The following is a 98,027-nucleotide window of genomic DNA, read 5'->3' on the forward strand; positions in this document are numbered from 1 at the left end:
GATTCGAAAGCAGCTATACCGTTTTCTAACTTTGCGAGAGGCTATGGAGCATATCCTTCACCTAGCATCCTAACTAAAATGGCGACGGCTATACCAGAATTAAGTTTAGGAACCTTGAGATACTCAATTGGCTCAGTACTTTGAATCTTTGTTGCCTCCTGACATTGCTTAAAAAAAGCGCCTGGGTTATTGATGAACTCAAGCGGGTTAATTTTTTAGCATCCTTGCTCCTGCACTAGCGAAATTGATTCAGTAGTTTGTTTTAGGTTATTAGTCTGTCCGAGAAAATTAATCCATGTAGTGTTAATAGTAGCTGGTTCTGTCAATAAAACTCCAGCTCGATTGTAATCGCCTATTGTTATGGGAACATTCTCTTGGTTAGCATATGCACTCTGACTGAGAGGAAATGCACTAATCATAATAACTAAGAAAATAGAAAAGAATTTCATAATTAAATTTTTTAATATTTAATATCAGTTTAATAATTAAATTGCATAGATGCAGGAAATAATAAATAGTAGCCTAACTTAATTATTTTATATTAACATAGATATTAATAAATACAGCGGAACTTCATTAAAAATATAGTGAAATCTAGTAAAACATGGCGGATGTTTGCCTACATTGAATAAGTAGCTTGAGCTACTTGTCTAAGCAAGTAACTCGGCGCGAAAAAACCAAACTATGTGAAGATAAGTAAATACGGAAAATGCATTTACCGAGGTGACTAAAATATGGGCGCTCGTTTAAGGGTGTTTTTGACTTGCGATCAAGATAAAACTCTATTAAACAAATATTGCTCCGAAATGAACCCAATTGAATTGGAATGGCAACACCTTAAAAACGATGAACTGGTAGGAAAAATGTTTGATAACGAGCTAGAACTTGCTTATGCCGTAATTGATGGTGTTCAAGTTAGAGGAGAAAGAGGTAACTACAGTACGTAAGGTGTTAAATTTAACTCCAATAGCTCTGGTTAATGTTTCGTTACATACTTATAAATTTTTCCGCCGACTTACTTAGATATTGAAAAGGGTATTTTGCCTTGATTATAGAATACTGGCATATAAAAAACCCAGAGACAAGCACGTTGTAATTTTCATATCTCAAGTCACATAAAAAAATCCTTCACCAAACTGGGCAAATTAAACTGATTGCGAGTTATTACAGACTCAATACTCAAATCACACAATTTTATGGTTACCAGTTCCGTATTATTACTAAAATTGACTATTTTCAGACTCAGAATTAATTGTTACTAAAACTTAAGAAGCAGCTAAAGTAAACATCCATCGAGTCTTTATCGGTCTCTCTTTTCACTGTACAAAGTTTATCTCTGAAGTGCTTCCATTGCTTATAAACTGGCACAATTGTTCTATTCCTTACCTTGAAGCAATTAACTACTTTCGTCGTTTTAAAATCACCAAACCGATAGCGAATATATTAGTCTTTTGTATAAATTTTTTATAAAGTTCTCGAATCTCGTGTTCTCACATAATATGATAGTGATTGTTAGTTTATAGATTGATACTTGCATTAGTAGTAACACAAAACGAAGTTTACCAAAATTAAGCCATAAAAATGGAAAGTAACAAAATCAGAAATAAAACTATGAGTTATCCTATTTTTGCTGTTAGTAGAATATCTGTCTAAGTTAAAATTGTGAGTTACAAAACTATTAGTTAACTTCAGATATTGAATAACCTCAGCAACAAGGTCTTAGCTAACAATTAACGTAAATATTAATATCACAAAGTAGAGTACAGTAGCACTGTAGTCCAAAATCATGAGAACAATCGGCTGTAAGTAAATAGTTTTTTATAAAACTTTACATAATATTATGACGATGGAATCTTTACCAAGTTTTGAAGAAGTAAATATTCATAAATACTTAGAAGTTATTCAACGGCGTTGGCTACCTTTAGTTGGAATTTTTGCCATATCTGTTAGCCTTGGATGCCTGTATGCATTTTCACTAAAACCTTCATACAAAGCAGAAGGAAGTTTGATGATTAAAACAAATCGCTCTTCCTCACTCACGGGCTTATCAGATGATATAGGACGCCTAGAAGCTTTAAATGTGAACGACAATCCCCTAGAAACTCAAGTGAGAGTTATTGGATCAAATCCAGTAATTGAAAAAACGATTAATTCCCTCAACCTTAAAGACAGTCAAGGCAAACTGCTCTCAATTCCCGACTTGGCAAAACAACTAAAAATAGAAGGAATTAAAGGCACTGATGTTGTACAACTTTCTTATAAAGGTGGCGATTCAGAACTAGCTGCTAAAATCGTCAATAAAGTTATTGACAGTTATATCGATTTAAACATCAAAGCTAATCAGAATGAAGCGCGGACAGCCAAACAGGTTCTTGTAACAGAAGTACCTAAAGCCGAGGAAGTCGTCAGAAGAGCCGAATCAAAACTGCGGTTATTTAAAGAAACGAATAAAGTTGTTGTCTTGGAACAAGAAGCAACCGCAGCAGTCGATACAATTTCTAAGTTAGGAAACCAAATTTCTCAAGCTTTAGCTCAACTAGATGATGTCAAGGGTCGTCTAGAACAGTTAAGCAGTGAAGCTCAGGTAGATTCACGTCAAGGTGTAATCGAATCTGAATTGAGTCAAGCACCTGGAGTTCAGAAAGTGCTAGCCCAACTTCAAGAAACAGAAAGCCAACTTGCACTAGAGCGTACCCGTTTTTCACCTGAACACCCTACAATTACTAGCTTAGAAGAAAAAGTCGCAGCTCTTAACAACTTGTTAAAAGAGCGGACAGGACAAGTAGCGGGTAAAGCGCAGATAACACAGGGAAGTTTACAGGTTGGACAACTGCGACAAAGCCTAATTGCAGATATTACTCGTGCTCAGGCAGAACGCGTTGGTTTGGAGAGACAAATTGCCACACTCGAACAACAGCAAAATGCCTACATCAAACGAGCAAATAATTTGCCAAGGTTAGAACAAAGTCAACGAGAGCTAGAACGGAAATTGCAAGCAGCTCAAACGACTTACGAAACACTCTTAAAGAAACGCCAAGAGATTGATATTGCACAAAACCAAAAAATTCCTAATGCTCGTGTTATTTCCTATGCTTTAATTCCTGATAAAGCAGAAGGGCCTCGGAAAATGCTGTTTATTGTTGGTGGAGCAGGAGTTGGTTTCTTCTTAGGTATCATTGTTGCTTTTACTTTAGACTTAATAGACCGCTCAGTGAAAACTGTCAAAGAAGCGAAAGATGTCTTGAGATACAGTGTTTTAGGAGTGATTCCTACACAAGCTAGAAATGGTAAAGATCATTCTTTTATAGCAGGACTTGATAGACCTATTCCCAAAATCATTGGTAGAGATATTCCTTACTTCCCTGCTGGTAATGCATATCAAATACTACAAGTAAATTTGAAGTTCCTCTGTTCTGATAAACCGCTCAAAAGCATTGTAATTACAAGTTCCGTTGCCAAAGAAGGAAAGTCTGACGTATCTGCAAATTTAGCTGTAACTATGGCTCAGGCGGGACGTAGAGTGTTATTGGTGGATGCAGATATGCGTCATCCCATACAGCATCATATCTGGGGACTAACAAATACAATGGGACTAAGTAATGTTATAAATAATCAAGCTCCTTTAGATACAGTTGTTAAAGAAGTAATGCCTAATCTGGAAGTTCTTACTTCTGGAGTTTTGCCTCCCAATCCAGTTGCAATGCTTGATTCTCAACGCATGGCAACATTAATTAATAACTTTGGAAGAGAGTACGACCTTATCGTTTTTGATACTCCCCCATTGTCAGGAATAGCAGATGCTGCTGTTTTAAGCACCTTGACTGACGGTATCTTATTAGTCGTTCGTCCTGGAGTGGTTGACTTGAACAGTGCAAATGCAGCTAAAGAGTTTTTAACTCAGTCAGGTCAGAAGGTATTAGGGATAGTTATCAATGGTGTGAATGCTAAAAATGAACCTAATAATTATTTTTATGACACTAAAAAACAACAAATTGAGCAAGATTTGGTATCTAGCAGCTTAACTAAATTTCGCAAAGAGCATTAAGTTTTCTTATCAATTGTGAAAAATACCATCACTACAACCATCTAAACTAAATTTTTTGACTGTAGGAATAATGGATAAAACTAAAATAAAAACTTCTTGTTTAATTAATAATTACAATTATGCTGATTTTCTCTTTGAGGCAATTAATAGTGCTTTAAATCAGACAGTTAAATTTGATGAAATCATCATTGTTGATGACGCATCCACAGATAATTCTGCGGAAGTTATCAACAAGTTTACTCAAATAACTAATGTTAAATCTATCTTAAAAGAAAAAAATCAAGGACAATTATCATCTTTTAATGAAGGATTTTTAGCTGCTACTGGTGATATTATATTTTTTTTAGATGCTGATGATATTTATGAGTCTCAGTATTTAGAAAATGCCCTAAATTTTTATAAGAGATGCAGTGAATGTGATTTTATATTTTGTGCATACAAAAAATTTGGAGCAGTACAAGGAACATTTCAAGACGATGTAATTGATTTAGATTTGGGTTATTCAGTAATTAGAACTTTATATAATGGAGAATGGATTGGTTCCATAACTTCAACATTATCAATACGTAGAGAAATAATCAGAAAATTTTTACCTATTCCAAATATAGAAGATTGGCGTGTAAGGGCTGATGACTGTTTGGTATGGGGAGCTTCTTTAGTGGGAGCGAAAAAGTTTTATATGTCTAAACCTTTAGTGATGTATAGAATACATGAGAATAATCAGTATCATAATAAGAGATCTTTCAATATAGATATAAACTATGAATATAAAAGATTTTGGAAACGTAATTCTCTATTTAATTATATTATGCAAACAAACAACTTTAACTATCCATTATTTTTAGCTTTCACATCTATCAATGAGCTACAAACAATACCATGCCCAAAATATCAAGACTTTTTTACTTATTTAAAAATAATATTTTTATTTGAGCAAAGTGTTTATTGGAAAATCAAAGGTATTATTTTATTATTAAGCTATTTTTTAAAAACTTTGATTAGTGGTAAATTAAAACCTTTATAGGTAAGCTAATAAATAAACATTTTTTGATATTTAAGAAAATTAAAAACTTGTACGAGTGAAATTGATAAATATGAAAAATGTCATGTAATTAATTTATAAAAATAATGTTAAGTAAATTAAAAATTAAAAACTTCTCGAAATTTAAATCTCGTTCTGGGCTACATGCAATTATTGCTAATACAGGTTGGTTATTTGCTGATCGCATTCTACGTATGGGTGCAAGCTTAATTGTAGGAGTATGGGTAGCACGTTATTTAGGAGTACAACAGTATGGTCTATTTAACTATGCTTTAGCTTTCGTTGCCTTATTTAGCCCAATTTTTACTCTTGGATTAGACGAGGTAGTAGTTCGCCATCTTGTTCGTCAATCATCAAACAAAGAGGAAATTTTAGGAACTACTTTTTGGCTAAAATTTTTAGGTGGAATTGCTTCTGTTTTATTGGCAGTCAGCACGATGTTTTTCTTGGGTGAGCATGAAATACTAAAGATATGGCTAGTTATAATTTTAGGAATAGTAGGAGTTTTTAGGGCATCTGATACTATTGAACTGTGGTTTCAATCACAGATGCAGTCAAAATATACTGTAATCGCTAAAAATACGGCGTTTTTACTAAATACTATTATCAAAATAACACTAATTTTAACAAAAGCACCATTGCTAGCTTTTGCTTTAATAACATTAGCAGAATTTGCAATGAGTGCAATTGGCTTACTGATTGTTTACCAAGTCAAAGGGTCTTCATTGTGGTTATGGCGTTGGAGTTTTGCTTCTGCAAAAACTCTTATGAAAGAGAGTTTACCTCTAATTTTTTCGGGGTTCGCCATCATGATTTTTATGAGAATAGATCAAGTAATGTTAGGTCAAATGATCGGAGATAGTCAGGTTGGAGTTTATTCTGCTGCTGTGCGTATTTCTGAAATTTGGTATTTTATTCCAGGGGCTATTGTCTCTTCTGTTGCTCCGACAATTTATGCAGCAAAGGAAAAATCAGAAAGTCTTTACTATCAGCGAATAGGACAATTACTCAGTCTAATGACATGTATATCTCTAGCAATTGCTCTCCCAATGTCCTTTTTATCTGACAAGATAATTATAGTAATATTTGGAAGCGGATATGCAGAGGCAGGAGCAATATTAGCAGTTCATATTTGGACTTCTTTGTTTGTCTTTATGGGTCTTGCAACATCACCTTGGTTTATTGCTGAAGGTTTAAACCACGTTTCTTTAGGTAAGACTTTATTTGGGGCGATACTAAACATTATTCTCAATCTATTACTTATTCCTAAATATGCAGGACTTGGAGCCGCGATCGCAACAATAATATCTCAAGCTGCTGCTGCTTTTATATGCAATGCATTTGATTCAAGAACACAAAAAATATTTCAAATACAGGTGCGATCGCTTACTCATTTTTACAAATATTAATCGTTATTATTTAACTTTTATTATTCTTATGCAAACACCCGTAACTTTTATTATTTTTAAACGTCCACAAACAACAGAGAAAGTTTTTGAAGCTATTCGCCAAGCCAAGCCAACAAAACTTTTCGTAATTGCAGATGGACCTCGCACTGACCGCGACGGTGAGGCAGAAAAATGCAAATTGACAAGGGAAATTATTGAGAAAGTTGATTGGGATTGTGAAGTAGTAAAGAATTATTCTGAGGACAACTTAGGTTGTGCACAACGTGTATCAAGCGGTTTAGATTGGGTATTTAATAATGTCGAGGAGACAATTATTTTAGAAGATGATTGTATACCTCACCCAACTTTTTTCAAATTTAGTCAAGAACTGCTGGAAAAATATAGAAATGACACCAGAATTGCCACAATCTCTGCTCAAAATCTTCAACTTGGAAAAAAACGTACAAATTACAGTTACTATTTTTCTCGCTACAACCATTGCTGGGGTTGGGCAAGTTGGAGACGTGCTTGGCAATATTATGATTTAACTATCAAACTCTGGAAAGAGGTGCTAGCAGAAAATCTTTTACATGACATTCTTATAGACCAAAAAGCGGTAAATTCTTGGCAACGAATATTTCAGTCTGTTTATGACAATCCTACAGGTATAACCTGGGATTATCAATGGACATTTGCTTGTTGGATGCAGGGAAGCTTAAGTATTATTCCCAATGTCAATTTAATCTCTAATATTGGTGTTGGTGCAGACGCAACTCATTTCACTTCAAATCAAGAATTTTCCTTCATCAATATGTCTATGCAGGCAATGGAATTTCCCTTGAGGCATCCACCATTTATTGTCAGAAATATAGAAGCAGATAATTTTATACAAAAAACAGTTTACAAAGCAACTGTATTAGATATTTTTAAAGAGGAAATAAAGAAAAAAATGAATAACTCAACGATAAAAAACTAAAAAAATTAACTCTCAAAAATGAAAGTAAAATTATCAGAAAAAATATTAACTATCTTACTATTACTGATTGCCGTAGGTGCATTAACAATACACCCTGCACAAGAAGTTTCCATATCTACACTTGGAGGTGATAAGTTAGATACTTTATTTAATATAATTTCATACTTAATCTTATTTTATTTCCTAATTTTATACTGGAAAGGTTTTATTTATATAATCATTAGCAGTCCATTACAGTTTTTTTTACTAGCAATAGTTATATTTTCTCTTTTATGGTCAGAAGACCTAAGTTCTAGTCTTACTTATCTAAGAGGTCTAATCAGAATATATTTTCTTGCCATCTATTTAGCAATGCGTTATCCGCTTAAAGAACAAATCAAGCTGATAGCTTGGGCACTCGGTGTAGCGGCATCATTATCTATGCTATTTTCTGCATTCGTACCAGGTTATATTCACGAATCACCTGAATTACTAGGTATGTGGAGTGGAATTTATGGTCATAAAAATGAATTAGGTTACATGATGGCTTGGAGTGCAGGAGTTTTTTTGCACCTTGCTCTTAGTGGCCATCGATATCGCTGGTTTATGTGGATCTTATGTGGAATCTCTATATGTTTAATTATCCTTTCACGTTCAACAACATCTTTAACAATTTTGTTGACAATGATATTACTTTTACCTTTTTACAAATCTTTGAGAAAAACTAATTATAAATTACAAGTTATTATGATTACTTCAACTTTGATGTTCTTGATAATTTCTTCAATATTACTTCTCAATAATGCTGAAACTGTAGTTGGTACTTCTGGTAAAGACCTTACCTTCAATGGACGCTCTGACCTTTGGGAGCTAGTGATTTCCAAAATTTTGGAAAGACCTTGGTTAGGTTATGGATTTTCGGGATTTTGGACTAGTAATGCTGCATCTAAATTAAGAGCTACTTATGATTGGGCAAGTAATGCCCACAATGGTTTTTTGGAATTATTGTTAGAATTGGGATTCTTAGGTTTTTTGACTTTTATAGCAGGTTTTGTCCGGTTTTTTGTAATGGCATTGACTCGAATTATTTCTGTCGCTAAAAAACCGGAAGATTATTGGCCAATGCAGATGCTACTTATCATAGTCATAGTTAACTTTTCAGAAGCCAGATTATTAACTCCTAGCTGGAATTGGTTAATGTATGTTACTACGTCATTATCTTTGACTATTGAATATCAACGAAATCGTAATAATATTTTAGCTAATTACTTATTATGATAGTCAAAAATAGTTTTAGTAATTATTAAATGAATAAAAATGAAAATTTTACATATTAGTACCCATGATATTAATGGCGGTGCAGCAAGGGCTGCATATAGGTTACATACAGGTTTACAGAATATAGGACTACAATCACAAATGTTAGTTCAGGAAAAATATAGTAATGATAAAACAGTAATTGCACCGGAAATTAGATTGTTTCAAGGCATTACTAAGGCAAAGTTGACAGTTGAAAGTTTGCCACTAAAGCTTTATCGTCACAAAAAAAATACTCCATTTTTCACTCAATGGTTGCCAGATAGAGTTATTCATAAAGTTGCTCAGATTAATCCAGATATAATCAATTTGCATTGGATTAGCGGAGGTTTTATGCAAATAGAAACCTTTGCTAAACTGAAGCGTCCGCTAGTTTGGACTCTCCATGATATGTGGGGGTTTACCGGAGGGTGTCACGTTACTGGAGAATGCGATCGCTACAAAGTATTCTGCGGAGCTTGTCCTCAACTCAATAGTGATAATGAATGGGATTTATCCCGTTGGGTATGGCAGCGCAAAGTAAAAGCTTGGAAAAATTTAAATTTAACTCTGGTTTCACCAAGTTCATGGTTAGCAGACTGCGCTCGTTCCAGTTCTTTATTCCAGAATTTGCCAATTGAGGTAATTCCCCACGGACTAGATACTCAAAAATATCGACCGATTAATCAATATTTTGCACGAGAGGCACTCAATCTACCTCAAAATAAAAAGCTGATACTGTTTGGAGCAATAGAAGCAACAAGTGATAGAAATAAAGGATTTCATTTGTTGCAACCAGCTTTACAAGAATTAAGTAAATCTGGCTGGAAGGATGACTTGGAAGTTGTGATTTTTGGAGCATCTCAACCTGAAAACCCACCTGATTTAGGTTTTAAAAGCCACTATTTGGGACACTTACATGATTCTATATCTTTAGCAACTGTTTACTCAGCAGCTGACGTAATGCTTATACCGTCTCTTCAAGAATCTTTTGGACAGACAGCTTCGGAATCATTCGCTTGTGGTACTCCAGTTGTAGCGTTTAATTCTACTGGCTTAAAAGATATTGTTGATCATCAGCAGAACGGCTATTTGGCTAAACCTTATGAAGTTGAAGATTTTGGCAAAGGAATTAGCTGGGTTCTTGAAAATGAACAGAGGTTACAAAAACTGTCATTTTATGCTCGCGATAAAGCTAAGCAAGAATTCACTTTAGAACTTCAAGCACGTCGTTATTCAGCCTTGTTTCAGGAAATGTTGATAATAATAAATAAATCTTCATTGAGTAATTAACTTAGAAAATCAATACTTCATAATATGTCAATACCTATTGCTTTTATAATTTGTACAGAACCTGGTCGTTTAGAAGGTCAATCTTTGATGCTTGCAGAAAGTATTCGTAAATTCTGCGGCAAATTGAAAAATACACCTATATATAGTTTTCACCCTAGAGTAGGTGAACCGATTTCAAAGCAAACTCAACAAATGTTTGAAGCATTGCAGGTAATTCATCAACAAATTCCAATAAATCGAGAATTTCATGAATATTATTTAGCCAATAAACCCTTAGTCTGTGCATATGCAGAACAAAATATTGATGCAGAAATATTGGTTTTTTTAGATAGTGACAAATGCTTTTTTTCTGAACCACAAGAATTTTTATTGCCAGTAGATTGTAACATACGGATGCGTCCTGAGTATGGTCAAGGAATTGGTTCTACAGGTCTGCAAGATCCTCAAGAATGGTATTGGCAAAAACTATATGAAGTACTGGGAGTAAAGCGTGAGGTATTTGTTGATACACCAATTGGTAATAAAAGAATTAGAGCCTACTGGAATTCTGGTTTGGTTGCTGTAAGAAGGAGTGCACGTATATTTACAACTTGGAAAGAGAACTTTGAAAAAGTAATGCACTTAGATATTACTCCTCCCCAAGGTATTTATTTTGTTGAGCAATCTGTTTTATCTGTAACTTTATGTGCATTGGAAGAAAACGTTGAGCATTTTCCTGTTAATTATAGTTATCCATTACCTTTACATAACCGATTATCAAAAGAAATACAAATTATACATTGGGATGATATGATATCCATTCATTATTTCAACTTATTTTTTTATAATGATTGGAATAGACAAATAAAAAGATTAAAAAATTTTAATAGCAATTCAGATAAATATCAATGGCTATGTGAAGTGATTGTCAGACTTAATATGCCTCGTGTATCAATTTGGCATCGATATCTGTTGGGAATCAAAAGAATAGAACAAAAATTAAAAAACTTTAATTTAGATATTAATTTCAGTAATTGGATAGAAAAACGAGTGAGATTTTAAAATAATATAAAGCTAGATTGAAAGTAGAAATTTAATGATTGGAGTTATTAAATTAATCTATCAAATTTGCATATATTTTTATTTTTTGAGTTAATCGTTTTTATACATATTAAATGAGGTAAATGAAATGAATAAAGCAAATTTAGCTGTAATTATGACATGTTATAACAGACAGAATACAACACTTGCCTGTTTAGATGCTTTATATCAGCAAAAAAATCATTGTGATATTTATTTAACTGATGATGGAAGTTCTGATGGTACTACAGAGGTTATTAAAGCAAAATATCCAGAAGTACAAATTCTTCAGGGTAATGGCAATTTATTTTGGGTTGGAGGAATGCATCTCGCTTTTAGTGAGGCAATCAAACATCAATATGATTATTATCTATGGTTGAATGATGACACATTTATAGAAGCCAATGCTGTAAGTAAACTATTACAGGTTTATCAAAATTTGACGAAACTTGGTTATCCAGACTCAATTGTAGTTGGTTCAACGAAAGACTCAATTACTGGGAAAGCAACCTATGGGGGAGCAATAAAATCTAAAAAGTGGTATTCTAATAAATTTGAGTTTTTGGAACCAAGTTATGTTATCCAAAAATGTGATGCTATGTATGGTAACTGTGTGCTAATTCCTAAAAGTGTTGTCGCTAAAGTTGGCAATATTGATACAGCCTTTGTTCATAGTTTAGGAGATTTAGATTATGCTTTAAGAGCGCGTAAATTAGGTTGTAAAATATGGGTAGCTCCAGGCTATATTGGTACTTGTAGTAAAAATTCTATTCATAATAGTTGGGCAGATACCAATTTAAATCTATTAGAACGCTTAAAAAAAGTACTACAAATTAAAGGATTTCCATTGAAACCATGGACTATATTTTGTAGTAGACACTCTGGACCATTCTGGATATTTTACTGGTTATTACCTTATATCAGAGCAATTATTGGTTACAAAGATTTGGCAACTTCTCCCACATTTTTTGAGGATGTTAATCAAACAAGCTCAAAAATTTAATACTTGCATAATAGTTATTATTGAATGATATTTCTATCAGTTATAACTATCTTAATAATTTGACAAACATTTTTGCAAACTATAAACTAATAATCAATAATTATTTTATGGGTAAACGCTTATTAATTGTCTCAACCCTCGATTCTAGTCAGCCGTTTGGTGCATTTACTAGACCTTTTTATTTAGGACAATATCTTACTCAACATTTTGATGTTTTTCAGCTAGGTCTAGATTGTTCATCTATTAGTTATGCACCTTCTTTTTCTGTTGGTTCGAGAAGCTTTAAGTCATATATCCAATCCATAGAAAAGTGCATTGACGAGTTTCGTCCAGACATTGTGTATGCTCAAGAAACACTACCTGGATTGGCTGCTTTAGTTTCACTAAAGCTTAAAAAACAAAGTAGTTCCTCTCTTGTCTTAGATTTTCATACATTTTCACCTTATGAATATTGGATGCGATTGTTTTCAGTTGCTAATCCTTTCAAAGAGTTTGCACAATGTATAAAGACATATATTGCTCAGGGAATTTTAATATTCTCTGGTAGTCCAATTATTGCAGCAGGTGAATCAATTCCTAAACTAATTTCCCAATGGTATGGAAAAACTCCACAGCAAGTTTATTCTATCGGGAATGGAGTAACTGAAGATTTACTCAATACCGAAGTTTTTCCAGATAAAGACCCCTATCAAGCATTCAGACCAGCTAAAATAGTGGTTATTATTGCTCCCAAAACATTTCAATTTCCAACTAATGATATGTCTGTATCAATGGCTATTGAAATTGCTAAATCCCTTGAAAGTCATCAAGAAAAATTACATTTTGTTGTTATTGGTAGAGATAATAGTGATATTTCAGATCCAATACCCTCTAATATTTCTTTTTTAGGATTTTTACCTAAAAGAGAAGATTTTGTCGCCCATCTTAAATATGCAGATATTGCTTTGTTACCATTTTCAAAGCAAGCAGTAGCAGGTGGTGCTCGTAATAAAGCATTAGATTATTTCGCTAGCAGAAAATTAGTTATATCAACACCAGAAGGTTTACGAGGTTTAGAAGAATTTCATCATTTAGAACATCTGTTAGTAACAGGATACTCTAGTGAAGAAGTTGCTAACACAATACTAGATGCTGCTTCAAATATTGATCAATATCAATCACTTGTAGATACAGCATATACTTTAATTACAGAAAAATATTCCTGGAAAGCAAAAGCACATAATATTGCAGAAATTCTTATAAAAATAAGTGCTTCTTAGTTATTATATTTAAATAATAATTTTTAAATATAGAGTTTAGGAAATTAAATTTTTTGGTGATTTCAATATCAAAATATTGCTAATTAATTTTACAATATTCATTTTCAAATTGAAATAACATCTTATATTTATCAAAAAAAAACAAAGCATGAAAAAGCGATTTTCTTATAAAATTATTGGTGCTCAAGTGGATGCACTATCTATCTTTGAATTAAATTTATTGATTGAAGAATCTATTGATCGGGATGAAAAATGGATTATTGCTAATCACAACTTACATAGTCTTTATCTCTTCCATAACGATCCAAAAATGCAAGCTTTTTACTCCAAGGCAAAATATACCCATATTGATAGTATGCCTTTAGTGTTTATTGGAAAACTATTGGGTTTTCCAATTAAACGCGAACAAAGAGTAACCTATGCTGACTGGGTATGGCCTCTAATGGCAGAAGCTGCTACTAAAGGCTGGCGTGTATTTTATTTAGGTTCAAAACCAGGAGTTGCTGAAAAAGCAGCAAATATTTTATGCCAAAAATTTCCTGGTTTACAGATTGCTTGCACTCATGGCTATATTGATATAGATAAAGATAGTCAAGAAAATCTCGCCACTGTAGCTGCAATTAATGCTTACAAACCCCATATATTAATGGTGGGAATGGGTATGCCACGCCAAGAGTATTGGATTTACGAAAATCTTGAACATGTTTATACCAACACTATTTTGACTAGTGGAGCCTGTATGGATTATATAGCAGGAGCAATACCTACTCCTCCTCGCTGGATGGGAAAGATGGGGTTAGAATGGTTGTATCGCTTGTCATCTGAACCAAAAAGGCTTTGGAGACGTTACTTACTTGAACCTTGGTTTGTTGGCACATTATTTTTACGAGAAATTTGGAGTATCTCAAGTCAACGAAAAAAAAATAACCTGCTGGTCTTTCTAAGTACGAAATTTCACAAGTTCGTAGCGTTATGGAGCTTTTCAAAGCCTTACCAGTAGATTGCTAAATTTGTCACGAATTTATGAAATGTTGTACTAAGGTTTAATGATTAATTAGTCAGTAAGTCTTATTCAACTTTCATAATCGTGAATAGCGAAAAATGCCTCCATATATTCTGCTTAAAATAATATTAAGAGGATGTCTGAGAAGTAAGAAAGCTCACGTAACTGTATCCTGTCAATAGAACAAATACTTAAGAGACCATTTATAAAGTAAATCTTTAGAGCACAAGACGGCGCAGTATGATACGAGTCATAACAGCATATATAGTAGCTTCACTCATTTCTGGAAGACGTTCGTAATCCTTACTGAGACGACGGTAATGGTTAAACCGACTAAAAGTTCTTTCTACTACCCAACGCTTGGGTAAAATCTCAAATTCTTTTTCTGTAGGGCGTATGACTTCAACATGAGCTTGAATCATTAGCCAGATAGCTAGGGCAAACTTATCACCCTTATAGCCTGAGTCAACCCAGATGACTTCAACTTTTTCTAATAATTCTGGACGTTCCTCCAATAGTTCCATCAAAGCATAGGCTGCAAGTACTCTTTCCCCGGCATTTCCTTCACTGACTACAACTTTAAGCAGCAATCCGAAGCTATCGACTATGGTTTGGCGCTTTCTTCCTTTAATTAACTTGCCACCATCAAAGCCGTATACCTCCCCCGCCAGTTGCTTCAAGTCGGCAGAGCCGCCCAAGGCACTGGCTCCCTTTATTTCAGTCGTTTTTACCGACTGGCTGTCTGCTGCGATGCCTACAGCGAGCTTTGCTAACGCACTTGGTTGTGTTGATCTGCCTAGTTTTTCCCGAACTTGGTCACGCAGTGTGTGGTTTAATTCTTCCCAGATTCCTCTACCCTGCCATTTCCTGTAGTAGCTGTATACTGTTGAGCTTGGTGGAAAGTCTCGTGGAAGCATATCCCATTGACACCCCGTTTTTAAGTGATAGTAAATTGCATTGCATACTGCTCGCATATCAGTTGTGCGAGGATGTCCGCCTAACTTAGCTGGTGGAATTATAGGACTAAGGATTTCCCACTCCATATCATTTAAGTCGGTGGGATAAGACTTTCGTCTCCTAAATAACTATGTAAATACACTATACACAAGGTATCTTATCGTTGCAAGCGCTCTTTTATACTCACCTTTAGATTTACTTTATAAATAGCCTCTAAGTATGACCGCGTTACGAGAGCTATAAGTTTATCTAACCTGCGTAATCTGACTTTATAACACCGATGGATTTTGAGTGTCGTTACCCGCCATCAGTAACACAAAGGTTTTGTTGTACTTCCTAAACGCTGGTTAGTTGAGTGAACATAGGGTAAGTTTAACTGGTGTCGACGATTGAGCAAAGATTACGAAATTTTACCTTAGATGACTGAAGCATTTATTTATGTTGCGATGATTCGATTAATGCTCAAGCAACTTGCGTGATTAAGATCACCTATATAAAACTTCTCAGACATCCTCTTAAAAGTACCATAGCAGCTTCCAGCAGAATGAGGTACATTTTCAAAGCTAATAAGCTTGGTAAAAAAGATTTGGATGTACCTCAGTTGCTGAGGAAATGCTATATTTACGGTCGGGTGTAGTATTAAGTTGATTCCTGAAAAGCCTGGGCTATAGCATTCCGGGCTGGTTTAGATTGCAGATTCTCATCGAAGGGAAGCGGACGCAGAAATTTCCATAGACTTGGATTGTTTCTAAAGGTTTTTCTTGGCATCCATTCGGGATGACGTATCCAGGTATGACGGTCAGTAAGTCCCCATGTAATCACAGTATTGACTTTAGCTGCAAAGCATAGATCAAGATATCGCTTGTAACTATCAGCTACCATTTGGTCTAGGCTTTTGATATTATCGGGTAGTGGGGTATCAATGATAATATCTAATTCCGTGATTATTGGTTTCACTTCAAGATCGTTAAGCCGTTTTAAGACGGAATTAAATCCTTTATCGTCAAAAGAATATGCAGTAGAAAACCATAGATGTGATTGGATACCTGCCCCGTCTATTTTAACACCACTATTCTTTAGATATTCAACCATTTTTAAGAAACGTTCTGATTTCCATGTATTACCTTCGATGCCAAAATCGTTTATGTAAAATTTCTTGCTGCTATCAACTGAAGCGGCAATTAAAAACAAGTCTCGAATCAATTCTGGTTTTACCCCTTTACGCAAACCGTAGGTAGGATTATCAGTTTCATTTTCACTATCAGCGATAATTTCATTGGCGACATCCCAAGACTTTAAAACGGGACTATTACGATAATGCCCCATAACTCCTTTAACATGGCGTTCGATCATCTTAAGTGTAGGGGGGTAAGGAACCCAGTCTGGTTTTCCCATGTGCCAGAAAAGGGTATGTCCGTGCAATTCTATCTTATGTTTTAAGCAGAAAGTGGCGATCGCATCTGCTGATTCAAAGGTAAATAATCCTGGCTGTGGTTCAGTAGCGTTCCATTTTAATTCACCATTCGGTGTCACAATGGAACATTCATGAGCCATTAAGTTAGCGTAATCTTTCTCTGTTTGCAAAAATTCATTAGAAATTGCTGCGCCATAATGCTTTCCTTTAGCAGCAGCTAATTGCCGAAGAGAATAATTTAAATTTTTACTTGTATAATTTCCTGCAATAACATTCGTGCCTTGATTTTCTTTTTGGTTATCCTTTTGTAAAAAACCCATAGTTAATAAGGCAGAAAGGGTTGTATATCCTGCTCTTCTTAAAAAATTTCTCCGATAAGGCATAAATTGTATTTAATAAAAATATATAATATTATATTACAAAATAAATTTTGACACTTTTTGATGTTTTGTGATAATTTACACAGTCATTACACAAGATAAAAATTGTTAAACCATAACGCATGTTTGATTTACATCAATTAACTGTACTTTTACATACTAGCGGTAAACATACTACCCTAATAACCCATGTTGCTAGTTATGCAGGAGTGCGATACCTACGGTAAGCTCGGCTAGCGCAGGTGACCACTTAAGCAATAAAATCCCCTCCAGTCAGAAAATTTGGAGGGGTATATGTTAAATGAAACAATTGCGATCTATGCTATCATCGACGACCTACTGAAAGTTATTAAACACTACTGTTCGATAAACGTTTGTCAGATAAGCAATATTTAAAACTTTAAACTGATTCAGTATTTATATCCCTCTTCTGTCACTTTCCGGGTATTCTGAATAAAAGAATAAAAAAATAAAACCCTGAAAGGTAAGTAGGACAATGGATGTAGAATTACAAATCTTGAAACATTTGGCAAGAGATGCTCACCCAACAGTTGCTACCATAGATGAATATTGTGCAGAGTATAAAGACCTGTTTAAAGAAGTAAGAAATTATGAATGCTTAAAATATTTACATCTGGTAATTATGTCACAAATTAAAAGAAAATAATTGCCAGAGATAGCGAAAATTGTAAGTATAAACTCTGCACAATCATTACATTATTTTCTAGCTAATTCAGATTGGTCATTAGATAAATTAAAACAACGAAGATTAAATAAACTCAAAAAAGTACTAGATGCAAATGCAATTACAGTAGTAGTAGATGAAACAAGAGATAGAAAAAAAGGTAAAAAGACTGATTATGTAGCAAGACAATATCTAGGAAGTGTGGGAAAAGTGGATAATGGGATAGTTTCAGTCAATGCCTATGGAGTTTACTCGAATATAACATTTCCTTTAACTGTAAAAGTATTCAAACCGAAAGGGACACTAAAAGCAGAGGATAAATATAAAACTAAAATAGAGTTGGCATCAGAAATTATTACTGAATTAATTGAATCAGGCTTTAATATTAAATTAGTAGTAGATAGTTTATATGGTGAAAGTAGTCATTTTAGTAGAAAACTAACTGAATATAAATTAGATTATGCTGTAGCAATAAGAAGTAATCATGGAGTCTGGCTTCCAGCAGGACAGAGCGTTAGGGCGAATAAGTGGTGTAAATTTAACAGAACATTTAACAATAAAAAATCAGAAACTAGATACATTAGAGAAATAATTTATGGTAAAAAAAGAGCCATAACTTACTGAGAAATAACTACTGGCTTAGAAATCATACCAGAGAATTCTACTTCTTTTGTGATGACAAATCTTCAAGGTAATCTTAATAAAATTTTAGGATATTTATATGGATTAAGAACCTGGGTAGAATATGGTTTTCGACAGTGTAAACAGGAACTAGGTTAGACAGATTATCGTTTCACCAATTTTCAACATATTGAGAGATAGTGGGAAATTATTTTTTGTGTTTACACAATGATTAGTTTAAATTCTCCACCCTTGTTAGGCTTAAATAAATCTCATAAAATTGAAACTGAGGTACAAGAAAATAGTGATGTTGATTTTTATAATCATCAACAATGGAACCATGAATGCGGATGGAAGAATACTTTCAACAATCTGCGTCTCATTGCCCAACCACTCTTACTATTTTGGTTGATTTATCCCTGAATATATATTTTCCCCAATTCTAATTTATTGCTGGGATTCAATCAATTAATTAGTGAAATGAATCAATTTAAACCCTGTTATGCTTCTGGATAATTTCACTTATTTACTACTTACTAACGCCGGAGAGTGACAGAAGAGGGTTATTCCGGAAAGTGACAGAAGAGGGATATACTTACAAAATTGCTATGATCGCGCTTAGTATTCTTAGTTACTATTCATGGTGAGCCGTTTTTAACTAGTGTTCAGTTCATAAACTGTCACTCACTAGATCCCAGCTATTGTTGCAAAAGAGATATTCTTAATTAGTGCAAGGAGTGATACCATTTCACCACATGTTTGTCACAAGTTATCCCAGTAATACTTCCTCCTTAGGAAGTGTTGCAGATTTCAAATGTTGCATCAAACCAGTGAGTTGGTATAAGCTTTTACAGAAAAGCGCTTGAGTGAGCAAAACTCTCAAGCGCTTTTTTGTGTATAAAGAAAACAATCCAACTCTCTACACGGTTAAGCTAATGTTTTAAGTATACATAGATGCAAGAGTTAAGTACTGACAAAATAGCTGTTGCAACATATACTTGATGACTTTAGCATTTGGCGTTCCATCAAAACCTTTTTAAGTGACTAGATGTACCACATGAATTAGTTTTCCTTGCAACGATTCTTCTGCTGTTACAGCATTATCTACTTGTGCTGCAAATTGTTATCAATTACGATTGTTGGTGCAAATAATAATACCGAAGTAGTTAGAATCACGATAATTCTAGCGAATTTTTTGCGTACCTCTGCGCCTCTACCTTGCAGGAAGGTGAAGTGCATCTGCGTTTAAATTTAAACCCTCAATTCGCCACGATTTTATATTTTATGCAAAGCTGTACTTAGCTAACTACAAAATTCACCAACTTTCCAGGCACTACAATTACTTTTTTAATCTCTTTACCTTCGATGTAACGCTGGGCAATTTCTGATTCACGGGCATATTTTTCCAACGCTGCTTTATCTGCTTGTGCTGGAACTTGAATCGAGCCACGAGTTTTACCCATAATTTGAATCACTAAAGTGATTACATCAGCTACCAAAGCAGCAGGATCAAAAGATGGCCAAGTTTGAGTATGAACTGAATCACTTTCACCCAATAAATGCCACAATTCATCAGCAATATGTGGTGCAAAAGGTGCTAGCAATACCACCAAAGTCTGAACACCTTCTGCGTAAATTGGTGAATTTTTTCCGTCAGTATCAGTTAGGGCATTACTCAACTTCATCAATTCTGAAATAGCTGTGTTGAATTGATATTCGTCTTCTACGTCTTCTGTCACCGCTTGAATAGCCGTGTGAATCACGCGCCGCAATTCCTTTTCTATCTTAGTTAAATCAGATTGGGCTTTCTTACGGAATACCCCAGTAGCAACATAATCCGTCACCAAACGCCAAACCCGATTTAAAAAGCGGAATTGTCCTTCTACATCGGCTTCATCCCATTCCAAATCTTTTTCTGGAGGCGCTTTGAACAAGATGAACATCCGCGCTGTATCTACACCGTATTTAGAAATTACATCTTCTGGTGCTACACCGTTGCCCTTTGATTTAGACATAGTGGCGTAAAGACGTTGCAATGGTTCACCTGTTTGGGGATCGTGCGGGTTGGCTGAATTTACCAGATTAGAAGGAATCCATTTATCTTTACCACCCTTATTAGGATTTAAGTAAGTTAAACCCTGCACCATACCCTGAGTTAACAGGCGTTGGAAAGGTTCGTCAAAATTTAACAAGCCTCTGTCCCGCAGAACCTTGGTAAAGAACCGCGAATACAACAAATGTAAAATCGCGTGTTCAATCCCACCCACATACTGATCGACTGGCATCCAGTCGTTTATTTTACTAGAATCAAAAACCTGTTGTTCATTTTTAGCGTCAGGGAAGCGCAAGAAATACCACGAGGAATCAATAAAAGTATCCATCGTGTCAGTTTCCCGTTTCGCTGGAGTACCACAAGTCGGACAAGGTACATTTACCCAGCTTTCTAACTGACTCAAAGGTGAACCGCCACGTCCAGTAAATTCCACCTCTTCTGGCAACTGTACTGGCAAATCTTTGTCAGGAACTGGTACTATCCCACAATTGGGACAGTGAATTACAGGTATCGGTGCACCCCAGTAACGCTGCCGCGAAATCAACCAATCCCGCAAGCGATATTGCACCCGTACTTTACCAAAATCTTGTTGTTGGGCGTATTCAATGATTGCTTGTTTAGCATCTGTGGAAGTCATACCAGTAAAAGCCCCAGAATTAATTAAAATCCCTGGTTCAGTGTATGCCTTGTTGTATTCTATTTGAATGAGTTGTGTAACTTCATCAATCTCTGATGTTGGGGTTAAGTCAAAACCTGCAACATCATCCGGGGAAACGATGACAAAATCAACTGGCAAATCGTAATTTTTAGCAAACTTAAAATCCCGGACATCATGTGCTGGTACACCCATAACTGCTCCAGTACCATACTCATACAGTACATAGTCAGCAATCCAAATCGGCACTTCTTCCCCTGTAAATGGATTAATTGCCTTACCACCTGTGGGGATACCCCGCTTCGGTTTATCTTCAGAGGTACGTTCCAACTCACTTTGATGGGAGACTTCTTTAATAAAGGCTTCTACCGCTGCTTGTTGTTCTTTTGTAGTGACGCGTTTTGTTAAGGGATGTTCTGGTGCTAACACTAGGTAGCTAACACCATAAACTGTATCTGGGCGTGTGGTGTACACTCCGATTTTTTCATCTATCCCAAAAATGGGAAATTCTAAGTAAGCGCCTGTAGATTTGCCAATCCAGTTTGCCTGCATAGATTTGACGCGTTCCGGCCAACCTGTCAATTTATGCAAGTCATTGAGCAATTCTTCGGCATAGTCGGTAATCTTGAAAAACCACTGGCGTAATAATTTGCGTTCAACTATTGCCCCACTCCGCCAAGAACGTCCTTCGTTATCAACTTGCTCATTTGCAAGTACAGTTTTATCGATAGGGTCCCAGTTTACTGCTGCTTCTTTTTGATAAGCTAACCCAGCTTGCAAAAACTGCAAGAAAATCCATTGTGTCCACTTGTAATAATCTGGTGAACAGGTAGCAAGTTCGCATTCCCAATCAATGGATAAACCAAGACGCTGCAATTGTTGCCGCATCTGAGCCATATTCTGATAAGTCCACTTTGCTGGTGGTACACCACGGTCAATGGCAGCGTTTTCTGCTGGCAAGCCAAAGGCATCCCAACCCATTGGGTGTATTACCCGATACCCTTGCATTCGCTTGAGGCGGGCAATTACGTCAGTAATGGTATAATTACGGACGTGACCCATGTGCAGGCTGCCCGATGGATAAGGGAACATGGAAAGAGCGTAGAATTTTGGCTTATTGCTAACTGTAGGTGTTCGATCTAAGCCAAGTTCTGCCCATGTTTTTTGCCATTTTTCTTCAATTGCTGCGGGATTGTATCGAGAATCAACTGAATTTGGTATTTCCAATGGTTTCATGCCTATTACGCTTTATTTGTGCTAATCCTAAGTATTTAGCTATATTTAGTACATACTAACTATTAAGTAATTTTTATGTTTAGTAATTTTGAAAATTAAATTATAAAATAAATTTATAAATCTCCAGTATTTTCTATTCTTATCTATCTTATATTGCTAAAGTTCTTAGGCTATCAGGGAGAGTCTTTATTTATTTACCTATGGGGAAGTTTTATAAAAAACCCTCCATTACTGAGGAGTGCGTTAAGAATGCTGCAAGTGTGGATTACTGACCAGTGGTGTCAACTTTATGTAAAAACCAGTCTAGACACAGCTTTGAGAGATTGTATTGTTGTCTGGTTCCCAGTCTCTAATTGGGAATGCTTAACGGGAGGTGAGCCTCCCTTACTCGCGGCAGAGCTGCAATGACAAGCATTTCCAGCCAGAGGCTGGAAATGAGGTTTGAAAAGGAGTTTTAGCTTAAGTTGACACCTATGCTTCCTGTAGGGCGAATACCGTATCGACGGCATCAATCCTGTAATTCAGGAACAGTTTTTATTTCGAGTTCTGAACGTGTAAACATAGATTTACCATTTCTCAAAAGTGGTATCGGTAGTGAACCATTTGTCAGGTGAGAACATCACCGACTTAAAACTCTAATTGCTTGTTTGCACGGAATGCCTAATCCTAAGGGTAGTCTAGAAAATTTAAACAATTTCATCACAGACACAGAGAAACCATTAACGACTACTATTAGTTTCCGTGCTACTGAAAAGATGAAGCAAGAGGTGAAGGTACAAGATGATCCTGCTGAATTCTGTAGAGAAAGGATTCAGAAAGCACTGGATGATAAAAAAGGAAAGTAGCACTTAATCACTTAACTATTAGAGCGAATACCATTTTTAAAGTTACAAAGGAAATGAAGGAAGAGATATAGAAACAAGTTCTGCCAGGAAAAGAAATTTAGATGGTTAAAATAGGCGATGACTCAATTAAATATAAAATTTTCTGATTTAGTACGGGTTTTTGTCTACAGCACGCTTAAGCCAGGTGAAGCTAACTATAAAAGATACTGTAGTGGCAAAGTAGTTGATGTCAAAACAGCCTTTGTACAAGGCAAATTATTTGCTCTGCCAATGGGCTACCCAGCGATGACTTTAGGGAATAGCCAAGTTTACAGATATTTATTCTCTTTTTCCAACCTAAAGATTTTAAATGAGCTAGATGTGCTGGAAGATTACCAGCCCAATAGACAAACGTCAGAAAATCTCTATAATACACAAATTATCGAGGTATATGAGCCACAGTCGCTCTCTTTGGGTTGAGCTTGGGTTTATTTAATGACTTTAGAGAAAGTCGATCTGTTAGGAGGATTCCTCCAGCCTGGGGGCTGGTGGAGCGACTGTGGTTTAACCCCAAGGTACAGTTATGATCTTTAAATTGTTAACTTTGCGATTAGTTTATGTCCTGTTTGGGGTCGTGTCGTTGCGGCTGTACCTGATAAATTGAATTTTCTGGAGAAGCTACTGCTGCTTTTGGAATTTCAATTACTGGGTTATTTAGTCCTACCATCAGCGGCGAAGGGGGAACTATAGACGCTGAGGACGTTTGTATAGGTTCTCTTTGTGCTCGTTGTGCCAGTTGCGGCACCATCGAACTACCACCTACTAAGCCAGATACTGCACCAATTACACAAGCTGCAACGGATGCACCTCCTAACATCCAGTTAAAACGGGAGCGATGGCGCAAACGTGTCAATACTTGCTGAACTGTTTCTTCTGGCGACTGTTGGGCTGCTGGCACTGGAAGCGTCCGCAAGCCCTGGCGCAGCTTTAACAGTCGAGCATACAGACACTGAACTGAAATATCATTTGCCAGCCATTCTTCTACTTGCCTGCGTTCGGCGGCTGTGACTTCACCATCCAGGTAAGCACTTAATAATTCGAAGCGATCGCGCTTCACCATATCCATAAGACCCGTTGATTCATTGGTATGCTTGGCCATTCCATCTGACAAATCTTGAGGAAGTTGCAAAGGAGAACGGTCGTAAAACTGAGAATCAGTAGTCATCTTAACATTATTACCAATTCATACACGGGTAACCTGGGCCGTAATTTCGGCAAAATTAGCCAATTTTCTACCTTTAGGCAGAAACTATCTATGTCTTTCTAGTAATTCTTAATCTATTCTTAAATTCTACCCAATGGCAGAGGAAAGATACTGTAAATTATGAGTCTAGATAATTCTGCAAGTGGGCTTGCAGCCTCGATCTAGCTCTAGCTATTCTTGACTTCACAGTTCCTAGAGAAACTCCAGTAATTTCGGCAATTTCTTCATAAGCCATGCCTTCGATTTCTCTAAGGACAATGGTAGTACGAAAAACTTCTGGTAAATCTGCGATCGCTTCCCGCAATTGCTCATAAAATTCTCTAGTTGTCAGTTCTTCCTCAGGACCTGGGGTATCGCCGGCGATTTCCCAATCCATCTCGCCGTCCTCTAAGGAACGGGGAGCATCCAGTGACAAAGGACTCATAACCCGCTTGCGTTTCCGTAACTCGTCGTAAAACAAGTTCGTGGCAATGCGGCTTAACCAGCCCCGAAATTTAGCAGGCTCTTGTAATCGGTTAATATTCCGATACACTCGAATCCAAACTTCTTGAGCCAAATCGGCTCTGTCAGTCCAATCTGGAGCCAGGTGGTATAGAACTCGATCGACTTGACTTTGATAGCGGCGTAATAGTTCCGCAAAAGCAGCACGATCTGGTCGCAGTCCAGCTTGACAGCGCAAAATTAAATCGTGGTTAGGGAGTTTGTCAACTTGCACTGATGCTTCTGGATACTTTGCATCAACCGTTGACCAGGATACAGTAATCGACTGACTCATAGATCGTACTGGCTCTAAATCATCCCTATCTATTAGACCTGTTAATGAGACAGAAGTTCCACGCTTAGGTGACGGATTGATGACTGGAACACTGAAGCATACAATTTTGGATACATTTATAGCAATAAGCAGAGCCACTTTTCCTTATACTGCTTCCATAGTTGCATAAGACCGATTAACGAACAAAGGCGCGCTTGAATGCACATTTTAGTAATTTTAGCAACTGGGTATATACGCTTGATCGAGATAATTAAATTTGGTTATAAAAATGAAGATAAAATTTTGTAATTCTAACTTCTTAATACCTTTAAAATTCGGGTAATAATTTCTGGAAGTTAGGTTGCTGTGGTTGCTAAGATAGTGATTTAATTTTTTGATTTCGTTACCAGAATAGTTGCTGATTGTTCTGCTTGTGGCCTGAAGGCAGCACTAGAGTTATGTTGCTCTGGTACGCGGACTTGAAGAAAGAAATTCAGGGAAAATGTAATTGTTAGCGCTAGCAATAGTTTTTCAAACATGATTTTTCATCCATCCACACCATTAATGATTGATTGCTACATTTCAAGAGTTCCACCAAAAAGTCCCAGGAGAGGCTTACGATCCTCAAAACTTTTGGAATTTTGCCGCGCCGCTGGGACAATTTGCATAGTCTTAGTTTGCCCAGAGGTATTGGCAGATTTACAAAGGAAATGATAAGTATTGATAAATTTTTGATAATTAGATGATGAACTCATCCAATTAATCGGTTGGATATGTCAGGGATAAACAATAGGCGATGGCAATGGTAAGAAACGAATCTGTAGGGCGTATGGTAATGCTGCTTTGTTTTGGCACAGCATTTTTATCCTTAGCTGTCCATTGGCGCATTAGTACGGCGGAACGGCAGTATGAAAAGTCTGCATCTACTTTGATGCGGCGAGATCCTACCGGAACTAATATTAAGGGAAGCCGGAGAGAGGGAGTCTACAAAAATCTTTCCCAAGTGAGTTTGGGGGAAATTGCGTTGGCTGGATCTGTGCCACCTGATGAAGTGACCCAAGGCTCGACTACCCAGAGAACATTTACACCAAAGTCCTCTGCTATTAAACCTAAAACTCAATCAAAAATAATTGAGAAGAATTTAGTTAAAACAACTACTCGTAGGGTTTCTACATTCAAGTCTTCTACCATTAAATCGCAAATAATTAAGAAGAATCTAGCTAAAACAACTATTCGTAGAGCTTCTACACTCAAGCCTTCTACTATTGAGCCTCAAACTCAGATCCAAACTATTAAAAATAATGTAGCTAAAGCAAGCGACCTACCAACTCAGACGCGACTAGTGGGACAAGTAGAAAGACAAAATCCAGTTGCAGATAGTTGGCCAAAAGGTCTATGGTCTCAGGCTTCAGCTCAACAAATACCATCTAATAGGCTGGCAAATGTCAAGACCCAAGTGGTAGTTGATTTAAGCGATCGCCGCACTTATGTATACGCAGGAGATGAGGTGATAGCCAGCTATCCCATTGCTGTTGGTAAGAAAGGTTGGGAAACTCCCACAGGTTCTTTCCAGGTAATCCACATGCGACACTATCCAATCTGGCGTCACCCGATTACTGGCAAAGTATTTCAGGCTGGTACGGATAGTCCCTTGGGAGATAGATGGATTGGTTTTTGGTCAGATGGACGGAACGAAATTGGCTTTCATGGCACACCGGATATTGACCTGGTAGGAACGGCTGTATCCCACGGCTGCCTGAGAATGCGTAATTCTGATGTCCGATTGCTATATGAGCAAGTGAGTATAGGGACAAAAGTGTTAGTACGTAATTAATTAATTAAGAGTCGTTATCATTTGGCTTGTCATTTCGCTCAAAATTAGGTGCGTATGTTTGGAGTAAAGCACTAACTTGGCGTACAACCTCATTTCCGGTGTTTTTGCCCAAAGCTTGCCGTTCTGGAAAGAAGTTGGGTCAATCAAGGTAATGGTTAATCGCCTCACTTATTTGTTAAGAAATTAAGTCTTGCAGTTGTGCCTGAGCTGTTTGGCGCTGGAAGTTATCACCTTCTTCTGTAGTAGCATACAAAGGTGGTAGGCGGTTGAGAGTGTAAGCAGCAATATCCCCGACATCTAGAGAACTTTCGCTGGTAGGTTCAATTTCTGCAACTCGGGCGATCGCTTCGGTCATTACCAATTCTTCCATGACGTTTATGAATTGTATACGAGGTATTGCCACTACCTCACCAGTCAATAGCGTATTACCCATCAGCAGAGCCATGTTATATGAGCAAGTGAGTATAGGAACAAAAGTATTAGTACGTGATTAATTAATTAAGAGTCGTTGTCATTTGGCTTGTTATTTGGCTTGTTATTTGGCTTGTCATTTTGCTCAAAATTAGGTGCGTATGTTTGGAGTAAAGCACTAACTTGCCGCACAACCTCATTTCCGGTGTTTTTACCCAAGGCTTGCCGTTCTGGGAAGAAATTGGGTTGATCGAGGTAACGGTTAATCGCCTCACTTATTTGCTGAGAAATTAAGTCTTGCAGTTGTGCCTGAGCCGTTTGGCGCTGGAAGTTAGCACCTTCTTCTGTAGTAGCATATAAAGGTGGTAGGCGGTTGAGAGCGTAAGCAGCGATATCCCCGACATCTAGAGAACTTTCGCTGGTAGCTTCAATTTCTGCGACTCGTGCGATCGCTTCTGTTAGCACCAATTCTTCCATGACATTAATGAATTGTTTACGAGGTACCGCTACTACCTCACCAGTCAAGAGCGCACCCATTAGCCGATCCAACGCCATATACTCTTCAATTGAGAGTTCCGAGGCATTATCACAGATTCTACCGACTTCTGCTTCCATTGCTGGTGTCAAATAACCATCCTGGAGAGCTTGTTCTACAATTTTTTCGATACTCATAACGCTTATCATCATTTATGTTAGCCAAGCAAGGTAGGGACGGTATCAATCCAATTTATTTTGCCTAATTCTCAGCAAAAAATACATAAATTATGCAAAGACAAGATCTATTCTGCCTCTACTAGTTAATGACCTTAGTTCGCCAAGGTGTTGGATCGACAGATTGTCCGTTGACATACAGACCCCAGTGTAAATGTGGCCCCGTGGCTGCACCTGTTGAACCTACTGCACCAATTAGTTGACCAGCTTTCACAAAATCACCTTCTTTAACGTTAATACGACTCAGGTGCATGAAAATACTGGTTACTCCTTGACCGTGATCGATGCCAACTACGTTACCGTGTATCCGAAACCCTTGGGATACCCTACCTACCAAAGCTACTCGCCCAGCGGCTGGGGCAATTACCGGTGAACCGGCAGCACCAGCGTAGTCAAGACCACGATGATAGTAGTCTTTTGCAAATGTACCATTATAGTAGCGACGTACACCATAGTTTGTACTCATCCGCCCTGCATTTGGCTTCAGAAATACTCCATTCCAATACTTTTCTGGTGTTCGTAACGCCTTCAAAGCAGCGACACGCTTCAGTTCATAGTCTGTGGCATCCACTCCGGCTTTGCCAGGTGGCAAAGTAATGCGTTGTACGGGGAATTTACGATTAAGCACATTCACTGCCATGTTTCGCACTTGACCATCCCCTGCAACCCGAAGTGTTCTAGTTCCAGCTTTTTCTAATGGAGTTGTGGGAACAAAAGCCCGATATTGATTGGGTGCAACTTCAAAGGCTGGGTATGTATTTTTACCACTGGCTACTGTTGGATTTGTACTATTCTCTGGATTATCTAGGTTAATCACCACCGAGAGTGTATCCCCTAATTTAGGATTAGTTGGAATCACCTTGACTTGCAAAGCATCTACAGGCAATGCCAAGGCGATCGGGAGAACAGCAAATATTCCCTTTAACATATTTATTGCACGGCAATTGACTGTCAAAATTTTGACATCAAAACTGAGCAACTTTTTATTTGAACTACTAGCGCTATTCTCAGTAATCATAGAACTACAAAAAACCCTTGCTTATATTGGAAAATAGATTAGCTTATTATCGCTAGTGTTTCCTGCTTAAAGCCAATGTTACTAACAACCATAAATTTTCGGAAATTCTCCAGGTACTTATGGATTGCAAGGGCGAATCATTTTATCTGTAATTTTAGGAAATTGGTCTTGACTCTAATAACCAAGGTGTATAGACATTGGCAATCAGCATAAAATTTAGCTGTCATTACATAAATAATACTTGAAGGAAATTTTGGAATCAACTGGACACTTTTTTAACTGGACACTAATATCACATTGTTAGGTTGAAATTGGTATGGGGAAATTACTTAAACTAAGTAAGTAAGTCAGTGAGAGGAAATTAAATTATATATACTAGTAAGTATTCAAAATTTGCTCATAATAACGCTTTATTTGGCAAAAAAAATGATATTAAGGCAAAAATGTGAGTCTGCCTTGCCTCACTTCAAATTTACTTTATAAATCAACTCTGAATGAGAGAATACGCTAATTAACTTTAGGCTGATAGTATTACTTTTGACTTGAGTTTGCCATCTTCCATCTGAACGATGCGATCCGCAATATCTAGGATACGGTTGTCATGAGTAACCATCAAGATGGTACAGCCTTGTTCTTTTGCTAGTTTTTGCATAAGATTGACTACATCTCGTCCTGATTGACTGTCAAGGGCGGCAGTGGGTTCATCTGCGAGGATTATTTCAGGATGACTGACTAAAGCACGAGCGATCGCAACTCTTTGTTTTTGTCCCCCAGACAGTTGATCGGCATAGTAATGCAAATGATTTCCTAATCCTACCTGCTCTAACATCTGGGCTGACCTAGCTTGCATTTTTTTTAACCCAAGATGTTTGTGCAATTCTAGAGCCATTTTGACGTTTTGGAGTGCCGTTAAACTACCATGCAAGTTATGTGCTTGGAAAATATAACCGTTATGGCGTCGTGCTTGCACTAGTTCTTCAGCACTTGCACTACAAAGCTCTTGTCCCAACACTTGCAAACTACCAGATTGGGCAGAACGCAACCCACCCACTAAGGTCAACAAAGTAGTCTTTCCAGAAGCAGAGGGCCCAGTCATGATAATAATTTCACCAGCGTTAATCTCTAAGTTGATATTACATAAAACCTGCTTGCGGAGTGAGCTGTGACCAAAGTGGTGGTCGAGATTCTGGATGGAGATGATGGGAAGCATATTTTAATTGGGGATTGGGAATTAGGGACTGGAGATTAAAGACTGGGGATTGAAAAGATTTCCCAGTACCCAATCCCCAGTCCCCAGTACCTATTTTTAAAACATATCAGCGGGATCGGTGGCTTGGAGTTTACGAGTAGCGATCGCACCGGAAATTGTACACATAATGATGGTCAGCACTAACACCTGCAATGCCCGAATCGCAGTCATGTAGATGGGCAAATTTGTCGCCCTACGAGTCAGTTGATAAAGGGCTAAGGACACTCCCAGTCCAGGGATGAAGCCCAGTGCTGCTAAAATCAACGATTCTTCAAGCACCACACCTAGCAAGTAATAATTGCGATATCCCATTGCTTTGAAGGTGGCGTATTCTCGAACGTGGGCATTAACATCGTTAGAAAGGACTTGATAGACAATGATCACGCCCACCACAAACCCCATTGATACACCTAGACTGAAAATAAACCCAATTGGGGAATTTGTTCTCCAAAAGTTATTTTCAAATTCAATAAATTCGGCGTGAGTTAATACTCTGACATCATCTTTGAGGTAGGCTTTGAGCATTGCTGCTACTTTTTTAGGTTCATAGCCTGGTTTTAGAAGAATCAAACCTAGACTGACACTGCTGGACTGTCGCCCAGAAAATAGCCGCAAAAAATTTTGATCGCTGGTAATCAGGTTGCCATCAAAGCCAAAGGAAGCCCCGACTTGGAATAAGCCACTAATGGTTATTGTGCGCCGTTCTATTTCAGTAGTCAGGGTTTTACCTTGGTCAATTTGAGCGATCGCTTTTTGATAATCTCCTCTTGCACCACGATCAAACAACACGGTATCCGGCATTTTGATCGCTTGTAATTGCTGGTTAACATCGGGTAAGTCAAAAGCTGGTTTGTCTGGGTTAAAGCCGATAATTAACACCCCTGTCTCACGATGTGTTTGGGGATTCTTCCAGATTGTGTTGTTAAAATACATTGGTTGTGCCGACTTCACCCCTGGTATATCCATTGCTTGATAAAGTCGTCGCCGAGAAAATGTAGACAAGCTTGCTAAGTTACGGGCTTGGGGACTAATTAAAACAATGTCTGCTTGCAAACTGCGATGTAGTCTGGTGTTACTGTCATACAGTGCAGTCTGAAAACCTAGCTGCATGAACATCAGAAGATCAGCAAAGGCAATGCCTGATAATGCCACTAAAAGACGGCTTTTTTCATGATTCAGTTGCAGCCATCCTAGAGGAGTTCGCCGTTGCAGTTGTTTGAGCAATCCCATAATTAGGTACTGGGGGTTGGGGACTGGGAATTAGGGATTGGGGATTTTGAGTCTTTAAGCTAGATGAATCAGTCTTTGAGGTGGATGAACGAGGCTTTGAAGTGGATGAATCCAGTTCTAACTCTCCCCTGCTCCTCATTTACCAGTCCCTAGTCCCTAGTCCCCAGTCCCCAATCCCCAATCCCGAATTTTTCACAATTCAATTACTGCCTTAACTTGCATATTGGTTAAGGTGGCAGCTTTTTGGCTGGAAGTTTCATCTAATCGGATGTGGACTTCTACTACTCTGTTGTCAATATTGCTGACGGGATCTGTGTTAATGACATTTTGCCGTCGCACTTGCAAGCCTTTGCGATCTACAATTCCCTGCAATTCAATTGGGAGAGAATCACCGAGTACTTGCACTTGCTGCCCTAAATGCACTTTGCCAATATCGCTTTCGTAGACTTCGGCGATGACATACATCTGGCTGGTTTGTCCAATATCTGCAATGCCATCATTTGATACTAATTCCCCAGGATGTGTATGGATCTCAAATACCTGTCCATTTTGGGGCGATCGCACTACAGCTTGTTCGAGATTAACTTTTGCCAGATTCATGGCTGCTAGGGCACGATTGACTTCTGCTTTAGCAGCATCTACATCCACTCCGCGCACTTCAGCGATTTCATCAAGTGTTGCTGTGGCTTGTTTAACTTGTTGCTGACTAGTTGATTGGGTACGATTTAACTGTGCTTGGGCTTCTTGCAAGCTTTTTTGGGCGGTTTCCAAGTTTAAACGCTTGCTATCCCGTTGGGAGGCGGAAATTGCGCCTTGTTGATATAGTTGCTGATAGCGTTCGTCTTCTGCTTGGGCGTTATACGCTTCGGCTTGAAATCGCTCAATTGTCGCGGCTTGGGCATTAATATTACCTTGGCGTTCGGCTTCTAGACGAGCGATCGCAGCTTTTTGGGCGGTAATTTCACCCTGTTTAGCACCTGCTTGGATACGGTTTAGGTTTGCTTGGGCTACTTTCACTTGTTCCTGTACCTCTTTAAATGCTGCTTGCAAGCGATCGCGGCTGTTCAAAATTGCGATCGCTTGTCCAGCCTTTACCCTATCGCCCTCCTTTACTAACAACTTTTCTACCCGACTTCCTTCCGCAGACACCGCAGCAGAAAGTTTAATTACCTTTCCCTGTGGTTCGAGTCGCCCTAAAGCTGTTACTGTTTTTAATTGTGGCAATTGTGTTGCTAGTACTTGTGCCTCTTGATTGGCATAATTTTGCCCACGTTTTACTATATAAAAACTTATGCCGCCAACTAATAAAGATATAGTTATACCTGTAGCAACGGATGGACGCAGAATAGACTTAGGGAACATTCTGTACCCTAGCTTTGAGTTTCGCACCATAGATTACCTCTTAACTAGTGGCGCATAAAAAAGAACAGACTAAGCTTTTATCCTTACTTGTTTGCTAATTCCTACTTTTTGGAGTCAGTTATTGTTGATTTATCACTTCCAAATCCATAAAATAATTTGGAACTTGTTGATATTTTACTTAGATAAACTGATTTAACTGGTTAGGATCACAACGAATATCTTTACCGAATTAGAGGTTTATGTTTTTAGCAAACTACTTTTGTTTTATGAAAGTACTCAGGTATAGTAAACGGTTTTAAAATTCCAGGTTGTAACAGCGCCAACAATCACAATCAAATTAAGTAAATAACAAAAAATGTTTAGTATGATTACGAGCGGTATAAATTTATATCAATTTTTAGTAATTTTAATTACAACCACTAAAAATATGTTGATCGTATTTAATTTGTGAGAATTGCTCAAAAAGAATCTGCTTAAGATACTGCAACAACAGCACTGTCATTTAATAATTTGCCATCTTCCATATAAACGATGCGATCGGCAATATCTAGAATACGATTGTCATGAGTAACTAAGAGAATAGTACAATCCTGTTCTTTAGCTAGTGTTTGCATCAAGTTGACCACATCGCGTCCCGATTTACTGTCAAGGGCGGCGGTGGGTTCATCCGCTAAAACAATTTTAGGACAACTGACCAACGCACGAGCGATCGCAACTCTTTGTTTTTGTCCCCCAGATAAATCATCAGGATAATAATTCAGGCGCTCTCCTAATCCTACCTCCTCTAACATTAGGGCTGACCGGGTTTTCATTTCTGCTGCCGAAATATTTTTATGCATTTCCAAGCCCATTCTGACGTTCTGGAGTGCTGTTAGGCTACCGTGCAAGTTGTGAGCTTGGAAAATATAACCGTTATTGCGTCGTGCTTGAGTAAGTTGTCCTTTGTTAGCGCCACACAGTTCTTGTTCTAATATCTGCAAACTGCCGGATTGGGCAGAACGCAAGCCGCCGACTAAAGTAAGAAGTGTAGTTTTACCAGAACCAGAAGGCCCAGTCATAATAATAATTTCGCCGGCGTTAATATCTAGGTTGATATCAAAGAGAACTTGCTTGCGGAGTTGACCATGACCGAAGTAGTGGTCGAGATTTTTCACAGAGATGACAGGAGACATATTTAGGGGTTAGGGATTAGGGATTGGGGATTGGGTATTGGGGATTGGGTATTGGGGATTGAGGATGGTTATTCTCCCTTATCCCCCTAGTCCGTAGTCCCTAGTCCCCAGTCCCCAGTCCCTATTTCTTAGAACATATCTGCGGGGTCAGCAGACTGTAATTTCCGAGTAGCGATCGCACCAGAAATGATGCACATAATCATCGTCAGTGTTAATACGGTCAAGGCCCGTGCTACGGTCATGTAAACTGGCAAATTGGTGGCATTACGAGTTAAATGATAAAGTCCTAAAGGTGCGATCGCTCCTGGGATAAACCCCAAAATCGCCAAAATTATCGCCTCTTCAAACACCACACTTAATAAGTAGAGATTGTTATATCCCATTGCTTTAAAAGTGGCATATTCTTTGATATGGGAATTCACATCTGTAGAAAGAACTTGATAGACGATAATCACGCCTACCAAAAACCCCATTGCTACACCCAGGCTGAAGATAAACCCAATCGCCGTATTTGTTTTCCAGTAATTTATTTCAAATTCGAGAAATTCTGCTTTGGTTAAAACTTTAACATCATTATCTAAATGAGATTGTAAAGTTATTTTCATCTGTTGTGGGTCATAGCCTGGTTGCAGCTGCACCAAACCAAGACTGACACTGCTGGCTTCTTGTCTGGGAAATAGTCGCAGAAAGTTTTGGTCACTGGTGATTAAAGTACCATCAGCTATAAAGGAAGCCCCGACTGAAAATAAGCCGCTAACAGTAATTGTCCGCCGTTCTATTTCGGTTGTGACAGTTTTACCTTGGTCAATTTTGGCGAGTACTTCATTGTAATCTCCTCTAGAGGAGCGATCAAACAGAACGGTATCTGGTAGCTTAATCGCATCTATTTGGCGATTCACATCCGCTAAGTTCAACACTTGCAGATCAGGATTGAACCCCATAACTAATATTGTCGTTTTCTGATGTGTTTGGGGATTTTTCCAATCAACAATGTTGACATACATTCCTTCTGCCGACTTTACACCTGGTACATCCATTGCTTGATACAAACGCCGCCGCGTAAAGCTAGACATATATGCTAGGTTACGTGCTTGGGGGCTGATGACAAACATATCAGCCTGCATACTCCGATGCAGCATTGTGTTACTTTCAAATAGGGCATTCTGAAACCCTAGCTGCATGAACATTAGAACATCGGCAAAAGCAATACCTGACAATGCCACCAAAAGACGACCTTTTTCATGACTCAGTTGCAGCCATCCTAAAGGCGTTCGCCGCCGCAGTTGCTGGATAAATCCAATCACAGTTCAATCACCGCCTTGACTTGCAAATTAGTTAAGTTAGAAGCATTTTGGCTGGATAGTTTATTCAGTTGCACATGCACTTCCACTACTCTGGCATCAATATTGCTAGAGGGGTCAGCGTTGATCAGATTTTGCCGCTTTACCTGCATAGCAATCCAATCCACTCTTCCCTCTAATTCATGGCGGAGGGAATCACTACTTACCAACACCGGTTGTCCCGGACGCACTCTCTTGATATCACTTTGGTAGACTTCTACTACTGCATACATCTGGTCGGTTTGACCTAAGGCCACAATTCCTTCATTGCCAACAGTTTCTCCGGCTCGGGTATTAATCTCCAAAATTCGACCGGCTTTAGGAGCTACAACGTATGCCTCTGCCAGTTCTGCTCTAATTTTCTCCACTGTGGCTTGAGCACTGTCTATCTCTGCTTGTGCATTTGCTATATCTGTGGGACGAACTTCAGTGGTTTGATTTAGGTTAGCTTTTGCTTCGTTAATCTGCTGTTGCAAGCTGGCGAGGGTTTGATTTTGGTTGGCTTTTGCTTCGTTAAGCTGCTGTTGTAGGGTGGCTACAGTTCTTGTTTGGGTGGCTTGGCTTTCAATTAAGGCTTGAGTAGAAGTTTCGGCGCTTAGGCGTCTTTGATCAACTTCCTGGCTAGAAATTGCTCCTGCTTTGTATAAAGTCTCGTAGCGCTGCACGTCAGCTTGGGCATTATTTTTCTCAGCTGCTACGCGAGCCACTGTTGCTTGCAAGCTACGTTGTTGCCCAAGGAGTTCTGCTTCTAGACGATTAATTGTTGCTTGCTGAGTTTTAATGTTTCCTTGTAGTTCTACTTGTACACGATTTACCGTAGCTTGGCGCGCTCCAATTTCTCCCTGTTTGGCTCCAGCTTTTACCTGGTTAAGGCGGGATTTGGCAACTTGAACTTGTTTTTGTGCTTCACCCAAAGTAGCTTGTAGGCGGGCGCGGTTGTCCATAATCGCAACTACTTGCCCAGCTTTGACGCGATCGCCTTCTTTCACCAATAGTTGCTCTACCCGATTTCCTTCACCCATTGAAGAAGGCGCTGACAGTTTTATTACCTCCCCCTTTGGTTCCAACCGCCCTAATGCTGTTACTGTTTTTACCACAGGCTGAACTGCTACTGGTGCTTTTTGCTTTTCATTACCTGTAGCCTGAAGCCTCGTTACTGTATAAACACTGAAACCACCTATGGCAAAAGCTGCAATTATTGCAAGTAGAAGAGGCGATCGCAAAAGATTCTGAGAAGACCTTAAACCCTCTGAATTCCTATTTTGCTCCATACTATTTTCCCTGACCACCAGTAGCAACTTGTACTAAACTGTACAGTTCAATTTATGCTAAACTAAACGGACTAGTTTAGTCAACATGATATAACTAAACTTGTCAATTAATTTGCAAAGGCATTATGCAGCGGAATGCTATTCCCTACTGGGATTAATTATCTAATACACAGAGTCAAGCTGATAAAAAAGGTTTTTGAGCTTTATCGAAGAGTAAGTAAGTTGACACAATTAAACCAAACTATATGAAGAAAGATAAACTACACTAAAACTCTCTTCTTTCATACCTCTGTGCCTTATCCCAAGGACAAATTTTGCCGCCGATCTAGTTATGTTTATTTTCGCCATTTTGTACTGGATATTTTGCAGCATCTATTAATATTGTTTATAAGAAAGGATAATTAATAAATGGTACGCATCAAAACTGACGAAATCGATCGAGACAATTCCGTTGATAAAGTAGAGCAAATTCTGCAAGGGGCAATGCAAGAATTCCTTCAACATGGTTATGCTGGTACAAGCATGGATCGGGTAGCGGTAGCAGCAGGTGTTTCTAAAGCGACAGTTTACAGCCACTTTCAAGATAAAGAAGGACTTTTTAAAGTACTGTTAGAGCAACTGACAAGCGAAAAAAATAGCTCCATTTTTGGCACAGAACCAATTGAAGGAGAACCAGGTGTTATACTGCACCAGGTAGCAACCAAAGCATTAGAGCAAATGCTTAACGACAAAGAACATAGTGCATTTATGCGAGTACTAATTGGGGAATCTGGGCGTTTTCCTGAGTTAGCTCAAATTTGTGTTCAAGCGATGATTAAGCCAGTAGCCCAAACTCTCACTCAATACTTGGCGGCTCCTGAATTAAACATACCTGACCCAGAGGCAACAGCGAGAATTCTCTTAGGAGCATTGGTGCATTTTCATATTACTCAAAATGTGATGCATGGGAAGGACATCGTACCAATGGAAAGCGATCGCCTGATTGATGCCTTTACACACCTAATCACTAAATGCGCCGATTGATTGGTTATATCCAGGCGCGTGGCGCTTGTTTGGTCGGAAAGTCAAATTTAGCTTGAGTAACAGTTGACTGTTTTTTCCATAGAAACTACAGTACTATCTCCGGCTTATTTCGTTCCTTACAAGCTGCCACAAATACATCCTCTAGCGATCGCTAGATAACTAGGCAGGAATGACTTGAATAACTAAGGCGCGTTTATCCAGCGACTGGATTTTACCTACTTGACTGAGATCGTTTGCAATTCGGTCTAGCATCTCTCCCGCTTTTTCACGATATTGATGTTCTCGGCCTCGTAAACGAATGGCAAACTTGACAGAATCGCCTTTACTCAACCACTGACCTGCTTGTTCAATGCGTAAATTATAATCAGCCACACCCACGTTTAGACCGAATCGAACTTCCTTTACCGTGGGTCTAGCACTTTGGCTCTGACGTTTTTTCTTTTGATATTGAAGTTTGCCATAATTGAGAATCTTGGCGATTGGAGCATCTTTACCTTGGGAGACTACAACTAAGTCAAGCTCTAAGCTTTCGGCTAGCTGTAACGCCTCATTGGTGTCGATCAGACCACGATTGTTATTCTCATGGTCAATCAAGAAGACGCTAGGTGATTTGATTTGTGAATTAATCAGTTGCTTTTGGATTGCGATAATGAATTTCTCCCATTTGTTCAATACTTTGCTTTACAAGCAGGTAATGCCAATTTAACACAACACTGAATCAGAGCAACTTTAACAACGCAATAGACGGCAATCTGTTAGAATTAACTACTGCGGCACTCGCTCTTCAGTCTTTGCGCTATTGCCCATCTAGCTTTTCAATAATTTTTATCCGCCCGCCTAAGACTGACGCCATCATTGGCGACAGGCCGATATTATTTATGGAGTTTTATGTCTTTTTCTGATCTCGGCTTGTCCAATGAAATTATTCGTGCTGTTACCGAACGAGGCTACACCGAACCCACGCCAATTCAGATGCAGGCGATTCCTGCTGTCTTGTCGGGTAGCGATTTGTTAGCTGGTGCACAAACTGGCACTGGAAAAACTGCTAGTTTTACACTGCCGCTTTTGCATCGGTTGTCGTCTAACAACAGCAAAGGAACGTCTCATAGATACCCACCAATCCGGGCGTTGATTCTCACTCCGACTCGCGAACTCGCTGCACAAGTAGAAGAAAGCGTGCGCGAGTATGGCAAATACTTAAATCTCAACTCGATGGTGATGTTTGGCGGAGTCAGTATTAATCTGCAAAAACAGCGTTTGAGGGGTCGAGTGGATATTTTGGTCGCTACTCCAGGGCGACTGCTAGACCACGTACAGCAGGGGACGCTGAACCTATCGCAGATTGAAGTTTTGGTGCTGGATGAAGCCGATCGGATGCTGGACATGGGTTTTATTAATGATATCCGCCGCATCCTCTCACTCTTGCCCAAACAGCGACAGAATTTGCTATTTTTCGCTACTTTCTCCGACAAAATTAAGGCACTGGCTGCCGGACTACTCAATCACCCAACGATGATTGAAGTAGCACGCCGCAACGTTACTGCCGACACGATCGCACAGAAAGTTTACCAGGTTGACCGTGACAAGAAACGCCAATTACTTGCTCATTTGATTCGGCGAGATAATTGGTATCAAGTGCTAGTGTTCACTCGCACTAAGTATGGTGCTGACCGTTTGGTGAAGCAGTTGGGCGAAGACCGCATTCAAGCATTGGCAATCCACGGTAATAAGAGCCAGCCAGTGCGTACCAACGCTCTGGCAAAGTTCAAAAATGGTAGCTTACAAGTATTGGTGGCGACAGATATTGCTGCTAGAGGTCTTGACATCAGCGAACTGCCCCATGTAGTTAACTTCGATTTGCCCAATGTGCCGGAAGATTATGTTCATCGTATTGGTCGCACCGGTCGCGCTGGCGCATCAGGTGAAGCTGTATCGCTGGTGTGCGTCGATGAACAGCATTTATTGACAGATATCGAAAAACTGATTAAGCAACGCTTGCCGAAGGAAGTGGTTACTGGTTTTGCGCCCAACCCCGATACCAACCCCGAACCAATCCCAAATGGACGGCAACACAGAGCCAAGCCGGGAGGTGATAAGCGTCCGGCTCGTACTCCTAAACCGTTACCACAGACATCAGCTAAACGTAAGGCAGCACCACCTGCCACCAATGGCGAGAAACCTGGCGCTCGTTCGTCTGGATCGCGCCGTTCTCCTAAACGCGATCGCTGATGTTCGTTAGCTGTTCAATAGATTGATTTTTCACGGGTTCTGCAAAACCTCACTTCCATTCCTCTCGCCGACAAATTTTTGGTGTATACACAAGTCTTTATAGAGTTGTGCTAGAAGCTTTTAATTTAATACGCTGTAATCTCTGTCACATACAGTTGTCGGAATGCAGTTAGCAGTGTCATAAAGAAAAGGTGAAGGTTAACCTGTAGGGTATAACTTACCTTAAAATTGCTTGACCTCTAGCTTCGATGGATCGGATCACACTCATGACTGAACTCACGCTACGCCTACAAGAAGGAGATACCGAGACAACGATCGCAGTTGACCAAGATATATTTACGATTGGTCGTTTGCCGGAATGTAACTTGTACTTACCTTTTGGTGGAGTATCCCGCAACCATGCTCGTTTGGTAAAAACGGCTGATGGTGTGTGGACTATTGAGGATCTGGGTAGCAAAAACGGGACGCAAGTCAATAAATATCTGGTTAATTATCCCCAAGAGTTACATCACGGCGATATCGTTTGGCTGGGCAATGTCAGTATGGTAGTACTGCTCACAACCCCTGTTTCTCAACTGACACCTGAGTATTCCGGAATTTCGGACATCAATGAGCAAAGAACAATCCTTCACAATGTCGAACAATTACAACAGCAATGGATTGCAGCTGATAGTAATGATGGCGACATCATCAATAATAAGGACAAAACCATTGCCCGTCTCAAAGATTTAGTGGACATAGCAAAAAATCTTTGTGCAGCCGCGTCGATAGAAGAGATTTTTTCTCAGGTACAGCAAGTAGTTTTTCGTTACCTTGATAGTATTGATCGCTTGGCATTGTTAATTGATGTCAATGGTCGCGGTCAGTTGGAATTAATGAATGCTGCCACTAGAAACGTTTCTCAACATAAACATCTCCCTTCTGATGGTAGTTGGATTAGTCGTAGTATCTGTCAAAAGGTCTTTGAGGAAAAAGTAGCCATTCAAACTGGTGATACTCATCAGGATGAACGGTTTGCTAGCGAACAGAGTATTTTAGTCAAAGGCATTCGTAGCGCGATGGCAGTGCCTTTATGGGATGAAAGTAAAGTTGTGGGCGTACTGTATGCCGATGCCAATTTTTCTTCTTACCATTGGGCAAATGAAGGTGAAGAAGAATTGAGCTTTTTTTCAGCTTTAGCAAACCTTGTAGCTTCTAGCGTGCAACGTTGGCTATTAGTAGAGAAACTCAAAACAGAAGAGATGATTCGTCACCGACTAGAACGTTATCATTCTCCAGCTGTTGTACAGCAATTGATTTCTGTAGGTGGATTACCGGGTGGTCGTTTAGCGCCAACAGAGAGCGAAATCAGTATTTTGTTTGCTGATTTAGTGGGCTTTACAGCAATTTCTGAACAATTAACACCAACTGCGATCGCTCAACTATTAAATAATTTATTTGAAGAAATGCTAAAAGAAGTGTTTGCTTGGGGCGGTACTTTAGATAAATATATTGGTGATTGCATTATGGCATTTTTTGGCGCTCCAGAACCGCAAGCAGATCATGCCGACCGTGCTGTTACTGCTGCCAAAGGAATGCTTACTCGTCTTGAACATCTTAATGCCAATGGTTTTTGGTACGAACCCCTGCAATTACGTATTGCAATTAATAGTGGTAAGGCTGTAGTGGGAGATGTCGGTAGTTCCCAGAGAGTAGATTATACGGCATTAGGCGCGACAATTAATCTTGCTGCTCGAATGGAAGCAGTTTGTCCACCTAGTGAATGCATAATTAGTGAAGCCACCCATACAATGCTTTCACAATCCTCAGACTTTCAAGAAATGGGAGATTATCGTTTCAAAGGTATTGAGCGATTAGTTAAGGTTTATCAGACAAAATTACAATCAGCACCAACAATCATTGCTCCAATCATTAATCTTTAAGAGTTGGGCATGATGAGGAATAGGAAAAAATCACTAAAAGGTTGTTTAAAAAGTAGTTTGCTGTAATTTTAATCACATTATTACCCCCCTTAATCCCCCCTTATAAAGGGGGAAAATAAGGAATTTTGTTCCCTCCCCTTTATAAGGGGAGGGTTAGGGTGGGGTAAAAAATACTTGATACATCAATCATGACTTTTAAAACATCCTCTAATAATGAATTACATATTCCCTGCGTGTAGTGAGTTTTACACCTGTTTTCATTTATCTAGACCATACTTTTATAAATCCCCGAACCCATACCCTACAAACAAAAAAAAACTACCTGAAAGCCTTATCTAATCGAAAGTTTGATTAGTGAGTACATTATTAATACATATTAATAGATGCGATATTGCCAATGAGATACTAATATTTGCAGTATTTATTTCAACCTAACTCAAGAGCCAAAAACCATTAACAATTCATCATTGAAACAAGGGTAAATCCTACTATAACTCTTGAATTTTCCAATTTTAATACACTAACTTCCTAGCTCTGGGTATTTCTAATTATTCTATTTACGTGTTCTGATAATGCAGCTTAAAGGCGGGGACAAAAATCAAATTATGAACAAAACCTTTGCAACCATCGACGGGAATGAAGCTGTTGCCCGTGTTGCTTACAAATTAAATGAAGTGATTGCCATTTATCCCATCACTCCCTCTTCAGCAATGGGTGAATGGGCTGATGCTTGGTCAGCAGAAAATCGTCCGAACCTCTGGGGTACTATTCCCAGCGTCGTGCAGATGCAAAGCGAAGGGGGAGCGGCTGGTGCTGTGCATGGGGCATTGCAAACAGGTTCTCTGAGTACCACCTTCACGGCATCTCAGGGATTATTGTTGATGATACCCAATTTCTACAAAATTGCTGGTGAGTTGACTAGCGCTGTAGTTCACGTTGCCGCCCGTTCCTTGGCTACTCATGCTTTATCAATTTTTGGCGACCATAGCGACGTAATGGCAGCTCGGGCGACTGGTTTCGCCCTGCTGTGTTCTGCTTCGGTGCAGGAAAGTCAAGATTTTGCTCTCATTGCCCATGCTGCTACCCTAGAGGCGCGAGTCTCCTTTATGCATTTCTTTGACGGCTTCCGCACCTCCCATGAAGTGCAAAAAGTCAAACTGCTTGCAGATGACGATTTGCGATCGCTCATCCACGATAACTTAATACTCGCCCACCGCAGCCGCGCCCTCACCCCAGATCGCCCTGTATTGCGGGGGACTGCCCAAAACCCCGATGTTTACTTCCAAGGACGTGAAGGCGCTAACCTTTACTACAACGCCTGTCCAGAAATTGTCCAACGCATCATGGATGAATTTGGCGAACGCACGGGAAGGCATTATCAAATCTATGAATATTACGGCGCGGACGATGCCGATCGCGTTATCGTTCTTATGGGTTCAGGTTGTGAAACCGTCCATGAAACAGTAGATTATCTTAACGCCCGTGGTGAAAAACTTGGTGTGGTGAAAGTGCGACTTTATCGCCCCTTTGATGTCCAAAGATTTGTTGCAGTATTACCAACTAGTGTAAAAGCGATCGCAGTTCTCGACCGCACCAAAGAAGCAGGTAGCGCCGGGGAACCGTTGTATTTAGATGTGGTGGCTGCTATTCATGAGGCATGGGGAGATAAGAGAGCAGGGGGAGCAGGGGAAGCAGGGGAGGCAGGGGGAGAAAATACTTTCTCATCTCCTAAAATTATTGGTGGTCGTTACGGTCTTTCTTCTAAAGAATTTACGCCGGCGATGGTGAAGGGCATTTTTGACAACCTTGCTCAAGTTAAACCGAAGAACCATTTTACTATCGGTATTAATGACGATGTAACTTACACTTCTCTCAACTTTGACCCCAGCTTCTCTACAGAATCGGATAATGTTGTTCGGGCAATGTTCTATGGGTTAGGCGCTGATGGTACTGTTGGCGCTAACAAAAACTCCATCAAGATTATTGGTGAAGAAACCGACAATTACGCCCAAGGCTACTTTGTTTTCGATTCCAAGAAATCTGGCTCAATGACCGTTTCTCACCTCCGCTTCGGTAAAGAGCCAATTCGTTCCACCTACCTAATTGACCAAGCCAACTTTATTGGTTGTCATCACTGGGGATTTCTGGAACGCATAGATATTTTGAAGGCTGCTATTCCTGGGGCGACTTTGTTGCTTAATAGTCCTTATGATGCAGATAGCGTCTGGGAATATCTGCCAGTGAAGATGCAGCAGCAAATTATCAATAAGCATTTGAAGTTATACGTGATTAATGCTAGCGAAGTTGCCCGTGAAAGTGGCATGGGTGGCAGAATTAACACCATTATGCAGGTATGCTTCTTTGCCTTAGCGGGTGTCTTGCCGCAAGAAGAAGCGATCGCTAAAATCAAACAAGCGATTGACAAGACTTACGGTAAAAAAGGTGCAGAAGTTGTCCGCATGAACTTGCAAGCTGTAGACAACACCTTAGACAACTTACATAAAGTAGATATCCCACAGACAATCCAAAATCCTCACTCTTGTACAGACGCGATTAATTCCGTCTTTTCTAATTCCGCTCCCGAATTTGTGCGAGAAGTTCTGGGCAAAATCATGATTTGGGAAGGTGATGATTTACCTGTTAGCACACTACCTATTGATGGCACTTTTCCCGTGGGTACTGCCAAGTGGGAAAAACGTAACGTTGCCGAAGAGATACCTGTGTGGGAGCAGGATGTCTGCATACAATGTGGTAAGTGCGTCATGGTTTGTCCCCACAGTGCTATCCGTGCCAAAGCTTATCAAGCCGATGAGTTAATTAATGCACCAGAAACCTTTAAGTCAACTGGTGCAAAAGATAAAGACTTTGCCAATCAAAAATTTACCATTCAAGTTGCCCCAGAAGATTGTACGGGATGTACGATTTGTGTAAATATTTGCCCTGCTAAAGATAAATCTCAGCCATCGCTGAAAGCAATTAATATGGCGCAGCAGTTGCCATTGCAAGAGCAAGAGCGGAAAAACTGGGATTTCTTTTTGAGTTTACCTAATCCTGACAGGCGATCGCTAAAATTAAACCAAATTCGCCAACAACAACTGCAAGAACCATTGTTTGAATTCTCTGGTGCTTGTGCAGGTTGTGGGGAAACACCTTATTTGAAATTATTAACACAATTGTTTGGCGATCGCGCTGTCATCGCCAATGCTACAGGTTGTTCTTCAATTTATGGTGGTAATCTCCCCACCACACCTTGGACAACCAACGCCGAAGGACGCGGCCCGGCGTGGTCTAATAATTTATTTGAAGATAACGCCGAATTCGGTTTTGGCTTTCGCCTTTCCCTCGATAAACAAGCTGAGTTTGCGGCAGAATTATTGCAAGAATTGGGAAGTGAAATAGATGAAAACCTTGTCTACTCCATCCTAAAAGCTGAACAAAAATCTGAGGCTGACATTTGGGAACAGCGCGAAAGGATAAAACTGTTGCAGCAAAGGTTAGATGAAATTGTCACTTTCGATCCCAATCTCAAATCCAAAATCCAAAATCTCAAATCTCTTGCAAATTACTTGGTAAGAAAAAGCGTCTGGATTGTTGGCGGTGACGGTTGGGCTTATGATATTGACTTTGGCGGTATCGATCATGTAATTGCTAGTGGTCGAAATGTCAACATCTTGATCATGGATACAGAAGTGTATTCTAATACAGGCGGTCAATCTTCCAAAGCCACGCCACGAGCCGCAGTTGCTAAATATGCCGCCAGTGGTAAGCCAGCACCAAAAAAAGACTTAGGGATGATTGCCATGACCTACGGAAATGTCTACGTAGCGAGTGTAGCCCTTGGTGCTAAAGATGAACATACCCTGAAAGCATTTCTGGAAGCAGAAGCTTATGATGGCCCATCAATAATTATTGCTTACAGCCATTGCATCGCCCACGGCATCAACATGAGCACCGGGATGAATCACCAAAAAACTTTGGTAGAATCAGGTCGTTGGTTGCTGTATCGGCATAATCCAGAGTTGCTTAACCAGGGTAAAAATCCATTGCAATTAGATATGCGATCGCCTACGCAATCTGTAGAAGATTCGATGTATCAAGAAAATCGCTTCAAGATGCTTACCAAGAGCAAACCCGACGTTGCCAAACACTTATTAGAACAAGCCCAAGCTGAAGTAGATGCGCGTTGGCAAACGTACCAATTTCTGGCAAAACGCGATATTCTCTAAACATTAACCCTAACTTTAGTTATAAAAATTGCGATTTAAGTAACTCAAGTCGCAATTTTCGTTATAAAAACCCATTATTTTTGTTACAAACATCAGAATTTTCGTTACAAAAAACCATTTTGGTTACTAAATTCATTATTTTTGTAACAAACATTATAAATTTTGTGAGAAAAAGACCATTTTAGTTACTAAATTCATTATTTTCGTTACAAACATGGAAATTTTTGTTACAAAATCACCATTTTAATTACTAACGCTGTGGTTTAAGTTGTATTAAACCGCAGTTTGGTCAACAAACGCGCAAATATGGGGTTTGATTCCTCAACCCAATCTGTAAAAAAGAGTGCAATGTCTACGACAGACTGTGACGCTCGAACGCAAGAGCAGGTTGCAGAGAAGATTTATTAATACTTATCAAAAGAGGCTGCGCCTAACTTAATTGTACTAAGAGGACGCTATCGCTGACACAAAAACTTAATATACCACTTCCTAAAATTTACTCTAACTTTATTAGAATAATACCCAGCCTCTTGACAATGCTTAAATCTTTATAAGAGTATTTAAGTGATTTAACAGTTATTAAAGTAATTTTTGCTTACAAAATAAAATAGGTTACTAGTTGACACCAAAAGACTCCTTGTAATTCGCGATTAAATTTCCTAATTACAAATTACAAGCTGACAAATTATTCAATTATCGCTATCGCTTAGATGTGGCAGTAGAAAGGTATCACAGAGGGTAAGCAAAGAAATATTAATAGATATGCAAATCAATTTTAGAAGAAATCAATTTTAAAAGAGAGCAGGTACGTAGGCGTAGCCCATCGTAGATCATCGCCCAATCTACAACACAACAAGAGATCACCAATCTAATGGCAGTGGGAAAAAGACTGAGAGAGCGAATTGTATTAAGATTTTTGTGAAAATTCTGACTGAGCAGCTAGATACTCAGCCTCTTAGTACAGATTAGCAAAAATAAGCGATCCCTTGGAAATGTCTAAAATTTTTATGCGATCGTAATTACAAACTACAAATTACGAATTACGCCTTGCAGTATAAGTGTCTTTGCTAATGACTAACGACAAATACTCATAAAAACTAACACTGGAGAAATGATGGCAAATTCAACTTTTAACCTTTCGGATCTCAACGGCGCTAACGGCTTCGCTATCAACGGCATCAAGTCGGGTGACTACTCAGGCTATTCTATCAGCAGTGCCGGAGATGTCAACTCAGATGGCATCGATGACCTGATTATCGGGGCACCATTTGCTTCCCCCAACGGCGACTCTTCTGGGCAGAGCTACGTGGTGTTTGGCAAGAGCACAGGCTTTAACGGCACTCTCAACCCCTCTAACCTCAACGGCGCTAACGGCTTCGTTATCAACGGCATCAAGTCGGGTGACATATTAGGCTATTCTATCAGCAGTGCCGGAGATGTCAACTCAGATGGCATCGACGACCTGATTATCGGGGCACCTGGTGCCACCCCCAACGGCTACAGGTCAGGGCAGACCTACGTGGTGTTTGGCAAGAGCACAGGATGGAGCGCCACTCTCAACCTCTCTAACCTCAACGGTGCTAACGGCTTCACTATCAACGGCATCGGGGCGTATGACGAATTAGGCTCGTCTGTCAGCAGTGCCGGAGATGTCAACTCAGATGGCATCGAAGACCTGATTATCGGGGCACCCGATGCCTCCGCCTACTTCACCGTTTCTGAGAAGAGCTACGTGGTATTTGGCAAGAGCACAGGATGGAGCGCCACTCTCAACCTTTCTAACCTCAACGGCGCTAACGGCTTCGCTATCAACACCATCAATGCCGATGACAGATTAGGCTCCTCTGTCAGCAGTGCCGGAGATGTCAACTCAGATGGCATCGACGACCTGATTATCGGGGCACCATTTGCCGACCCCAACAACAGCTATACCTATTCTGGGCAGAGCTACGTGGTGTTTGGCAAGAGCACAGGCTTTAACCGCACTCTCAACCTCTCTAACCTCAACGGCGCTAACGGCTTCGCTATCAACGGCATCAATGCCAATGACAAATCAGGCTATTCTGTCAGCAGTGCCGGAGATGTCAACTCAGACGGCATCGACGACCTGATTATCGGGACATTCGATGCCGGCACCAATGGTTCTGGGCAGAGCTACGTGGTATTTGGCAAGAGCACAGGATGGAGCGCCACTCTCAACCTCTCTAACCTCAACGGCGCTAACGGCTTCACTATCAACGGCATCAATGCCAATGACAAATCAGGCTATTCTATCAGCAGTGCCGGAGATGTCAACTCAGACGGCATCGACGACCTGATTATCGGGGCACCATTTGCCTCCCCCAACGGCAATATTTGGACTGGGCAGAGCTACGTGGTATTTGGCAAGAGCACAGGATGGAGCGCCACTCTCAACCTCTCTAACCTCAACGGCGCTAACGGCTTCGCTATCAACGGCATCAAGTCGGATGACATCTCAGGCACCTCTGTTAGCAGTGCCGGAGATGTTAACTCAGATGGCATCGACGACCTGATTATCGGGGCACCATTTACCTCCCCCAACGGTGAGTATTCAGGGCAGAGCTACGTGCTGTTTGGCAAAAAGAATATAGGCAGTGGCAGCACCATCAACTTGACGGGAACCCCTGGCACAGATACTCTCATTGGCACAATTAACAACAATATCATCGACGGTAAAGCTGGTAATGATACCCTCACAGGCAACGGTGGTCAAGATAAATTTGTGATTCGCCCTGGCGATGGCAATGACATCATCACTGATTTTAGTGGCGTAGGTAAAGGCACAAACCCATCAGCAGCAGCGATCGCCAATGTTGATACATTACAATTTACAGGTAGTGGATTGACTGCGAAAAATCTGCAATTAACTCAAAATGGTAAGAATCTAGAAGTCACTTTTGAAAATACAAGCAATGCTAAAGTCATCCTGGAAAACTTCAAATTAGAAAACTTAGATAATTTACCTGCATCAGGTAGCAGAGATGCGATCGCCAATATCCTGTTTGATAACCAGACTAGCATCGCTGATAGTTTTGATGTCTTGGATGCCAACTCAAATCCTAGTAGCATTTTCAACAAAAACACTGTCACCTTCCTGAATGACTTAAACAATAACATCGCTGGTTTTGACAACTCCAATGATGTAATTAATGGTCAAGGTGGTAACGACATTATTAATGGCTTGAGTGGCAATGACCTGTTGCGGGGCGGGTCAGGCGATGATATTCTCATCGGTGGAGAAGGTAATGATACTCTTGTGGGTGGTGCAGGCAATGATATCCTTGTTGGTGGTACGGGTGCTGACAGATTCCTTTACAACACCGATGTAGCCTTTACCCTGACTGCTGTTGGTGTAGATGCGATCGCTGACTTCAAACACTCCCAAGGTGACAAGATTATCTTAGATAAAACTACCTTTAATGCAATTACTTCAGCTACGGGAACAGGTTTTAGTAACGCCAGTGATTTTAAAATCACTTCTTCAGCGGGGACTAGCACGGCGAAAATTGTCTATGACGCTGTAAGTGGGCAGTTATTCTACAACCAAAATGGCAGCGCGGCTGGTTTTGGCAATGGTGGTCTATTTGCAACTCTAATTGGTGCGCCAACTCTTACAGCATCTGATTTTGTCTTGCAAACATAGTTCGTTCAAAACACAAAACTACTAGCTCAGAACCTTGGAATTGAATCCTTTATTAACAACTCTGGACTATTTAGATAAACGAGTCATTTCAAACAATTGCTGGGCATTACTTCCTAGAAAAGCATCAAAAAGTACCTGCTTTCCAGATTCCACTTCTACTAGATAGCGCTGGGCGATTTCATAATAGGCGTAAGTCCAAGGAATCGGAATTTCTGCACCACTATTATCATCTAACACTGTCACCATTTCCGTTACTGCTTGAGTTGCAGTTTGCCGCAAACCACAAGCAATATTTCCCTCTATCTCTGGTTTCATTGGTACGCCCAAGTTAGCTAAAGCACTGGCAGTAGTATCAATGTCTGGATATTCTGGAGTATTCTGTCCATTAACGTAGCCTGTAAAGTGGTTGACAGCATATCCGTGCAGTAACACCCAAGCCCCATACTGAGTAACCTGATTCACCTCTTCGACAACCGAACGTTGAGGAGGTAGCCAAGGGCGGGTAAAGACTTGCTGGAGTTGTTTGGCAATGGTTTCAATATTCGCCTCTTTTTGTAGAAGAATAAGGGGTGAGATCAGTTCTTTTGGGATTGAAGATACTGTTTTAGAGATGAGTTGAGCAATATTGCTAGGCAATTCATCGACAATCAACTCGCTGATAAACAGCTTGGGTACATTAAATTCCTCTTGCTGCGGATGACGATAATGACGGGCGTACAAATAAGTTTGAGCAAAAGTATACTCTCCAGCCGCTACATAACCCAAAGCTTCTGCAAGTTGTGCGAGATAGTCAATTCCTAAGTTAACTTGACCCTGTGGACTATCTAGTAATAGACGCAATGACCGAAAGGCGATATGGTCGTTAGCAATAGTGCCACCCGCAGTAGTAATCATTTGTTGGTAGGTACGAGCATGATTTACCCTGGCGCTGTATTCTTGCCAAAGTAATTTCCATAAATTAAGGGCTATTTCAGGTTTCATAAAGTATTAGGGATTAGGTATTGGACATGGGGCATTGGTTATTTCCTTCCCCCTTATTCCCCACTCCCGATGATTTTTTTAGAACTTAAAATCTCACTGATAATTTGAAGGGCTATCTGAATTTGGTCGCTGTCGATAACTAGAGGGGGACAGAAACGAATTGCTGCTTTACCGCAACCTAGCAATAATAAACCGCGTAAAAAAGCTTCTTGGATAATGCGATAGCGCAATTTATAATCGAGATTACCTTGTTTATCTAATAAATCTACCGCTACCATCAAACCCTTACCTCGTGGCAACGATACTCTGGGAAACCTTTGATGCAACTGGGTAAGACTAGCTTGTAATAATTCTCCCATTTGGGTAGCGTTGGTCATCAAACCACTTTCTAGCAGTCGCAATGTGGCAATACCAGCAGCACAAGCTACAGGATTACCACCAAATGTAGTGGCGTGAGAACCGGGAGGCCAAGTCATTAACTCTGGTCTGGCAAGTATCGCTCCTAAGGGCATACCACTGGCGATACCTTTAGCAGTGGTAATGATATCAGGCATGACATCCCAATGCTCGATCGCAAATAAGCGACCAGTGCGCCCCATCCCTGCTTGCACTTCATCCACTACCATCAGAATACCGTGGCGATCGCATATCTTCCGAATCCGTTGCAAAAAACCATCTTCGGGTACGATATATCCACCTTCTCCCTGAATCGGCTCGACGACGATCGCCGCTACTTCTTGCGGTGGTAAAATCGTTGTAAATAGCTGTTGTTCCAAGTAATCTAAGCTTGCGTGAGTGCCGTAGGGGATATGAGTCACCCCAGGAACTAAAGGCCCAAAATTAGCTCGTTGCACTGCTTTGGAACCAGTTAAAGACATTGCCCCATAAGTGCGTCCGTGAAATGCGCCTAAGAAGGCTACGATTAGCGATCGCTTGGTGTAATATCGAGCTAATTTGATTGCTCCTTCGTTGGATTCTGCCCCGGAATTGGTGAAAAATATCTTTGCGGGAAACACAGCATTACTCTGTGGCTGAGGAAAAGGAGCGCGAATTGCTAATTGTTCCGCTAGTTCCACCATCGGCTCATAATAAAAATCTGTCCCTGACATGTGCAGCAAACGCGCCGACTGTTCTTGAATTGCCTTGACAACTTCCGGGTGAGCGTGTCCGGTGGCGGTAACGGCAATACCTGCGGTCATATCCAGAAATACATTGCCATCCACGTCTTCTACCATGCAGCCCTGGCCGCGAGAAACAACTAACGGGTAATCGCGGGTGTAAGAAGGAGAAGTTACAGCGCGATCGCGTTGTACAATTGCTTGAGCGCGAGGCCCAGGTAAGGAAGTTACTAAACGGGGTGTAAGAGGTAAATTTAGTTTAATAGGAATACTTAACATAATATTTTTTTCGAGTTTTAAAAGATTATTGATGATTAAACGCTAAAGATTGATTGTTTACAGTAGCATTTGATTCCATTACTATAGGAATTACGCATTTACCGAAAAATCACAATATACGTTAGCGCTCAGGAAAAATACAGCTAACTTTTCCTGAATCCTCAAAGATATTTTGCGAAAAAGCCTGATGGTAAGCGCTTTCGTATTGTTTAAGACTCTTGCCCGTTTTTATAACATAACTTTTGAAAATATTTTCTATTCTCTCTACGGAAATAACCAGCTTCCACTATTGCTGTAGAACTGAAAGCGTCCAAAGCCAAGAAATTGACCGTGAGATTTTTCACCTACAGGGAATGCTGTAACACCGAATAAATAAACACCAGAAAAGCTGGGATTACTCATAGGGCGGAGGGCGATTGTAATTGTCTGTCCTGGAGTTACAGGCGGGTCAAAGCTTACAGTAACAGTGCGTATCTTGCTCTCGTTTATGACTGAACCTAGTTGCAGTCGTGTTTCTTTGCGATCGCGTGTGCCGACAAATGCATAGGTATCATCAAGATTGTAGCGGATGTTTTCTGATCCCTCTTTTTGGGCGATCGTTACTTTCTGGAGGGATTCTCCAGCATTTTCCGGCAGATTGATAGTGAAATAGTAAGTTGCGCCCCAAACATTCACCTCTTTATAAGTAGTTGTCGCGTTAACAAGTCTTGGCGGTTGAACAAAATAGACTAGGCCATCTCTAAGCTGCACGGCTTGAGTCACCGGAAGCGAAACTTCTGCAATACCTATTGCTAACGAGAGTGTTATTCCAAACAGAGTTGTGAGGCGCATGATTCAGATATAAAAAACGCACTTATTATAATTCTAGTTCTTTGGGAATCAGTGACTTAGGAATGATAGAAGCTTGTTTTTCCCTAAACGAAGACTTTGTGTACCACCAAGCCCAAGCAATTAAAACAGCTTGAAAGGGAAGTCTAACTACGTGTACCCAAGGTGAGTTTGGTATATGTTCTAGCTGAATATGATTAACCGCCATATTGATATTCGCAGGGAATACCGCAATAAAAAGAGCAATAAGTCCCCAAGCAGCAGCTTGACTTACAGGCGGAACTAATAACCCAATACCACCCAAAATTTCATAAAAGCCACTGAGATAAACTAATCCTAAAGGGTAAGGAAGTTGTGGTGGCATAATTTTGACATAAGGTTCTGGAATAGCAAAGTGTGTCACTCCAACCACAATGATGGATATAGCAAGGATGACACGTAAGATTTCCTTATTCTTCTTCATGGTTTTTGCCTGATTATATACTTGTCCCTATTACTTCAGTTTGACTGACAGTTCTTAATCTGCCTTGATTCCATAGGAATAAAATCGACAAAATTTTCTAAAATACCACTAGTAAGAAGTTGCGTCCCGACGCTCGGACATTTTTTTAATTAAAAGTCCCTTACCTGTTACTAATTATTTATAAAAAATATGAGCGATGCCTTTAGCCGACTTGCACCCTTCATCCAAGAATATATTTATCATCACCAGTGGACTGAATTACGACCAGTTCAAATTGCCGCTTGTCAAGTCATATTTGACACTGATGCTCACTTGTTAGTTACTGCTGCAACTGCTGCTGGTAAAACAGAAGCAGCCTTTCTGCCAGTTTTGACTTTATTACATACCAACCCTGCTGCTACCATTGGTGCATTATATATTAGTCCAATCAAAGCTTTAATTAACGATCAATTTGAGCGTCTCAACGACTTACTCAAAGAAGCAGATATTCCAGTTTGGCACTGGCATGGTGATGTTTCACAAACTCAAAAAAACAAACTGTTAAAAAATCCGCAAGGGATTCTCCAAATTACCCCAGAATCTCTAGAAAGTTTGTTAATTAACAAAAATAATGATTTACTTCGCTTATTCGGTGATTTAAGGTTTGTGATTATTGATGAAATTCACGCCTTTATGGGTTCAGAACGCGGTTGCCAAATTATTTGCCAATTACAACGTATAACAAAGTTGACCCAAAAACAACCGCGTCGTATTGGTTTGTCGGCAACTCTTGGAGATTACTCAATAGCTGAAGATTGGTTACGTTCAGGAACAGATAAGCCAGTCATTACACCAAAAATTGACGGCATAAAACGGCAAATTAAACTAGCTGTAGAACATTTTTATATTACTGATGAAGTAGATGATTCAGAGACGACAACTGATGAACAATATATTTTCAATCTCAGTAAGTCTCGCAAATGTTTGATATTTGCCAATAATCGCACGCGTACCGAATCTGTAATTGCATCTTTGCGACAAATTGCCACAGAACAAGGACTAGCAGATATATATCATGTACATCATGGAAGTATATCTGCTAGTTTGCGGCAAGCTGCTGAAAATGCGATGCGTGAACCCAACAATCCAGCTATTACTGCTGCCACTCTAACTCTAGAATTAGGCATAGATATTGGTCATTTAGAGCGAGTGATTCAGTTAGAATCGCCTTTATCTGTAGCTAGCTTTTTACAGCGTTTGGGACGCAGTGGTAGAAGAGGTGAAGCTGCTGATATGCGTTTTGTATGTACTGAAGAGAAGCCATTATCAGAAGCTTCTTTACCAGAGCAAATTCCCTGGCAACTTTTGCAGTGTATCGCTATCATTCAACTTTATTTAGAGGAACAATGGATAGAACCAATCAGACTTATTAAATATCCTTTGAGTTTGCTTTATCACCAAACAATGAGTATTCTAACAGCAACAGGTGAAATTTCAGCTAATACCCTAGCTAAACAAATTTTTAGTCTGCCGCCCTTTGCTGCGATTTCTAAAGAAGATTTACAACTATTACTACGCTATTTAATTGATATTGGTCATATTCAATATACTGAGCAAGGTAAATTAATCCTAGGTTTGGCAGGAGAAAAAGTGGTGAGAAAATTTCAGTTTTATGCCGTATTTGCTGAACAGCAAGAATATATTGTTAAGCAAGGTGCAACAGAAATTGGGAGTATTGTCACGCCGCTTCCTGTTGGCAATCAATTTGCTTTAGCGGGGAGAACTTGGGAAGTTGTAGAAGTTGACTTTCAAAAGAAGGCTATTTTTGTCAAACAAGCTGAGGGTAAAGCTAGTATTTATTGGCGTGGTGGTAGTGGTACTATTCATACCAAAGTTTTGCAACGAATGCAGCAAGTTTTATTTGAGAACATTGAGTATAGTTACTTGCAAAAAAATGCTTTGCAACGTTTACGCCAAGTTCGTCAATTGGTTCAGCAAGTTGAATTAGATAAGTACAATATTTTACAATTGGAAAAAGGCAAATGCTGCATTTTTCCTTGGATGGGTACGATTGCTTATCGAACTTTAGAAAGATTACTCAACTCCTACTGCCGAGAATCTTTGGAAATTACAAGTATTGGTGGAGTGAATCCATATTATTTGACAATTAAATTAGGCAAGGATAAATTTAAATATCTTTATCATGAAATTACTTCCTTATGTGAACAAAGAATTACCTCAGAAGATTTAGTCAGTACTTCAGAAGCACCAGAAATTCAAAAATATGATTGTTTTATTCCCCATCCGCTTTTATGGAAAGCTTTTGCTAACGATTATTTAGATATGAGGGAACTTAAACAGCAAGTGACACTGTGGAGAACCTGAATCTAAGAAGTGGGAAGACAACTTTTTTTTTCCAAAGATGATGGAAAATTAATTACGAATTACGAATTACGAATTATTTTAAGCAATACTCCCGCGCTTTCTGGCTTCTTTGTAAGAAGTTCCAACATTTTTTAAACCAGCTTTAATCATTTGTTGTTCGAGTAAGGCAAAGAAACGTGCTTTATCGCCACCTTTTACTACTGCTTGATTATGCGCTTCAGCGATCGCTACAGGATAACCATATCCTTTTTGCACTTGTGCTAACATCAGTCCCAGTGCTTGGTCTAACATGGTTGCATTCTGTGCTACCCATGCTGGGACTTCAATTCTGGCGATTTCAGTACCGACGTGGACGTAGCAAAAGTAAATGGTTTGATCGCCATAGAGTTCTAGAATAGGGGAATTACTGCGCCATAAGGTACTACGTTGTCCTGGTTTGAGTCGAGTTGCCCAAACAGAGGTATCTCGCAACTGTTCAAAAATTTTGCAAGGTACTTTTTCTAGCTGATTTGGACAATGACTTTTACAGTCTGGTACTGGATGGGTACAAGCTAACAACCTTAAAAAGTTCATGGTTTCGATGCTGCGAGAGGCACTAAGATAGCCCATCAAGGGAATTTGAGCCTCACGCATCTGCTGCCAAGCTTCTAGGATGGGGGGTAAAATGCGATCGCGTGCATCCATCGGTAACTGTTCTAAAAACCAGTAAATTAGCGAACCATCTACCATTGCTAGTGCTGGCGTTTCTGCTGACGCTGCACTACACGCAAGTTCTGCTAACACTGTTGTTTCTGAAGCAGTGCGGCGAAAACTCATCCATTCCTCGGTTCTAATTCCCCACTGCCGAGACATATATAAATCTTCTGGGCGGTAAAATACTTCTGGCAAACTATCGAGTAACGGATGGCGATTTTGTCCGTAGTGTAAGACGACTCTGCCGATATTTAGCAGATAACAGTAAGCAATTTCATGATGGTTGGGGGCAATTTGAGAACCATCAGTAGCAATGACAGTATGAATTTTTGGCGGAACTGGGATATCAATGCAAGTTTCTAGTGCTTCAATTGGGGTAGCATTAGCAAAGAGAATGCGATCGCGCCATTTTTCCTGGCGATCAACTAAATCTTGTTGGCACTCCTGAGCATTTTTTAAATGTTGTTGTGCCAGCTCTAAACGCTGACGACTGACAGCAGCTTCTAAGGTAAGATGCTGACTTAAACCCTGCATTTCTCGCGCCAGTTTTGTTAGGTCAAGCATAAAAGTAAGTGCGAAGTAAGGAGTGAATACTTGTGAGTTATTATTTCACCTAATTTTATAAAATACATATTTGATTTATAAAAATATGTCCAGAAATTAAATATGCATTATTCAGAACCCTTGTAAAGACGTAGCATTGCTACGTCTCTTTTTCACTAGATATTTAATATATTAAAGCCAAGCGGAGAAATCTTTAGCAAACTGAGAAAGTGATAACAACTGAATTTGCGGATCGTTTTGAGCAGATTCCCTTTCTGCTTGGGTATTATAGCCCCAATCTGCAAGGAAAAGTTTCACATCCTCAAGGTCTGCTTGCTGTTGGACTAACTGTAATGTCTTGAGTCTATCTTCTACAAACCAGAGACTAACTGACTTGTCTCCTTCTGATTGGATTAATTCTCGCAAGATTTCATATTTGGGACGCTTGACTTCTTTCCCAAAGATTGCTTTTGGTGGTAAATTCACTCCTTCTTGTTGTAACAACTGCTGTACAAAACGCCCTTCTTTAGTTGTCACAATGTATAACTTTATTCCACTGTCAATAGTTAATTTTATTTTTTCTACTACCCCCGAATAAAATTTATGCAGACTCAGCCAACCACCCAAATCCGTGGTAATCCATTCATCTCGCTGTTTATCTAGTTTCGCACCTATTTCTTTTGCTTGTAGCTTGTCATTTAACAAAATTTTTGGGGCAATGCTTACCCATTCATGAAGAATTTTTTCGTCAGTAATTCCATCTATTAAAGCTTTAATTAAAATGGGCATTTCCCAACCTGTTTCAATAACAGGTCTTAGACGATAAAATCTCAAAGCTAAATCATCTGGCGGTGTCTCGTTAGCAGAAGACCAAATTTCACAGTAAGTACGCCATGCTACCTCAAAATATTCAATTAATCCGTCACAAATCACTCCATCAAAGTCCAGGGCTAAAATTTTGGGACTACTTGCGGTCATTGGTTTGAGAATAAAACTGCTGTTGTCAGCTTATCCGACAAATTTAAATCATGCAGTAATTTTTGTTAGTCTTTTATAATTTATAACTTGTTGAAAAAGTATGGTGGAATTATGACATTTGATTGGTTATTAGTAGATTAAGGAGGATTTACAGCAGGTTTGCCATCGACTAAACGAATTTGGTTTTGCTTGACTACTACGGTAATTAGTGGTGGAAAACGTTTAGCCAGGCTGCGAACAACTCGATCCTGAGAATCGTATTGAGATCCATGATAAGGACAAATAAAGTGATTCTTCTCAAGATCCCACTTGAGTGTACATCCTAAAATAGGTACAAATTTGCTTGAGAGCGTACTCAGCAATCTTTGGCCCGTCTTGAATAATCAGAAGTCTGGCAAGCTTATAAAAATTAGAATTTCTGGCTTTGCGGTTGCTAATAGTGCATGAACCTCAATTTCCTTGCCATCTTTGGCCAATGCCACCGATCCTGGAAGATAATTTTGACAGCGTGAATTTTTGGGATAAAGCCAGCAAAGGGATTCTAGGTCTATCTCACGACTTTGGCTGACTTTTGGAAATAGATATCTGATCGCTACTGATGCAACTCTAGTAAATAGCACATATAGGTTAAAAAATCCTGGCGCGTTTTTATCCTCGCTGGAATTTTGTCATGAGTAGAAGAATGTTCCATGATGATTTTATTCGCTTCTTTAACAGACGCTGCACATAGCTTTATTTTCAGTATTAGTACGCAATAATAAAAATTACAGATATCTATATTCTAGTTATTTTAACTGTTTTATGTAGTAGCCTAATTTACGCATAATATACTAAGTTTTAGTGAAAGAAACTCAAGAATGTTTAGATTGCTGCTAACCAAAAAACTAAATTGTAGAGAAAGTAAATGGGATAACAGCACAAAACCCCCTTGTCCTTACCACTGCTAATTTATGCAAACACTGCTAAACAAACGCTATCGAGTAATTCGGACTTTGGAAAGTGGCGGATTTGGTGAAACTTTCTTGGCAGAAGATACCCAAATGCCTTCTAACCGTCGTTGTGTAATTAAACAACTTAAACCAATTCAAAATAATCCTCAAATTTACCAATTGGTGCAAGAGAGGTTTAAACGGGAAGCGGCAATTTTAGAAGACTTGGGCGGTGCAACTAAACAGATACCCACCTTGTATGCTTACTTCCAACTAGATGGTCAATTCTATTTAGTTCAAGAGTGGATTGAAGGTGATACCTTAACTAGAAAAGTTCACGAGCAAGGCTCATTAAGTGAAAGTACGGTAAAAGAAATATTAGTAAATTTATTATCAGTAACAGAATACGTACACAATCAGCGGATTATTCATCGAGATATCAAGCCAGATAACATCATTTTACGTCATAGCGATAGTAAGCCAGTGCTGATTGATTTTGGCGCGATACGGGAAACGATGGGAACAGTGGTAAATTCCCAAGGAAATCCTACCAGTTCGATTGTGATTGGTACGCCTGGATATATGCCAAGTGAACAAGCAGCAGGTAGGCCAGTTTATTCTAGTGATTTACATAGTTTAGGAATCACAGCAATTTATCTCCTTACGGGGAAACAGCCACAAGAATTAGAAACAGATCCACGTACCGGGGAAATTGTCTGGCACAAATACGCTCGGAGTGTGAGCCAGACAATGGTACAGGTGATAGATCGGGCGATCGCCTACCATCCACGCGATCGCTTTGCTACTGCTAAAGAAATGCTGGAAGTCCTGCAATTTGGTGCAGCAACCTTCCCGCCTACAGTAACTGCACTTCCTGCAACGCTTCAAAATACAGTTTCTGTCAGCCCAGCGCCTTCGTATCAACCTGCCCATCAAAATACTGGGCACAGAGAAATATTTCTCGCTAGTTTAATAGCAGGTGGTTTGATTGGTGGTTCTATAATCATTGGTTTTGCCCTTAGTAAATCGCCTCAATCAGTTGTACAGTCAAGCGTTTCATCCCCAACCCCCAATGAAGTACAAGATACGCCGACACCTGCACAATCCCCAGTTTCCATCACTCCAGAACCTACTACAAGTAAAGAACCACAAAAGCAAGAAGTATTATCGGCGCGATCGCAATTCCTAGCAATAACGTTCCTAGTCCCACTCAATCTGCTCAACTGCCTTTTTCAACACAGCCTCAAATCGATAGACTAACACCAGAACAAGCTGTGCAAAATTATTTTGAAACTATTAATAAACGTGATTTTCAAACTGGATGGAATCAATTATCTCCTAGCTATCAAAATAATAAACGGCTGCATCCAGATGGCTATCTTTCATACATTGACTGGTGGGGGCAGAAGGTTGAAAGCGTAGATATCGAACAAGTTAGTTTGGTAGAGGCAAGTACACAAACAGCTACAGTAAATGCTAAATTCAAGTACTTGATGAACACTGGAAAAGTAATTCCTGGTTCTGTACGCTTTTTCCTTTTATGGGATGCCCAAAATAGCAGATGGATTGTTAGTGATACCAAATAGTTCGCTCTAGGGGTTTTAGTCGGTAGTTTGGTAATCCCTCGACGCGGTGAAGTGGGCGTTTGTGGAGGGGCTTTGTCCCGCTTTACAGTTCTATTTCTCAACAAAGGTCTTCTACTATACTACAGTGCGATCGCATTAGAATTAAGATACATTTATATTTACTCTCGGTTAATTTTCAAAAAATTTGCTTTTTTTAAGAGTTGCTCCTGAACTTTAATTATCATTTACTATTTCTTTCTGGAGTAGGAGGTTATTTATCAACTTTAGAGCTATACTATGACCTAAGATATGTTCTTCAATAAATATCTTCAAAATATATTTCCAAACTCTCTCCAGAGAGAGAATTCTTTATACCTTTAATTTTTTAAGCTGTTGTTAGTCGAGTTCCATATTTTAACAACTGAAAGCGCCATGAGTGACAAAAATCAAGAAAATCAAATTAATCAACCAGTAACTGAAGATCGGCATTCTCGTGAGTTAGATGTAAACAAAGAAAATCTAACCGCAAATCCAGGAGATAGAATTTCTGATCAGCCTCAATCAATTGAAGAGAAGGCCAAACAGACTGCGGTTGATGATGTATCAGACATTGCAGGCGAGAGAATCACAGTCCCAACTTATTTCGTTGTAGATGAACCCGACGGCGAAAAAAAGGCACTTCACCATGTTAAAGATGCTGAAGAGATTTCCGACGTAATTCGGCAAATGCGACTTGACGAAAACGGAAATAGAATTTTCTAGTAGTTATTTATTAAAAATACAGAAAAACGGAGAAAGTATTTGATAATTTCTCCGTTTTTTGCATCTCCTTGTACAAATTTTTTGTCTGTATAAGCTTCAGCAAATCCCCGCACATATTTGAGATTGCGAACTGGAAATCCCTTCATCTCTGGAGAAGCTTTCTGCAAGTCGGCTGTCAGACGATTGATAATCTTTGTGCCCCAACTCTACTGTTGATGATTGAAAATTTGACAAAATAGGTTAACAGTCTTGGAATCAGATAAAAATGGATCTGTAACGCTGCGTGCAACTTTTACTCAAGCCTAACCTCCCAGCTGCATCTCTTGATTGCAAAATAATCATCATAAATATGCAGTTATTGCATCAATACGGATTTCCAATAGCTTTATACATGTCATTCTAAATGAGGGAATAAAGATGGATACCCCTGGTAAACACTAGGGGTTTTTATTTAGCAGCTACGCCTTAAACGTCAATACCAGACTCAACCGCGCCACAACGTGTAACATTTCTGGTTCAACTTACACATCAATAATCACCTGTGGATACCCAATTTATATAGTATTTTTTGTACTATATGGCGATCGCACCCTTGGAGCTTTTGTAAAAAGCCAGGTATTATTTTTATTTCGAGCTTAGTTAGGGAATACTAAACTAAGCATTGAATCTATTTATGACCTTTTTACACAAAGTTACTAACAAATTTTTCCGTAATAACTCCCAAAATGTTTCTGGGATAAATCCATCTGTAATCAGCCAACAACCTATAGTGCTGAAGCAACCAGCAAAACCATCAAAACCAAAAACTTTAGCTGAATTAGAACAAGAAATAGCAGCACAAAGACAAGTTAGGAGTGTATCCCATCAAAAAAGGCCTAGTAAAGCCAACAGAGGTATAGGTACTAAGTTGATATGGATAACAATACTTATCGGCATTCCCGCAGGTGTAATCTGGGTGGCGAATCTGCCTTACCCAGTAATTCGCCGGACTGTGGTGCAAAATGCGCCTTTATTATTGCTACCCAGTTACATGAGTGTAGAACAAAACTATCGGCAGGCGTTAGCATCACTTGAGCAAGCTGAATACTTGATTGAAAAACCCACTAGTGCAGCAGATTTAGCATTGGGTGAACAGCAACTGCAACAGACAAAAACACATTTGGATAACTTGCCAGTTGGGTTGGTTGACGATTGGCCGGAATACAAATATCGGTGGTACGACTGGCGGTTCAGCGTTTACGGTCTGAATGCAGCGCGTCGTCAAGTAGGACAACTTTCAGCCAAGGTTTTTCAAGAAAAGAATGCTCAAACCTTGTTCACTGATAATAGTCAAGCATTATTGAATGCAAAACAGCAGTATCAAACTGCTACAACAGTAACCGATAAAAAGTTAGCGATCGCAGCTTGGCATTCAGCATTGGATAAGTTAGAAGAGATTCCCGGACAAACCTTAGCCGGAAAAACTGCTCAAAATCAACTAGATGCCTACAAGCGTGATTTTGAAGAAGTTGTAGGATTAGCAGCAGGAAATGAACGCATCAGTACTTTAATTACCGCAGCACAGCAATTTTCTTGGCAAGCTGCTAAAGCTGGTCAAAATCCACCGCACACAGTCACCGAATGGGAACAAATAGAAAATTTATGGTCAGAAGCCATTAATCGCTTAAAACAGATTTCTTCTGACGATTTGGTAGGTTATGCTCAAGCACAAAAGTTATTAGCAACTTATGAGACTAATTTGGGTCAAGTCAAAGTAAGACAACAAGCTGAGGCAGATTCTGTACAGGCTTTCTTAATGGCACAACGAGAAATAGAAAGCTTTATGGCTTCAATTCCCACTGACCCCAAAAATTTGGATCGCAATCGTGTAATTAGTCAGTTACACAGTATTATTAACCAATTAGAAAAGGTACAAAAAGGTACAACTGTTTATTTAAAAGCTCAAGAGTCATTGCTATCGGCAAATAATCAATTCAAGCAACTCCAGTGAGATTTTTCAGTTGTATTTTTGATGAGTAACGTTACTCAGTCAAACCAAATTTGTAAAGAAATTTGAAGTTTAGCGAAAAACTTTTAAAAATCTCTAGACTCTCTAGCCGACTGGAGAGTCTAGGATAAATTCAAGGCGACTCTCTTTCCAGAAATTTCTGATGTGTGAGAGATACGTCTTAGTCATCCAGCTCGATCTGGCTAGGTTGTTCATTTTATCCCGTAAATCTATGACTCTCCAACTCACAGTTCCCAACATGGCTTGTTCTGCTTGTGCAAGCACCATCACCAAAACACTTCAGGCAGTCGATGCCAATGCTAGCGTTCAGGCTGATCCAACAACCAAGCTTGTCAGTGTAGAAACTCAAGCATCAGAAACAGCAATTAAGGAAGCATTGGCTGCTGCTGGCTATCCAGTTGCTTAAAGAAAGGGGATTGGGGGCTGGGGACTGGGTACTGGGTACTAGGGACTGAAATTATTCTCAATACCCAATCCCTAATCCCCAATACCTAATCCCTAATTCCCAATCCCTAATTCCCAATTCCCAACATGGATACTCTCACACTCAAACTTCGAGGCATGAGTTGCGCTGCTTGCGCCAACAATGTCGAAAAGGCGATTCGCTCTGTTTCTGGGGTAATTGACTGCAACGTTAACTTTGCAGCAGAGCAAGCTACCATCAAATACGATCGCTCTCTAGCGAGTTTAGAAAAAATCCAAGCGGCGATCGCAGCTGCGGGATACTCTTCTGATTCACTCCAGGAAGAATTGCTTTTTGAAGAAGATGATGCCGAGAAAGCGAATAGGCAAGCATTACAACGCCAACTCTTCCTCAAGGTAGCGGTGGGAGGTGTAATCAGCATTTTCCTACTTTTAGGATCGTTGCCCATGATGACTGGGCTAAATTTACCCTTAATTCCAAGCTTCCTGCAAAATCCTTGGGTGCAGTTAGTACTGACAACACCCGTAATTTTTTGGTGTGGTGGATCTTTTTACCGGAATGGCTGGAAATCCCTCAAGCGCCATACGGCGACGATGGACACGTTAATTGCTTTGGGTACAAGTGCAGCCTATCTATATTCTTTGTTTGTCACTGTTTTCCCCAAATTTTTTATTGCCCAGGGTTTGATACCTCATCTTTACTATGAAGTTGCCGCTATTGTCATCACCTTAATTTTGCTGGGGCGATTGTTGGAAAATCGCGCTAGGGGACAAACTTCTGAAGCTATCCGCAAACTTATTGGACTACAAGCTAGAGATGCCAGAGTTATCCGTGATGGTAGAGAAATTGATGTTCCCATCGCTGAAGTCAGAATCAACGATGTGATTTTAGTGCGTCCTGGTGAAAAGATTCCGGTAGATGGCGAAGTGATTGCAGGCGCTTCAACGGTAGATGAAGCGATGGTGACGGGTGAAAGTTTGGCAGTGAAAAAGCAGCCAGGAGATGAGGTGATTGGGGCGACGATTAATGGTGCGGGTGCATTTCAGTTTCGGGTGACACGAATTGGAAATGATACGTTTTTGGCTCAAATTGTCAAACTGGTGCAACAAGCACAAGGTTCTAAAGCACCTATTCAACGCTTGGCAGATCGAGTTACAGGATGGTTTGTACCTGCTGTGATTGCCGTTGCGATCGCCACTTTTGTGATTTGGTTTAATTTCACTGGCAACCTTACCCTCGCTACAATGACAACGGTGGGTGTACTGATTATCGCTTGTCCTTGTGCTTTGGGTTTAGCTACGCCCACTTCTGTAATGGTGGGGACGGGCAAAGGTGCAGAAAATGGCATTTTGATTAAAGGTGCTGACAGCTTAGAACTAGCACACAAAATTCAAACCATCGTTCTAGATAAAACCGGCACTTTAACTCAAGGGAAACCGACAGTTACAGACTTTGTAACTGTCAACGGGACAGCTAATAGTAATGAAATCCAGCTTTTACAGTTAGCAGCAACGGTTGAACGCAATTCTGAGCATCCTTTAGCGTCAGCGGTGGTGAAATACGCCCAGTCTCAAGAAGTAAGTTTAATAGATGCAAAGAACTTCATAGCTAATGCAGGTAGTGGTGTGCAAGCAGTTGTTGCAAATCAGCTTGTGCAAATTGGTACACAACGCTGGTTAACAGAACTTGGAGTTAATACTATAAGTCTCCAGCAGTATAAAGATGCCTGGGAAGCGGCTGGTAAAACAGTTATTTTGATTGCTGTAGATGGCGAACTACAAGGAATAATGGGTATTGCTGATGCCCTAAAACCTTCATCAGCAGCAGTGGTGAAAGCCTTACAAAAGTTAGGTTTAGAAGTAGTAATGCTCACCGGAGATAATCGTAAAACTGCTGATGCGATCGCTCTACAAGTTGGTATCCAGCGAATCTTTGCCGAAGTGCGTCCAGATCAAAAGGCGGCGATTATTCAATCTCTTCAGAAAGGGGGACTGGGGACTAGGGACTGGGGACTAGGGAAAACTCTTCCCAATACCCAATCAATTGTCGCAATGGTTGGTGATGGCATAAATGATGCCCCAGCCTTGGCACAAGCTGATGTCGGAATTGCCATTGGTACGGGAACAGATGTAGCGATCGCAGCTAGCGATATTACCTTAATTTCTGGAGATTTGCAAGGAATTGTGACAGCAATTCAACTTAGTCGCGCCACCATCAACAATATCAGGCAAAATCTCTTCTTTGCCTTTATTTATAACGTCATTGGTATTCCGATTGCAGCGGGAATTTTGTTCCCTATCTTTGGTTGGTTACTCAATCCAATTATCGCCGGCGCTGCGATGGCTTTGTCTTCGCTGTCTGTTGTTAGCAATGCCCTCAGATTGCGTAAATTTCAACCAAAAATTAGCTCATAATTGCAGGGTAATTTAGCAAATGTTCAGTCAAAAAATGCTTTGGGGAAGTTTGATAGCTTCAGTGCTGATCGCTGGGACATCAGGTGTAACATTAGCAGAAATGCCAGCCCATTCATCAGAGCAAACCAGCCAATTTCAAAGCATTGAGCAACCTTTAGACTTGAAAGTTGGTGTTGCGATCGCAGGTTTAGCTTTAATTGGATTAGAGTTATGGTGGTTTCTTCTTTATAAAAGTTCTGATTCCTGATTAGTATCAGTTTTGAGAGGTGTTTTGAATAATCGGACAAATTGTCTTCTCATCATGCTCGCTGATATTCTTCCAGCCTGAAAGTAATCCTTTTATTTCAGAGCGCAAAGTTAACAGCTGATCGATTTGGCAATCAATCTGTAACACCTTCTCTTCAAGTTTTTCTTTGATTTCACCACAGGGAGTTTGACCTTGGTCATAAACCTGAAGAATATTACCAATTTCTTCTAAGCTAAGACCAAGATTTTGTGCCCTTTTAATGAATGCTAGACGAGTTAGCACATCCAATGAAAACTGGCGAAAGCCTCCTTCTGTTCGTCTTAATGAATTGATTAAACCTAAACTCTCGTAATAACGAATTGTCCTAATGGGTATTCCAGTTAAATCTGTTACTTGACCAATTAAAAGCAGTTTTTTATCTTGAGTTAACATAGTAGATTTTTCCAGATTTTGTAATTATTATTACATACTTTTAAAATATTAAGTGATTTGAGAATCAAACCAAATATTATAGCCGTACTCACATAGCTTAGGACAGTATTGAGCGCTCAAAGCCTTGACAAAACTAGGTTTTGACTCAGCACGGGCTAAACCTTAGCTATCCGCTAACAGCACTTTGCCATAGCATCAGTGTTAGAATTTTTTATCTAATTAGAGATTTTACTAAGGTCCCCAGTCTTTAGTCCCTAGCCCTTGGTCTCTACAAGTAATTCAGTAATCAAATTGGATTGCTATATTTATTTAATATTTTAGCTGATGATTTTTATCCATTTGTTGGGTAGCTGTTTCTCATGGTACTAAAAGTAACTGTTTTTTTGAAGTTTTCATGTTACTTGTAGATTAACTGCTTCACTTCAAGTGAAACCATAAAATGAATCTCAACTCGCAGACATTTAACTCAATCCGTAAACCTAAAACTTTCAATAATCCAGAGCGTTTTATTGAGGGATGGTATTGGGTAACACCCTCTCAAAATCTGCGGGCGGGTGAAGTAAAACCTGTCACGATTTTGGGTAAAGAATTAGTAATTTACCGTGGTAAAGATAAAAGAGTAGTTACCTTAGATGCCTACTGTCCACACATGGGCGCTCATCTTGCTGAAGGCAAAATTGAAGGTAATGCACTACGTTGTTTTTTCCACCACTGGAAGTTTGATGCTGAGGGGATGTGTATTGATATCCCATGTTTAGATGTGCCGCCTTCTGTAAAGTTACAAACTTGGCCCACTGCTGAAAAATACGGGATGATTTGGGTTTGGACTGGAGAAATACCACAACAACCTCTACCATTTGTTCCAGAGTTGGAACAGAAAGAGTGTGATGTAGCCATTCATTCCCACTTTTTGATGAACTGTCACCCCAATGTGGTGATGATTAATGCAATTGATGGTCAACACCTCAATACAGTTCACCAATTGCCACTAGAAATTATTTTTGAAAAACACGAACTCAACGAGAATGCGATTATCTTCAGTAATACTACACCCGTAAAAGACAATTTCTTTTTAGTTAAGCTCATCCGTCTTTTCTACAAAAATGCCATAACTTACAGTATTTGCTATTGGTATGGTAGCATTGGCATTGTGACAATTGGCCCTGATTTCTTACATATCCACATGATGGTTGCAGTTCGCCTCTACGAAGAAGGGAAAACTGAAGGTCAAGTTGTGTTGATGACTAAAAAACGTAAAGGAATTTTTGGTTGGTTAGGTAATCGAGTTGTATTATGGCTGACTAAAATTGCAGCTAAGTATTTTCTTATGGGTGACATCAAGATTCTTCAAACAATTCAGTTTGATTTGAAAACACCTATTAAAGCAGATTACTCAATTATGCAGTTTATTAATCATGTTGAAAAACAGCAATCCATAATGTGGGGGACTTGGCAAGAAATGCGATCGCGCGATGTGGAGAGCAAGCCCAAGCGTGAGAGATGGGAAGATACAATGAGTAATGACTAATATCATGTCTATATGATCAAAGTTCCATCAGACTGCTTGACCAATTAAACGCACGTGATGTCATAACTATTGTCAACAATCTTTGCAATATATAAATTGTTTGTAGAGGCGTATAGATGTACGCTTCTATAAACGAATATCTAGCAGCTATTTTGCGAAATAGTATAATACTTAATAAAACTTAAAAATTTAATAAAGTTACTTTTAACTTTTAATCGATTTTTTATTGAAGTACCAGACAAATAAAAAGAAGTGGCAAAGCCACTTCCTAATTCCCAGGTAGAACCTAAGTTATGAGTATAACGACTACAAAAAATTGAAATAGTATAAACAAACACCAATTAACTGAATATCTCTATTTTCCTTGTTTCTCGGTGAGTAAATCCTGATTTCTATATACCAAATAACTGTATATTTACATAAGTCTTATGATTGCAATCCAGACTCGATTTTATCGAGTTCATCGCTAAGATGTGCCAATTTTGTCTGTTATCAAGAAGCTGCTGTTCTAATTAAAACTTAGTTACTTTACCAGCCTCAAAGCCTCAGTATGAGAACGTTGTCTTCATAGTTACTCTACGCCCTAGCAAGCAAACTGATATTTAGCATATAACTACTCACTTGGATTCAGTACAACGATAATTTCTGCTAGCCTAATTCCCAAAGGTTTCCAGTGGGGATTGCTAGAGGAAAAAGTACCATCCCCAGATACTGATTGGTAATCGTTGGAGAACTTCTCAGAAGCGTTGGGAGCCGTATCTACTCGTAAAATAAGTTTGCCTTGATAACGGGATAATTTACTACTATCCAGCAAAATAGTACCGCCGTAGTCCCACGCTAATCCATAAAGTTTAAAATTACCTAATTTTTTACGTAACTCGCTCAAAGGTGTTCCAACACCGATACCCTCGCGGGTTTTCCAAGCTGAACCCAGGTTACGCACATCTAGGGGTTTAGTACGAGTATTATCACTCCATACTACTAGCAGAGAGCGCCCCTGATTTAGATTTAACTGAGTAGCTGCAAAACTACCTATTCCTTCAGCACCAGAGACAGTTTTATCAACGAGGCACGATGCACCAAACAGCTTGATTAAATCTTGCATGGTGGTTTTGCGTGTGATTGGCCCCACTCGTTCCCCAGGAACAATTAAGGTATCTTTTATGGGTTGCGATTTAGCAATAGTAACTGGATGATTGATTTTCTGGGGTAGTGCAAAGGCTGGGTTTGCTGAATAGTTTAACAGTAAAGCGAAAGTAACTGTAGCAAAGACTTCGATTGAGAAATGCATAAGTTTTATTTTGGATAGCAGCTTATGAGTTAAAAATACTCATAATTTAACTACTACAATTTCCCAATACCAGATTCCTGATTTTCAAAAGTTTTATTTCATCGCTCTAGTTACGTTTAAAATTGCCAGTATTGCTACTCTGATATCAGCAAATACAGCTTCCCACATTGTCGCTATACTAAAAATACTCAACCCAATAAATACACCTTTAATGACTAATGTAAACCCAATATTTTATCAAATAGACGGCAATATCTTGAAACAATTCTCCAATTTTTTAAAATAACATGACTCCGACCGCTTCGGATAATTTATGTATTGCGATCGCCCATAATGTTGCTACTGCCATTAAAAAAAATTATCAAATATTATACTTTTGACTATATTATGCCCAGCATTTTTCAGAATACTTTATCCAATTAATAAATAATCAGGAATAAAAAGCAGATATTCACCTATTGAGTAGAATGTATTGTGTAATTGATTTTCAAAAATTACACCAGCCGCATATCAACTTAAAATTCCTACCAAAGGTAATATCTCATTTTTCAGATTGAATTCTCCACCGTGTTCGTGATTATGGTCATGGTTATGATTCTCATCATGATTGTGATTATGAATATAGTTATGATTTTTGTGATGCTTATGTTCATAGTTGCAACAACCTGAAGATTATGAATGTACTTTCTGCTTCATCTTTTTCTTTGTAGGTTAGTAAATTAATTGAGATATCAGCCTTTTATAAAATACAATTAAAAAAGAAGCTTTTATAAATTTAGATTTTTTTAATGAGAATTTATATCAAAGTTTTTGATAAATATATATGTTATCTTTTGGTAAAAATTAAAGTTTACAAGCTGGTAAGTTTAGCGATAACAGTTTTCAACTTGATAGAATAATCTTAGATATAACTTTTGTTCGTAGTGAGCGATTTATTACTCTGTATAATAATTTAAAGGGCTAAAGCTGCTAATTACAAGGTTTAATCTAAATTAAGCTTTTATACTTACATTAAGCAAACACCATATTGAAAATATACAGCAGATTAAAATTTGCTGAATTACATAATGTTGCGTCTAAAAGCTAGACATTAAGCTTAATTGATTGCTGAATTATGCTGTAGTAAATAAATTCCGATCAAACTAGTATAGAGATGGAACTTTCTTAGGTAACAAGTGTCTATCTAGCTATTCTCAGGGAAAATTTACTTGAAGTTTGAAAGTTAATCGAATACCCTAATCTAGTAGACAATTTTTTCAAGGAAATGTATGAACAAAAAAATTCTCCTGAATTTGCTTTCCAGTTCCTCAATTTTTGTGTCAATGATGTCTACGCTGGTGACATTTCATCCTGCCCATGCTAGTGGTAGCATTACACAAAGATTACTGCACACACAAGACGGTCGTACCTGTATCACTAATCCACATGGTGGAAAAGATTTTGTGTGTATTCGAGATTCAGAGAGAAAACGCCCGTATACCTCTACAAGTTCTTCAACTATTGTCACATCAGTATCAGATCGGAATATTGCCATGTTGAACTTTACTGAAGAAGAAAGCGACGCTGCAATCAGGGTATTTGGCTGCGACTGTCCATTATGTATAAATTCTTTGCGTCAGTTGCAGGGTACTGGAAACTTAGTGTACTAAGATTGAATAGCGCTGATAGCGACTATAACTTTTGTTAGATACACTGATTAATCATGTATAAAACAAATATAACCAAAAAAGCATTTTTAACTACGTACCACCACTATTTATTATTTGGTCAAATGTAAATTGATTGTTGGGGCGGTTTGTAGTAATACTTCAAACCCGCAAATGAAAACTCCACCTACAAGGGGGTGGAGTTTTTGAGTATTGAAATAGGCTCCCTTTCTCCCAATATTGGAGAAGGAGTTGGGGGATAATGGCAAATTTTGCATTTGTGCAAGAGGTTTATTGCAACAAGTTGTTCAGCCGATTGCCAACACAACAGCGAGTCAGCAATCTCTATCACGTAATGGTGTCTGTGCATCCCCATGTAAAAACGTAAGAGCGTCCTGTTTATTCAACCACCTCATTCACAGGGAATCTATCAATCAACTGCATCGCCCGATAGGCATTGCGTTGGAAAGAATCTGGTAAATGGGGAACGTGGGGTATCTGTGATAATAAATCCAACGTCCGGCGTAATATTCTCACCACATCGCCTTCATCCAAAGTGGTATTCTCGCAGAGTTCTGTCCACTCCATTCCTAACGCCCATTGTTCCACGATCGCAATTAACTCAAATTCCAACCATATCGGCAGTGCTACATTATACCGCCGTTGTAGTTGGAACATTTGGCGGCGAATTCCTCGTAATTTTGCCAATGCTTCTGCCACTTCATTGCTGAGGTCAAAGTTAACTTTGCTATCTGGACGGGGCGTTTCCATTACTAAAGCTGCTGCTGCTGCTGCTAAATGATGCGGATCTAAATAGTCTAATTCACCACTAGCGAACACTAAACCTAGCCACAATTCATTCTCCCCTCGAATGGCGGCAGCGATTTGCCCTAATTGCGTAGGGACTAAGTTATCTAAAGCGCCAAAGTGTTGCAGAATTGAAATTAAATTTAGAAACTCTTCCCAATGACGTTGTGACTGTTGCTCTACTTGTCCTTGTGACTGTTCGAGTTCGGCTTCTAGTTCAACATAGCGGGCGCGGCGCTTGAAAAGCGTAGCTGCATTGCCTGATTGATGTAAAGGATGAGCTTCTAATTGTTCTTGGACGGCGGTAGTGCGACTGAGTTGTTCTGCTACTTCTGGTGCTAGATGCAAAGATTCTATCGGATTGGAAATACGTACAGCGATCGCAAAGCTTTCTTCGTTACCACGGCGCGATTGTCCTGGCTTCAAAGGCATCTCTGGCGGAGGTAGTACATCAGGTGGCACTTCAATTCGCGGCAGCTCGGCATACAAATCGACTACATCCCCTGTGGTTGCCACATACCACCGATTATCATGCCCCAAGCATACTAAGTAAGGAGCTTGACCAGAACTAAGCGATTTTCCTACCAAAACTGCGGTTACAGGTGAAGAAACTGTAATATTTTTGCCTTTGAGACTTAATAGAGTTCCTGACACTGCAAAGGACAACATCATCACCAATTCCTCTTGGCGGTCTGACTGTGTTTGCTCTTGCAAGGTTTTCAATATCTGGCGTTCCACCTTCAGGCGTTGCCGCAATTTTTCATAAACAGCCAGTTCATTTTCATCAACTGCGGCGATTTGCTCATGAAGTTGAGCTAATTGAGTTTGTAATTCGGCAATCTCATCGTATTCTGGTCTTAAATGCAAGGTAGCCATATACTGCCCAAAACTGCGCTCTATCAGTTCCCTGGTTTGCTCTAGGCTATGGGTTTGCAGCAAGTTGAGTACCATGCCGTAACTGGGCGTAAACTGGCTTACTAAAGGGTCTGGCTTGGATGTTCCCAAATACGCGGCTTCTTTGGCTCCTTCAAAGGGAGTTTGGACTGTCACCACATGACCTTGTTTATCCATCCCCCGGCGGCCTGCTCGTCCAGCCATTTGCAAAAATTCGGAAGCGTTCAACAGGCGATGTCCAGTATCAGTACGCTTGGAAAGAGTAGAAATTACCGTTGTCCGGGCAGGCATATTAATTCCTGCCGCTAGTGTCTCAGTGGCAAATACTACTTTAATCAGCCCTTGCTGAAATAGTTCTTCTACCAGTGCTTTCCAAGCAGGCAAAATCCCAGCGTGGTGGGCAGCAATTCCCCGATACAGGGGTGCAATTTGTCCAGAACGCCCTGCTTCAGGATTGCGAGCTAAAAAGTCATCAATCTGTTGCCGCAAAATCTGGGACTCTTCATTATTTACTAGCCATAAATCACCGACTTCCGCCACCGCTTTATCACATCCCCGGCGGCTAAAGATAAAGTAAATCGCTGGTAGCATATCCCGTTGCTCTAGCTGGCTAAGGGTAAAAATTATACCCGGAGCTTCAGGTCTGCCATTTCTCCCTCTATCCCTTTCTCCTCCTCTCCCCTTTTTCTTCTGAAGAAGGCGGGGGTTAATTTTGGTTTTGCTATCATTCAGCAGGGGAAATAACCCTTTGGGATTGCAAAAGTGAAATTCTAAGGGAACTGGGCGAAAATCAGAATAAATTAAGTCAGTTGGACCGTGAACGCGGTTTAACCAGTCGGTGAGTTGATCGCTATTGGCAACCGTTGCTGAGAGAGCTGCCAGTTGCACTTCACGGGGACAATAAATGATTGATTCTTCCCAAACAGTACCACGCTGGCGATCATTCATGTAATGGCATTCATCAAGTATCACCGCTTCAACGTCTACTAATGAGATGCCAATTTGCCCAATGGGTGTACCATAGAGCATATTTCGGAAAATTTCTGTAGTCATCACCAAAATCGGTGCATCTCTGTTAATGGAAGCATCTCCAGTTAACAGTCCGACTCGCTCAAACCCGAATTTTTCTCTAAAGTCACGTAATTTTTGATTCGACAGCGCCTTCAGGGGAGTAGTGTAAAATACACGTTTTCCTCGCGCTAGGGCGCGATAAATGGCGTATTCCCCGACTAATGTTTTGCCCGAACCTGTAGGGGCACATACGACTACGGAGCGTCCGGCATTCAGGGACGCGATCGCATCTTTTTGAAACTGATCCAGTTCAAAGGGAAATATAAACCCTAAGTCAAGTTCTGGAGACGGTGCAGGATAATTCACTCAATCACATTTGCAACCAGATTGTTTACTATACTAACGTTGGGCATTGGGTATTGGGCATTGGGTATTGGGCATTGGGTATTGGGCACTGGTGACTGGGTATTGGGTATTTGGAAAACTTTTTTCCAGTTGCTAGCTCCTATTCTTTAGTTCCTAGTCCCCAATTCCCAGTCTCTCATTTTCCTAGCTCTTGCGATCGCTCTGTGGCAGTTTTGACCGCTTCAATTAAAGCGGAACGAAATCCTGCTTGTTCTAGCTTGGCAATTCCTGCAATGGTTGTACCACCAGGACTAGTAACACGATCTTTGAGTTCTGCTGGGTGTAGTTTGGTTTCCTGCAACAGTTTTGCTGTTCCCAGTACGGTTTGCAAGGCTAATTGATTGGCAATTGCTCTAGGCAAACCTGCGGCTACTCCGCCATCTGCAAGTGCTTCTACCATCAGCGCTACGTAAGCGGGGCCGCTACCAGATAGCCCTGTAACTGCATCCATCAGTGCTTCTGAAACTTCTACTACTTCACCGACAGCAGAAAAAACTTGCTGTGCTATTTGGTGATGCTTGGCATTGGTATATGCACCTAAACAAATCGCGGTAACTCCTGCTCCCACTGTGGACGGGGTGTTGGGCATTGCTCTAATCACTGGCAATTGCACAAATGCAGCTTCTAGCTGACTTAAAGGTACACCCGCCAAAATGGAAACGATCAGGGGTGAGTGTTCTCTATTAAAAATATTAATATCTGCTAATTCTTGAGCGATCGCGCTAAACACCTGCGGTTTCACTGCCAAAAATAGAACTTCTTTTGCTTCGGTGAAAACCTGGCTATTATCTGTCGTCACAGCAACACCGTATTGCTGCTTTAAAAAATCTGAGCGTAAAGATAGCGGTTCGCTAACTATGACTTCTGATGATTGATAAATTCCACGCACGATAAGGCGGGATAAGAGTGCTTCTCCCATTACCCCACCACCAATTAAGCCAAATTTTATAGTCATTAGTTAGTCATTAGTTAGTCATTGGTCATTAGTCATTAGTCGTTTGTCACCATGAGTAAAACCCACGACAAATGACAAAGTCGAGCCAGTCGCACAGGAAGGGTTTCTCGACTTGGGCGAGCTGGCTTTGAGCGGAGGTTTCCTCCAAGCAGAACTTTGTAAGAGAGGACAAAGGACAAAGGACTAATTACTAATTTAACTTTATTGTGCCATCCGGTTAGTTTCGTTGCCCCAGGTTTGATTTGGAGTACCTGTAGGACGAGATGGACGTGCTGGTGGTTGTGGTACTTCATGCAGAACACCACCTTGGGTGCTAACTTGGACACAACTTGGTGTAAACAAAAAGATGCTCTCACCGATGCGCTCTTGATGTCCATCTAATGCGTAAGTACCACCTGCAACAAAATCTACTGCTCGTTGAGCTTGATCGGGATCCATGATTGTCAGATTTAATACCACTGACTTGCGTTCTCGCAACGCTTGAATTGCCTGGGGCATTTCTTCAAAGGTGCGTGGTTCGAGTACTAAAACTTCTGAAATTCCGTTAATTGCTCCTGGCATACCAATCACATTCCCCATTGGCTTTGAACCTGCTGTCATATCATCTCCCATTGTAGGCACTGGTTCCCGCCAGCGTCGATTTTGAGCGGCTGTACTCTCTTGCGGTGCTGGTTGAGGATTTTCTTGCTGATACAGATTTTGGTAATTATTATCTGTTTCTGGTTCTTCTTCGTAATACTCGTATTCTACTTGCTCATTTAGACCCACAAAGTCTCTGAGTTTGGAAAATATATTGTTCATGGTGCGTGTACTCTCCTGATGCGAATTGCCTGCATTGACTTGGCTGAGGATTGATTGAGCTAGGAGCGATGCCTACGGCGGTAAACTACGCGACATCGGTGGATACCTCAACAACTTTATTGCTAGTTGTAGCCCATATTACGAGTTTTGGCGATGAACTGACACTTATTGGAAAGGTCTGTGCATCGCCTAAACACAATAATGAGTCAAGATTATATCCTAAGGTTTATCCGAAGGAAAGTCCTTCATACCCCATTTCTCCTTGGCGATAGCTCTTGTCAATACTATATCCTTTGTTTCGGATTGCACCAGTCTGTTACAAGATTCTTGTCATCAAATCCTTTGCTTCTATTAATACTGAAGAGTCAGGCTGATGATTAATCAGCTAAGAGCGATCGCCAAACAAGATTGTTCCCAATCGTACCATCGTTGCGCCTGCTTGCACTGCCAGTTCGTAGTCGCCTGACATACCCATAGATAGGTGCTGCATTTTAATATGCGACCAGTTTTGCTCCTGGATTTCTTTGGCTAGCTCACGATTATGATTAAACACACTGAGAATTTCGGAATCATTTAATCCTGAAGGTGGAATTGTCATCAAACCTTGAATTTGTAAACTTTTGTAAGAATTGAGTGTAGGTAAATCAGCCAAAAGTTCTGGCACACTCCAACCATACTTGTTGGCATCGGGAAGAATTTTCACTTGCAGGCAAACCTGGGGACTCACTCCTAGCTGTTGCGCCAATTGGTCTAAGCGCTGTGCCAGATTCAAATTATCCACGGAGTGAATCCAAGGAAAATGCTCGATGGCTTTTTTGGCTTTATTGCTTTGCAAATGTCCAATAAAGTGCCAGGTAATATCCGGTAAGTCTTGCAACTCGGCTTGTTTGCTGGCAGCTTCTTGGATACGACTTTCCCCAAAATCACGAATTCCTGCGTTGTATGCAGACCGAATGGCCTGGGCAGAAACTTGCTTGCTAATAGCAATCAATTTGACTGAAGTTGGCAGGGAGGAACGAATAGTAACAATACGTTCGGAAATCGAACTGTTCATTGGAAGGTGCGCTGGAAAACACTCTGAAGCTGATCGTACTCCTGAGATTGCCCACTGCGCCGCAGGGTACGTAAGCGATTTTCCAACATCATTCTAGCCTCAGTACGTCCTAGAGACTGGAATTTAACACCTTTAACGTCATTTGCCACCAAAAAAAATAAACGCTGGGCATAAAGTGTGGTGAACAAATCCTGGTTCTCATCAACCATACAGATTTTGTAGAGTAAACCCCAAGTTGGATGGTTTATGTAAGTTTCTGCGTTTTCTGGATTCATTTAAGAGTCAAGGTGTAGTCAACGTGGAAGTATATATATCTTTTCGCAGGGAATTCTAAACATTCAGACGATAATACCAACATTCGTCAGAATATTTGCTTAAAATGCGAAACTGCGGTTACGAAGACCTCGATCTAGTTCCTAATCGGCAGATGAAGCTAGTGGTATAGCAGGAGGCAGGAGGCAGAGGGCAGGAGGCAGGAGGTAAAACTATTGCTAACTCTAGCATTCACCGTTTCCAAATGTCCTAACCTGTGTGACTACGGCTATAGTGAAGCGCAATGGTACAAGAGAAGTCGCGAAGCGTAGATTCAAAAAGTAGAGGCTGGTGGACAAATATCACCATCTGCTTTGGTGATTTCGATTTATCAATCTGTAGGGACAAGGCACAAAATAGCGCCGATCTTCTTGTTGAAAGTTCGATATGGGAAGGAAAAACACCCTTTGAAGTTCCCAACGGCAACAGCGAATTTTCAACTTCTTTCTATACTGCCACAACTGTCGCCCAATGGCACAAAATCCTAATTGGGGATTGGGTACAGGAAAGAAAGCTATCTTTTATAGCAGGGGACTGGGGACTAGGGACTGGGTACTGGGTGAAAAGTCTTTTGGTGGCTAGATTTTCTCATCTGTTAATGTCCTAACCACCAAGGCTTTTGCTATATTAGACTTTTTGCAAAAGTCCCTGACACTCAATATGGCAAGCTTTTAGGAAAAAAGTGTAGCTTTAGTGGGGTGGATTTTTATTTTTGATTTATGCAAAAGGTTTATTGATTATCTAGCATTTTCAGTGGTGCAATTTGTACCTGAGTTTTGTGCAAAGATTCATCAGGGAATCTGTAAAAAATATTAAGATTAGTTTGTAGGTTTGCGTAAGGCTGGTTCAGACCAAAAATCTACGCTAAATAGTAGGGGATCAATTTTATCAGTGGGTAGCTGTTCAATTTCCTATTCTGACTCCTGAATTCTGACTCCTGAATTCTGCTGTATTATCTCTTACCATTTTTTCGGTGTAAAATTTAGACCTGAGTTCCTATAGCTAGTCGTATTCCCCAGAATAAGATTAAAGTTGCGATCGCCAGCCAGTCACGTCCTTTTAATCGTAAATCGTGCCACTGCACTCGATGCTCGTTAGGACTGGTAAAACCCCGTACCATCATAGCATTCGCCATTTGATCGGCTCGTAAGAGCAGATTTTCCAAAAGTCTCTCTGCGACTGTCAGCCAAACCTTGAATGCTCCTTTTAATCCCAGCTTTTTCCAATTAATTGCCCTTGTCATTACGGAGCGAAATAAGTTTTGTACTTCTTCTAAAACCAAGGGAATAAAACGCAAGGACAAGGTTAGAGTTAGAGCAATTTCTGTGACAGGTAACTTGAAGCGTCGTAGGGGTTGCATTAAGCTTTCAATGCCAGATGTGATTTCTTCTGGTGCGGTTGTCAGCAGATACAAGTTGGTGCTATAAATTACGGTAAATATAAGTGTACTCAGGCGTACTGCTAAATCTAAGGAGTAGCGAGTCACTTTGACTGGGCCTTTGTGAAATAGCACGTAGCTGTATTTTTTTTTATCAACTACTTGCTCTTGAGCAAGATTATTAGAGTTTGATGGCTGGGTTAATATTTGTTCGTTAGCTGGTAGCCGTGGCTGATAATCTACACCCAGTCCTTCAGGACTGATGGCTGCGATCGCTAAGACAAAAAACGATAGCATTAATAGCCAACCCATTTGCTGCTGCCATACTCGTCGGGGAATCCTGGCAATCAAGGTAGCAATAATCAATATTACTACCAGTAGCACCCGCCAATTGTTGTTAGCCAAAACATAGCTTGTTAAAAAGCTCATTAACCAAGCGAACTTGACTCGCGGATCGATTTTATGCAGCCAAGTTTGGGGTTGTTCTAAATAAAGTCCAAGTGGCAGCGATCGCAATAAATCCATTTTAGAGTTATACAGTTAGGAGTTAGGAGTGAGGAGTTAGGAGTTTTGACTTTAACTCATAACTTTCACCTTGTGCCGCTATCAAACTCAAGTCGATAAAGTTCTATAGTTAGCAATTTTGACTTCAACTACATAACTCCTGTACAGATGCGATTAATCGCGTCTGTACTCCTAACTTATTTTGACGCGTGTTGCTCTATTAACATTACCATTTTCGGCATCACGGACTTTTTTGCTTCGCCACAGTAAAATAATTGGTGTACCTTTAAATCCTAGCTGTTGGCGGAATTGCCGTTCAATGTAGCGGCGGTAGTTGTCGTTGAAGCGTTTGGAGTCATTGACAAATAGAGCGATCGTTGGTGGTTGGCTACTTACTTGTGTACCATAATAAATCTTGCCTTGACGCCCACCACGAGATGCTGGCGGTGAATGCCAACTGACGGCATCTGTTAAGACTTCGTTAATAACTGATGTGCTGACACGGCGTTTGTGTGATTCAGCCGCCGTTTTCACCAATTCTAAAATCTTTTCTACCCGTTGTCCTGACAAGGCACTCACAAAAATTGTTTCTGCCCATTCGGTAAAATGTAACCGTGATTGCAGAGTTTTTTCGTAGTCGTAGATTGTGTAAGAGTCTTTTTCGACAGCATCCCATTTATTAACGACGATGATGCAAGCTCGGCCTTCTTCGATAATTCGCCCAGCTAATTTTTGATCTTGCTCGGTGACTCCATCGACAGCATCTAGTACTAATAAAACCACATCAGCGCGGCGAATCGCTTTGAAAGCACGGTTAATACTAAAAAATTCTGTGCCGTATTCGATGTGTTTCTTTTTGCGAATGCCAGCAGTATCAATCAATCGATAAGTTTGTCCGGCTCGTTCAATGACGGTATCAATAGCATCGCGGGTTGTGCCAGATATGGGGCTGACAATTGCCCTTTCTTGCCCGACAAAAGAATTGAGTAAGCTCGATTTGCCCACATTTGGGCGTCCCACAATTGCTACTTTGATTTCATTAGTTTCTGGAATGTCTTCAATAGCAGGGATGTGATTAACTAACTCATCAAGTAACTCTCCTGTGCCACTGCCATGAATCGCGGAGATGGGGTAAGGTTCGCCTAGTCCTAATTCCCAAAATTCAGCAGCTTGCATTAAGCCTTGTTCTAGGGATTCACATTTATTTACTGCTAATAGTACAGGTACGGGTTGTTGGCGCATCCATTCAGCAATTTCTAAATCTGCTGATGTTGGGCCTGTTTGACCATCTACTACAAAAATAGCGCCACACGCTTCTGCAAGGGCTGTCATTGCCTGTTGGCGAATCAGTGGTAAAAATTCGGTATCATCATTAAAAACTAAACCACCAGTGTCTACGACTAAAAATTCGCGATCATTCCAGAAAGCTGGTAGATAAGTGCGATCGCGTGTCACTCCCGGTTCATCATGGACAATCGCCGTTTGTTCCCCGGCGAGTCGATTAACCAGGGTGGATTTGCCCACATTTGGGCGTCCGATAATTGCAACAATTGGCAGTGCCATAAAACCAGGGTAAGTCAGAGGTGTAGTATATCACGTGCTTACATTTTACTCACTTTAAACTTGAAGTTTTAATTTCATTTTCCCATCATCATGAGGCGATGTCTACGATGGGCTGTTTGGTGATGTCATGCTTTTAAAAATAAAAAAGGTAGGAAGTCCTACCTTTTACCCAAAAAAAGCATTTTGTAACCAAATACCAAATTAAATATCACATACGCTTTTGACGTATCTATTGCAAACCTATGACAAGTGTATGACGTTTAATTTATAGTTGACTTTGCGATTACTCCCAGTTGCAACTCAGCTGGATAGCTACCTTCTGACTTGATGCGCTTAATTTCCGCATCGCTGATCTGCAAATTTAACTTTTCTACCAACGTCCTGACAATATCTCCCCGGTCTATGATACCAGCTACAGCACCAGCAGGAGAAAGTACAGTAATTCTAGGTAACTGCTCATTTTCTAGCTTGTTAATTACCTCAGCGATCGATGTTGATTCTACAACGGTAGGTATTTCTGTCAAAGGATGCACTATCCTATGTAAGGTTTCGGTTTCCCATTCACTTCTTTGAGTTAAACGGAAATCGTCAATGGAAACTAGACCTCGGTAACGTCCATCAGAAGCAGCAAAATAAACTTGTGAGGGAGCTGTCTCTAAAAGATATAAATCGGCAAAAGAACGCAATGTTTGGTCAGCATCAATTACGCGAAAGTCACGAGTCATCGCATCGGCCGCCACTACTTTGAGTAGGCTTTCTTGCAATGTGGTCATGTTGTCATAGGTGTTAGCGTTGCGGACAGCAAACCAACCTAACAGCGCAATCCACAAACCAACTACTAACTCTCTAGTAACGAAATCTACAAAAAATCCGAAAGCGATCGCACCATAACCCAATATTTGTCCTGCCCTTGCAGCCAAGTGTACGGCTTCAAAACGATTACCCTTGATTTGCCATAGTGCTGCTTTTAACACTTGCCCTCCATCTAAAGGTAAGCCGGGAATTAAGTTAAATAGAGCTACCACTAAGTTAATTCTCGCTAAATCTCCGACCATGATCCTGAGGTAATTAGTATCAGGTATCACAAAAACTGCCAGACGTAGCAGGAAAAATAGGATGATACTTACTAAAGGGCCAGCGATCGCTACTTGAAAGGCTTTGAAAGGAGTTTTAGATTCTTCTTCAATAGCAGCAATTCCGCCAAACATAAATAGGGTAATTGAATTAACTTTAATACCTTGCGATCGGGCTACCAAGCTGTGACCCAACTCATGTAATAGCACCGAACCAAATAGCAGCAGTGCCATAACTATTCCAGCACTCCAAGCTATAACATTTCCCCATTCTTGATAAGCTACACCAAAATTCAGGGTTGCCAACCCTAAAATCACAAACCATAACGGGTCTAAAAACAGGGGAATTCCAAATAATGACCCAATTCTCCAATTTGTTTGCATTACACTGCCCTAAAACTAGATATTGCTAGTACTTTTTATACCAAAATGCTATGCATATTCGTATACACATTTATATTGAGCATCAATTCGGTAGTAACAAGTAACGAAATGCTCTTATTTCTAGAATAGACAATTAATGCCTGTGAGCAAAACTTTGGAATTGGGCATTGGGAAGAGACTTGGGGACAAGGAGAATTGGAGACAAGGGGAAGGGAAAGACTTGTTGCAAGTTCTAACTTTAGTCACCTTGTCCCCTTGTCCCCTTGTCCTCCCTGCTCCCCTACCCAAAATCGTTTTTAGGAGTTTTTGATAGCGGGGTTACAAGTAACACCTCTGTCATTACCAAACTACAGACGACCGATGTAAGTTAGTCCTAAAACGATGCCAACGCCAATAATATGACCAAAAGCCATCGCAGCAGCGAATGTGGGAATACTAATCGGTAGGATAGGGAACTTGGGGCCAACTAGGGGTTTTTCAATCCTAGTACTTAGTAAAACTATTACTAAGCTACTAATACTGATGATGATTCCTACTGTGGGAGTCCACGCAGGTGTTGCGGGAACAGATCGAGCAGCGGCTGCTAGTAAAATAGAGTAAGTCAAGCTTTTGTCTCCTAAATGGAAAAGTTAATCTAGACCTACAAGATTATAAAATTACCAGGCCCAAAAGTTTTTTAGATAGTTTAGACTTTTCTGATGATTAGTTTAAATTTGTTAAATATTCATGCGCGTTAAGATTTGCGGCATCACCCAACCACAGCAGTCTATGGCGATCGCCTCTCTAGGCGCAACGGCATTAGGATTTATTTGTGTGCCAACCTCGCCTCGTTACGTAACTACATCACAAATTCGGGCAGCAGTGGCAGAACTCCCGGCAAATATTGACATAATTGGGGTTTTTGCCAACTCTAGTATTTCTGAAATCAATCAGATAGTTACTGATTCAGGGTTGACTGGTGTGCAGTTACACGGAGATGAATCTTCAAATTTTTGCTACCAACTACGTCAAGCTTTACCCAACATCGAAATTATTAAAGCATTGAGAATTCGTAGTCTTGAGCATCTTGACACAGCGATTGATTATACACAAGATGTAGATACTTTGCTACTTGACGCCTACCATCCGCAACAACTAGGTGGTACAGGCAAAACTTTAGATTGGAAGATGTTAGAACAATTTAGCCCTAGTTGTCCTTGGTTTTTAGCAGGAGGACTAACACCCGATAATATTGTGGAAGCCTTAAATCAGGTTAATCCTAGTGGCGTTGATTTATCTAGTGGTGTGGAGCGCGCACCAGGAGATAAGGATTTAGATAAAGTAGCCAAGTTGTTTGAGAAATTGGAAAGCAGGGGAGCAGGGGAGAAGTTGCGGTAAGTCTTTCCCTTCTGCCCCTCTGCCCCTTTGCTCCCCTGCTTCTTATGGCTCATGCCCATTCCTTAAAAGAACGCCGCTTGGTGGCGAATCAAGTTAAAAAATTCTTCGCGGGTTTTGTGATCGTCTTGAAATGCACCAATCATTGCGCTAGTGACAGTCCAAGAACCTGGTTTCTGGACACCACGCATTACCATGCACATGTGGCTAGCTTCCATGACTACGGCAACGCCTTGAGGTTCCAGAACAGTCTGGATTGCTTCGGCAATTTGGCGGGTTAGTCTCTCTTGTACTTGTAAGCGACGGGAATACATCTCAACAATCCGCGCCAGCTTACTCAGTCCAACAACTTTTTGGTTGGGGATATAAGCAACGTGCGCTCTACCCATAAATGGCAGCATGTGGTGTTCGCACAGACTAAAAAAGTTAATATCTCTAACTAATACCATCTCGCTATGCCCTTCATCAAAAATGGCATCGTTAACGAGTTCTTCAAGAGATTGGTTGTAGCCACTAGTAAGAAAGCGCATTGCTTCGGCTACTCGTTTGGGTGTTTTTAAAAGTCCTTCACGTTCTGGGTCTTCGCCAACTCCCAATATTAGTGTCCGCACGGCTTCCTTCATTTCGTCCAGCTGTTCCTCTGTTGGCGGGAACACATCCGCTTGTCGCCCGTTGTGGGTATTGCGATCGGGTCTTGGAGTTATGGCTTCTGCCAAGTCGGGAATCAGAGGCGATTGAGAGCAATTGGAACCGTTGGAACTAGCAATAGTCATGATTCAGTCTTGGTTATGGTTTAATCATTAGTCATTGGTCATTGGTCATTTGCAAAAGACAAAAGACTAATTAGAGTGCGCCAGCGCTAGGCATCAAAGTCAATTCATCAATCACTGCCTGTTGTGGTAACAAAACTGTGTAAAGAATTGACTGAGCCACAATTTGCGGGGTTAACATTTTGGAACGGTCTAAGTTGACATGGACTGTTTCTGTATCCCAAAGTTCGGTATTGACTGCGCCAGGACAAATAGCTGTGACACGAATGCCGTAAGTGCGTTCTTCTTGTGCCAGGGTTTGAGAGAGGGCTATCAAACCAGCTTTGCTGACGTTGTATGCTCCCCAACCGGGAAAGGGTTGCTTGGCGGCAATTGAGGCGACATTGATAATTGTACCTGTGCCTCGATCGCGCATTGACGGTAAAATCCCCACAATGCACTGAAATACACTGGTGAGATTCAAATCAATTACCTGCTGCCAGCCCTCTAGGGGGATTTCGCTCAAAGTGCCTGTATAGGCGATGCCAGCATTGTTTACCAGAATGTTTATATCACCAAAGTCAAGGGCGATCGCTTGGATCTTTTCTTTGACTTTGGTGATATTTGCTAAATCTACAGCGTAAGCCTTCGCTTCCACCCCAGTATGCTCTATGGCTTCTCTTACCGCCTCTAATTTATCCAAAGAACGGCTGACTAAAGCGACATCTATTCCCGCTTTTGCAAAGACTAAAGCCGTTGCTTTCCCAATTCCACTACTTGCCCCTGTAATCAGGGCGCGGCGTTTTTGCTCAACACTCATGGTGTCTCCGAATTTTTTGGTAGTTCCCAAAGCCTATTACCACCCCATTATTTACACTTATCGGTTTGAATAGATTAAAGGAATCTAAAAATCTGATGATTTTCATTAGGCAGATGCTATGATGCAGCACAATATTTACCATGTTGTGGTTTTAGCAGTGAACACAACAAATTGTTGCCTACAAAACCACGCGGTACATCGTACATTTAAATTAGATTATTTACATAATACAAAATCCACCCAATCAAATTGAGTAGATTTGCCAGACATACAAATGCCTATGGCTAGATTGTTAAAAATCTTTAAGCACATAGGCAATTATAGCATTGCTATTTTACTAATCAATCATTATGCAGTGTAGTTAGTGGGCAACTTCTGTAAAAACACCAATTTTGCGGAATTTTTCATAGCGCATTTGGCGGCGTTCTGGAGCAGTTAAACGATTGAGTTGGTCTAAGTTTTCCATCAGCACTTGCTTGAGAGTAGTAGCAGCTTTTAAAGGGTCGGAATGAGCGCCACCAGTGGGTTCAGGTAGTATTTGGTCGATAATTCCCAACTTTTTCAGGTCATGGGAAATAATTTTTAGCGCTACAGCAGCTTGGGGAGCCTTACCGGCATCTTTCCACAAAATTGCAGCGCAGGCTTCGGGAGTGGCGACTGTATAAACGGAGTGTTCAAACATGAGTAGGCGATCGCCTACACCAATACCAAGTGCACCACCAGAACCACCTTCACCAATGACTGTGCAGATAATTGGCACATCTAAGCAAAACATTTCCCGCAAGTTGTAAGCGATCGCTTCTCCTTGACCTTGGTGTTCTGCTTCTACCCCAGACCAAGCTCCTGGCGTGTCGATAAAGGTTAGTACTGGCATACTAAACTTATTGGCGTGTTCCATTAACCGCATGGCTTTGCGATAGCCGCCAGGATAAGGCATTCCAAAATTACGGGCAATATTGTCTTTAGTATCGCGTCCTTTTTGATGACCCAACATCACCACAGGCTGACCACTCAGACGACCAACACCACCAACTAAAGCTGGATCGTCACCACCACAGCGATCGCCATGCAATTCCATCCATTCATCACTAATTGCCTGAATGTAATCGAGAGTACTGGGGCGACGCGGATGACGAGCGACTTGCAATCGCTGGGACGGGGATAGACTAGTGAAAATTTCCTCACGTAGTTGCATGGCGCGTGCTTCTAGTTGACGAATTTGACCAGAAACATCGACGCCATTTTCTTCTGCAAGTTGCCGAATTTGATCGATTCGGGTTGCAAGTTCTGCTAGGGGCTTTTCAAAATCTAACAGTAGCGGTTTACGCTCGGTAGTTGCCATCGTAGGGGTTATGAATTACGAGTTATAAGTTATCTATCCTTTGTCCTTTGTCTTTTGCAAATAACAAATGACAAATGACTAAACCAGCAGCGGTCTAAATCCATGTTTCACTGATACTTTACCAATCTGCTCCATTTTGTCTACGGTAATCTGATTCCGTCCCCACGAAAAGTTCGTATATAACTTCTCAAATTCCAGCAGCATTGATTCGGCAAAACAAGCAAACAACTGGCGGGCTGGCACGTCCATATTGACGATTTTCATGATTTTCCAGTCAATATCCAGGGAATGCTCTACAATCCCACCATTTAACACATATACACCAGGATGCTGAAGTTTTGTTGCTAAGTTTTTAGGATAGCCACCATCAATCAACAAACAGGGTTGTTTCAAAGTGGTCGGGTCAATTTCCACGCCTTTGGGCATACTAGCAACCCAAACTACAATGTCAGCTTCGGGCAATGCTTCTGTTAAACCCATGATTTTTCCTCGCCCTAGTTCGCCTTGCAGCTCTTTGAGGCGTTCTCGATCGCGAGCGATCAACAGAAGTTCTTTGACATCTGTTTTCGCATCTAGCCAACGGGTAACTGCACTACCAATATCTCCAGTTGCCCCACATATAGCAATAGTCGCTTTTGATAGATCGATTCCCAATTTTTTTGAGGCTTCTTCCACCTGCTTACAAATAATGTAAGCAGTGTGCGTGTTTCCTGTAGTGAACCGTTCAAACTCTAGTTTAATATTGCGGACTTGGCTAAACTGGTCTAACTTAAAGTTTTCAAAAATAATTGAGGAAAATCCGCCTAAAGCTGTGATATTAATGCCATGCTTCTGTGCGTGGGCCATGGCGTTGAGGATTTTGCGGGTTGCGGCTTTTATCCGACGGCTAGCTAGCATCTCCGGTAAAAAGCAAGATTCTACATACCGTCCTTCAATTTGTTGGCCAGTTACACTGGTAACAACAATCGTATCGACAATTTGCGGTGGGGCGCTGCACCAAAAGTCTAGCCCTTGATCGGCATATTCTGGGTATCCCAATTCTTGAGCCACCGCTTGAGCGTGTTCTAAACTAGTCAGATGTCCAATTAGACCAAACATGTAGTGATATTAGGCTTATGCTGTCTTGAGGCGTGTAATTTAGTAAAGTTGGGAGTTCTGAGTTGGGAGTTCTGAGTTCTGAATTTCAACTACTCAGCACTCAGCACTCGTTACTCAGTACTCTTTTAAGCGGCTATCAGTCCGTAGGCTGACAAGCGCATAATATCGCGAGTCGTGAAACCTATGTTACTTAATGCTTCACCGTATTGAATCATAAAATCTTCTACCAAAGCATCTTTTTCCATTGCCATTGTGTGGGCATCACCCTCTACTTGGTTAAGCATTTTCCAGACAATGGGTAGGTTATGGCGATTTGCTTGTTCTAGTTCAGCTTTGGATTCTGTGAAGTGTTCTTTCAACCAAACTTCTCCAAAGTTGAGGTGGCTATATTCATCTTTTACTACTCCCTCAGTGATTTTGCGTGCAAAAGCATCGGCGACGGGGATGTAAATGTTATATGCTGCGATCGCAAAACATTCGATAATCAAAGACTGAATCAACAGACAAGTGACGACCTTCCCTTCCGCTGCTGCTGTTTGGAAATTCTGGTGTAGTCCAGAGAAAAATTCCTTGGCAAATTGCAAATCTGGGGTAACATTTAAATTTCGTCCACAAGCTTCAAATCCTTTCTTGTGGCGGCTTTCCATCTTCGAGAGGCGAATTAATTCATCATGAGATTCCGGCAGCAATTCGGCTAATGTGATGTAATTTTCATGGGCTTCTTGTTCCCCTTCAATTACGATCGCATTAATCCGGCTATAAGCATCTTTGTATGTTTCGCTCTTGAAATCTAATTCTTTAAATTGGTCTGCAAGCTGCTGCATAGTTATCTTTTCTCCTGTAAACCTGAATTATTTGACACCACGATTGAATTTACCCTATGAACTGAGGGTAACAATTAATGTGGTTTAATTTAACTTAACAAGTAGACTATGTTTATAGATTAATTGTTGCTGAGGGCAATGCTCTAGTACAGCGAAATAAATGCTTTGCAGTTTAAGTTTATGTTCAAATCAAACCCGAATCTGAAATCTGGCGATTTTTTGAGCCTAGTAATCTTACTGCTAGGGGCATTTATTGTTTTACTACCTCTGTTTGTGGTCTTTCTCACCTCCTTTGCACCGACGACCGCCAGTCTGGAAAATTCGTCCAAAAATAACTGGTCTTTAGCAAATTACCGCGTTGCGTGGCAACAAGGAAAATTTTTGCTGGCGTTTGCTAATTCTACCTTGGTAGCGATCGCTGTGACGGCGTTTCAGATTGTCACTTCTGCTTTAGCTGGTTACGCCCTAGCACGGTTGAAGTTTCGGGGACGCCAAGCACTGCTATTAGTCGTTTTAGCAACTTTAGTGATTCCCTTTCAGTTATTGGTAATTCCCATTTTTTTGGTGTTGAAGTGGGGACACCTGATAAACACATACTGGGCGCTCATTTTACCCACTGCGGTTAGCGGATATGGGATTTTCTTATTACGTCAGTATTTCCAGACAATTCCCGTAGAGTTAGAGGAAGCCGCAGCTATAGATGGGGCGAACCGACTGCAAATTTTGTGGCGGGTAATGTTACCTTTAGCTCGTCCGGCCTTGTTAACACTGTTTTTATTCACCTTCATTGGTGAGTGGAATGATTTGTTTAAGCCTCTAGTATTTACGACAAGACCAGAATTAAGGACAGTACAACTAGCATTGGCTGAGTTTCAGGAGCAATTTACGAATAATTGGCCTTTGATGATGGCAGCAGTCACAATAGCGACAGTGCCAGTGCTGGTATTATTTCTCATCGGTCAGCGTCAATTTCTTCAGGGTATTGCTGCAACGGGGATTAAGAATTAATAGGGAAACAGGCGGTAAATGGAAGCCTGATTTTAGTTACTAGACGAGATGCCTACTCTAGAATAAATAATTTGAATTGGTATGATCTCAAAATAAGCTGCAAAGGAAATCCCACAGGGAAATATGAACTTTTATGACACTGAGCGTAATCATTGCTAACTAAACTGAAGCAATAATTATACATATTTCGTCAGGAACGAAAATACTTATGAGTTCTCAACAAGTTATAGACCCTGAAATATTACAGCAGTTACAAGAAGAAATTCAGCAGAAAATGAATGAAAGCCTAGACAACGCTGACTTACATTCAGTGCTTGAAAAGTACGGCTTATTAGAATATAGAGTCTTGAGAGTTCATTGGCAGTGTAATCTCGATCCCAATCAACTCAAATCTGTTGATGCAGTTGATGAACAGCAACCCAATGCATTATTGGCAAAAACTTCAACAGCTTCAATACCAGAAATTGTATTAGTCAAAAAAGCATTATGTATTCCTTGCCCATCAACTGGCAACCCAAGGGGCTGTAACTGCTAAATATTTTTATCTTCGGACTGCAAAGAGTTTATTCTAGTGAATGTAAAAATACTATACTTGGCTTATACGTAGTGACTACGTAATAAAAAATACATTTATTAATGTCACTAATTAGCAGAAAGTAGTATTCTAATAAACTCTGACTTTTTGAGCGCTAGTTTTTCATGTCTCAAAATCGAAGCAGTTGCGAGTGGAAGTTAGCAATAGTGAGTACTTTAGTAATTGCTGAAGTGCTCACTTTTGCTGAGAGTTTTGCCTTAGCTCAAATTAAAACAGATACCACGCTCGGATCTGAAAGCTCAATAATTACACCAAAGCTAATCAATGGTCAGCCTACAGACCAGATTGATGGTGGAGCAGTTCGTGGTTTAAACTTGTTCCACAGCTTTGAACAGTTTTCTGTCTCTGCGGGAAGGATAGCCTATTTTAACAATGCAATCAATATTCAGAACATAATTAGTCGAGTGACAGGTAATTCTGTTTCTAATATAGATGGCATTCTCAAAGCTAACCCCACAGCCAATGTATTTTTGATTAATCCTAACGGCATTGTTTTTGGGCCCAATGCTTCTTTAAATATCGGCGGTTCATTTGTGGCGAGTACGGCGAGTAGTTTGAACTTTGCTGATGGTACAAAGTTTAGTGCTACATCTGGTCAAACTGAACCTCTACTCAAAGAAAGCGTTCCTATTGGCTTACAATTCGGAACAACTGCTCGACCTATCCGCAACCAATCCCAAGCAAGTCCAAATAATGCAATTAATACTTTCGGACAAAGTGTTGGTCTAAAAGTGCATCAAGGGAAAACCTTAGCACTGATAGGCGGTGATATAACGCTAGAAGGCGGAAATTTAACCGCAAGTAGGGGAAGAATTGAGTTAGGAAGTGTTGCTGGCAATAGTTTGGTTAGTTTAAGTTCGACGAATCAAGGTTGGGCATTCGGATATGAAGGTGTTCAAAATTTTCAGAACATCGAACTCACTCAGCGAAGTGAGATTCCATCTACTGTAGATACCAGTGGCAAAGGTGGTGGTAATATCCACCTGCAAGGACAGCGTGTACTGGTAACTGACGGTTCGCAAATTTCGGCTCTTACTCTGAGAGCGCAACCAGGAGGAAATTTAACAGTGAACGCTTCTGAGTCTGTAGAACTTGGACTAAATGCGTTCTTGTCTACTGGAACTTTCGACACTGGAAACTCTGGAAATATAAATATTACTACCAGAAAGTTGATTGTCAAAGATGGAGCGCAAGTCTTAATATTTAATGTTGGTTCGGGATTGGCGGGGCAATTGACCATCAACGCCTCAGATTCCGTAGAAATAATCGCAGGTAGCCCCATTTCTCCTTTGCCAGATGGTAGTGATTTAATATCCAGTGGATTATTTAGTGCAACTTATGGCGCTCAAAATGCTGGCAGCATAATAATTAATACTGGTAAGTTACGTATCGAAGGAGGGGCAGCAATATCAACAAGTTCTGAGGGTATACTTGGGCGTTTTTCTAACCAATTTATACCAGCCACAGGAAATGGAGGAGATTTGACAGTGAACGCCTCCGAGTCCGTAGAATTAATCGGAACCTCAGCAAATGGTTCTAGGCTCAGTAGCTTGTTTGCTGGCACTCAAGGACTTGGAAATGGTGGCAACTTGACCTTAACTACAGGGCGATTGGTTATCAAAGATGGGGCGGCAATAACTGTTAGCAGTGAAGCTCGAAAAAATGTTAATTATCAAGGGGGTGTACCCAATTTAGGTCTAGCAGGTGAACTCAATGTCAGCGCTAGTTCCATCCTGCTAGATAAAGGAAAACTCACATCTAATAGTGAGTCAGGTAAGGGTGGTGACATTGCGGTACAGGTGCAGGATTTATTACTGATGCGTCGCAACAGTCAAATCTCTACTAATGCCGGAGGTGATAAAACTGGCGGTAATATCACCATTAATGCACCTAATGGCTTTCTTGTCGCCGCTCCTTTTGGAAATAGCGATATTACCGCCAACGCCAACCTTGGTTCTGGTGGTAAAATCGCAATCACCGCTAAGAATACCTTTGGGTTTGTGTCACGTACTCGTGTAGAGGTGGAGAAGCTCAATCCAAAACAAATAAACCCGAATAACCTGCCAACAAGTGACATCACTGCATTTTCTCAGCAAAACCCTTCATTAAGTGGCACAGTACAAATCAACTCACCAGATGCTGACCCTAGTAAAGGATTAGTACAACTACCCATAAATCTGGTTGATGCTTCGCAGCAAATTGTTGCTGGTTGTAGTTCTAGTGGAAAAATAGGAAGAAGTTCGTTTGTTGCTACTGGGCGTGGAGGAATACAAGCCGATCCCACAGAGGCATTGATAGCCGATGATGCAGTGCTAGCAGATTGGATTACCCTCCCTCCAGAAAGTCACAATCAAGTTGAGGGTATTAAGAAAAGAGTAGTTATTCAGGCGCAGGGATACACAGAAGAGAAATCACAGAAAGTTAATTCTGTCAATGAACCGACTCAAATTGTAGAAGCCCAAGGGTGGATTCTAGATGCCAATGGAAATGTGGTTTTGGTTGCTCAAGTACCCACTGCATCCCCCCATAACTCCTCGCTTGTCGCTACATCTTGTGCTGCTAATTAAAATTTGAGATTTTCGTAACTTTTGTTGGTGCGTTGGCGTAGACCGTTGTAAACATCGCTGCTTTGCAATGAAGTTATATAACCAATAATTATTTTTCCCCTGGCTAGTACAGATATATAAAAATTCTGTAGTGAGACTCAAGAGTACTACAGGAGAAATTAAAATTATTTTCAAATTGGTTGTTTATGTAATATTCTTTACAAGCCGATCGCGAATTGTTTGGAGTTGGTCATGAGTTTTAATTGGCTCTCGTGGTGCTGGTAATTCGGTATTCGGCCAGTTAGGTAAATCATTGCAGGGACATAACAACGCCGGCATCCCGACGTTTCGCACGGCTATTGGCATACTGCATCGGCTGCAAGGGAGCATATTCCATGCTGGTGTCAACAATTCAGCAATGGTTTCGTATGTACCCTCAAGGTAACAATCACTCGATTCTGGCGAAATAATTTTTTGCCAGCACTCTTCAAATTCTTCACTATAGCGATCGCCATTTAGCACCGTTTGAGGCAAAAAGCTTGCTTCACCGTTGCCCGTAATCACTTTCTTACCTAACTGAAACCAGTAGGCAAGGTATCGTTTAACTTCTTGTTTGGTTGCCATATTACAATTTTAGATTTTAGATTTGAAATTAATTTGAATCAATAGTTAAGAATCTTGACTTCTGAATGTTCCAGCATCACCTCTATTTGGCAATGGTGAACCAAGTATACTGAGATTGAGAACATGACCGCCAGTCACTAAATAAACAGTTTCGCTGAGTAAAGCTAGTTGGCGTACTAAAGAACCGAGGCGATCGCGGAACATCCTTCCCAGAGGATAAGCTGGGATCACACCCCAACCCACCTCTTCTGCTACAAAGAGCATATCAGCAGCAACCAGTTCCACAGTCTCTAATAACTCTGCAAGGGTATTTTCCCAGCTAGATTCATCTTGTTCTAGGAAATTAGCAACCCAAGTCCCTAAAGAATCAACTAAGAGGCAAGTATAAGGTTTAGCATCGGCGAGAGTAGCAGATAGTTCCACTGGTACAGATAGAGTTACCCAGTCTTGGGGACGACGTTTTTGGTGTTCTAAAATGCGTTGATGCCACTCTTGATCATCTAGGTTATCGGTGGCTGTTGCTACATAAACAACTGCTTTTCCTGACTGCATAGCTAAAGTTTCCGCCCATTCACTTTTACCAGATCGTGCTGGCCCTGTTATTAAGATGATTTTACCCAAAGTTTTTTACTGAGTATTTTAACAATATGCTTACGGTTGCAATTTATCACCAGATTTTTTAGTTCATCAGTGAGATTTTTGGTTTCAAATAACTTTTAAGGGATAAAATTAGCACCAGCATCATTGATGCTATAACTGGCAAAAGCCAAAAATCTCAACAACCCCATTCTCAATTATTTAACACTACTGGGGAAAGCAAACTTTAGGATATCTTTATGAATATAGGCTTAAAACGCATTGAAGCAACTCTACACGATTTAGGAAATCGCGGCACTGCCTCTACTGCCGAAACAGGTGATTCGACGAGAAAACGACCTTTCTCATTTAGAATCAGCGTCGGAGCCAACGAACCCACAGAAAGTACACAAATTCCATCCTCTGAGGATGAGAAACTCGTTGAATTGGGCAAAGAAACTGAGAGTGATTATTCTTCTGAACAAAATTTCTTTCCTCATCATGACTCTGTGCAGACCTTTCAAGCAGAAGAGAATGGTAGCAAAACACCCAGCCTACCCAAGTTGAAAACTCCAAGCTTTAGTAGCCATCGCCACGGAGCGAATCCAGCATTGGCGATGAATCTATTGCAAGAAATTCAGGAAACTGTCGCCAATTGGCAAACAGAATTGCAAAATATTTTGAAGCAAATTCAGGATATTTACTTAGAAGGCCCAATTGTCAATGGCTGGTTAGAATCTAATCCCACCGAACCAGAATCGGGAGGAACGGCGACACTGCGCCATGCAGAAGTTGACCGTTTGATGAATTATGTAGAAGAAATTTGCGCCACTGGTGGAAAAGTATCTTATCAATCATCTATTACTGGCTATCGCCTGTGTGGTGTAGACGATACTGGTAAAGTTTGGTCGCGCCCATGTCCACCAGATCAGGTTGCCAATGTTAGTATGGCGATCGCTCGTTACCAAAAGTTACGTCAATTGTTAGGGCGCAAGCAATCTTTGGAAACCCGCCTTAGTCAGTTGGCCCAAACTCTTGTAGTTTTACATAGTCACATTCAACAAACGTAAAGTTTTAAAGATTATTTCCGAAGAAACTCGGTTGGTAGGTCGGTAAATTTTGGTTTAGATTAACTCTCAGCAGTTATGCCTTGGATTTAAGATTTTAATCTAAAATCGTTCGACTGAGCGTAGCCGTTATCTAACGTTCCGTTGGCGCAACCTCTCGTTCGCTGTCTTCGTCTTTGAAAGAGAAGAGAAGGAAAGTCCCAAATCTCAAATCCAAAATTCAATCTATGCCAGACATCCAAATCTCTGCCATTATCTGTACTTACAATCGAGATACCTATTTAGGGGCTGCAATTGATAGTCTTTTAGCACAGGATTTTGCTGCTGACTTTGAAATTGTGATAGTTGATAATGGATCTAGCGATCGCACTCGTGAGGTTGTAGAACAAAGAACTCACAATCCGCGCCTGAAGTATGTTTTTGAACCCACCATTGGTTTATCTGTCGCCCGTAACACGGGTGCAAAGGTAGCCAGTGGTGATATTCTTGCTTATTTAGATGACGATGCAGTTGCCAGTAAAAGCTGGCTGCAAGTTTTATATTCTGCCTATTACAATAATTCTAAGCTAGCGATCGCAGGTGGCAAAGTCACTCTTTTGTGGCCTCCAGGAATTCAACAACCACGGTGGTTATCTCCAGGGCTAGCTGCAAATCTGGGTGCATACGACTTAGGTGACAGTAACATTTACATTGAGCAACCTGGCTTAACACCCAGAGGCTTAAATTACTCCATCCGCCGCAGTTTCCTTGAAGAAATTGGCGGTTTCGATCCTCATCTTGGTCGAGTCGGGAAAAATTTATTATCTAACGAAGAACTGCAAATGACCGAATTTGCACTACAGCGTGGTTGGCAAGTCGCTTATCTTCCTGAAGCACTCGTCGCTCACAATGTAGCCCCAGAACGCCTCCATCGCTCTTGGTTTTTAAACCGGGGCTGGTGGCAGGGTATCAGTGAATGCTATCGAGAACAACTTGCTGGTAAAGCTGGAATCGCTCAATTGCAGCGAGGTAGCGAACGGTTTGTACGAGGCTTATATAAGGCATTACAATATTTCTCCGATCCAGCAGAACGGTTTGACAAACTGGTGTATGCTTACGGTCAGATTGGTTACTTAAATGCTGCTATTCAGGGTCTTTTATCTACATCAAATAAGAAATAATCAGTAACATAATTTCTACTCAATATGTCATCTAAAATACCAGTTTCAGTATTAATTCCGGCAAAAAACGAACAAGCCAATTTGCCTGCTTGCCTTACTAGCCTCAGCAGAGCAGATGAAATATTTGTAGTAGATTCTCAAAGTACCGACAACAGCATTGAAATTGCTAAAAGTTACGGTGCAAATGTTGTACAATTCAACTTTAATGGACGCTGGCCTAAAAAGAAAAATTGGTCTTTAGATAATTTACCTTTTCGTAATGAATGGGTGCTAATTGTAGATTGTGATGAGCGCATCACCCCCGAACTTTGGTCAGAAATTGACCAAGTAATTCAAAATGATGAATATACAGGTTATTATCTCAACCGCCGCGTATTTTTCTTAGGAAAATGGATTCGTTATGGTGGGAAATATCCTGATTGGAATCTACGTTTATTTCAACATAAAAAAGGTCGCTACGAAAATTTAAATACAGAAGATATTCCGAATACTGGTGATAACGAAGTTCACGAACACGTAATTTTGCAAGGGAAAGTTGGGTATCTCAAAAATGATATGCTCCACGAAGACTTCCGCGACCTTTACCACTGGTTAGAACGGCACAACCGCTATTCTAACTGGGAAGCTAGGGTTTATTTTAACATTCTTACAGGTAAAGATGATAGCGGTACTATCGGCGCTAATCTATTTGGTGATGCCGTACAACGCAAACGATTTTTGAAAAAAGTCTGGGTACACCTACCATTTAAACCCATTCTGCGATTTGTTTTGTTTTATATAATTCAACGCGGTTTTTTAGATGGCAAAGCAGGATATATCTATGCACGTTTGCTGAGTCAATATGAATATCAAATTGGCGTTAAACTTTACGAATTACGCAACTGTGGCGGTCACTTAAATACTGCAACTACGCCGAAGGAGGGAGCAAAGGAGCAGGGAAGCAGAGAAGCAGAAGCAAAGCTATTGACCATTGATTCCTGACAATGACTAATGACCAACCTTTCGTAGATTTACGCAAATATGACCAATCTTGGTTTGATCGTGGGCGTCCAAGTTGGTATGTTTTGTTATGGTGGTTTGTACAAGCGATCGCCTTTCCTCTGACTCCTCAACCGTTAAACATTCTGCGTTGTGCTTTGCTACGATTATTTGGCGCTCATATCGGCAAAGGTGTATTAATTCGACCCACAGCCCGCTTTACTTACCCTTGGAAAGTCACTATTGGCAACTACAGTTGGATTGGAGACAACGTAGTTTTATACAGCCTCGATCAGATTTACATCGGCGAACATTGCGTAGTTTCCCAAAAAAGTTACTTGTGTACTGGTAGTCACGATCTCCAAGATCCTGCCTTTGGGTTAAAAACAGCGAGTATCACCATCGACAATGGTGCATGGGTAGCGGCAGATTGTTTTGTTGGGCCAGGAGTACAAATTGGGGCTAATACCGTAATTGGCGCTCGGAGTAGTGTTTTTACTAATATGCCCTCTGGGCAGGTTTGTTGGGGAAGTCCTTGTCGTCCCAAAACGGCTCGGCTAAAACTTGACCCCTCCACAACAAACCTGTGATTTTATAGATAAACGTAGTAGGGGCGTGCAGCTAGCTGTACGCCCTCAACTTTTCTACATATTTATTTGTTTTTAGGAAAAAAATAAAAGTGGAGCGTCTGGTTGAGTCGATGGGGGATATTATTCCTCGCACCTCTCCGTTAGATCCGTGCGTACCCGTTTCCGTGTACACGGCTCCCGATGTTCTTAGCTTG

78 protein-coding genes and 6 pseudogenes are annotated in these 98,027 nt (G+C 40.3%); 41 read left to right on the forward strand and 43 right to left on the reverse strand.

Translation table 11 applies throughout. From position 1 onward, the window contains the following. Nucleotides 1-734: 734 nt before the first annotated feature. From V7K79_RS23595 to V7K79_RS23645, 11 genes are all read left to right on the forward strand, one after another. Entirely contained in the window at nt 735-947 is a 213-nt protein-coding gene (locus tag V7K79_RS23595) for a hypothetical protein (protein WP_335050973.1), read from the forward strand. 893 nt (nt 948-1,840) lie between these two features. After that, on the forward strand, nt 1,841-4,045 hold the full coding sequence (locus V7K79_RS23600) for a GumC family protein (RefSeq protein ID WP_335050975.1): 2,205 nt from the start codon (nt 1,841-1,843) through the stop codon (nt 4,043-4,045). A gap of 70 nt (nt 4,046-4,115) precedes the next feature. Next, a complete protein-coding gene (locus tag V7K79_RS23605; protein WP_335050977.1) occupies nt 4,116-5,069 on the forward strand; it encodes a glycosyltransferase family 2 protein in 954 nt (317 codons plus the stop codon). Between the two features lie 104 nt (nt 5,070-5,173). Further along, complete coding sequence (locus V7K79_RS23610) at nt 5,174-6,496, forward strand: flippase (RefSeq protein WP_335050979.1); 1,323 nt, start codon at nt 5,174-5,176, stop codon at nt 6,494-6,496. A gap of 28 nt (nt 6,497-6,524) precedes the next feature. Beyond that, complete coding sequence (locus V7K79_RS23615; protein ID WP_335051108.1) at nt 6,525-7,451, forward strand: glycosyltransferase family 2 protein; 927 nt, start codon at nt 6,525-6,527, stop codon at nt 7,449-7,451. Nucleotides 7,452-7,469: 18 nt separating this feature from the next. Further along, nucleotides 7,470-8,708 (forward strand): O-antigen ligase family protein, encoded by a 1,239-nt coding sequence (locus V7K79_RS23620; protein ID WP_335050981.1) that lies wholly within the window; start codon nt 7,470-7,472, stop codon nt 8,706-8,708. Nucleotides 8,709-8,747: 39 nt separating this feature from the next. Further along, nucleotides 8,748-10,019, forward strand: coding sequence for a glycosyltransferase family 4 protein (locus V7K79_RS23625; RefSeq protein ID WP_335050983.1), 1,272 nt, complete (start codon nt 8,748-8,750; stop codon nt 10,017-10,019). A gap of 24 nt (nt 10,020-10,043) precedes the next feature. Then, a complete protein-coding gene (locus V7K79_RS23630) occupies nt 10,044-11,060 on the forward strand; it encodes a hypothetical protein (protein WP_335050985.1) in 1,017 nt (338 codons plus the stop codon). 127 nt (nt 11,061-11,187) lie between these two features. Beyond that, nucleotides 11,188-12,081, forward strand: a complete 894-nt coding sequence (locus V7K79_RS23635) for a glycosyltransferase family 2 protein (RefSeq protein WP_335050987.1) — start codon at nt 11,188-11,190, stop codon at nt 12,079-12,081. A gap of 107 nt (nt 12,082-12,188) precedes the next feature. Then, nucleotides 12,189-13,340, forward strand: a complete 1,152-nt coding sequence (locus V7K79_RS23640; protein WP_335050989.1) for a glycosyltransferase family 4 protein — start codon at nt 12,189-12,191, stop codon at nt 13,338-13,340. A gap of 148 nt (nt 13,341-13,488) precedes the next feature. Beyond that, nucleotides 13,489-14,340, forward strand: a complete 852-nt coding sequence (locus V7K79_RS23645) for a WecB/TagA/CpsF family glycosyltransferase (protein WP_335050990.1) — start codon at nt 13,489-13,491, stop codon at nt 14,338-14,340. Nucleotides 14,341-14,561: 221 nt separating this feature from the next. Here the strand turns inward: V7K79_RS23645 and V7K79_RS23650 are convergent. Continuing rightward, a pseudogene (locus V7K79_RS23650) lies at nt 14,562-15,416 on the reverse strand (IS5 family transposase); the annotation flags it as partial. A gap of 523 nt (nt 15,417-15,939) precedes the next feature. Continuing rightward, nucleotides 15,940-17,097, reverse strand: coding sequence for an endo-1,4-beta-xylanase (locus V7K79_RS23655; protein WP_335050992.1), 1,158 nt, complete (start codon nt 17,095-17,097; stop codon nt 15,940-15,942). A 493-nt stretch (nt 17,098-17,590) separates the two neighbouring features. Here V7K79_RS23655 and V7K79_RS23660 point away from each other — a divergent pair. Further along, nucleotides 17,591-18,916 (forward strand): annotated as a pseudogene (locus tag V7K79_RS23660) (IS701 family transposase). A 782-nt stretch (nt 18,917-19,698) separates the two neighbouring features. Here the strand turns inward: V7K79_RS23660 and leuS are convergent. Further along, nucleotides 19,699-22,344 (reverse strand): leucine--tRNA ligase, encoded by a 2,646-nt coding sequence (gene leuS, locus V7K79_RS23665; protein WP_335050994.1) that lies wholly within the window; start codon nt 22,342-22,344, stop codon nt 19,699-19,701. Nucleotides 22,345-22,593: 249 nt separating this feature from the next. On the opposite strand from leuS, the gene V7K79_RS23670 reads away from it, so the two are divergent. The 3 genes and pseudogenes from V7K79_RS23670 to V7K79_RS23680 all read left to right on the forward strand — a co-directional run bounded on the left by V7K79_RS23670 (nt 22,594) and on the right by V7K79_RS23680 (nt 23,762). After that, nucleotides 22,594-22,752 (forward strand): hypothetical protein, encoded by a 159-nt coding sequence (locus V7K79_RS23670; protein ID WP_335050996.1) that lies wholly within the window; start codon nt 22,594-22,596, stop codon nt 22,750-22,752. Between the two features lie 248 nt (nt 22,753-23,000). Then, the gene (locus V7K79_RS23675) at nt 23,001-23,189 is read left to right on the forward strand and encodes a hypothetical protein (RefSeq protein ID WP_335050998.1); all 189 of its coding nucleotides are present in this window, start codon (nt 23,001-23,003) and stop codon (nt 23,187-23,189) included. 117 nt (nt 23,190-23,306) lie between these two features. Further along, nucleotides 23,307-23,762 (forward strand): annotated as a pseudogene (locus tag V7K79_RS23680) (gamma-glutamylcyclotransferase family protein). A 16-nt stretch (nt 23,763-23,778) separates the two neighbouring features. On the opposite strand, the gene V7K79_RS23685 reads toward V7K79_RS23680, so the two are convergent. From V7K79_RS23685 to V7K79_RS23695, 3 genes are all read right to left on the reverse strand, one after another. Next, nucleotides 23,779-24,393, reverse strand: a complete 615-nt coding sequence (locus tag V7K79_RS23685; protein WP_335051000.1) for an anti-sigma factor family protein — start codon at nt 24,391-24,393, stop codon at nt 23,779-23,781. Nucleotides 24,394-24,550: 157 nt separating this feature from the next. Next, nucleotides 24,551-25,207: a sigma-70 family RNA polymerase sigma factor gene (locus V7K79_RS23690; RefSeq protein WP_335051002.1), complete on the reverse strand. Its 657-nt coding sequence runs from the start codon at nt 25,205-25,207 to the stop codon at nt 24,551-24,553. Between the two features lie 365 nt (nt 25,208-25,572). Then, nucleotides 25,573-25,725, reverse strand: coding sequence for a hypothetical protein (locus V7K79_RS23695; protein WP_335051004.1), 153 nt, complete (start codon nt 25,723-25,725; stop codon nt 25,573-25,575). A gap of 662 nt (nt 25,726-26,387) precedes the next feature. Here V7K79_RS23695 and V7K79_RS23700 point away from each other — a divergent pair. Next, nucleotides 26,388-27,020 carry a L,D-transpeptidase gene (locus V7K79_RS23700; protein WP_442938966.1) on the forward strand — a complete coding sequence of 211 codons (633 nt, stop codon included), beginning with the start codon at nt 26,388-26,390 and terminating at the stop codon, nt 27,018-27,020. Nucleotides 27,021-27,024: 4 nt separating this feature from the next. Here V7K79_RS23700 and V7K79_RS23705 read toward each other — a convergent pair. From V7K79_RS23705 to V7K79_RS23745, 9 genes and pseudogenes are all read right to left on the reverse strand, one after another. After that, nucleotides 27,025-27,456: pseudogene (locus tag V7K79_RS23705) on the reverse strand (late competence development ComFB family protein); the annotation flags it as partial. A gap of 62 nt (nt 27,457-27,518) precedes the next feature. After that, nucleotides 27,519-28,103 (reverse strand): late competence development ComFB family protein, encoded by a 585-nt coding sequence (locus V7K79_RS23710; RefSeq protein ID WP_335051006.1) that lies wholly within the window; start codon nt 28,101-28,103, stop codon nt 27,519-27,521. A gap of 121 nt (nt 28,104-28,224) precedes the next feature. Then, nucleotides 28,225-29,160, reverse strand: a complete 936-nt coding sequence (locus V7K79_RS23715) for a M23 family metallopeptidase (RefSeq protein WP_335051008.1) — start codon at nt 29,158-29,160, stop codon at nt 28,225-28,227. Nucleotides 29,161-29,677: 517 nt separating this feature from the next. Next, on the reverse strand, nt 29,678-30,370 hold the full coding sequence (locus V7K79_RS23720) for a DevA family ABC transporter ATP-binding protein (protein WP_335051010.1): 693 nt from the start codon (nt 30,368-30,370) through the stop codon (nt 29,678-29,680). A gap of 96 nt (nt 30,371-30,466) precedes the next feature. Further along, nucleotides 30,467-31,639, reverse strand: coding sequence for an ABC transporter permease DevC (devC, locus tag V7K79_RS23725; protein WP_335051012.1), 1,173 nt, complete (start codon nt 31,637-31,639; stop codon nt 30,467-30,469). 192 nt (nt 31,640-31,831) lie between these two features. Next, a complete protein-coding gene (locus tag V7K79_RS23730) occupies nt 31,832-33,028 on the reverse strand; it encodes an ABC exporter membrane fusion protein (protein ID WP_335051112.1) in 1,197 nt (398 codons plus the stop codon). 446 nt (nt 33,029-33,474) lie between these two features. Beyond that, nucleotides 33,475-34,173: a DevA family ABC transporter ATP-binding protein gene (locus V7K79_RS23735; RefSeq protein ID WP_335051014.1), complete on the reverse strand. Its 699-nt coding sequence runs from the start codon at nt 34,171-34,173 to the stop codon at nt 33,475-33,477. A gap of 128 nt (nt 34,174-34,301) precedes the next feature. Next, complete coding sequence (gene devC / locus V7K79_RS23740) at nt 34,302-35,477, reverse strand: ABC transporter permease DevC (protein WP_335051016.1); 1,176 nt, start codon at nt 35,475-35,477, stop codon at nt 34,302-34,304. Beyond that, nucleotides 35,474-36,784: an HlyD family efflux transporter periplasmic adaptor subunit gene (locus V7K79_RS23745; RefSeq protein WP_335051018.1), complete on the reverse strand. Its 1,311-nt coding sequence runs from the start codon at nt 36,782-36,784 to the stop codon at nt 35,474-35,476. Before V7K79_RS23745 ends, devC (V7K79_RS23740) begins: the two co-directional genes overlap by 4 nt. Before the next feature lie 408 nt (nt 36,785-37,192). On the opposite strand from V7K79_RS23745, the gene V7K79_RS23750 reads away from it, so the two are divergent. Next, entirely contained in the window at nt 37,193-37,807 is a 615-nt protein-coding gene (locus V7K79_RS23750; RefSeq protein WP_335051020.1) for a TetR/AcrR family transcriptional regulator, read from the forward strand. 159 nt (nt 37,808-37,966) lie between these two features. Here V7K79_RS23750 and infC read toward each other — a convergent pair whose 3' ends face one another. Beyond that, on the reverse strand, nt 37,967-38,479 hold the full coding sequence (gene infC / locus V7K79_RS23755; RefSeq protein ID WP_335051021.1) for a translation initiation factor IF-3: 513 nt from the start codon (nt 38,477-38,479) through the stop codon (nt 37,967-37,969). Nucleotides 38,480-38,695: 216 nt separating this feature from the next. On the opposite strand from infC, the gene V7K79_RS23760 reads away from it, so the two are divergent. From V7K79_RS23760 to V7K79_RS23775, 4 genes are all read left to right on the forward strand, one after another. Beyond that, nucleotides 38,696-40,036, forward strand: a complete 1,341-nt coding sequence (locus V7K79_RS23760) for a DEAD/DEAH box helicase (RefSeq protein WP_335051022.1) — start codon at nt 38,696-38,698, stop codon at nt 40,034-40,036. Nucleotides 40,037-40,302: 266 nt separating this feature from the next. Beyond that, complete coding sequence (locus V7K79_RS23765) at nt 40,303-41,958, forward strand: adenylate/guanylate cyclase domain-containing protein (RefSeq protein ID WP_335051024.1); 1,656 nt, start codon at nt 40,303-40,305, stop codon at nt 41,956-41,958. 605 nt (nt 41,959-42,563) lie between these two features. Beyond that, nucleotides 42,564-46,184, forward strand: a complete 3,621-nt coding sequence (gene nifJ, locus V7K79_RS23770; protein WP_335051026.1) for a pyruvate:ferredoxin (flavodoxin) oxidoreductase — start codon at nt 42,564-42,566, stop codon at nt 46,182-46,184. Between the two features lie 1,114 nt (nt 46,185-47,298). Next, nucleotides 47,299-49,848: a beta strand repeat-containing protein gene (locus V7K79_RS23775; RefSeq protein ID WP_442938967.1), complete on the forward strand. Its 2,550-nt coding sequence runs from the start codon at nt 47,299-47,301 to the stop codon at nt 49,846-49,848. A gap of 66 nt (nt 49,849-49,914) precedes the next feature. On the opposite strand, the gene V7K79_RS23780 is transcribed toward V7K79_RS23775, so the two are convergent. The 4 genes from V7K79_RS23780 to V7K79_RS23795 form a co-directional block, all read right to left on the reverse strand. After that, nucleotides 49,915-50,829, reverse strand: coding sequence for a DUF1338 domain-containing protein (locus V7K79_RS23780; RefSeq protein ID WP_335051030.1), 915 nt, complete (start codon nt 50,827-50,829; stop codon nt 49,915-49,917). A gap of 53 nt (nt 50,830-50,882) precedes the next feature. Then, entirely contained in the window at nt 50,883-52,226 is a 1,344-nt protein-coding gene (locus V7K79_RS23785; RefSeq protein ID WP_335051032.1) for an acetyl ornithine aminotransferase family protein, read from the reverse strand. A 264-nt stretch (nt 52,227-52,490) separates the two neighbouring features. Beyond that, nucleotides 52,491-53,057, reverse strand: coding sequence for a DUF2808 domain-containing protein (locus tag V7K79_RS23790; RefSeq protein WP_335051033.1), 567 nt, complete (start codon nt 53,055-53,057; stop codon nt 52,491-52,493). 25 nt (nt 53,058-53,082) lie between these two features. Beyond that, nucleotides 53,083-53,517, reverse strand: a complete 435-nt coding sequence (locus V7K79_RS23795; protein ID WP_335051035.1) for a DoxX family protein — start codon at nt 53,515-53,517, stop codon at nt 53,083-53,085. Between the two features lie 189 nt (nt 53,518-53,706). Between V7K79_RS23795 and V7K79_RS23800 the strand changes: the two genes are divergently transcribed. Next, entirely contained in the window at nt 53,707-55,881 is a 2,175-nt protein-coding gene (locus tag V7K79_RS23800) for a DEAD/DEAH box helicase (protein WP_335051037.1), read from the forward strand. Nucleotides 55,882-55,959: 78 nt separating this feature from the next. Here the strand turns inward: V7K79_RS23800 and V7K79_RS23805 are convergent, their stop codons facing one another. The 4 genes from V7K79_RS23805 to V7K79_RS23820 form a co-directional block, all read right to left on the reverse strand. Next, entirely contained in the window at nt 55,960-57,138 is a 1,179-nt protein-coding gene (locus V7K79_RS23805) for a DNA double-strand break repair nuclease NurA (RefSeq protein ID WP_335051039.1), read from the reverse strand. 171 nt (nt 57,139-57,309) lie between these two features. Continuing rightward, the gene (locus V7K79_RS23810; protein WP_335051041.1) at nt 57,310-58,095 is read right to left on the reverse strand and encodes an HAD family hydrolase; all 786 of its coding nucleotides are present in this window, start codon (nt 58,093-58,095) and stop codon (nt 57,310-57,312) included. 137 nt (nt 58,096-58,232) lie between these two features. Beyond that, complete coding sequence (locus tag V7K79_RS23815; protein ID WP_335051042.1) at nt 58,233-58,457, reverse strand: hypothetical protein; 225 nt, start codon at nt 58,455-58,457, stop codon at nt 58,233-58,235. A gap of 21 nt (nt 58,458-58,478) precedes the next feature. Next, on the reverse strand, nt 58,479-58,715 hold the full coding sequence (locus V7K79_RS23820) for a hypothetical protein (RefSeq protein ID WP_335051043.1): 237 nt from the start codon (nt 58,713-58,715) through the stop codon (nt 58,479-58,481). A 330-nt stretch (nt 58,716-59,045) separates the two neighbouring features. On the opposite strand from V7K79_RS23820, the pseudogene V7K79_RS23825 reads away from it, so the two are divergent. Beyond that, nucleotides 59,046-60,610 (forward strand): annotated as a pseudogene (locus V7K79_RS23825) (protein kinase domain-containing protein). Nucleotides 60,611-61,021: 411 nt separating this feature from the next. Then, on the forward strand, nt 61,022-61,351 hold the full coding sequence (locus tag V7K79_RS23835; protein WP_335051046.1) for a hypothetical protein: 330 nt from the start codon (nt 61,022-61,024) through the stop codon (nt 61,349-61,351). Here V7K79_RS23835 and V7K79_RS30080 read toward each other — a convergent pair. Next, nucleotides 61,348-61,545: pseudogene (locus V7K79_RS30080) on the reverse strand (hypothetical protein); the annotation flags it as partial. The gene V7K79_RS23835 and the pseudogene V7K79_RS30080 overlap by 4 nt on opposite strands. Nucleotides 61,546-62,024: 479 nt before the next feature. Between V7K79_RS30080 and V7K79_RS23840 the strand changes: the two are divergent. The 4 genes from V7K79_RS23840 to V7K79_RS23855 all read left to right on the forward strand — a co-directional run bounded on the left by V7K79_RS23840 (nt 62,025) and on the right by V7K79_RS23855 (nt 66,444). Next, on the forward strand, nt 62,025-63,341 hold the full coding sequence (locus V7K79_RS23840; protein WP_335051048.1) for a hypothetical protein: 1,317 nt from the start codon (nt 62,025-62,027) through the stop codon (nt 63,339-63,341). 229 nt (nt 63,342-63,570) lie between these two features. After that, entirely contained in the window at nt 63,571-63,765 is a 195-nt protein-coding gene (locus V7K79_RS23845) for a heavy-metal-associated domain-containing protein (protein ID WP_094350009.1), read from the forward strand. A 125-nt stretch (nt 63,766-63,890) separates the two neighbouring features. Continuing rightward, the gene (locus V7K79_RS23850) at nt 63,891-66,197 is read left to right on the forward strand and encodes a heavy metal translocating P-type ATPase (protein WP_335051050.1); all 2,307 of its coding nucleotides are present in this window, start codon (nt 63,891-63,893) and stop codon (nt 66,195-66,197) included. Between the two features lie 19 nt (nt 66,198-66,216). Further along, nucleotides 66,217-66,444 carry a hypothetical protein gene (locus V7K79_RS23855; RefSeq protein ID WP_335051052.1) on the forward strand — a complete coding sequence of 76 codons (228 nt, stop codon included), beginning with the start codon at nt 66,217-66,219 and terminating at the stop codon, nt 66,442-66,444. 6 nt (nt 66,445-66,450) lie between these two features. On the opposite strand, the gene V7K79_RS23860 is transcribed toward V7K79_RS23855, so the two are convergent. Beyond that, nucleotides 66,451-66,876 carry a heavy metal-responsive transcriptional regulator gene (locus tag V7K79_RS23860; RefSeq protein ID WP_335051054.1) on the reverse strand — a complete coding sequence of 142 codons (426 nt, stop codon included), beginning with the start codon at nt 66,874-66,876 and terminating at the stop codon, nt 66,451-66,453. Nucleotides 66,877-67,315: 439 nt separating this feature from the next. Here V7K79_RS23860 and V7K79_RS23865 point away from each other — a divergent pair, with 439 nt between their 5' ends. Continuing rightward, nucleotides 67,316-68,404, forward strand: a complete 1,089-nt coding sequence (locus V7K79_RS23865) for an aromatic ring-hydroxylating dioxygenase subunit alpha (RefSeq protein WP_335051056.1) — start codon at nt 67,316-67,318, stop codon at nt 68,402-68,404. 613 nt (nt 68,405-69,017) lie between these two features. On the opposite strand, the gene V7K79_RS23870 is transcribed toward V7K79_RS23865, so the two are convergent. Further along, nucleotides 69,018-69,695 (reverse strand): hypothetical protein, encoded by a 678-nt coding sequence (locus V7K79_RS23870; protein ID WP_335051058.1) that lies wholly within the window; start codon nt 69,693-69,695, stop codon nt 69,018-69,020. 1,268 nt (nt 69,696-70,963) lie between these two features. Between V7K79_RS23870 and V7K79_RS23875 the strand changes: the two genes are divergently transcribed. Together V7K79_RS23875 and V7K79_RS23880 are read left to right on the forward strand one after the other, a co-directional pair. Next, complete coding sequence (locus V7K79_RS23875) at nt 70,964-71,344, forward strand: hypothetical protein (protein WP_335051060.1); 381 nt, start codon at nt 70,964-70,966, stop codon at nt 71,342-71,344. A gap of 259 nt (nt 71,345-71,603) precedes the next feature. After that, nucleotides 71,604-71,729: a hypothetical protein gene (locus V7K79_RS23880; protein ID WP_335051062.1), complete on the forward strand. Its 126-nt coding sequence runs from the start codon at nt 71,604-71,606 to the stop codon at nt 71,727-71,729. 11 nt (nt 71,730-71,740) lie between these two features. Here V7K79_RS23880 and V7K79_RS23885 read toward each other — a convergent pair whose 3' ends face one another. The 3 genes from V7K79_RS23885 to V7K79_RS23895 all read right to left on the reverse strand — a co-directional run bounded on the left by V7K79_RS23885 (nt 71,741) and on the right by V7K79_RS23895 (nt 76,214). Continuing rightward, entirely contained in the window at nt 71,741-74,419 is a 2,679-nt protein-coding gene (locus V7K79_RS23885) for a DEAD/DEAH box helicase (RefSeq protein ID WP_335051063.1), read from the reverse strand. Between the two features lie 175 nt (nt 74,420-74,594). Continuing rightward, nucleotides 74,595-75,413 carry a pyrroline-5-carboxylate reductase gene (proC, locus tag V7K79_RS23890; RefSeq protein WP_335051065.1) on the reverse strand — a complete coding sequence of 273 codons (819 nt, stop codon included), beginning with the start codon at nt 75,411-75,413 and terminating at the stop codon, nt 74,595-74,597. Nucleotides 75,414-75,614: 201 nt separating this feature from the next. Then, entirely contained in the window at nt 75,615-76,214 is a 600-nt protein-coding gene (locus tag V7K79_RS23895; protein WP_334912133.1) for a cell division protein SepF, read from the reverse strand. A gap of 68 nt (nt 76,215-76,282) precedes the next feature. On the opposite strand from V7K79_RS23895, the gene V7K79_RS23900 reads away from it, so the two are divergent. Continuing rightward, on the forward strand, nt 76,283-76,486 hold the full coding sequence (locus tag V7K79_RS23900) for a hypothetical protein (RefSeq protein WP_335051067.1): 204 nt from the start codon (nt 76,283-76,285) through the stop codon (nt 76,484-76,486). Between the two features lie 113 nt (nt 76,487-76,599). Here V7K79_RS23900 and V7K79_RS23905 read toward each other — a convergent pair whose 3' ends face one another. Both V7K79_RS23905 and pipX read right to left on the reverse strand, forming a co-directional pair. Next, complete coding sequence (locus V7K79_RS23905) at nt 76,600-77,268, reverse strand: YggS family pyridoxal phosphate-dependent enzyme (RefSeq protein ID WP_335051069.1); 669 nt, start codon at nt 77,266-77,268, stop codon at nt 76,600-76,602. Next, the gene (gene pipX, locus V7K79_RS23910; RefSeq protein ID WP_109010971.1) at nt 77,265-77,543 is read right to left on the reverse strand and encodes a transcriptional coactivator PipX; all 279 of its coding nucleotides are present in this window, start codon (nt 77,541-77,543) and stop codon (nt 77,265-77,267) included. The genes V7K79_RS23905 and pipX overlap by 4 nt, the downstream gene beginning before the upstream one ends. A 281-nt stretch (nt 77,544-77,824) precedes the next feature. Between pipX and V7K79_RS23915 the strand changes: the two genes are divergently transcribed. After that, on the forward strand, nt 77,825-78,187 hold the full coding sequence (locus tag V7K79_RS23915; protein ID WP_335051071.1) for a hypothetical protein: 363 nt from the start codon (nt 77,825-77,827) through the stop codon (nt 78,185-78,187). A 375-nt stretch (nt 78,188-78,562) separates the two neighbouring features. Here V7K79_RS23915 and V7K79_RS23920 read toward each other — a convergent pair whose 3' ends face one another. From V7K79_RS23920 to psaK, 4 genes are all read right to left on the reverse strand, one after another. Continuing rightward, nucleotides 78,563-79,483, reverse strand: a complete 921-nt coding sequence (locus tag V7K79_RS23920) for an energy-coupling factor transporter transmembrane component T family protein (RefSeq protein WP_335051073.1) — start codon at nt 79,481-79,483, stop codon at nt 78,563-78,565. Between the two features lie 171 nt (nt 79,484-79,654). Beyond that, the gene (gene der, locus V7K79_RS23925; RefSeq protein WP_335051075.1) at nt 79,655-81,025 is read right to left on the reverse strand and encodes a ribosome biogenesis GTPase Der; all 1,371 of its coding nucleotides are present in this window, start codon (nt 81,023-81,025) and stop codon (nt 79,655-79,657) included. A gap of 260 nt (nt 81,026-81,285) precedes the next feature. Then, nucleotides 81,286-82,482 carry a site-2 protease family protein gene (locus V7K79_RS23930; protein WP_335051076.1) on the reverse strand — a complete coding sequence of 399 codons (1,197 nt, stop codon included), beginning with the start codon at nt 82,480-82,482 and terminating at the stop codon, nt 81,286-81,288. Between the two features lie 347 nt (nt 82,483-82,829). Next, a complete protein-coding gene (gene psaK / locus V7K79_RS23935; RefSeq protein WP_335051078.1) occupies nt 82,830-83,087 on the reverse strand; it encodes a photosystem I reaction center subunit PsaK in 258 nt (85 codons plus the stop codon). A gap of 121 nt (nt 83,088-83,208) precedes the next feature. Here psaK and V7K79_RS23940 point away from each other — a divergent pair, with 121 nt between their 5' ends. Then, a complete protein-coding gene (locus V7K79_RS23940; protein WP_335051080.1) occupies nt 83,209-83,859 on the forward strand; it encodes a phosphoribosylanthranilate isomerase in 651 nt (216 codons plus the stop codon). A 62-nt stretch (nt 83,860-83,921) separates the two neighbouring features. Here the strand turns inward: V7K79_RS23940 and folE are convergent, their stop codons facing one another. From folE to V7K79_RS23965, 5 genes are all read right to left on the reverse strand, one after another. Continuing rightward, nucleotides 83,922-84,629, reverse strand: coding sequence for a GTP cyclohydrolase I FolE (gene folE, locus V7K79_RS23945; RefSeq protein WP_335051082.1), 708 nt, complete (start codon nt 84,627-84,629; stop codon nt 83,922-83,924). Nucleotides 84,630-84,699: 70 nt separating this feature from the next. After that, nucleotides 84,700-85,425: an SDR family oxidoreductase gene (locus V7K79_RS23950; RefSeq protein WP_335051083.1), complete on the reverse strand. Its 726-nt coding sequence runs from the start codon at nt 85,423-85,425 to the stop codon at nt 84,700-84,702. A gap of 361 nt (nt 85,426-85,786) precedes the next feature. After that, the gene (locus V7K79_RS23955; RefSeq protein ID WP_335051085.1) at nt 85,787-86,767 is read right to left on the reverse strand and encodes an acetyl-CoA carboxylase carboxyltransferase subunit alpha; all 981 of its coding nucleotides are present in this window, start codon (nt 86,765-86,767) and stop codon (nt 85,787-85,789) included. A gap of 78 nt (nt 86,768-86,845) precedes the next feature. Further along, nucleotides 86,846-87,865 carry a long-chain acyl-[acyl-carrier-protein] reductase gene (locus tag V7K79_RS23960; RefSeq protein ID WP_335051087.1) on the reverse strand — a complete coding sequence of 340 codons (1,020 nt, stop codon included), beginning with the start codon at nt 87,863-87,865 and terminating at the stop codon, nt 86,846-86,848. Between the two features lie 125 nt (nt 87,866-87,990). Further along, the gene (locus tag V7K79_RS23965; protein ID WP_335051089.1) at nt 87,991-88,689 is read right to left on the reverse strand and encodes an aldehyde oxygenase (deformylating); all 699 of its coding nucleotides are present in this window, start codon (nt 88,687-88,689) and stop codon (nt 87,991-87,993) included. A gap of 180 nt (nt 88,690-88,869) precedes the next feature. Between V7K79_RS23965 and V7K79_RS23970 the strand changes: the two genes are divergently transcribed. The 3 genes from V7K79_RS23970 to V7K79_RS23980 all read left to right on the forward strand — a co-directional run bounded on the left by V7K79_RS23970 (nt 88,870) and on the right by V7K79_RS23980 (nt 92,859). Further along, entirely contained in the window at nt 88,870-89,697 is an 828-nt protein-coding gene (locus V7K79_RS23970) for a carbohydrate ABC transporter permease (RefSeq protein ID WP_335051090.1), read from the forward strand. A gap of 208 nt (nt 89,698-89,905) precedes the next feature. Further along, nucleotides 89,906-90,232 (forward strand): hypothetical protein, encoded by a 327-nt coding sequence (locus tag V7K79_RS23975; protein WP_335051092.1) that lies wholly within the window; start codon nt 89,906-89,908, stop codon nt 90,230-90,232. 164 nt (nt 90,233-90,396) lie between these two features. Beyond that, nucleotides 90,397-92,859, forward strand: a complete 2,463-nt coding sequence (locus V7K79_RS23980) for a two-partner secretion domain-containing protein (protein WP_335051094.1) — start codon at nt 90,397-90,399, stop codon at nt 92,857-92,859. Nucleotides 92,860-93,042: 183 nt separating this feature from the next. Here V7K79_RS23980 and V7K79_RS23985 read toward each other — a convergent pair whose 3' ends face one another. Beyond that, nucleotides 93,043-93,462, reverse strand: a complete 420-nt coding sequence (locus V7K79_RS23985; RefSeq protein WP_335051096.1) for a hypothetical protein — start codon at nt 93,460-93,462, stop codon at nt 93,043-93,045. Nucleotides 93,463-93,507: 45 nt separating this feature from the next. Beyond that, nucleotides 93,508-94,083: a bifunctional adenosylcobinamide kinase/adenosylcobinamide-phosphate guanylyltransferase gene (gene cobU / locus V7K79_RS23990; protein WP_335051098.1), complete on the reverse strand. Its 576-nt coding sequence runs from the start codon at nt 94,081-94,083 to the stop codon at nt 93,508-93,510. Nucleotides 94,084-94,298: 215 nt separating this feature from the next. Between cobU and V7K79_RS23995 the strand changes: the two genes are divergently transcribed. The 4 genes from V7K79_RS23995 to hpsU all read left to right on the forward strand — a co-directional run bounded on the left by V7K79_RS23995 (nt 94,299) and on the right by hpsU (nt 97,833). Then, nucleotides 94,299-95,108, forward strand: coding sequence for a hypothetical protein (locus V7K79_RS23995; RefSeq protein ID WP_335051100.1), 810 nt, complete (start codon nt 94,299-94,301; stop codon nt 95,106-95,108). Between the two features lie 224 nt (nt 95,109-95,332). Then, complete coding sequence (locus V7K79_RS24000) at nt 95,333-96,265, forward strand: glycosyltransferase (protein ID WP_335051102.1); 933 nt, start codon at nt 95,333-95,335, stop codon at nt 96,263-96,265. A gap of 24 nt (nt 96,266-96,289) precedes the next feature. Next, entirely contained in the window at nt 96,290-97,246 is a 957-nt protein-coding gene (locus V7K79_RS24005; protein ID WP_335051104.1) for a glycosyltransferase family 2 protein, read from the forward strand. A gap of 2 nt (nt 97,247-97,248) precedes the next feature. Further along, nucleotides 97,249-97,833: a hormogonium polysaccharide biosynthesis acetyltransferase HpsU gene (gene hpsU, locus V7K79_RS24010; RefSeq protein WP_335051106.1), complete on the forward strand. Its 585-nt coding sequence runs from the start codon at nt 97,249-97,251 to the stop codon at nt 97,831-97,833. The last annotated feature ends 194 nt before the right edge of the window (nt 97,834-98,027 follow it).

This window comes from Nostoc sp. (assembly GCF_036917575.1).
In the GTDB taxonomy this organism is placed as follows: domain Bacteria; phylum Cyanobacteriota; class Cyanobacteriia; order Cyanobacteriales; family Nostocaceae; genus Nostoc.

Bases quoted from the DNA above. Each gene is read 5' to 3' on its own strand.
- V7K79_RS23595 (WP_335050973.1), top strand. From the start codon at position 735: ATGGGCGCTCGTTTAAGGGTGTTTTTGACTTGCGATCAAGATAAAACT.
- V7K79_RS23600 (WP_335050975.1), top strand. From the start codon at position 1,841: ATGACGATGGAATCTTTACCAAGTTTTGAAGAAGTAAATATTCATAAA.
- V7K79_RS23605 (WP_335050977.1), top strand. From the start codon at position 4,116: ATGGATAAAACTAAAATAAAAACTTCTTGTTTAATTAATAATTACAAT.
- V7K79_RS23610 (WP_335050979.1), top strand. From the start codon at position 5,174: ATGTTAAGTAAATTAAAAATTAAAAACTTCTCGAAATTTAAATCTCGT.
- V7K79_RS23615 (WP_335051108.1), top strand. From the start codon at position 6,525: ATGCAAACACCCGTAACTTTTATTATTTTTAAACGTCCACAAACAACA.
- V7K79_RS23620 (WP_335050981.1), top strand. From the start codon at position 7,470: ATGAAAGTAAAATTATCAGAAAAAATATTAACTATCTTACTATTACTG.
- V7K79_RS23625 (WP_335050983.1), top strand. From the start codon at position 8,748: ATGAAAATTTTACATATTAGTACCCATGATATTAATGGCGGTGCAGCA.
- V7K79_RS23630 (WP_335050985.1), top strand. From the start codon at position 10,044: ATGTCAATACCTATTGCTTTTATAATTTGTACAGAACCTGGTCGTTTA.
- V7K79_RS23635 (WP_335050987.1), top strand. From the start codon at position 11,188: ATGAATAAAGCAAATTTAGCTGTAATTATGACATGTTATAACAGACAG.
- V7K79_RS23640 (WP_335050989.1), top strand. From the start codon at position 12,189: ATGGGTAAACGCTTATTAATTGTCTCAACCCTCGATTCTAGTCAGCCG.
- V7K79_RS23645 (WP_335050990.1), top strand. From the start codon at position 13,489: ATGAAAAAGCGATTTTCTTATAAAATTATTGGTGCTCAAGTGGATGCA.
- V7K79_RS23655 (WP_335050992.1), bottom strand. From the start codon at position 17,097: ATGCCTTATCGGAGAAATTTTTTAAGAAGAGCAGGATATACAACCCTT.
- leuS (WP_335050994.1), bottom strand. From the start codon at position 22,344: ATGAAACCATTGGAAATACCAAATTCAGTTGATTCTCGATACAATCCC.
- V7K79_RS23670 (WP_335050996.1), top strand. From the start codon at position 22,594: ATGCTGCAAGTGTGGATTACTGACCAGTGGTGTCAACTTTATGTAAAA.
- V7K79_RS23675 (WP_335050998.1), top strand. From the start codon at position 23,001: ATGCCTAATCCTAAGGGTAGTCTAGAAAATTTAAACAATTTCATCACA.
- V7K79_RS23685 (WP_335051000.1), bottom strand. From the start codon at position 24,393: ATGACTACTGATTCTCAGTTTTACGACCGTTCTCCTTTGCAACTTCCT.
- V7K79_RS23690 (WP_335051002.1), bottom strand. From the start codon at position 25,207: ATGAGTCAGTCGATTACTGTATCCTGGTCAACGGTTGATGCAAAGTAT.
- V7K79_RS23695 (WP_335051004.1), bottom strand. From the start codon at position 25,725: ATGTTTGAAAAACTATTGCTAGCGCTAACAATTACATTTTCCCTGAAT.
- V7K79_RS23710 (WP_335051006.1), bottom strand. From the start codon at position 28,103: ATGAGTATCGAAAAAATTGTAGAACAAGCTCTCCAGGATGGTTATTTG.
- V7K79_RS23715 (WP_335051008.1), bottom strand. From the start codon at position 29,160: ATGATTACTGAGAATAGCGCTAGTAGTTCAAATAAAAAGTTGCTCAGT.
- V7K79_RS23720 (WP_335051010.1), bottom strand. From the start codon at position 30,370: ATGCTTCCCATCATCTCCATCCAGAATCTCGACCACCACTTTGGTCAC.
- devC (WP_335051012.1), bottom strand. From the start codon at position 31,639: ATGGGATTGCTCAAACAACTGCAACGGCGAACTCCTCTAGGATGGCTG.
- V7K79_RS23735 (WP_335051014.1), bottom strand. From the start codon at position 34,173: ATGTCTCCTGTCATCTCTGTGAAAAATCTCGACCACTACTTCGGTCAT.
- V7K79_RS23745 (WP_335051018.1), bottom strand. From the start codon at position 36,784: ATGGAGCAAAATAGGAATTCAGAGGGTTTAAGGTCTTCTCAGAATCTT.
- V7K79_RS23750 (WP_335051020.1), top strand. From the start codon at position 37,193: ATGGTACGCATCAAAACTGACGAAATCGATCGAGACAATTCCGTTGAT.
- V7K79_RS23760 (WP_335051022.1), top strand. From the start codon at position 38,696: ATGTCTTTTTCTGATCTCGGCTTGTCCAATGAAATTATTCGTGCTGTT.
- V7K79_RS23765 (WP_335051024.1), top strand. From the start codon at position 40,303: ATGACTGAACTCACGCTACGCCTACAAGAAGGAGATACCGAGACAACG.
- nifJ (WP_335051026.1), top strand. From the start codon at position 42,564: ATGAACAAAACCTTTGCAACCATCGACGGGAATGAAGCTGTTGCCCGT.
- V7K79_RS23775 (WP_442938967.1), top strand. From the start codon at position 47,299: ATGGCAAATTCAACTTTTAACCTTTCGGATCTCAACGGCGCTAACGGC.
- V7K79_RS23780 (WP_335051030.1), bottom strand. From the start codon at position 50,829: ATGAAACCTGAAATAGCCCTTAATTTATGGAAATTACTTTGGCAAGAA.
- V7K79_RS23785 (WP_335051032.1), bottom strand. From the start codon at position 52,226: ATGTTAAGTATTCCTATTAAACTAAATTTACCTCTTACACCCCGTTTA.
- V7K79_RS23790 (WP_335051033.1), bottom strand. From the start codon at position 53,057: ATGCGCCTCACAACTCTGTTTGGAATAACACTCTCGTTAGCAATAGGT.
- V7K79_RS23795 (WP_335051035.1), bottom strand. From the start codon at position 53,517: ATGAAGAAGAATAAGGAAATCTTACGTGTCATCCTTGCTATATCCATC.
- V7K79_RS23800 (WP_335051037.1), top strand. From the start codon at position 53,707: ATGAGCGATGCCTTTAGCCGACTTGCACCCTTCATCCAAGAATATATT.
- V7K79_RS23805 (WP_335051039.1), bottom strand. From the start codon at position 57,138: ATGCTTGACCTAACAAAACTGGCGCGAGAAATGCAGGGTTTAAGTCAG.
- V7K79_RS23810 (WP_335051041.1), bottom strand. From the start codon at position 58,095: ATGACCGCAAGTAGTCCCAAAATTTTAGCCCTGGACTTTGATGGAGTG.
- V7K79_RS23835 (WP_335051046.1), top strand. From the start codon at position 61,022: ATGAGTGACAAAAATCAAGAAAATCAAATTAATCAACCAGTAACTGAA.
- V7K79_RS23840 (WP_335051048.1), top strand. From the start codon at position 62,025: ATGACCTTTTTACACAAAGTTACTAACAAATTTTTCCGTAATAACTCC.
- V7K79_RS23845 (WP_094350009.1), top strand. From the start codon at position 63,571: ATGACTCTCCAACTCACAGTTCCCAACATGGCTTGTTCTGCTTGTGCA.
- V7K79_RS23850 (WP_335051050.1), top strand. From the start codon at position 63,891: ATGGATACTCTCACACTCAAACTTCGAGGCATGAGTTGCGCTGCTTGC.
- V7K79_RS23855 (WP_335051052.1), top strand. From the start codon at position 66,217: ATGTTCAGTCAAAAAATGCTTTGGGGAAGTTTGATAGCTTCAGTGCTG.
- V7K79_RS23860 (WP_335051054.1), bottom strand. From the start codon at position 66,876: ATGTTAACTCAAGATAAAAAACTGCTTTTAATTGGTCAAGTAACAGAT.
- V7K79_RS23865 (WP_335051056.1), top strand. From the start codon at position 67,316: ATGAATCTCAACTCGCAGACATTTAACTCAATCCGTAAACCTAAAACT.
- V7K79_RS23870 (WP_335051058.1), bottom strand. From the start codon at position 69,695: ATGCATTTCTCAATCGAAGTCTTTGCTACAGTTACTTTCGCTTTACTG.
- V7K79_RS23875 (WP_335051060.1), top strand. From the start codon at position 70,964: ATGAACAAAAAAATTCTCCTGAATTTGCTTTCCAGTTCCTCAATTTTT.
- V7K79_RS23880 (WP_335051062.1), top strand. From the start codon at position 71,604: ATGGCAAATTTTGCATTTGTGCAAGAGGTTTATTGCAACAAGTTGTTC.
- proC (WP_335051065.1), bottom strand. From the start codon at position 75,413: ATGACTATAAAATTTGGCTTAATTGGTGGTGGGGTAATGGGAGAAGCA.
- V7K79_RS23895 (WP_334912133.1), bottom strand. From the start codon at position 76,214: ATGAACAATATATTTTCCAAACTCAGAGACTTTGTGGGTCTAAATGAG.
- V7K79_RS23900 (WP_335051067.1), top strand. From the start codon at position 76,283: ATGCCTACGGCGGTAAACTACGCGACATCGGTGGATACCTCAACAACT.
- V7K79_RS23905 (WP_335051069.1), bottom strand. From the start codon at position 77,268: ATGAACAGTTCGATTTCCGAACGTATTGTTACTATTCGTTCCTCCCTG.
- pipX (WP_109010971.1), bottom strand. From the start codon at position 77,543: ATGAATCCAGAAAACGCAGAAACTTACATAAACCATCCAACTTGGGGT.
- V7K79_RS23915 (WP_335051071.1), top strand. From the start codon at position 77,825: ATGGTACAAGAGAAGTCGCGAAGCGTAGATTCAAAAAGTAGAGGCTGG.
- V7K79_RS23920 (WP_335051073.1), bottom strand. From the start codon at position 79,483: ATGGATTTATTGCGATCGCTGCCACTTGGACTTTATTTAGAACAACCC.
- der (WP_335051075.1), bottom strand. From the start codon at position 81,025: ATGGCACTGCCAATTGTTGCAATTATCGGACGCCCAAATGTGGGCAAA.
- V7K79_RS23930 (WP_335051076.1), bottom strand. From the start codon at position 82,482: ATGCAAACAAATTGGAGAATTGGGTCATTATTTGGAATTCCCCTGTTT.
- V7K79_RS23940 (WP_335051080.1), top strand. From the start codon at position 83,209: ATGCGCGTTAAGATTTGCGGCATCACCCAACCACAGCAGTCTATGGCG.
- folE (WP_335051082.1), bottom strand. From the start codon at position 84,629: ATGACTATTGCTAGTTCCAACGGTTCCAATTGCTCTCAATCGCCTCTG.
- V7K79_RS23950 (WP_335051083.1), bottom strand. From the start codon at position 85,425: ATGAGTGTTGAGCAAAAACGCCGCGCCCTGATTACAGGGGCAAGTAGT.
- V7K79_RS23955 (WP_335051085.1), bottom strand. From the start codon at position 86,767: ATGGCAACTACCGAGCGTAAACCGCTACTGTTAGATTTTGAAAAGCCC.
- V7K79_RS23960 (WP_335051087.1), bottom strand. From the start codon at position 87,865: ATGTTTGGTCTAATTGGACATCTGACTAGTTTAGAACACGCTCAAGCG.
- V7K79_RS23965 (WP_335051089.1), bottom strand. From the start codon at position 88,689: ATGCAGCAGCTTGCAGACCAATTTAAAGAATTAGATTTCAAGAGCGAA.
- V7K79_RS23970 (WP_335051090.1), top strand. From the start codon at position 88,870: ATGTTCAAATCAAACCCGAATCTGAAATCTGGCGATTTTTTGAGCCTA.
- V7K79_RS23975 (WP_335051092.1), top strand. From the start codon at position 89,906: ATGAGTTCTCAACAAGTTATAGACCCTGAAATATTACAGCAGTTACAA.
- V7K79_RS23980 (WP_335051094.1), top strand. From the start codon at position 90,397: ATGTCTCAAAATCGAAGCAGTTGCGAGTGGAAGTTAGCAATAGTGAGT.
- V7K79_RS23985 (WP_335051096.1), bottom strand. From the start codon at position 93,462: ATGGCAACCAAACAAGAAGTTAAACGATACCTTGCCTACTGGTTTCAG.
- V7K79_RS23995 (WP_335051100.1), top strand. From the start codon at position 94,299: ATGAATATAGGCTTAAAACGCATTGAAGCAACTCTACACGATTTAGGA.
- V7K79_RS24000 (WP_335051102.1), top strand. From the start codon at position 95,333: ATGCCAGACATCCAAATCTCTGCCATTATCTGTACTTACAATCGAGAT.
- V7K79_RS24005 (WP_335051104.1), top strand. From the start codon at position 96,290: ATGTCATCTAAAATACCAGTTTCAGTATTAATTCCGGCAAAAAACGAA.
- hpsU (WP_335051106.1), top strand. From the start codon at position 97,249: ATGACTAATGACCAACCTTTCGTAGATTTACGCAAATATGACCAATCT.